A 115,343-nucleotide genomic window follows, 5' to 3' on the forward strand; every position below is an offset into this window, starting at 1 on the left:
GGTACCGATTTTATTTTTGATCATACTGCTAGTAATCAACATTAGTATTTTCGGCACGGATGGACTTGAAGGGTCCAATCAGATTGTTTTGATAATTTCATCTGCTATAGCCGCATTGATAGCTGTATTCAGATTGAGAATCAAATGGGAAATTCTTCAAGATGGGATTGTTAAGAGTATCAGTTCAGCCATGTCAAGTATTTTGATTTTGTTGCTTATTGGGGCTTTGGCAGGTACATGGATGCTTAGTGGGATTGTACCAGCCATGATCTATTATGGACTTCAAGTGCTGAATCCTACCATATTTTTGATTGCAGCATGTATAGTCAGTGCCGTAGTGTCTATAGCCACTGGGAGCAGTTGGACTACAGTAGCTACGGTAGGAGTTGCGCTTTTGGGGATAGGAAAAGCATTGGGTTTTAGTGAAGGAATCATTGCAGGAGCAATTATATCTGGAGCGTATTTTGGTGACAAGATGTCTCCACTTTCGGATACTACTAACCTGGCTCCTGCAATGGCAGGCACAGATTTGTTTACGCATATTAGACACATGACAAAGACCACAATACCATCGATTCTGATCACATTGGTGATTTTTGGGGTTATAGGCTTTACCTCTGGGGCTCAAGGATCAGTAGAGCAAGTAAAGGGGATCTCGAGTGTTATTTTAGAAAAATTCAATATAAACGGTTGGCTTTTTATAGTTCCAGCAGTTGTGTTAGTCTTAATTGTGAAGAAAGTACCAGCTGTTCCTGCATTGCTGGCTGGTGCCTTACTGGGAGGATTGTTTGCAGTTATTTTTCAGCCACAGATCATCTATTTGATAGCAGCAGAAGAATCAACTAGCTATGCTTACAGTAGTTTCAAAGCGGTGATGATGGCGTTGTATGGAGAGATTAGCGTCGTGACTTCCAATGATGTAGTGAATGAACTCCTCATCACGGGAGGAATGGCGGGCATGCTTAATACTATTTGGTTGATTATTTGTGCGATGATTTTTGGTGGAATTATGGAAGAGAGTAAGATGCTGGCTGTATTGGCAGAGGCTGTGATCAAGAAAGTTCATTCCATAGGTTCTTTGGTAGCTTCTACTGCTGCTACTTGTATGTTTTTTAACGTGACTACCTCTGATCAATATTTAGCTATTTTGGTTCCAGGAAGAATGTATGCCGATATTTACAGAAAGCGAGGTTTGAAACCAGAGAATCTAAGTCGAACCTTAGAAGATAGTGCAACGGTGACTTCAGTGTTGGTGCCTTGGAATACCTGTGGTGCGACTCAAGCTTCAGTATTAGGAGTAGCTACCTTAACTTATGCACCGTATTGTTTCTTCAATATAATCAGTCCCTTCATGACTATCATGTACGGATACTTCAAGCTCGGGATCAATTTCTACAATGAAGAAGAAATGGAAGAAATAAAAAAAGAATTTGCAGGATGATTCAGAAAAGTATAACCAAAGAAGAGGTTAATGGCTTACCCCTTGGTCAATTTGAAGGTGATATTGTATTAGTAGATTCATTGGAGTTGGTAGAGGAAGCAGTTGAGGATCTGTATTGCCAAGAATTTATTGGATTTGATACCGAGACTAAACCCGCTTTTAAGAAAGGTGTTCATCATCATGTGGCTTTGTTACAATTGGCTACCCCTGATGTGGCCTATTTATTTAGGTTGAATGAAATCCAACTGCCAAGATCAGTTCAAGATATCATGGAAGATGCGAATATTTTGAAAGTGGGTGCCGCAGTTTTAGACGATTTAAGAGCATTAAAAAAACTATCTCCGAGCTTTAAGCCTGCTGGATTTTTTGACCTAAATGATGAATTGAAAAAAGTTGGCTTTGAAAATATTGGTGTTAGAAATTTAGCTGCTATGGTACTCCAATTTAGAGTTTCGAAATCAGAGCAAGTTTCCAATTGGGAGGCCCTAGACCTTTCAGAAAAGCAGAGACTTTATGCCGCCACAGATGCTTGGGTTTGTCTAGAAATCTATAAAAAACTTCAATTTGGGGGCTACTTGGATGACTTATTCAATCGATAAGTATGACTAGGTCCAAATCTTCTATTTTACTCTCAAATTGATCGATTAGTTTCTTTCTTACTCCTAATGTTAGGAGGCAAGTATTGTCAAAATGTTGGTCCAAAATGTCTAATTCCAATTCCTTGACAAGTTTCATTACATCATTCATAGCAATGTAATCAAACTGGAGCTTATATTTTGATTTGACGATTTCTTCTATGATTTCGTTGTTTGAAATTGCCTCAGCTGCTGCTGTTTTGTATGCAGAAACAAGCCCTCCCACACCAAGCTTGGTACCTCCAAAGTACCTAATGACCACTATCAAAGTATTTGTGAGTTGGTTAGATCTTATTTGTCCTAGAATTGGATCACCGGCGGAATGATTTGGTTCACCGTCATCATTGGCCCTGAATTTCTCCTGCTCTGACCCTATAATGTAAGCGTAGCAATGATGTCTCGCATCATAGTATTGTTTTTTTAGTGTTTCCAAATGCTCTTTGATCTCATCTTCATCTGAAACTGGAAATGCAAAAGATAGGAACTTACTTCCTTTTTCTTTGTAAAGTCCTTCAGAAGTATGTGATAAGGTAAGATACGTGTCTTTCATTTTGATTTCCAGATTTCAAAATAGGTATAAATGCAGCTTTCGGTGTCTAAAGGCAATATTGATTTTAATTAGCTTTGATATTCCTGAATATTGATATGGTAACTGATTTTGCAAATGAATCGATACCACTGACTAATCTGCGTAAATTCAAATCTCAAAATTAACAAAATAGCAATCTCCCATGTCCTCAAGTGTAAATTTTTCTCTTAAATTTGAAAGTCTATGAATAATTTTATATTTCCTAAACTGATAAGTTTTGATGGTCATGCTAGACCAGATGGACAAATTCGGTTTATGAGTTCTACTGATGAATTTGACTTTGATGTCAAAAGGGTGTTCTGGATCAGCGATGTGCCAGAAGGTAGCTTAAGGGGTGTCCATGCGCATAAGAAAGAAGTACAACTTTTGATAGCCATGTCGGGTGTTTTGATAGTTGAGTTGGAAGGAAAGATGGGGGACAGGTCTCGCTTTGTATTGGACAGTCCATCCAAAGGTCTGATTATTCCAGCCATGTATTGGTCTTCTGTAGAATTTGGAGAGCAAGCCATTCTATTGGGAATGGGGAATATGGGGTTTGATGAAGAAGATTATATCAGAGATAGGGATGAGTTTGATCAAGCTTGAGCAAAAGTGGAATGATAGTCATTCCTTTTTGATAAAAGAAACAGAAGGGGAACAGCATGATTATTTTTTACAAGCATTTGATGCCTCTGATACCAAATTACTACTTGAAGCATCTATAATCAAAAAAGGCAATTGTTTGGCATTAATTACTTTTTCTATCAATGAGGCAAAAGAAGCATCCTCTTTACCTCAGTCACCTTTTGGTGGATTATGGTCAATGGGTAAAATTGAATCTGAGAGTTTATTGGGATTTATAGAGTTTGTCACTAGTAGTCTACGAAACTTGGGGATTTCCAAAATTTCAATCATTCAAGCTCCTAGTTCGTATGAAAAATGCTCTGCACTATTTACTTATTTATTGTTTAAGTCGAATTTTCAACTTGAAAAAGTGCTGAGTCATCAGCTGATGAAAAGTAAAAAGCTAATCAAAAAATGGGTAGAGAGCCATTATCCAAAGCTCAATAAAAAAGCTAAAGAAAACGCTTACAATGTGAAAATGGGTAATATTCAAAGTTTTTCTTTTTTGGACGAAATCGCATCTTGGAAAGAGGATAGAGGGCATATGCCACACAAGGATTTAGACAGATTAATATTACAAGTATCTAACTTTCCTGAGCGTTATTTTGTAATTACGATCATACATGAAGGTAAGTCAGTAGCGCATGCTTTGGCAGTGAAGCTTACCCAAGATGTCTTATACTACTTTTATTCTGCTATCAATCCTAAAAATCAACTAAATCTAACGGGAAAATTGCTAATAGCAAATCTGATAAAGTTAGCTTATGAGCAAAAGGTGAGTTTACTGGATTTCGGGTCTTCAGAAGTCAATGAATTGATCAATCACAAATTGATGTTTTTCAAATCCAACTATGCTGAGGCTTATGAGAACAGAGAGACATGGGTCAAAGTATTGAGTCATGAGTGATCAAGCACTTGTCTCTATCATATGCACTGTTTTCAACCAAGAAAAATATGTGGCGCATACATTGGATTCTGTCATAAGCCAAGGATATGAGAATTTCGAATTGATCATCATCGATAATGGTAGCAAGGATGATTCGAGGAGGATTGTGCTGGAGTGGATTGAAAGCCAAAAACAGGGGGGGATTGAATTTATACCTATTGACCTGACTCTTGGTTATTGTAAGGCTTTTAACATTGGCCTATTTTCTTCTCAAGGGGAGTATGTCGTAGACCTTTCTGGGGATGATTTGATATGTCAAGGTCATTTAGAAAAGAGTATTGGAAAATTGCAAAGGTTCAAGAAGGCGGGATTTTGCTTTTCAGATTTGATACTTTTCGATGATAATGGAAAGTGCAGCCCTTTTTATAGTGAAAAAGAGAAAGCGGATGTTATCATTGCAATAGAAAGTGGTGATGCATACAAAGCTGTGATAGAAGGAAATCCAATATCTGCCTCAACAGTAGTGTATGAGTCTGCAAAGCTCAAGGCCTTAGGAGGGTATGATGAGTCTCTTTCTTATGAAGACTTCGATATCTTAGTCAGATTGACAAGAATCCATGAGGTAGTTTTTTCTGAGCATATTGGTATGAAAAAACGTATCCATCCCGAAGCTTTTTCTCAATTTCAATACCAGCCTAGAAACTCCAAAATGCTACCTTCCACAGTGAAAGTTTGTAAAAAAATCAGGTCAATGAACAAAACTATGGAGGAAAATCTGTCACTTAGAAAACGAATTTCATTTGAACTAAAACATGCCTTCCTTTCTGCTAATTTCGAACCAGCTAGCGAATTGGCCGATTTACTCTTAGAGCTATATCCAGAAGATCTTCAAGCAAAATTGATAAAGCAGGCTCTAAAATATAGGATAGATTTTTCTTTTATTTATCCCACGATCACTTCAATGAGAGCTTTGGTGTCAAAATATTTTTGAGCCACTCGTTTTATATCTTTCGCACTGAATTCTCTAATGTATGCTAGTTTTTTAGCATAGAAGTCCATGCTAAGACCCGACTGGTGCACAGCTTTAAACTTATTGATTAATTCAAATGGACTGCTAAATGTAGATAAAAAATTACCAATCATGTAGTTTCTTACTAGTTCCACTTCCTCTTCTGGTACCGATTCACTTTTTAGAATATCAATCTCTTTATAGATTTCTTCTATCACATCATGTACAAAAGACTTTTGTACATCGGCCATGATGACCCAATAGTCTGACTGCTTCAGTGAGCCTATAGTGCTATATATCCCGTAAGTATGTCCCTTGTCTTCGCGTATATTTTTGATCAATCTGGAGCCAAAGTAGCCACCTAAAATGGTATTGAAAATAGTGATTGGTAAATAGTCAACATGTGTTTTTGGGACAAGGTGAAAGCCAATTCGCAATGAAGACTGCAAAGCATCTTCTCTTAACTCATATTGCCTTTCCTGTGGCTTGTTTTCAAATTTTTCCGTTTCTTGAGGAATGAATGATACTGGGATTTTGCCAAGTGTTTCGGTAATAAGATCCATTTCAAATGCATCAAGATTTCCAGTCACAAATATTTCAGGATTCACGAGGAGTGATTCTTTGTAATATTTGATCAGATCGTCTCTTTGGACATCTTCCACGTCGTTTTCATCAGCAATTTGTCCAAATGGATGATCAGCACCAAAAAGTTGTTGTCTAAACAATTGACTAGCACTTACGGAAGTCTTTTCTTTTTGAATACTAATGTTTAGTGCTTTTTGAGATTTTCTCTTGGCAAGCTCTTTTTCAGGAAATGTAGCATCTGTGAGCAAGGATGCGAATATCGGGAACACCTTACCAAAATGTTTTTTTGTAGTAAGCAGGGCAATACTGTTGTGTTCAAAGCCAGGTGTCACATCAACTTCACTTGCAAAAAAGTCAAAAAAATCATCTATTTCACTGGCTGACATTCCCTCAGTGCCTTCCATCATCATATGAAGCGTGAAAAAGGAAGTTAATTTTTTCTCATTTTCAAAAGTGGAACGCTGTGCTTCTGTACAAATTTCTAACCTACAAGCATCAATTTCAGGAGTAGGCATAAAATACAAATGGACTCCGTTTGCCAGAGTCCTTTTTATTGGTGATGGAAGATTGATTTCCTGCGGTATCTGAAAGTCAGGAGCTTTACTTCTGTCTAATGTCATCTGTTGAATATATTGTAGGCCAGTGAAATTCTCAGCGTTTCGGCGAGCGGATGGTTTTGTTCCATTGGAACCAAATAAGAGAAGTCGAAGCCAAGCATCTTATAGTTGAACCCTACCCCCATTGTGAAATATCTTCTTCCGCCTTTGTTGATGTTTTCATGGAAATACCCTGTTCTCAAAGCTAGTTTTTCATCATATAGGTATTCCATACCAAATGAAATCATGAATTCTTGTAACTCTTCGCTAAAACCTCCTGGAGCATCAGCAAATGAACCAAACATCCCAGCGATAAGTGGTCTATTGGGATCTTTACCTTCTAAGACCTCAAGATCACCATTAGGATCAGTATATAGCGTACCATCTTCATTCCTTCTATATATCGGAGGTGTAGGGACCATTAACTTATTGAAGTCCAAAGCAAAAGTCAAAGAATTGTATTGATCAAATATAACTTTGTAGGATGTTCCTATTCTGAAATTCGTAGGGATATAATCCAAGTCTTCTGAGCTATTGTAAGTTAACTTCGGACCTATATTCGAAATCATCGCGCCCCAGGACCAGACACCTTCTCTATTGCTAAAGAACACATCCTTTGTGTAATACAAGCCGACGTCAGTTCCTACCGATACACCGGGTCTGCTTTCAGATCCAGTTGAGGAGGAGATATTTCCTGATAAATTGGAATGAATGAATCTTGCGGATATACCCAAGCCCAGATTTTCTGAAAGTCTTCTCGAATACGTCCCGCCTATAGCAATATCTCTAGGTGTAAACTCTCCCAATTCCTCTCCTCTCTCATTGGTCAATTGGATGTCACCCATATTGAAATACCTCAGGTCAAATCCAAATGCAGAGTTTTCGTCGATTTTTTTATAACCAGTCAAGTAGCTTACAGACATATCATTCACTAACCTTCCAAGCCATGGTGAGTAAGAAAGGGAGAAACCCATGTCTTTCTCGATAAAAGCTAACTTACCGGCGTTCCAATGTGCCGAATTGGCATCAGGGGAGGTAGCTACACCGGCGTCACCCATGGCTGAATGTCTACTGTCTGGTGCAAAATTCAAAAATGGAACTGCTGTAGTGATTACTCTACGATTTGGGTCTTGCCCAGCGATGATTGTAGAGTTTTGTGCCAAGACATTTGCCGAGGACAAGCATACCATTGATAAAAAAAATGGCTTGAATAATTGGCTTATCGATATTTTCATTTAATCAATATTTTTCCGCTAACCGTATCAGTTGATTGATCTATTTCTGACATTAGCTGTAATTCGTAAATATAAGTTCCTTTTGTGGGATAATTTGTTTTGGAATGGAAAAAAATCCATTCAAGATCATTGATCTCATAATCAGCCTCAACATAACGTTTGCCTGATTCATATATTTTATGACCTGTTATAGTGTATACTTTTAGAGTGACGGATATAGGTTTTCCTGATTGATTGTGCTTAAGTACAAATTTGCTATAATCTGTAGCAGGATTTGGATAGTTTTTGATTTCAAGCACTTTTGCATCAAGGCTTCCATTTATCAAGACTTCCCTTTCGGTGAATCCAAAGTTACCGACATTGTCCCATGCTTCAATTCTGATGGTGTTTACACCTTCTCTCAAACCTTCCAGTGGAGTTTCTATCATTCCTTTTTGAAATGAATTTTCTAATGAAGCGTATTTGTAGTTGAGTACTATAGGTTCTTGATCATTGATGTATAAAAGAATATCTTGACCCAGATTGTTGCTTGAAATATTCACCCCGCTTTCATCAGTAAAAAAAGCCTGAAGCTTGATATTGGCTGATCTCATTGATTCTAAATCATCACCATATTCATACCCAAATTTTAATTTTATCTCTGGACCTAAAATATCATTCGGTGGACTATCACTACCCCCCACGAGTACTTTGTTTGCGCCCATTGCTTCTGTACCATCTCTTAGTGTAGCAAATGTGCTGATTTTACCATTCCCAACAGTATAATTAATGTTTTGAGGTATAAAGATCTCTGATTCAAATTTACCATCAGCAATTAATCCTGTTCCTTTGAATAAAATATGACCTTCTTCAGCAAAATCAGTGGGATTGCTTTCATCTCCCAAGGTTTGACGAGTTATTGGTTTGTCTCTTAGCGTAATTTGATATTCACCAGCTTGCATGACTTGAGCCCCAGTGATTGGATCTATAATTGTGCCTGTCAGTCGAATTCGCTGCATAGCTTTCAGCGTGTCTACCTGTGTCTCCAGTTCAATGTCTAAGTATTCATCTATTTGACTTTCCAATTCTGGAGTAGCCAACCTCAGGGTAGGGTCACCAAGAAGTGAAAAGTTTCTGTTAAATGATCCGTTGAGACTATTGTTTTTGGTTCTTTTGAAGATTTCACCCAATGCGAGAGGTTCACCGTGAGATTGCTCGAACACAGATTCTATGAAGGCTTTGTTAAGGACGAAATTGATGCTGGAAAATACTGGCCTTCCTGTGGTCAGTAAAGCAATAGCTCCTTTTCTCGGAGCAAACAACATCTCCTCAGCTCCTGACCTGACAAATGGACTGTCATGTTTACCAAATTCGCATGTGGCAGTCACAACAAGTGGCAATAGCTTATTTTCTGGCCAATTCCGAAAGTCATTGATCTGAAATACTTGTTCAGCAGTTAGTGTTGTCTCATTTCCATGACCTATGTAATTCAAAATTAATGTGCCTTGATCTATTGCTTCTCTCAATGCTGCTCGCGCCTCAGGGGAGGTCTGTCTTCCACCGATCCTGATTTGCTCAAATCGATCCAAATAAATCTTTTCGATGTGGTATGCAGGGAAATTTTCTTGAATATAGGCAGCATGACTTTCGGCATCATTTAGGTGGATATTGCCGTCACCATCATCAGCAAAGAGCGTGATTTTTCTTTTCCATTCCCCGTATTGGTTTGTTTTTAGCTCGTAACTGATGATTTTTGAGACGATTTCTCTAGCCTCGGTATGATTGATGGCGGGTATTCGACCTACGCCTATCACCATCCTCTCATCTCCATTTGTAGACTCTTCCCATTCTCCACCTCCCCAATCCAAAAAACCATAGTAATCATCAGAAGAATAAGTTGCCAGAGGATTGAGGCTATTTCTTGAACTGTATGAAGGGACTAAGTTTGGTCTGTTACTACTGTATTTGCCCTTGTAGTCGATGGTGCTTTTACCCAATAGTAGGACATGTTCTAGTGTATTTCCTTGATGATACTCATGGGCTAGGTAGTTTCTGATTGCTGTAATGTCATAGGTGCCATAGGAGAAATTGTTAAATATTTCCTGCAATTCGATCACTTTGGTGTTTATTCCAAGTTGTCTTTTGTGTGTAGCGAGCCGATTGGCTTCAGATGTAAATGTAGGATGGCAAATAATAATGAAACGTGGTCTTTCATTAGAATTTCTTAACGAGAGATCTACGGGAGTAAAGACGGTCAATCTTGGCGTAAGTGAACTAGAAAATACTGCTAATTTATCTCCCTCTCTCAACTGTCCATTGGATCCCAGGGAAGTAACCTCATGCAAATTGGGTATTCTCCAAATCCGAAGGTTGTTATTTGTTTGCACCGAAATCGTATTTGACCCTATGTGATGAAATATTCCTTCTGGTAGTTGTTGACTATTTATAGGTATCTCGGCTATTATTTTGTTGATATACAATGCTCCATTGGGATCGTTGGTTTGATAATTGATCCTGAAGGAGAGTGTGCTTGAACTACTTGCTGAAAAATCAAAGTTAAATTGCCCCTCTCTACCTTTGATACCATAGGTGCTATTAGGAATAGCTGGCAAAGATTGTAAAGCTTGATCTTGACCGTTGATATTTATTCTGATATTGTTTTCTTGAAGAGATTGTGCCATCAGTTCAAACTTGACCCTGATTGGTTCCTCGTGAATAGGTATTTCAATGTTCTGACTGTAGTTCTGGCCTGAAAATATGGGCTGACTATACCAGTTTCTCCCAGAGGTCAGTAGGTTTGTTTGGTCTTCTTTGATAGTAGCGATTTGATATACAGGACTATAAGGGGGTACTGCCTGCGTTGATTCCTCATCAACTTTGAGAGGTGTGTTTGATTTTCCTAGGACATAGTATGCCGTATCTGTATAGATGTGATGCTGATACACCCATCCTTCTTCTAAGAATGCATTATGGTGAGGGCCTTCTAAAAAAACAAATAATTCGTTATCGATTATCTGTGTGGGGATTTCTCGAAGTTTTAGATCCTTGACGTCTAATTTTTGAGGTAGCATTCCTGCATTCCCATAGATGCTGACTTGATTTATTTGATCAAATCCCAGAGAGTTTAATTGATTTTGACTGATTTTATATACTCCAGACTTGGTTATGGGGAATTTATAGTGTCCATCTTGAGCAAATGAGGCAGAGAAAAAAAGCCAAAATGAAATGGAGAAAAGTAGGAAGGATAGAAAGCTTCGATGCTGCTGAATATTCACCAATAGGTTTAAAAAGATAATTATCACCTTCTTCCGACGCTGACTCCCGAGGTCAGAATTATGATGGTTTGATAAATATCTAAAATTTAGGGGAATCATTACTCTCAAAGCTATTAAGAATAGTCATACAAACTAACTCTTTTTGTTTTTTTGCGAAGCAAATTCCAAAACGGAAAGTGCAATATAAGAAATTATCAAAGGCGGGAAGCCTGCTAGACCAAAGAAGGAGACACAAATCACTCCTATAAAGATAATTAGGTATCTAAATCCATTGTTGCTAAGGCTAAAGTCTTTGAACTTGAGCGCAATAAGAGGAAGTTCAGCAACCAAAAGGAAAGACATTATTACACTTGTGGCAAGGAGCATGAAAGGATTTGCAAGCCACTCAAATGAACTAGGAAATCTTTCGTACAAAAATGGAAGTGTGCTGATCAATAGTGCGTTGGCAGGTGTAGGCACACCTATGAATCTATCAGATTGTCTGGTATCAACATTGAACTTGGCAAGCCTCAGCGCCGAAAAAATCCCGATAATAAGTGCGAAGAAATAAAGTATTGATTCTGGGTTGATATCTTTGATCCATTGAAACATAATGAATGCAGGAAGCACACCAAAAGTCACTAAATCTGCTAAAGAGTCAAGCTGTTTGCCAATTTCACTGTGTACCTTGAGTATTCTAGCCAAGAAACCATCGAGAAAGTCAAAGACAGCTGCTAAAATAATGAAATATGCACCAAAATGTATTTCGCCTTTCAGAACGAAATAGATGCCAATCATGCCCGATAATAAGTTCAGGCAAGTAATAAAATTTGGTATATGTTTTTTGATATTCAAAATCTTGCTCTTTTACCTACGAATGGGTTGTGTTCTTTTTCAAAACCAATGCTTGTCTCTTCACCATGACCTGGATATACAATCATATCATCAGGAAGTGAAAAAAGTTCGGACTTGATATATTTGATCAGATCGTCGTGATTTCCTCCAGGAAGATCTGTTCGTCCTATACTGCCTTGAAACAATGTGTCTCCTGCTATGCAAATTTTGCTAGATTCATGATAAAAAACCAAATGTCCTGGAGCATGTCCAGGGACTAGTCTTACATCAAGTTGTGTATTGCCAAAATCAATTGTCATGTTTTCATCTATGAATGCATCGGGTTCTGATACTTCGTAAGCTGGGAAACCATAGTTAGAAGCATATGCTATTACCGACTTTAAGACAGGAATTTCATTTTGATGAATTAATAAAGGGACATTGAAATTTCTCTTGATAAATGCATTCCCCAGCACATGGTCGATATGGCAATGCGTGTTGAGGAGGTATTTGAGAGTAAGTCCCTCTTTTTTTATAAAATTTAAAAGTGTCTCTTGTTCTGCTTTTTCATAACAACCCGGATCGAAGATTACTGCTTCTTTGGTTTCATCAAACAATACATAAGTATTTTCCATAAAGGGGTTAAAAGTAAAACTGCGGAGTTGTAACATAGTGTGTGAATGATTTTGAATTATCTGTCAAAATAACAAAGAAAGAATTTATTTTTGGGCATGGAAGTAGATTTTTTACTTATTGGACAAGGGATAGCTGGCACAGTACTATCCTATAGGCTTATCAAAAGTGGCTTCAAAGTCATGGTGTTGGATCTGCCTGAGCAAAATCTAAGCAGCAGAATTGCTGCTGGACTGTACAATCCTGTGACAGGGAGAAAGATGGTCAAAACATGGAATGCTGATTTGCTTTTTCCAGAGATAGAAACTTTATATTCCGAATTGGAAGAGGTCTTAGGGGAGAAGTTTCTTTATTCATGTGGGATTTATAGACCTTTCTTGAGTATAGAAGAGCAGAATGAGTGGATGGGACATAGTGGAGAAGATAAATTCAAGGTATTTATAGGAGAAATCGCTACTACTTCCAAGTACAAAGAACTTGAGGATCAGTTCGGAGGAGTACTATTGACCCATGCTGGATATCTTGATGTGAATACGATGCTAGACGCATACACTTCATATTTGATGAATATAAATTCGATCAGATTGGAATCATTTGAAGAAGCTTTTGTGCAAATACAAGATGATGTAATCCAGTACAAAGACATTTCCGCAAATGCTATCGTATATTGTAATGGATTGGGGAGCATGAAAAGTAAGTATTTTTCATATTTGCCATTTGCACCTGTAAAGGGAGAAATTTTGGATATTGATCAACTATTTCACCCCAAAGAAGTTATCAATCGAGGGGTTTTCAGAATTACCTTACCAAGCGGTTTGTTGAGGGTAGGATCTACCTATTCATGGCATGATTTAGAAGAAGGACCTACAGAGCGAGCCAAAAATGAAATATTAGAAAGATTAGACAATTTGATGAGCATCAGACAACGAGAAGTTGTGAATCACAAAGTCGGAATAAGACCAGCAACCAAAGACCGAAGACCATTTTTGGGGAAACATCCGAAGCATGATAGCGTTTATATCTTCAATGGTTTTGGAGCTAAGGGTGTGTCGCTGATACCGTATTATAGTAAAATGATGGTCGATTTGTTAATTAAAAAGAATGAACCTCATTCAGATGTAAACATAAGTCGTTTTTTTAAGTATATTTAAAATCTAAGCGAAAATTGACTAATGAAGCAGATCTTACGCTACTTTATCTTATTTGTTGGGCTGACATTGTTTGTCAAGTCAGCCAATGCCCAGTTTGACCAAGAGAGATTTGGGAAAAATAGAGTGCAACACAATAATATCGAATGGTACTACTTTAGCTCCAATAATTTTGAAGTTTACTATTATGATGGAGGAGTTACCAATGCTAGAATGGCAATAGATTATCTTGAAAATGAATTTGATAGGCTGACGCAGTTGATTGGATATGTGGCCTACAGCAAGCCAAAGATTTTTATATACAATTCACCTGAAGAGATTTTACAGAGTAACTTAAATTTGAACAAAGATGATTATACTGTAGATGGTCAGACATTTTTCAGCAGACTACTCGGAGAAGTAGCCTACCCTGGTACTTGGGAACAATTCAAAAAGGATCTATTGTACACCACGTCTAAGGTAATCATTGAGGAGATGCTTTATGGAGCTACCATTGCTGATGCTTTTCAATCGAATTTGATCAATAGCTTCCCTTCATGGTACGTAGATGGTATAGCCATGTATATAGGATATGGATGGAGCATGGAAATGGATGATTACATCAGACATTACTTTAGAAAAGATAAAAAAAATAAAATTCATAGAATAAAAGAAGGTGAAGCTGCCCTAGTAGGGCAGTCAATTTGGAATTATATTTCTGAGAAATACGGAAGGAGATATGTGTCCAGTATACTCAACTTAAGCCGTATAAGTAGAAATGAAGAAAATAGTATAGCTAATACACTTGGGGTAAATTACAAAGTGTTTGAGGAAGATTGGAAAAATTACTACGTGAAGACCAATGAATCTGTGCTAAGCACTTTTAAATCATTCAATGAATCTAATGTGGTAACCAAGACCAAATCTATGCATTTGGGCGCGATCAATGACATTAAATTCAGCCCTGATGGTAAGCATCTAGCATATGTACTAAACAACGGAGGGAAGTTTCAGGTAAGGGTTCAAGAAGTAGCTAATAAAAGAGAACGTATCATCCTCTCTGGCGGAAGCAGATCAGATGATCAGCCTGTAAATCTTACAAGTCCTGTAATTGCATGGAGAGACACTTTGAATTTGACAATTGCTACATTCAGAAGAGGTACTACTACCTTGATTCAGCGAGCAATAGATGGTTCCAATCAAGATAAAATCTACCTTAGGAATATCACCCAGGTCAAAAGTATAGATTATAATTCCTCAGGAAGAAACATGGTTGTGTCGGCTTTGACCAATGGCAAAACAGATATATACACACTGAATGTACGAGGAGTAGGGAAAAGGTTGACAAATGACGCTTTCGATAATCTCCATCCCGTATTTTTGAATGATTCCACTATTATTTTTACATCCAATGCTACTACTTTACCTGATTCTGTGATCAATGTCAGGTATCCAGACGTAAGGGAATTACCTGATTATTTCAATCTTTTTAGAATTGACCTGACAGATTCTTCAGAAGTGGTAACTAAACTCACCAATTCAAACTACCGCAACCTCAGACCAGCGGTGATGAATGCTAACTTTATTCTTCACTTAAGTGATCAGAGCGGTATTATGAATCTTATGAGATCAAGTACAAATGGTTCGCTTTCCAGTCAAATGTCAGCTTTCAACCGGAGTCTGGAAGCTTTTGATTATAATTCCAGATTAAATCGCGTAGCATATTCATACAGAGACGGAAACCAGAGTGTTCTTATTGTAGAGCCTTTTTCCAATTCAGATCAGTTTACTCCAAGTACACCAAGGGTTCAGATTCAGCAAGCCAAACTACTCAATGAACGCATTGCTTCCCGTAGAGTGGAGCAGCAAGAGACCAGAAGTCAATCTACTCAAGTAGAAATCAACCGCCAGCAATTGAAGGTGGAGGAGACCAAAATAGATACCGCACTAAGCATTCGATTAGAAGATCTGATGATCGGGGGACGCACCACTGCTCCTTCTCGGGCATCCCAGCAAGGTCAGCCGATTGAACTTAATAGCAATTCCAGCAATGAGATAATGCTAGATACCCTTCCTCCACCTTCAAACCAAACTGGTAGTATCAATACTGAAAGGTTAAGGTTCGAGACAAGAGGTGGTATAGATACTGATAATTATTCATTTGACACTATCCCTCCACTAGGACAGCTAGCAGAGAAACCAAACACAGTAGCTTCAAGGAGTTCTCTATTGGAGAATTTCAGAAGACAATCCATGCAAAAAAGGATCGTAGGTCCTTCAAAAATGACTCCTCAATTCATTACTACGAGTCTCAAAACGACATTTGTGGTAGATCCTTTGAGAGGTTTTGGGATCAGTTTGAACGGTCAAATGTCAGATCTTTTGGACAATCATCGTATCGAAGGTGGAATAATGACTACACTAGATTTCAGGTCGGGTAGTGATATCTTCTTTGATTACCAATACCTGAAGCAGCGTGTAGATCTGAGAGCACGTTTTGATAGAAGGGCTATACAAGTAGCAGATGGGAATAATACTTTCCAAAGGTATGTACTTACCAAAACAGAGCTTGGTTTTTCTTATCCTTTCTCGGTGCATAGTAGGGTAATGCTAGCACCATTTGTTGCGAAAACCCAATATTTTAATTTGCGGTCGGACTCTTTGTTAAGGGCAGTTGTACCTGAGCAGAATCGATTTGATGTAAACTATGGAGGAGCAAGAGTTGAATTTGTAGTAGACAAGACAGAGCAATTGGGACTCTACATGCAGCAAGGTTTGAAAGGGAAGATTGGGGCAGTGCATTATCAAGGACTCAATGAAAGCGATAGATCATTCTCTAATGCTTATCTAGATGTGAGAAACTATCAGAAAATTCATAAAAATATAACTTTAGCCACTAGATTGTTTGCTGGTACATTTTTTGGCAATAATCCACAGACTTACTTGGTGGGAGGTATGGATAACTGGCTATTCAATCAGTTTTACAATCCTCCAAGCAATAGGCCAGAGGCTTCTCCAGTTCGTAATTCTAGCGGTGTAGAGAACTCCAATATCTTGTTCTCAGAGTTTGTGGACTTGAGGGGATACGATTATGATGAAATCAGAGGGAGGAATGTCATCACATTTACATCCGAGCTTCGTCTTCCGCTTTTCTCTTATTTATCTAGAGGAAATATCACCTCAAACTTTGTCAAGAATTTTCAGCTAGTAGCTTTCTATGATATAGGGACCTCATGGAATGAGTCACCACCATGGGAGAGGATAAATGATCAAAATACAGAGGTAATCAATTCGGAAGGCTCACCTTTTATCATTACCTTAAATAACTTTAATAACCCTTGGCTTCAAAGTTATGGAGCGGGTTTAAGAACAGTATTATTAAATTACTATGTGAAGTTTGATTTGGCTAGACCAGTCAGGAATTTTCAAACAGACAACCTTAAATTTTATGTGACCTTAGGTTACAATTTCTAAACCAATTGATTAAAAACCAACATGCTAAAATCAATGACAGGCTATGGATTGGCCGGTTTTGAAGATGATACATTTGTGATAAGTGTAGAAGTCAAAACACTCAATTCAAAGTTTTTGGATCTCTCTATAAGAAGTCCAAGACAATTTTCTGACAAAGAATTTGAAATAAGAAATCTGGTAAGTTCAAAACTTGAGCGGGGTAAAGTTAATTTGTCCATTGAGTTTTCAAGAAAATCAGGCGAGGACTTACCTGTGGGATTCAATGAGCAATTGTTTGCTTCCTATTACCAGAAGTATTTAGGATTAGCGGATCTAGTAGGGGCAGAGAAAGATGATATTTTCAAACTTGCTGTTCAATCTCCCAATGTGATGATTCAAAATGTGGAGAAAACTTCAATCTCAGAAGATTGGGATGTGGTAAAAAAAGTGATAGAGGAAGCTTTGGATAATTGCAATGTATTCAGAAAAGATGAAGGAGAGGTTCTCGCTCAGAAGTTCAAGGAGAATTTATCTATTGTTAGGTCAGGATTAGAAAATATTAAAGAAGAAGATCCTATCAGAAAGGACAGAATCAGAAAAAGGATAAAAAATAATTTCAAAGATTGGCTAGAAGAAAATAGTTTTGATGAAAACAGATTTGAGCAAGAGTTAATCTACTATTTTGAGAAAATTGATATCACTGAGGAAATTGTCAGATTAGCTACGCACTTAGATTACTTTGAAAAGAATCTTAAAGAACAACAAAGTCAAGGTAAAAAATTAGGATTTATAAGTCAAGAAATAGGTAGAGAGATCAATACAATTGGTTCTAAAGCAAATGATGCTTCTATTCAGAAGCACGTCATCATCATGAAAGATGAGTTAGAGAAAATCAAAGAACAGTCTCTAAATATTTTATAATTGAATCAAGCCTGATTCGCTGAGTATATTGCGTGTGATCTTTCAAAAAAGTCATAAAAAAAGAGGAGATTAAACTCCTCTTTTTTTTATGATTAACCAAGTTTGAATTTGATTGGTAATCTCATCCTTACTCTTACTGGTCTACCTCTTTGTTTACCTGGTTCCCACTTCGGAGCGTTCTGTACTACTCTCATAGCTTCTTCGTTACATCCTCCTCCGATTCCTCTAAGTACTTCTACGTCTTGGATAGAACCATCAGTGTTTACGACGAACACTACGTATACAGTACCTTCAATTCCCATTCTTCTAGCTTGGGTTGGATACTTAAGATTTTTTCTTAAGTATTCGTTCCATCCTTCATAGCCACCTGGAGGCATAGGTACGTTTTCTACTACGTCAAAGATTTCGTCTGCCTTTTCCACTACTGGAGCGTCAGAGATTACGATTTCTTTGATTACGGTCTCTTCTTTCACGTCCACATCGAAGTTTACCTCGATTTTTTCTTCAATCTCAACTTCATCAGGAACTTCCTGAATGATTGGCTGCTCCACTGGCGGAGGTGGCGGTGGTGGTTGTTCTGTAATCGGAATATCCAGCAATTCTTCAAAGTCATCAGGAACCTGTCCTAAATCTTTCAGAGCAAGTGCATCATAAGACTTATGCTCAAAAGCAAGTAGAACTAGACCTACACTGACAAGAAGACCCAAGTTCAGGAACATCCCTGATCTTTTGGTTAAATCCGCTTTTGGCGTCTTCTTAGCTTCCATGGTTGTTTACTTTATAAAGGTTATTAATTTATTTCCCTTTGGAGAGAACAATTCTAGTTAATTATTTTTACTTATACAAGTCTCGATTGGTACTTATACAAAATATAAAAACAAATTACGCCAACGGTTACTCCAAGGATATTTGCGGTTATGTCCATATAGTCAAATGATCTCATCGGTACCATACCCTGCAAATACTCTACTAATATAGCGAATAAAACTCCAAAAACTAAATAAATAGTGAAAAATATTTTAATATTTTTCTTTTTTGGGATTCTCAGCCATAAGAAAATCAGAACAAAAAACAGTCCAAAATGGGCTATTTTGTCAATGTGAGGAATATTTGGAGCCTTGGGTAGCTTATCGCCAGGCCGTAGCATTAGGAACAGAAGCATTCCTAACCAAAGCAATCCAAGTATAAGCCTATTGTTTTTTTTTAAATAATCAAGCACCTACCAAAGCTGCATAATCTTCAGCAGATAAAAGGTCAGCAGGGAGTTCACCAGAGAACTTTACCTTTATCATCCATCCAGCGCCGTAAGGATCTTCATTTACTACTTCAGGTGCTGATTCCAATTCGTCATTGAATTCGATGATTTCACCTTCCAAAGGCATAAATAGGTCAGATACAGTCTTGACAGCTTCCACTGTCCCGAACACCTCGCCTGTAGCGATAGTCTCACCGACAGTTTCTACTTCTACATAGACAATGTCACCAAGTTCTCTTTGAGCAAATTCTGTAATGCCGATGGTTGCGATGTCTCCATCTACTTTTACCCATTCGTGATCATTTGTGTACTTGAGGTCTTTAGGAAAATTCATAGTTTGTTTTTTATAAGTGCTCAAAAATACAAGCTTTGAGCGTATGATAAAACCTATTGTGCTAAATTAAATCGTAATTGGCCACCAAATGCAGTAGAACTTCTTCTGAAAGCAGTGGTTACCCGTGGGTCATTTATATTTCTATCAAAATACAAGGTAATATTTAAGTTTTGGTTGATTACGTAGCCGACGGTAGGTCTTATGGTAATATTTAAATTCCCGTTAGTTACCGTGCTGTTTTCATCAATCTTCCGCTGTATTTGTCTTGTATCTACTACTCTTGTATTGATTCTGAATTGCAGATCATTCTCAAGCACTTCTTGTCTGCCTTGGATTTTGAATGGGATTTTAACACCTGATTTGGTGTAGCCTAAATCAAACCCAAAGTCTCGGCTTCTTTGTTCTGTGACTTGGGCATTGGAAAAGTTCAATCCCAAATTTCTTTCTGAATTATACTCTACAGCAATGTTCAAGCGGTCTTTTGTCAAGAAATCTATACCAATCAATGGTGCGAATCGCTCTGTCAAAATCACTTGATTCAATATGAAAATTGGGATATACATACCAAATTCATCAGTAAGTGAAGCACCTGGGAAATTTTGTAAAGAATTGAAAAGTTCAAGACCACTTTGATATAATAGCGAGTTTGAGAAGTTACTCACTTCATAAGTAGACGAATATCCATGGGTAATGTTGATACTGGAGAAATATTCTCTTACAGCAGGGATTTGAGACAAACCTTTATAATCAAGCCTCCAGTTTGGTATTGGGAAGGTCGGGAATGGGTTTAGGTTCATTGTGTTTGGATCTGATCCTCCATAAGCTGCCAAGAATGCAAGTCCAAGCACATCTTGACCATTGATAGCATATTCTCCTCCACTTGGATTGCTAGCATTTAGTCTTCCTTGAATGATACTTCTGTAACTCGCAAAATCGTTGAAAAGTCTGGAGTTATTGTTTCGATCATCTCGTGCGAAGGTGGTTCTTATCATGGAGTAAGTTATGCTATATCCGCCTAACCTGTTTGGACTCAAGGATCCGAATTGTCCTGGGATATCTTGTGAACTTCTGAATATCTCGCTATATTCTCCAGACTCTCGTTTTCTGGCCTCAAATGCTATTCTGAAGTCTTTGAATGGTTCAGCGATACCATTTATTTGAAGATTTTTAGCTTGATTTTGTCTGAATTGTTGTGTGAGTTCGGCACTTGGTGCGATCAGTCCATTCTCAGCTATTCCAAATCTCATATTTGGATTTTGATTTCCTAATATAAAGCCTAGTCCAGGATTTAGGAAGCTTCTATCCATTCCAAGAAGGCCTGTATTGGCCATATATCCTGGCAAGAATGTTCCTTCTATGATAGAATATCTAAAATTGACATCCTTGACCATTGTCAAGAACTTGATGAGCTTATTGGTAAATGGCGTACCTATGGTATCCTCCGCATTCAAAGAGGGTCTACCGGGTATAGATGGCCTTTTTGGAGCTGTCAAGGCTCTGTATTTTGCACTTTTGTTATAGAGCTTGGTGAAATCTAATTTTCCTTGATACACTTGTTCCCTAGTGTTTTGGATCATATTACCAAGGGTATCTCTTTGACCTATAGCTCCTGTCATCCAAGTGTAATCAGCTGAATACCTCACATCTGCATTGATCCAGTCTATAACCGGGATTTTGTTCAGAGGGAGCTTGTAGTTTGCATCTATTCTATGGTTATAATTCGTCGTCCTGCCAAGTCTTCTGATATTATTTCGAATAGAGTCGATTTTTGCTTGCGAATCAATGTCTCCCTCCGGTTCATCAACTACAGCCATGACCCTGCTCATAAAGTCCACTCTAAGATTTTTGGTCAAGTCCCAATTTAGATTGTAAAACCTATTGATAAAAAAGCTTTTTTGAAAAAATGGATCCACACCATCAATGCTCAGATCATCATTTCTATATTGAGTCCTCATAAATCTCCTGTCTACATCTATTCGTGCACCGACTTGAGAAGGGGAGAAGTTAAAATTAATGTCTTTGATCAATTTCAGGTACTTTCCACTTAAGAAAGAGGCATTCTTGAAAGGTTCAAAATTTAAGGGCTTGGGTTGATAATTGTAAGCAATATTTCCTACGTAGGTTTCGAAAATGTAGGATTCCGTATTGATATTACTTTGCCTGACAGATCCATAAGCATAGGAAAATGAAAAGTTGCTCAGGTCATATATTCTAGCATTGACTTTTTCTGGGTTCCTGTTTTTTCTGACATTGGTAAAACCGATATTTCTTCTCTTTACCTGATCTAGTACTTGGGATCTATAGGCTGCTCGTTCGGCATCATTACTGAATTTGCTCAATGCGAGTTCAAAAGGTACATCTTGGTTCAGAGGATCAAACTCTGGTCTAGTGCTCGAATTTTCTAAGCTGACGTACATGGGTATGCTTACATTTAGAGCCTCAGGAAGAAGCTTCTCTACACTCACATTGGCTGAAATGTCGTATTGTGTCGTTGACTCTCTAGCTCTTTGAGTTAGTCTAGTCTCCAAGCCTCCAAATCCGAAGGTATTATGTCTTATAGAAGTGGAGATAGTCGCTATATCTGCAATTTTAGCATTCAAAATGGCGTTTGCTGCCCATCCTGCGGACTCGTTGAACCCAGTCGTTCGCAGTTCGTTTGCCCATACGCATACAGATCTTGAAGCAGTACCAGATTCTCCAGGGTTTCTGATCCCAATCATCATCCCTTGTATGAGGCTGAGTTCTGGTCTACCTATTACCGTTACTTTGTATTGGTTGACTTCTTGTGTAAAAGGCAAATTAAGAGGGACTCTTTGGTTGTCACGTGCGACTTTTACGCCTACGATCTCAGAAATTGCGATATCAATTTCGTTTTCCAGTGGCCAAATTTGCCTTGGATCTCTTGTGCCTTTTGGCGTGATTTTTAATGGGACCTCAATTTCATAGTAGTTATCTGTATAATCTGTTCCCAGTCTCAGGAATGCAGTCAGTTCTCCATCTTCTGCATCATCACTATCGGCGTGAAAGAACATCTTCAACCTCTCGAATTGTACTAAATCTTGTCTGGTATTCTTGAATACTGCACGGGCATCTCTTGCCTGAAGTTCCTCTACACACAGCCTAAGAGACTGTTCATTAAGTTGCCTTTCCACAGTAGATAAATTGTCGCGATCTCTGGTAATACCAGGTGGCAATACGTATGGGCTTTGCGTAGCACTTCCTTGACTATTTTCTTCGATATTTACAACTCCTACGGTCAAATTAGAGTTGTCAGGTTCTGGAATTTCAAAAAATCCTCTCTCAAAAAGGGATTCTTGAAAAACCCTCCATTGAGATCCTACGAGGCGGAAATTAGCCATTCTCATTACTACAGGTTGCTCAAAATCTGTGAGATATGTTCTCATAAATCTAATAGACTTGAAACCAGAAATATCTCCTTCAACCCTGTCAGGGTTTCTTACAGGGATCCTGAAAAGGTACCAGCTTACCTCATCACCACTTTGTGTCGCTGTCACCCTATCCACTATGTAATTAGAGCCTACTTCGAGTTGACCAGGTCTTAAGTCTATTTCATATTCATAGTAGCTTTCGAGTTCGTTGATCGTGTTGTCATTATTAAGGTCTTCATTGTTGGGCAAATTCGAACCTGACGGCGTGAAGGCTAGATTTTGGTTGGCAGTGATTGGGGTATTACCTTCCATGCCATTAAAGTTTTTATATCTTTCAAGGATCTTAATATTGTTTTGGTCCAAAGTTTCATCGAGGTAGTACTGGAAATTGTCAGCAGATGGGTCGCTCATAATTTCATTCATGGCTTGCTGTGATACACTCAACCTGTTGATAAATCGATTTCTGAAAAATTCCACTTCATCTTCGTCACGCAATCCATCTAAACCAATATCTTGATTCTGCCTTGCCTCAGGAGAGTTGTCAAAAGCCGGTATTAAAAACTGCTCTCTTGTAATTCTACCCCATTCGGTAGTAGGGGTGTTTGACACATCGCCATCGGCTGGAAGACCATTTTCAAATCCATGTCTTCCATCTTTGATCAAATCTTCAGATACGTCTCCTAGATTGAATCGTAACTTTCCACCGGTGGTATTATTGGCATTTAACCTTCCATCTAGAACGCGTCCATTTTCTCCTTGGATAAATGGGTCTAGTAGCCAGAATTCAATATATTCTATGTTGGTGCGGTCAAAGTCCACCTCTGTAGTAATAGCTCTGGTAACACCACCGTAATTATTTCGTGGATTGGGTAATAGTCCTTCAGAAGTTAAGCTTGTATTATAGTTATACATCCCTCTTTCTTCTGGAAAATATGCCATTTCAAATAGTGGTTCAGGTACTATAATGACATCTCTGTCTCTTCTTGGGAAGATCTCTTGTGGAATTACTCTTCTTACGTAGTGATTTTGTCTATCTTCTCTTGTGATATTGGTAGGTACTCCTGGTCCTGATTCTCTATAGAATACATTGTCAATATTGTACCAAGAAATTTTCGCTCTTCTGTAGGCATTACCGAGTCTATCCTCGGTTAGGTCACTGAGATCAAACTGATTATCTTCGGTTTTGGGGGTGGCGGCTAGGTGCCAGTTCTGAGCAGCAGCACCTCCTAAGTTGAAAGGTGTAATGGCGGTTTCGAAATCATCAATATATGCAGCCTGCTCCCCGTTGACTCTATTAGACGTGCCTGGGAGAAGTTGGGCAAATTCCCCGCTGAATTGTACCAGTGAGTTTTCTTTTGTATTTGTAAATGGTAGTGCGTCAGCTAGTTTTGTCAAAAACCTAGATTCGTCACTATAGTTCGCATCCAGACCCCACATGCTGTTTCTTAATGTTTCACTACCAGCAGCAATCCTCGTGATATTTGGCCTCTCATTGAGGTATAAAAATGTACCACCAAGGTTGAATTTATCACTGAACATGTAGTCTAGTCTAGTTCCTAGTAAGCTTCTGGTTTGAAAAGAGACCAAATCAGCTTTTTCGAAAGATACATTTATTCTTTTACCAGATTGGAGTATGCCTTCGTTGAGAATCGTAAGTCTACCGATATTATAATCTATGGTGTAATCTACCCCTTCGGTCAGAGGGATATTTCCTGCGGTGACTATCACAGATCCTGGCGAGATATTCAATCCCGGAAGCATGATATCCGATGCTGAACCCGCTGTAAGTCTTCCTCGGAGAAAGTATTTATTGAGTCTGGTGACAAGTTCAGCGTCTGCTTGGGTAGTTCGGTATAATGTGTCAAAGACAAACTTGTCAATGAGTGCAGCTTCATTTGGTAAGAACCTGTTCCTCAAAGTAGCTCCAAAAGGCTCCAAAACTGGAAATACGATCATCCCTCTATCAGGGAAAATAGTGATACCCGGGATAAAGTCAAAGTTTCCATCTGGAGAAGGGTCATTTTGTGGGTTGAGATTATCTAGTCCTGTGACCCGAATCAAAGGTACATTTCTAAGATTTTGTCCTTCTAGTAAGCTTGGATTATCAAGGCCCGTCCTGTCATCTCTATATATCACTTGAAGTTGAAAACCATCTCTTTGAATTTGGCTCGCATTCAGGTTGTAGACGTTTTTCATCATAAGATCCCATGTAGGAAGCCTTGTGTTAATCCTAGCAGGTCTCAACATTTTCATGAAGATGATTTGATCTTCGGGTCTATTTTGGTAATCCTCCGAAAGTTCTCCCACTTTGTATACGGTACCATTGTGGGTATACTCATAGGACACAGCCAAAACTTCATCATTCTGTAATTTCCTGATCAAAGAGATATAGCCGAGCTCTCTATTGAAGACAAACTCATTAGGGGCAAGCTTTCTAGCTCCATTTACTTGCTCAAAATCAGACCCTCTTACCAGGTTGAGTGTAGATTCGATGGCTGATGACCCTGTATCAAAAGGTCTGAATGCAGGGTTACCATTTAAGTTGCTATAAAGAAGGTTAGCGTTATTTGCTGCTGGAGAACCTGGTGTACCTGATCCAATATTTGGATTGTCAGGCCTAAAAACTCTCTGTCCTTCTCCCAGATCTATAAATGCCGCAAAATTTCTGAGCGTTTGCGTATTATTTGCTCTATTCATAATGTAGACTTCCACTCTGGTGATATTTACACCAGATAGGATTTGAGGAAGACCACGAAGCCATCTTTCGTAATTGTCTCTGAAAAAATGACCTAAGAAAAAGTGTCTGTTTTCATCATATTCTGAACCTTGAACCTCAAAAGATCTTCCTTGTCCGCCACCTTCTATGATTAGCTCATCCCTTCTTCCACGCTGTGTAGATGCCACACCAGTAACAAATAATTTCCCAAATTGTAGCTGTGTTTTGACACCGAAAAGGTTTTGCGCCCCTTGGATCAAGCTGTTTTGGACTGGCATGCTGACATTTCCTATTTCTATTGACTTGATGATGTCTTCTTCATACCCAGTGTATTCTACTTTTAGTTGATTCTGAAAATCAAAGGTATTATTAGAATCGAAATTGGCACCAAGCTTCATCTTTTCGCCAAGAGATCCGTTTACTGACATTTGAATCTGCTGATTGAAGTTGAATCCTCCATTTTGCTGTTGTCTGATAGGTATAGCTGGATTATCTACTCTTCTGAAAATAGCACCCAAATCTAGGTTAACATACCCAGTCGGAGTTATATTAATTTGATTACCCCCAAAAATCCTATCGAGACTAGGACTGGTGGTCACAGGAGGGATGAGCCCTCTGCCACTCACAGCACTTATTCCATCAACTTCTCTAGACCTATTTCTCCAATATTCTTGTCTCAACCTATATTCTTGAAGTTTGGAATATTCTTCAAAGTCATATTGATAGCCAGGGCTTATCATAGTCGAATCTAACTCTTCCTGTACCCTATATCTCAAAGTTGAGTCCATTTCCACCTGAACCATTTCTTGATTCGGTGAGATGGGGTAGAAGGGAGACCTGTATGAATAAGGACTCTGACTTTGATACAATGGCCTAGTGTATAGATTTGGCCAAAGCAAAAATGACGGAAGTTTCCTTCTAGTGTTTAGGGAGTCTATCTTTGAAGATGTGCTATCTGTTTGGATTTGCTGACCCTTTGCGGTAGACAATAGTCCACACATCAACAGTAATAAAGGCACTGTTGTTACAAAAAGGCGTATTCGAACTAGCGGCAAAAAATTACTAAAACAAAATCTCAATTGTTTATCAATTAAAGGACTAAGTAGACTTTAAAGATGCTTTAATTAAATCTTCTAAGGAAATTTCCGAACCATTTTTTTTCAAAATCGTTGCAATATTTTTCTCTGCAATTGCTTTTGAAAATCCCAAAGTGATTAGTGCCTGTAACGCCTCTTCTTTAATTTTATTGTTATTGGAAATGAAACCAGCTGTAGACGTTCCGCCATCTGCTATGGAATCTTTTTTTACTTTATCTTTTAATTCTAAAACTATTCGCTGTGCTGTTTTTGTCCCTACACCTTTTACATTTTGTATTGTCTTGAAATCTTCCTGAACAATTGCAGTTTCAAGCTCTTCACTACTCAATGAAGACAAAATCATCAAACCTGTATTTGGTCCTACACCGCTTATAGATATCAGATTGAGGAAAAGTCTTTTTTCTTTTTCTTCTTTGAAGCCGTAGAGAGTATGTGCATCTTCCTTGATATGCAAAAAAGTGAGGAGCATGACTTGCTCCTCATCTTTTATTTTGGAATAGGTTTGCAGTGAGATTTTCACTTGGTAACCGATTCCATTGATATCAATGATTACATAAGTTGGGTCTTTGAAGACCAATTTACCTTTTAGATATGCTATCATAATTGATTTGTGGATTGAGCATCTACTACTGCGATAGCGACCATATTGACGATTTCTCGTATGGAGCTGCCTAGCTGGAGGATATGTACGGGCTTGTTCATACCTAATAGAACTGGTCCGATAGCTTCTGCATTTCCGATTTCTGAGAGTAATTTGTATGCTATATTTCCAGAGCTGAGATCAGGAAAAATTAAAGTATTAGCTTTTTTACCGATCAAAGCACTGAATGGATAATTTTCTCTTTGAATTTCTTCATTGAGTGCTACATTAGCTTGCATTTCTCCTTCTATGACCAAATCAGGATATTTTTGCTTTGCCATAGCTGTAGCTTTAGCTGTTTTTGAAGCTACATCCCCTTTTGCTGATCCAAAATTAGAATAAGACAAGACGGCAACTCTAGGATCTATGTCAAAGAATTTCACACCATTGGCGGTAAGTCCTATGATTTCAACTAGCTCCTCTGCTGAAGGGTTGAGGTTGACAGTGGTGTCAGCAAAGAAGTAAGGGCCTTTATCTGTATTCATAATGTACATACCCGCTACTCTTTCTGTACCTGGCTTTACGCCTATGACGTGAAGAGATGGCAAGATTGTTTTAGGGTAATCTTTGGTCAAGCCAGAAATTAAGGCATCTGCTTCACCTAGTTCCACCATCATGGCTCCATAGTAGTTTCTATCTCTCATTTGCCTCATGGCTTCTTTGAGAGTCAATCCTTTTCTTTGACGCTTTTTGAATAGAATTTCACCATACATCTGGAGCTTATCTGGCTGGCTATATGGATCGATGATCGTTACATCATTCAAGTCTAGCTTATTCTCTAAGATTAGCTGATTGATTTTTTCTTGATTTCCTAGCAAGATTGGTATAGCGATTTTCTCATCACGTATTGTCTGAGCTGCTTTGAGTATCTTAACATTATCTGCTTCAGCAAATACAATTCGTTTTGGATTTTTCTTAGCTCTTGCAATGACTCTTGACATGAGTCTTTGATCGATACCTATTCTCTCCTGTAACTCTAGTTCATAAGCTTCCCAGTCTAAGATTGCAGACTTTGCCACTCCAGAGTCCATAGCAGCTTTGGCAACGGCAGGAGATATGGTAGTGATTAGTCGAGGGTCAAATGGTTTTGGTATCAAGTAAGTTGGACCAAAGGCTAATTTATTGTCACCATAGGCTTTATTCACGATTTCAGGCACTGGCTCTTTGGCTAGCTTGGCTATAGCTTTGGCTGCGGCAAGTTTCATCTCTTCGTTGATAGCCGTAGCTCTTACATCTAATGCACCTCTGAAGATGTAGGGGAACCCAAGGACATTGTTCACCTGATTAGGATAATCAGACCTTCCAGTGGCCATGATTAAATCTTCCCTTGCTGCCATAGCAATTTCATAAGGTATCTCCGGATCTGGATTAGCTAGCGCAAAAACTATTGGGTTTGGTGCCATCACTTTGATTTGTTCTCCTGACACAATGTTGCCAGCTGACAAACCTAAGAAAACATCGGCATTGAACAGGGCTTCTGTCAATGTAGTGATATCTCTTCGGGTAGTTGCAAATTCACTTTTGATTTCATCCAAATTGACACGATCGGTGCGAATTGCTCCTTCTTTGTCGCACATGACAATGTTTTCCCGCCTTACACCAAGGCTCATGTAGAATCGTGTACAAGATACTGCTGATGCACCTGCACCATTTACTACAAGCCTAATATCTTCTATGTTTTTGCCTACGATTTCTAGTGCGTTCAACAAAGCTGCTCCTGAAATGATCGCTGTACCATGTTGGTCATCATGCATCACAGGAATTTTCATTTGCTGCTTAAGGGTAGTCTCAATTTCGAAACACTCAGGAGCTTTGATGTCTTCCAAGTTTACACCTCCAAAAGTCGGCTCTAATGATTTGATGATATCAATTAATTTTTTTGGGTCTTTTTCATCGATTTCGATATCAAAAACGTCAATTCCCGCAAATTTTTTGAAAAGAACACCTTTTCCCTCCATAACTGGTTTGGAAGCCTCTGGTCCTATGTCTCCTAGACCAAGCACTGCTGTACCATTAGAAATAACGGCTACAAGGTTTCCTTTAGAGGTGTATTTGTATACATTTTCTTTATTAGCTTCTATTTCCTTGCATGGCTCTGCTACTCCAGGTGAGTAGGCTAGAGCCAAGTCAAGTTGACTAGATAATGGTTTTGTTGGGATTACTTCTATTTTTCCTGGACTGCCCAGGGTGTGATAATTTAAAGCGTCTTCTTTTCTAATTTTAATCGCCATAAAGGTATGTAGTTTAGTCTCTTAGCTGGATTTTTCTTCCTTGGGGATTATATCCGTTGCCAAAAGTAGTGTTTCAATTTCTCGAATCGCTTCTCTGTGATTTTGACTTGGGAAGTATACGAAGCCTTCCATGTAATATAGCTTCCCTTTTTCTGTGTCTACAATGGTATATGACATAAATGAACCTCCCATTGATAAATTAGCTGTTTTCCATCCACCTCTCAATTCTACAGCATAATTTCCCTTGATGTTGAAATTGGTAAAAGTAGGTGTTGGATCAACTTTTTCAATGGTTAAGTAAGAGTTTCTATTGTCAGGATCACTGTATAGATGTGCTTTGGCTATTTTTTCTCTTAGTTTGATGATTTCTTCTGGAAATACTTGCTCTTCGCTAGTATAGTCCATCTCATAGAAAAATAGGCTAATGTCTGCTCTATCAGATCGAGGCGTAGGCTGTCTTAACCAGAGAAAGTCATCTTCTGATTTAGCAACTTGATAGGAAGTAGGTACTTGGATGTTCAAGCCTAGTTTTTCACCAGCTACTCTTGCAGCGCCACTTTTTCTTCCTAAAATTAGTTTTTCAAGTCTCTCTCGTTCACGTACATGGAAGAGATTTTGTATTTTGTTCTTGTTGGCTTGAAGGTTTTGGATCAAGGTCTCATCATTTTTACCAAATAAGTATATGAGCTCTTGACCTATCGCATGCTCATCAGCACTCCTAAGCATATAAAGTGAGGGATCTGAAGCTGCTTTTTCTTTAGATTCTTTGCTAAAAAGTGCATTTATTCTTTGACTTGCTGAAGACCTATCATCAAATGTAGTTACGTATACTACATTGGTTGCCTGCTTGAGAATTCCTGTGACGGCTCTTGGATCTACTCTTCTTACCGTAAACATGCTTTCCTCTCTGATCAAGCCTTTGACGTCTGCTTGAAATATCTCTTTCAAAGCATCTCCTACAGGGCCCTGCCACTTGGTAGAGTCTATGGCAAGGATGATCTCACCGATTGCGCCCCGAGCCTTTGGTTTATTTGCATTTTTGCTCTCTTCTGAATTATCGCAGGAGGATATCGATATCGAAATTGTGATAAGGACAAGAAGTGCTGGAAGTATTTGTTTGAATGTTTTCATAACGATTTTGTCTGTGTTAGCTACTAATATAACTAAATAAACAGTAAACAAAAATAATTAATTAGTTGATTAACCAATTATAAGCTTTTGTCCTGGTTTGATCTGATTAGAGTTGAGGTTGTTCAACTTTTTAATCTGATCAATTGTAACTCCATCTAGCTTTTTAGAAATCAGCCACAAAGAATCTCCCGGCTGTACAGTATAAGTTTTGGTGCCACTGGTGTTTTCGGCTAAAGTTTGTTGAGATGATGATGCAGGAGCGTTTTTGGTGTATATTTTAAGGTTTTGCCCAACCTTAATTGTGTTTGAATTCAGATTATTCCAAGTTTTGATGTTGGTGACGGAGGTACCATGACGCTTTGCTATGCTTCCCAATACATCTCCATTTTTGACCCTGTATGTAATCAAATCATTACCTGGGATTGTTGAAGTTGTTGTTTTGGGAGTTTCTATGTTAAAGTTATTAGTTGCTCTTAGGGCTAATTTTCTCTCATCGGTAAGTGCAACTGCATGTTTAAAATGGTCTTTATTTTGTGCTATAAAATCTGCTTTTGAAGCAGGTACTTTTAGAGCGATGTGCTTGTGTGATGAAGGGATCATTCTATTCTGAATAGAGGGATTCAACCTTTCAAGATCTTCTACACAGATATTGGTCAATGCAGCAAGTTCTTCTAAATCCAACTCTTGATTGAATTGGATTTTTCTATGAGCGATAGGATAGGTAGGCTCTTCAAGGTGTAGGTTATGATCTGCCGCATGCCTCATGATATACATCATGGCCTGAAATTGCGGTACATAACTGCGAGTCTCCTTAGGAAGATGATCATATACTCCCCAGAATGTTTGCTTACCGCCAGATTTTCTAATTGCCTTTCTGACGTTTCCAGGTCCACAGTTGTAGGCTGCTAGTGCCAATTCCCAATTGCCAAACATTTTGTACAATGACTTGAGATATTTAGCAGCGGCATCAGTAGAGAGCTCAGGATCCATTCTATCGTCTACGTCATTGTTGGCATGAAGACTATACATCTTTCCTGTTGCAGGCATAAATTGCCATAATCCCATCGCACCTACTCTAGATTTTGCTCGAGGATTGAGACCTGATTCTATGATGGAGAGATACTTGATATCTGAAGGCATGTCATGTCTATCTAAGACATCATCAAACATTGGGAAGTAAACTGCTTCTCTCTGTAGCACCATTCTAGTATATTCTCTATTCCTTACAGCAAAGTAATTAATGAATGAGAATATTCTATCGTTGAGTTCAAAAGGCATGTCAGTCTTCATTGCCTTTATTTTTTTTGCAACTTCATCAAAAGTAAAGTCAGGGATATAGTCGTACTGATAGTTTGGAGCTATCAATTCATCTTGGATTCCTTGGGAGTTGAAGTTGTAAAGTTCCTGACCATAAACTGACAAGCTGCAAAGCATGAAAGTTGGTAGAACCATAGAAAGAGATTTGAAGATGTTTTTCATGGTCAGGTTGGTTATTAATTTTCTGATTTGGTCAAATAATTGGCAAATGCATATAGCTCGGCTTCTTTGAAACTGTTTGCAATGATTTGGAGACCAATAGGTAGACCATTAGCATCTGTCCCATTAGGAATAGATATCGCTGGTACACCCGATACTGAGGCTTGCACAGTAAAGAGATCTTCAAGGTACATGGCTACAGGGTCATTGCTGTGCTCTCCAAACTTGAACGCTGTAGATGGCGTAGTTGGCATAACAATATAGTCATATTTATTCAATAAGTCTTCTGTAAACTCTTTGATTAATCTCCGAACTTTTTGAGCCTTAGTGAAATAGGCATCATAGTAGCTTGCGCTCAATACAAAAGTGCCTAGCATAATTCTCCTTTTGACCTCTTCCCCAAATCCTTCAGAACGTGTAAGCTTGTACATGCTTTCCAAATTATGAGCATTGGGTGTTCTATAGCCATACTTAACGCCATCAAATCTTGAAAGATTTGAGCTAGCTTCGGCAGTAGTTAAGATATAGTAAGTAGGGAGGGTATATTTTAATAGAGGGAATTTCACTTCTTCCACCTGATGGCCTTCCTGCTTTAGTCTTTCCAAAGCTTTGAGCGTATTGGCTTTTATTTCTGGCTGAAGAGCCTCTGACTCTATGGTCTCTTTGAGATAAGCAACTTTTGCTCTCTTTTCAAAATGGAGCAACTCACTATAGGCGGGAACGGGCTTGCGTGAAGCAGTGCTGTCAAACTCGTCGGTGCCAGCCATGATCTCCATCACAAGTGCATTGTCTGGGACATTTCTAGAAAACACTCCAATTGTATCAAATGAGGAAGCATAGGCAATGAGACCCCATCTCGAGACTCTTGAGTAGGTTGGTTTGATACCGACCAATCCAGTAAATGCAGCTGGCTGTCTTACCGATCCCCCAGTGTCTGTACCTAGAGATACTGTACAAAGGTTGGCTTGTACGGCTACTGCAGAACCACCAGAAGAACCACCTGGGACTCTATCTTCATCTATAGCATTGAGCACTTTGCCATGAGCCGAGTTTTCATTGGAGCTACCCATACCAAACTCATCGCAATTCAATCTTCCGATGATGATAGCATCTTCATTGATCAATCTTTGGACAGCAGTGGCAGTAAACTGCGATTCGAACCCTTGTAAAATCTTACTTGAAGCATTGATCTCATGGCCTTGAAGGCATAGTACATCCTTGATACCTATGACCATTCCTGCAAGTTTTCCAGCTTTGCCAATAGCCAATTTTTCATTTACCTTTTCTGCTTGTGACAAAGCATAATCTGTATAAACTTCAACGAAGGCGTTGAGATGCGCCTTCGTTTCAATGTTTTTGAGGTAATAATTTACGATCGCTTTACAATCTACTTCTTTTGTTTCTAGCGCTCGTTTTATTTCGTCAAATGAAAGGAATTTTTCCAATGTTTGAGTCTTTTAGTCCTTTTTCTTATTGTCATCCTTCAAACCTTCTTCTAGGTCATTTTGGATTTCCTTAGTAGCATCTTTGAATTCTCTGATACCTCTACCCAGCCCTCTTGCTAACTCAGGGATTCTTTTGGCACCGAAGAATAGCACAATCACCAATATGATAAGAATCATGGATCCTGGACTCATTCCTCCGATAAAACCTAATGTAGTCATGATCTTGTTATTTAGATTTTGAATTTAATACAAAGATATAAGAGTACTAGGCTATCACAAAGGATTTACTGTACTGATATTCTTGTTTTTTTGTAAATATACGAATTATTAATTTCTATCTCCTCATTAGCCATGTGGAGGGGTCAAGAGGTTGTAGACCTTTCCATGTTTCGAAGTGTACTTCGGCAATGCCTTCTTTGTTTGTATACACTTGTCCTATGATTTGTTTTGCTTTTACTTTCTCACCAGCTTTCACATTGATTACCTTGAGTTTGCTATACATGGTATAGTATTCCCCATGCTTGATCAAAATGGTACCTCCATAACCTGGTACAGTAGCCACTTTGGTCACTTCTCCATCGAATACCGTTCTTACGTTTGAGTTTGGATTGGTTTGAATATCTACACCATCGTTGTCTTCTACTATTCCTTTGAGAGTAGGGTGGGGATGAGTCCCAAACCTTTTTGACACAAAACCTGACTCAACAGGCCAAGGAAGTTTGCCTTTATTGCCTGCAAATGAGCTAGAGAGAGCAGCTGCTTCTGGTGTCAGTGGGATCGCACTACCTGATGATTTTGTTGCTGTTGAATTTGCTTTTTTAGCTTCTGCTTCTGCCCTGCGAATTTCTTCTTCGATGGCTCTTTTGATCAAATTGTTGAGGTTTTCCTGTTGCTTTCTTGCTTCGGCTATTTTTTTTCTGAGGTCAACTTCTTGTTTTTCTAAGTTAGTGACAATTTTTTGTTGGTCTGTCCTAGCAGCAGATAGTTGTTTTCTTTGTTCTTCTTCTTTATTGATTACTTGTTGCTTCTCTATTTTTTTATCTTCTAGCTTTACCCTCTGATTGGCAAGCTCAGCAGTCACTTTTTCAATTTGTTCTACTTGTTTTTTTCGGGCATCCGTATATTGTTTGAGATATTTGATTCTCATGTAGAACTGTTTGAAAGTGCTAGAGCTGAAGATAAACGATGTCATCGTCAATCCTTGATTGAGTTTTGAAGAGGTGTAGACCATTTTGGAATATTCTTCTTTCAGATTCTTTAAATCATTTTCTAAAGATTTGATTCTAACTTCAGTTTCTGCTATTTCTCGATTGATCAAAGATATTTCACTACTCAATGTTCGAATGTATGTGACTCTAGTTTCCAGTTGTTTGGAGACCACATTGAGTTGACCTAATGATACCCTTTTGGATTCTGCTGTTTGCTTAAGTATTTTGTCAAATTCCAGCAGTCTTTTTTGCACCAAATCCTTTTCTTTTTCCAATTGAGCTCTGCTTTTTGCTGTCTGTGCATGTAGATCCATGCCAGGAGAGAGCATCATGCCTAGTGAGATTGTCAACAAAAAATAGAATTTACTTTTCATAGTCTAAAATTGGAAAGGAAAACTTAGTGGCTCATCTGTAGTCTCAATGCGAGACATTTCTATATGAATGAGAGAGTTTTGCATTTCTCCTTCCATATTAAAAGATATTTTGATTAGTGATTTACTTGGGAAAGGCTGGCCATTGACTTCCTCAAAAATTGGGAAACTTGCTAATAATGCCCCTGAATCGTTGAGCGTATTACTACTGAGTTCCTCTACCTTTCCTATTGTTGTACTGACTTTTGAATGATAACGTACGCCATCTCTGACTTGTGTGAGTTCAAATGCCTTTCCAATCCTAATCAATCGATCTCTATAGCTGAATTCTTCTGGAATGTTAGCGTAGATAAGATTTTGGAAAAGATCCAATGAGAGTTTGAGACCGAATCTATCTTCGAATTCTGTGAAGCTCATGTTGATGTCTTGTCCATTTATTCTGTCTTTGATTCGGATATTGTCTTCTGTGACAATGCCTCTCAAAGCTTCTATTCCTAATCCTGGTGTAATGCTAAACCAAATGACACTGTCTTTTTTAGCTCTCATGCTCATCGTGCCTCGGGTAGTCTTTCCATTGGGCTCTTCGATAACGATTCTAGCTCTTGCGCTGAGGTAATTAAAATCAAAGTATGCGGGTGTAAACTCCTGCATTACTTCATCGGAAGTATATAGATTGGGTTTTTTAGCACAACTGCTCAAAAGGATGATTGCGAGCATGAAAATGCTCAAAAATATTCTAGTCATAATATTTCTGATCCTTTATTTTTCTATTTAAAAGGTCTGTAGTTTCATCTCCGCCTTCTGCTTTTTTCCAATAGGCGATAGCTTCGTTTTTATTGCCAAGGTGGTACAGTATATCACCGTAATGTTCTAGCATGATTGCACTAGGAGTCTCTTGATTTTCTAGTGCCAATTCCATGTATTTTTTTGCATTTTCATAATCTTGCATTTGGAAAAGAACCCATGCATGAGTGTCAAGGTAAGTAGCGTTTTTAGGAAATCTTTTGACAAGCTTTTCAGACATGCTTTTAGCTTTTTCTAGGTTCTTTTTTGAAAGAGAAAGATAGTATGCGTAGTTGTTAAGTACATGCTCATCATTTGGATTGTCGGCCAAGACTTTTTCATACTTCTCAAATGCTTTTTCTTCTTTGCCTAAATTATGGTAAACATCTCCAAGCTGCCCATTGACTAGCATGGTGAGTTGTTTGTTTTTGTTTTCGTTGATTTCGAGTGACTTAAGTAGTGATTCTTCAGCTTCTTCATTTTTTTTAAGAGCCGACTTAGCCGTACCATCAAAAAACCAAAATTCAGCTCTTTCTGGGAACTCATCAACTGCCATGCTGGTGTATTTTTCGATTTCAGTAAAATCTCCAGCTGTTTCGAACATGATTGTAATTACCCCTTGAAATACTTGGGGATTTTCCGGCTTGATTGCGATGGCTCTTTTATAGTACTCAAGAGCTTCTGCCTTATGTCCATTGAATAATTTTCTATCCCCTATGACAGTCTGGACACTTCCGTCATTTGCATTGGATTCAAGCATCAAAGCCTCTAGTTGATCTAGTAGACTATCCCTTCGTTCAGTTTTGATCTCTTGAAGTATCTCCGCAAATGACTGAGCTTTGATCATTCCGTCGAGGTCTGGATTAGCATAAGCATTCAAAATCAACTCTTCAGCGGTTTCTAAGTTGCCAAGGTCTTTGTGGAGCGCATAGGCTGCCATCTGAAGCTCTGGTTGATTTGGATAAGTTTTTAAAGAATTATTGATGGTTTCTAATGCTTCATTGGTCTTCCCATTATTGAAGTAGATTTCCACCAAACTCAATACGTATTGAGAGTTGCCGGGATGAGCTTCGATCAGTTTTTGACCTTCTTCAATTGCTTTGGCTAAGTTGTTTTTTCTCAGATATATTCTTTGTTTTTGAGCAGTCAATGGTTCAGCAACACCATAAAACTCTTCGGCCTTGTCCAAAGCTTCAAGTGCTTTATCGTTTTCACCTGCATTTAGATATAGTGATGCTAAGTCCAAGATATAATTCTGATTCTCTTCTGATGTGCTCATTAGATTCTCAATGATTGCAGCAGCTTTTAAAGGTTGCCTTTGCTTGGTATATACTTCAGCCATCATCAAGTTGTAATATTTGTTTTCTGGATCTGCTTCGACAGCCTTCATTCCGTATTCCAAAGCTGACTCTACTTTATTTGCCTTAAGATAAACCTCAGCAAGTTTGAAGTTTATTGCGGGTTCTTCTGGGGAGAGTTCTCTTGCTTTTTGGAAATAAAAATAAGCTTTATCATAATCTTCAAGCATGAGGTGCTTTTGACCCTCGATGAATAGCCTACTTGTTTTTGTGTCGTTTACTTTACTTTTTCTATCTTTTCTTGATGATTTGCTTTGGCCGTATGTGCTAAAGCAAAGGAGGATGGCAAGAAGGCTTAGAATGTATGATTTGAAATTTGCTTTCACAGGTATGTTTTAAAATTTTCAATGAGAATCGTCCATTGTGCGACGGAGTTTGTCCTTTTTTGGATAGTCAATAACTGAATTTGAGTGCAAACTTGATGCCCTAAATTTAAATACTGATCTGGAGATAATTTATAACGGAAACTAGCGCATAATGGTGCATTTATACCTTAAGATTTCCCAGTACTTCCATATCCACCAGCGCCTCTTTCTGTATCTGATAAGCTTTCACTCGATTCCCAAATTATTTGTTCGTGTTTGGCTATTACCATTTGAGCGATTCTTTCTCCGTCTCCAATTGTAAAAGGATCTTGTGAAAGGTTCACTAAGAGTACCTTGATTTCTCCTCGGTAGTCTGCATCTATTGTTCCGGGACTATTGAGTACAGTCAGTCCATGCTTGAAGGCAAGGCCTGATCTGGGTCTGATTTGTGCTTCGAATCCAGCAGGAAGCTCTAGGTACAAACCAGTGCCCACAAGCCTTCTTTCCAAAGAACCCAAGGTGATCGGGGCTTCTAAATTTGCTCTCAAATCTAAGCCTGCCGAAAGGGGTGTTTGATACTCAGGAAGTGCGTGTTTGGATTGGTTGATTACTTTTACTTTCATGATGGGGTATACTTAAGAGACCTTTGAACTTGATCAAAATACTTACAATGGTATTCTATTTCTGAATAAGGTTTGAATTTCCTTTTTTTCAAATGCCAAAATTAGAATAACAAAAGGAATGACCATCAGGTTTTTGAGTAAAAATTGTAAAATTTGGTTTTCTGTTTCTAAAAAGAATCCTGCATAGCTCAAAGTAGATGCTAACAGGATGTATGTTAGACCTTTTAGAAGTTTGTATGGAATTGGGAAGTACCTTTGACCATAGAAATAGCAAAGTGCCGACATGATGAAGTAGCAAGAAATGGTGCTTAAGGCTGCGCCCATGTAGCCTATTTTCGGAACGAAAATAAAGATGACGATAACGGTTACGATAGCTCCAATCAGGGTGAAATAAAAACTGTATTTCGTTTGATCTGTGAGCTTGAACCAGATGCTTAAGTTAAAGTAAATCCCTAAAAACAAATACCCTAAAAGGAGGATCGGTACAATGTACATGACTTCCATGTATTCCTCTTCTACCAAGATGAACTTGCCCAAAATGTTAAGATTTACAGACACCATGATCATCAATAAGCTGCAAAATATAATGAATGCATGCATTACTTTGGCAAAAAGCAGGGGGCTGTTTTTATCTGTAGATTGATTGAAGAAAAAAGGCTCTGCTGCAAACTTGAAAGCTTGAATAATCAAACTCATGAATATGGCAAGCTTGAAATTGGCTCCGAAAATACCACCAGCCTCTCTAGGGGTCAATCCAGGGTAAAAATTCTCCGGGATGACGAATTCAAAAATTGACCTAGAGAAAACTTCGTTAGTTACCCCTGCCAAACCCATAAAGAATAGAGGGATGGCGTATTTCCACATGGGCTTGATATATTCCCATTCAATTTTGAAAGTGAAGAATCCACTTAGCATAAACAAAATTGGAATCATGACTGCGTTTGCAATAAGATTCGCTATAAGAATATATTCTATGCCCCAGTCAGGCTGATATAGGGCTCCTACGGTATTTTGAAGTCCTGTCAAATAGTCACCATTCCAAATATGGTATCCAACTGAAATCATCAGGATATTTAGACCCACATTTAATAAAATATTGCCTAGTTTTGAAAGCGCAAATTTCAAAGGCTTGTTCTCAACGCGCAATTTTGCATAAGGTATAGCAAGGACAGCATCAATAGCCAAAATAGCGGCCACCCATTTGAAAAGATATGCTTTCCCGGGGTAGTTTAGCCATATACTTAGTGCTTCTGAGCCAAAGAAAATACATGAACCGAGAATCAATGAGCTGACTAAGAGGAGAGACTGTATTTGTGCATATACTTTTTTCGGGTCTAGTCCTTTACCTGTGTAGAATCTAAAGAAGGTAGTTTCCATACCATATGTAAAGACTACATTGAAAAATGCGATAAATGCATATAAATTAGTAAATGACCCCAAGGCATCTTTGTCCAAATAGATGATATATAGGGGTAGAAGGAAAAAGTTTATCGTCCTTCCTAGAATACTACTAATACCATAGATGGCAGTTTGACCAGCAAGTTTTTTCAGTTGACTCATTGAAAAAAAGAAAAAGGGGAGTTATTCCCCTTTGAAAATTGGTTTTCTTTTTTCTAGAAATGCAGAAGTTCCTTCTTTATAATCTCCAGATTTCACACACCTTGCAAAGCTGTTGGCTTCTGTTTGGTATCCGTTTTCTTCTCTATTATATACAGAATTGACACAGTCCACGATCATTCCTATAGCCAATGGCGCTTTGGTCATGATTTTTTTGAGGATGTCCTCGGCTTGTGCTATAGCTTCCTCTTTGGTAGCTAAAATATGATTGACTAATCCTAGTCTTTTGGCTTCTTCAGCACCGATCATATCACCTGTCATCATCAATTCATTGGCTTTTCCTCTTCCGATGAGAAAGGTGAGTCGCTGCGTGCCTCCATAGCCAGGGATGATACCTAGGTTTACTTCAGGTTGGCCAAACTTCGCATTGGCTACTGCTACCCGCATATGACATGCCATCGCTAATTCGCAGCCACCTCCCAAAGCAAATCCATTGATTACAGCAATTACTGGCTTGTGGCAATTCTCTATCAGGCTAAAGACTTCCTGACCATTCTCTGCAAACTTTCTTGCATTTAGCTCATTAAGTTCTGCAATTTCGCTAATGTCTGCACCTGCAATAAAGGATTTTTCTCCTGATCCAGTGATGATGACACCTTTGATTTCTTTGTTGTCTACTACTTCATTAAAAATATTTCTGATTTCCTCAAGGGTATCAAAATTGAGCGCATTGAGTTTGGATTCTCTGTTAACTGTCAGATAGAGAATGCCTTCTTTTTCTTCAGAAAGTATGTTTTTAGTTTCAGCCATGTGTTTTGGTGAATGTTAGGGATCAAATATACAAGTAGGGATTTCAATCCCAAAAGAAATATGGGGAAATTACTCATTACATAAACTGGGTAAGGTTTTTGTGGTAAAAAAAAGTGCATTATTTATAACATGATATTGTGCTAATTTATAATAGGTTTAAGACTCGCCTTAAATCAATTTTGTTATTTTTGTCACAATTCGAATTTTCAACTTAATAAAATACATATGTCATCAAAAACAAAAATTACTGTCGCTTATGGGGATGGGATTGGACCAGAGATCATGGAAGCAACGCTCAAAATTCTAGAAGCCGCTGGAGCCCAACTGGAATATGATGTGATAGAGATTGGCGAACAAGTATATTTGAAAGGAATCAGTTCGGGAATGGAGCCTCAAGCTTTTGAGTCCTTGAAGGAGACCAAAGTATTTTTGAAGGCACCGATAACTACACCTCAGGGCGGAGGATTTAAAAGCCTTAATGTAACCACAAGAACTTCTTTTGGTCTTTTTGCAAATGTGAGACCTTGTAAGGCATATTCTCCATACATCAAAACGCATTATCCAGAGACAGATTTGGTAATCATCCGTGAGAATGAAGAAGATTTATATGCTGGAATTGAGCATAGACAGACCCAGGAAGTCGTTCAAAGTCTCAAACTAATATCTAAACCAGGATCTGAAAAGATCATCAGGTATGCATTTGAATATGCCCGTAAATATGGTAGAAAAAAAGTCACTTGTATGACAAAAGACAATATCATGAAATTAGCTGATGGTCTTTTTCACAAAACTTTCGATGCGGTCGCTAAGGAATATCCTGATATTCAAACGGATCACAAGATCATTGATATAGGTTCAGCACTGATTGCTGAGAGACCGCAAACCTTTGACGTGATTGTTACTTTGAACTTGTATGGTGATATTATATCTGATATTGCTGCACAAGTAACAGGATCTGTGGGTCTTGGTGGATCCGCTAATGTGGGCGAGGAAGTGGCTATGTTTGAAGCTATACATGGTTCTGCTCCAGATATTGCTGGTATGGATATGGCGAATCCTTCAGGGTTATTGAATGGCGCTATTTCTATGTTGGTTCACATTGGCCAACCAGCAGTAGCAGAGAAAGTAGCCAATGCATGGATGAGAACATTGGAAGATGGTATTCATACAGGAGATATTTACCAAGAAGGTAAATCTAAAGAAAAAGTGGGAACTCAAGCTTTTGCACAAGCTGTAATTGAGAGGCTAGGTCAGATGCCTAATAATATGAAGCCTGCTGTATTTGATAAATCTTCTACTGACCCGATCACCATCAAGCTATCTCCAGCAGTGAAGACTGAAAAAAAACTGATTGGGGTTGATGTCTTTGTAGATTGGGATGAAGAAGGTAGAGACCCTAATGCACTAGGTGATGCTTTGAGGAAAGCGGATGCTGATGGATTGGTGTTGCAGTTGATTACAAATAGAGGTATCAAAGTCTATCCAGGTGGCATGAAAGAGACATTCTGCACGGATCATTGGAGATGCAGGTTCCAAAAGGCCGATCAATCACCTGTGACACATTCTCAAATATTAGATTTGATGAATCAAGTGGCTGGATTAGGATTCGATTTCATCAAGTCTGAAAACTTATATTCATTTGATGGCGTAAGAGCTTATAGCTTGTCTCAAGGAGAATAGGCTTGAATTTTAATATAATGTAAAAAAAAGGAAGCGACTTTTCTAAAAGGCGCTTCCTTTTTTTTAGTCTTTAGTTTTTTGACCAAAGTCAGGAAAACCACTATTTGTCCATTTCACAACTCTAGCTCTAGTGGCTCGATTTGGATCTGAGAGTTCGTGTCCTATGATTTCCTTGTAATCTCTTGCGTGATAGATCATAATGACCGTTTCATTATCTTCAGCCAAAGTAAAAGAGTTGTGTCCAGGTCCATACCTGTCAAGATCTTCATTGGTGTAAAAGACTGGGCCTGGAGATTTGTTCCAGTTGGCAATATCCATGATATCTTTATCTTCATCTATCCACATCATACCTAGACAATAGTTTTCATTGGTCGCACTTGCAGAGTAGGTTACGAAGATTTTCCCATTTCTTTTGAGTACTGCTGGTCCTTCATTGACATTGTACTTCACCCTTTCCCAATCAAACTCAGGCTCTGTAAGCACCAATTCGGGCCCGGTGAGTGTGATGGGGTCTTTCATTTGGGACATAACCAAAGCTGTCCCATGATCACCACCTCGTACATTTTGAGCCCAGATGGTGTACAGTTTTCCATTATGTTCAAATACAGTGGCATCTAAAGAAAACGAATCTATCTTGGATATTACTTGACCTTCTTCCTTCCAGCCACTTTGCATAGGGTCTTTTGCATCAAGAGAAAGTGCCCACATCCTGATGTTCCAAATGTTTTCAGCTTCACCTGCTGCAAAATAGATGTACCATTTTCCGTCGATTCTGTGTAACTCTGGCGCCCAGATGTGATGTCCCATTTTTCCAGTGGGGTGCTTAGTCCATATTACTTTTTCTTCTGCTTGTTTTAGTCCATTTATAGTTTTTGCTTTTCGAAGTACGATCCTGTCGTACTCTGGTACGGTAGCAATCAAGTAGTAAGTGCCATCTGAATCCTTATAAACCCACGGATCCGCACGTTGTTCTGCGATTGGGTTTTGAAATTCAATTTCGGTGTTTTGAGCAATTGATGTTGCAATGGTGGCGATATTTATCAAAAGAGCCACTGTGATGCAGGTTAAATTTTTCATCGGGTTATATTATTCATTTGACTAAGTGAAAATTTAGCAGTATAAAATTAGTGTATTTTTGACATTTAAAAAACCATTTTTTATGATTTAAATCATGTTTGCTCCTTTTTCTTGTCAGTTAATTCCATTGTCCCCTCCGCTAGTTTTGTCATGTGATAAATGGAAAAAAGATGCAAGGTGATTCAAACAACATATCAAACTCAGCAATGCCCGAAGCGCTTATAACAAGGCATTTTTGTGGAAGTTTGCCAAAGGGTTTTTCTGAACATGTAAGGAGTTCAGCATCTGGGATCAATTGTGATCTGCATTCCTCAGCCACTTTGATGACGGCGCATCTGCCAGAGGTTCTAAATTGGCTTCATGGCATGGAGATTCCAAAAGACATGCTGTCTGTACCATGCCCTACTCCTGTGTTATTATATGATGAAGAGCTTTCTATGGATCATTTGCTCTTTCATTATGATGGAACTCCGTCTTCAGCTTCATTGATCCGGAATTTTATCATGCTTTTTGAAAAAAACATTAATTCCAGCAGAGCCACAATTATTTCACCATCATTTATACCAAAATCAAAGCAAAAGGAAGAACAAGATATCATCCAGTTGGTAGGTAGTGCTACTGCCGAGACGTCATTCATTAAGTTGAATTTTAATAGAATAGGAGACTTTTGGTCTTATGCCGTAAAACACGAATGTACGGTGCTAGTCACCACAAAAGCATATCAAGCGGATTTGGCCAAAGTCCTATTTCATTTTTACAAAGGAGGGATGTGGTATAGCAAACTTTCTTTCTACTTAGCATACTAAGACCTCAGCAGATTCATGTCAAGCAAAACCTTACATATCGCCAATCAGACTACTACTTGTTATCACTGTGGGGAACAATGTGTAGATGAAATTCTGTATGCTGAAGATAAACCATTCTGTTGCACTGGATGTAAGTTAGTATATGAAGTATTGAATGAAAACGACCTGTGTACTTACTATGAGATTGAAAATCAGCCAGGGAAACGTCAAAAGATTTCCACATCTGGGGATAATAGGTTTGATTACCTAGAAGATGAAGACGTTACGGCAAAGCTGTTGGATTTTAAGAATGATGAATTGTCCCATGTGACATTTAATATACCACTGATTCATTGTGCATCATGTATTTGGCTATTGGAGAATCTTCACAAGATAAATCCAGCTATACTTTCGGGTAGAGTGGACTTTATTCGGAAAAATGTACAGGTCAAATTCAATCATCAAGAAATTTCTTTGAGGGAAGTGGTAGTACTTTTGTCAAGTATTGGCTATGAACCTAGACTGAATCTGTCAGATGTTGAAGGTAAAAAGGGCAGGTCAACAGTTGACAGGAGATTAATTAAAAAGCTAGCAGTAGCAGGCTTCTGTTTTGGAAATATGATGTTATTCAGCCTTCCAGAGTACTTTTCAGAGGCCGAACTATTAGGGAATGGTTTCAAGAAAACCTTCAATTACCTCAATGTATTACTTTCCTTACCTGTATTTTTTTACGCTGCCACAGATTATTACAAATCAGCTTGGCTTTCTATCAAGGGTAGAAATGTCAACATGGATGTACCCATAGCAATAGGCATTGTCACACTCTTTTTATATAGTCTTTATGATATTTTTATGCTTCATCAGGAGGGGTATATGGATACTCTAGGTGGGTTGTTATTCTTTTTGCTGATAGGGAAACTTTATCAGCAAAAAACCTATGATACGCTCTCATTTGATCGTGATTACAAGTCATATTTTCCAGTTGCTGTTACAAAAGTAGTCAAAGATAGGGAAGAGGTAATACCTCTAGGTAAGCTTAAGGTTGGAGATTTGATAAAGGTAAGGCATGGAGAACTGATACCAGCCGATAGCATTTTGATCAGTGGGGATGGATATGTAGATTATAGCTTTGTCACAGGTGAAGAGGTACCAGTTGTCAAAGGTAAAGGATCATTGGTCTATGCTGGAGGGAGGCAAAAGGGACAATCATTGACTATGGCTGTTCAGAAGTCTCCTTCTCAAGGCTATCTTACAGGCTTGTGGGATACGGATTCATTTCAAAAGGAGAAAGATCATAGTCTCATTTCCTTAGCTACGAAAATTTCAGGGAAGTTCACTTTTACCGTATTACTTATAGCTGTTTTATCATTCGGATACTGGATGTCTCAAGGACAGCTTTCAATAGCAATATTGTCTTTCACATCAGTTTTGATCATCACATGCCCATGTGCTTTGGCTATGTCTACACCATTCACTTTGGGCAATACTTTACGGGTTTTTGGCCAAGGAAAATTTTACCTAAAAAATGCTCAAGTATTAGAAAAGATGGCTGAAGTAGATGCCATCATTTTTGATAAAACTGGCACTTTGACAGATCCAAATCAGGCAAAGGTTGACTATCAAGGCGAAGGTCTATCACTGGTATCAAAAGGTATACTAAAGGCTTTGGTGAGTGAGTCTACACATGCATTAAGCAACAGAATAAATGTATGGTTAGGTGAAGTGAAGAAAGCAAAACTTACAGATATAGAGGAATTTTTTGGTAAGGGGTTGCAAGGGAAGTATCATAATCAATTGATCAGGTTAGGTTCCGCTGAATTTGTGGGAGCTTATGCTGCTTGGCCATTGAATGAAGGAAATCGTGTGTATTTCTCAGTGGAAGGGGTGGTTTTAGGTTGTTTTTACATTCAGAGTGGCTTAAGATCAGGAGTAGAAAATGCAATGGATAAGGTAAAAATAGATAGATATATTCATTTACTCTCTGGAGATCAGGATCATGAGAGATTTCAATTGCAGAAGTTACTTGGTACTGATGTATCCATGAAATTCAATCAGAGCCCCACTGATAAGCTTAATTATATCAAGTCTATCAATCAGAAAGGCTTTACGACCATGATGGTAGGTGATGGGTTGAATGATGCTGGAGCGCTTCAAGAGAGTCATGTAGGAGTAGCAGTGACTGATAAAGTTACAAATTTCTCACCAGCTTCGGACGCTATCATTGATGCATCGGTTTTGGAAAAACTTGCTGATTTTTTGAGCTTTTCCAAATTGAGTAGAAAGATCATAAAAGCCAGCTTCATGCTGAGCTTTGCCTATAACATACTCGGGATATTCTTTGCAGTGCAGGGCTTGGTAAGTCCTGTGTTTTGTGCGATCCTGATGCCTATCAGTAGTATATCTGTAATCTTGTTCACTACCATTAGTACAAATTATATGGCATATAGACGAGGATTGAAAACTAAAATATTCTAGCGTATGGAGGTGATATTCATATTGATCGCAGTCAGCTTGATCATGGCAGGGTCATTTCTATTCTTGTTTTTCAAGGCCATGAAATCAGGGCAATTTGAAGATAATCATACGCCAGCTATTCGAATATTATTCGAAAATAACCAATCAAAAAAAGAGAAAAAAGTAAAGTCAACTAAATCGAAATGAGCATGTCAGGAACTACATTAGAAAGGTTCAGTTACGACAATAAGATCGTAAAGTATTTCGGTGTTGCTACCATAGCTTGGGGCATCGTCGGGATGTTAGTTGGGGTATTGGCAGCCACACAGCTGTTTTTGCCCGAGGCTAATTTGGGTAATCCCTACACTACTTTTGGCCGTATCCGGCCTCTGCATACCAATGCAGTCATTTTTGCTTTTGTGGGTAATGCCATATTTGCAGGGGTGTATTATTCTATGCCAAGATTGCTCAAGACACCCATGTGGAGTAAGGCACTTAGCTGGTTTCACTTCTGGGGCTGGCAATTGATTATTCTCTTGGCCGCAGTCACCTTACCGTTGGGTTTGACGACTTCAAAAGAGTATGCAGAATTGGAATGGCCAATTGATATTCTGATTGCAGTAGTTTGGGTTGCTTTCGGAGCAAACATGATAGGATCATTGATCAAAAGAAGAGAAAAGCATATGTATGTTGCAATCTGGTTTTACCTAGCCTCTTTTGTGACGGTAGCTGTGCTTCATATTTTTAATTCACTTGCGCTGCCTGTTTCTTTCTTCAAAAGTTACTCTGCATATGCAGGTGTTCAAGATGCTCTAGTTCAGTGGTGGTATGGACACAATGCAGTTGCATTTTTTCTAACCACACCTTTCTTGGGTTTGATGTATTATTACTTACCCAAAGCTGCAAATAGACCAGTATATTCATATAAGCTGTCAATAGTGCATTTTTGGTCACTCATATTTCTTTACATATGGGCTGGTCCGCATCACTTACTATACACAGCCTTGCCAGAATGGGCGCAGATCCTTGGGGTAGTGTTTTCAATTATGCTAATAGCACCCTCTTGGGGAGGTATGGTCAATGGGCTGTTGACATTGAGAGGAGCTTGGGATAAAGTAAGGGTTGATCCTGTGCTGAAGTTTATGGTCGTGGCAGTCACTGCTTATGGTATGGCGACATTTGAAGGTCCTATGTTGTCACTGAAGAATGTAAATGCTATTGCACATTATACAGATTGGATTGTAGCACACGTGCATATTGGGGGATTGGGCTGGAACGGTTTCTTTACCTTTGCGATGCTATATTGGTTATGGCCAAAAATGTGGAAGACCAATCTATACTCTACAAAATTAGCGAATACACATTTTTGGATGGGAACTATCGGAATTCTTTTCTATGCACTTCCTATGTATGTGGCAGCATTGACACAATCACTCATGTGGAAAGAGTTCACAGATGCAGGCAGGTTGGCTTACCCTAATTTTCTTGAGACCGTAGTGCAGATAGTACCCATGTATATGCTGAGAGCCTTCGGTGGTTTATTGTACTTATCAGGGGTTTTTCTGATGGTTTATAACATGGTCAAGACTGCAAGTCAAGGCAAGTTTGTAGCGGAGGAAGCAGATGAAGCACCCGCACTTGAGAATCATGTAGAGAAGAAGGGGGAATTTTGGCACAGGGCATGGGAACGCAAGCCTGTTTTCTTTACAGTTTTGGCCACAGTTGCTATTTTGATAGGTGGAGCTATTGAGATCATTCCTACCATCTTAGTAAAATCTAATGTGCCTACAATATCTAGCGTGCAGCCATATACCCCATTGGAGCTACAAGGTAGAGACTTGTATATTTCTCATGGATGTGTAGGTTGTCATTCTCAGATGATTAGGCCATTCAGATCAGAGACGGAGAGGTTTGGTGAGTATTCTAAGGCTGGAGAATTTGTCTATGACCGTCCATTCTTGTGGGGATCCAAGCGTACAGGTCCAGATTTGCACAGAGTGGGAGGTAAGTATCCTGACAGCTGGCACTACCATCACATGGTAGATCCGAGAAGTATGTCGCCAGGCTCTTTGATGCCTCCATATCCATGGCTTGAGACGAATATGATGTCTCATGATGATATCCTTGATAAGATCCATACACTGAGAAAGCTGGGAGTACCGTACCCAGAAGATTATGAGCAGGTGGTGATGAAGGAGCTCTGGGAACAGGCAGAAAGGATTACCGAAAACTTGAAATCCTCTGGAGTGGAAGTTTTGCCTCAATCAGAAATCGTAGCTCTTATCGCTTATCTACAGCGCTTAGGTACTGATATCAAAAAGACAACTACAAATCAGCCATAAATCTCAAAAAAGCTAAGCTATGAAAAAGGACATATTGAGTTCTATTGAGAACATCGAAATCTATCCAGTTATTTCCCTTTTGATCTTTGTGATCTTTTTCGTCGGGATGTTCATATGGGTAGTGAAAGCAGATCGTCAGTATATCAATCACATGAAAGATTTGCCATTTGATCATGAATCTAAAAATGCCAATGGAAATGAAAAGATTTAAGAAAGTAATCTTGATGCTAATAGGAGTAATGTTTTCTATTCCTGCTATTGCTCAGACGAGTGAATTGCCATGGGTGATGAAGCTCCAAGAATTGGATGCTAGTGAATTGACGCTGATGATAATTCTTGCGGTAGTGCTAGGGGTAATCATTCTGTTATTGATCTTGATGATCTACTTGATGTCATTTATGGTCACAGTGTTACGACAACAGCAAGGGGTCTCTTCTGTACCTGAATCTACTTGGTGGGATTCTTTCAAAAAGAAGTACATCGTCGGAAAGATGAAACCAGTCGGTAGCAAAGAAGAAAAGGACTTGATGCTAGATCATAGCTATGATGGTATAGTAGAATTGGATAACCACATGCCTCCATGGCTAGCAGGAGTGTTTTATATCACCATTGCGTTTGCTGTGGCATATTTCACATATTATACTGTTTTAGGAATGGGACAGAATCAGATAGAAGAGTATGAGACTGAACTTGCGATAGCAGCGATCAAGGCAGAGGAATACAAAGCACTTGCATTGAGTTCTATTGACGAGCATTCTGTAGTTTTCGATTCATCTACACCTGCTATCAATGCTGGAAAATCAATCTATGAAGCAAATTGTGCAGCGTGCCATGCTGCGGATGGTGGAGGAGGGGTAGGTCCTAATCTTACAGACGAATACTGGCTTCATGGAGGAAATATAGCTGATATTTTCAAAGTTATAAAATATGGCGTTGTAGAGAAAGGTATGATTCCCTGGCAGGATCAATTGAGCCCAGAGCAGATTCAGCAAGTTTCGAGCTATATTCTCACCCTTCAAGGAACTACTCCAGCCAATCCGAAAGAACCTCAAGGTGAAATGTTCGAGCCAGCTATTGAAGAGCCATTAGATGCTTTGACTGAGGATGAATTAGAATTGGTGCCCACAGAGGAGGAAGAAAATTAGAATTACAATAAGATGAGTAGTAAAAAAGGGGCTTTTGACCCAGACAGCTTTAGGGATTCTCTAGGGACAGTTCAGGAGGACGGTAAAAGAAACTGGATTTACCCGAAGAAGGTTTCTGGGAAATTTTACCGTTGGAGAACCTACCTGTCTTGGGTTTTGCTGGCAATTTTATTTGCTGGTCCATTCATCCAAATCGGAGGAAGGCCCTATATGCTATTTAATATTTTCGAGAGAAAATTCATCATCTTCGGGTCAGCATTTTGGCCACAGGATACTCATTTGCTGATCTTTCTTCTATTGATTTTCTTTGTATTCATCATTCTATTTACTGCTGTTTTTGGACGGGTCTTCTGCGGTTGGGCCTGTCCACAAACGCTCTTTATGGAGATGGTTTTTAGAAAAATCGAATATTGGATCGAAGGTGATGCAAATCAGCAGCGTAAACTCAATGCAATGCCTTGGAATTCAGAGAAAATCTGGAAAAAAAGTTCTAAGATGGCGATTTTTACTTTCATTTCTCTATTGATCTCCCATACGGTCATGGCTTATTTGATAGGAGTGGATCAGGTGAAAGAAATCATAAGCCAACCGCCTTCAGCACATTTGTCAGGATTTATTGGGCTGATGGCATTTACGGGAGTGTTTTTATTAGTCTTCTCATGGTTTAGAGAGCAAGCTTGCATAGTAGTCTGTCCTTATGGTAGACTTCAGGGTGTATTGCTCGATGCGAATTCCATCAATGTGACTTATGATCATATCAGAGGTGAACCAAGAGGGATGATCAGGAGAGGTAAATTAGAAGAAACACCAAAAAAAGGTGATTGCATAGATTGTAGTCTTTGCGTCCAAGTTTGCCCCACGGGAATTGATATCAGAAACGGCGTACAGATGGAATGCGTAAACTGTACCGCTTGCATCGATGTCTGTGATGAGGTAATGATCAAAGTGGATAGGCCAAAGGGGCTGATTCGATATGCTTCGGATAATAGTGTGTTGAATCAAACGCAAAGATTATTCACAACAAGAGTAAAGATTTATTCTGTCCTTTTGATGATTCTATTGGGAGCTTTTGTCACATTAATTGCGACTAGAGATGATTTGGGAGCGACAATTACAAGGTTCAGGGGAATGACTTATCAGACAAGAGATACAGGTGAGATTAGCAATTTATATGAAGTTTCGATTATCAACAAAACATTCGCTACCCAGCACATTGAGTTGAAAGCCGAGGATCCTTCATATCAAGTAGAAGTGGTGGGAAGTCATGATTGGACTTTGGAAGGGCAATCTAAGTTTGACGGAAGATTCTTTCTTGTCAAAAATTCAAAAGATATACTAGTAAACCAAGATAATGTGGTGCTACTACTACTTCAAAATGGAGAAGTTATTGACAAGATTAAGACAAGTTTTGTAGGGCCGATTTTAAAAGAATAAATAGCTGATAAAGGTAAAAAATATGGACTGGGGAAAAGGAATAGTTATCGTGATTGCTGTATTTGTAATGTTTATGGCAGGACTAGTTACCATATGTGTAAAACAGGATGATATACATTTGGTTACGCAAAATTATTACGAAGAAGAAATCAAGTATCAAGATCAAATTGATAAAATTGTCAATGCAAACTCATTGGACTATGAAGTATTGACTTACAACACACAGGTCAAAAAAGTGATAATGAACTTACCTTTAGGGTCAAAGGGAACATTACATCTTTTTAGACCATCAGATGCTCGGTTGGATAAGAAGATTGATTTTCAAATGTTAAATAAAGATGAAAACACCATAGATGTTTCTTCATTGAAATCAGGCTATTGGAAGGTGAAATTGACTTGGGAAGAGAATGGAGTAGCGTATTATGAAGAGAAAAAAATCACCATCTAAATGATTTGGACTGCACTTATATTAGGGTTTTTGGGTTCTTTCCATTGTCTAGGGATGTGTGGACCTATTGCTTTGGTGGTTTCTGCCAAGGATAATAATCCTTTTCTCCGAAACAAAATCATCTATAATCTTGGAAGGACAATCACTTATTCTTTATTGGGTGTAGTCATCGGAATGATAGGATTTTCATTGGCTTTGGCAGGAATACAGCAATGGGTTTCTATCATAATGGGGGGTGTTATTTTGTTAATGTCATTTTTTTACAAACGTTCTGAGCGGATTATTGCACAATCTGGATTGTTTGGAGCAGTTTATAAGCTGAAATCTTCCTTGGGATATTTCTTAAAAAAAGGTGGAAGCCCAGCCTTTTTTGCATCGGGCTTGTTAAATGGATTATTACCTTGTGGGATGGTATACATCGCCTTGATTGCATCATTAGCTTTGCAAAGTCCAATTTTAGGTGCTGTTTACATGTTTTTCTTTGGCATAGGGACTGTTCCTATGCTGATTGGTGTGATGGTTTCTGGAAAAATCCTTTCCCTGAAAATTCGGAAAAAACTTACTGCTGCTTTACCATACTTCGCAATGTTTATAGGTGTCTTGTTTATTGTTAGAGGCTTGGGCTTGGGAATTCACTATGTAAGTCCAAAGCTGCAAGTATTTGATTATGGCAGTGAGCAGGTAGAGGTTACGATGTGTAGATAAACAGGACAGTTTCACCTTTTGAAAGGTGAAACTGGGGAAAAAATAATATAAAATCAATTTTAAATCAGATCACTTTACTAAAACCAAAAAGCTTCTCTTCATTTTCTTGCATTCTTTCGTCGAATATACTGCAAATGTTCCGAATAAATGGTTGTCCTTTAGCTAATACTTTGAGACCATTTGAATTGTACTTGATCAGTCCTTCATTTTGAAAGGTATTGAGTTTTGTTAGGTTAATTTTATTGACTTGTTGAAGAAATGACTTGCTCCAGGATACACTTTGGTTGCAAATCAGAGAGAGGATCATTTCTCTGTTTTGAATATCTTTGTAGGACATCATGTGACTTTTTGAAGCGGTGAGTAGATGATTGTCAATTTGATCTTGGTAGATTTTTATATCCTTTGCATTCTGCTTATATGCGTAGTGAATGTCTGATATTGCACTATTCCCAAGGCCGATGAGTATCTTGGAAGGTGAGGTGGTGTACCCCATGAAATTACGATGCAAAGTTTTGTTAGTTTTTGCTATAGAAAGTGGATCATTTGGCTTAGCAAAATGATCCATTCCTATTTCCATATATCCCATGGAAGACAGTATCTCCCTACCTCTTTCATAGAGAGCTCTTTTTTCAGCTTCATGGGGGAGGTGTGATTCATAAGATTTCTGTGCTGGAAATACAGTCGGTAAATGTGCGTAACTATAAAAAGCTATTCGATCAGGGCTTAACTTTTTAACTTTTTCTAAAGTATCAGAAATCGTGGACAAAGTTTGGAAAGGCAAACCATAAATCAAATCGAAGTTTACAGATTCGTATCCGATTTGTTTGGCATTTTCAGTAGCTTCTTTGACTCTTTCAAACGGCTGAATTCTATGTATTGCTTTTTGCACTTCCAAATTGAAATCTTGGATACCATAACTTACTCTCTTAAACCCCAATTTATACAAGGTCTTTAGATGATCTATGGTGGTGTTGTTGGGGTGTCCTTCGAAGCTTAGCTCAGCATTTTCTGATAGTTCTGCTTGTCCTAAGATGTGTTCCAAAATACTTTTTAAAGTTTCTGGAGAAAAAAATGTAGGAGTTCCACCACCCAGGTGTATGGTAGCTATTCTGGGGCTTCGACCAAAGATCTTCATATACATGTCCCATTCCTTCATAAGCGAATTTTTATAAGGAGATTCGACAGCATGATTTTTTGTGATTCGCTTATTGCAACCACAATATGTACAAAGGCTTTCACAGTATGGAAGGTGAATATACAGCGAAATACCCTCTTTGAGTCCAAAATCTTGATATGCTTTTTTTACCAAAATTGCCCAATTCCCTTCTTTTAGGTCATTTTGCCAAAGCGGGACAGTGGGGTATGAGGTATACCTTGGAGCAGGTACATTATACTTTTTGATAAGTGCTTCTTGTGTTTGCATATGTCTTAAGATCTCTGATTAGAAGAGACAAAAATGCATGCTAAAGGATAAGAAAAAGATGATTAAAAAAGGTCAATTATATGATAAAAGTCATATTAAAAAATATTTCTGGTAAATTCCACTTTGATTTTGAGTTGGAATTCTTTGATTACCTTGAATATTTCTACCAAAGTGACTAATTGGACCTTAGTAAGTTCATTGATACTGACATAATTTTCAGGATTTTTCTCTTGATCCATAATGCTTAGAGCTTGCTTTTCAAGCCTGAGAGACATCAGGTAATAATAAGCATGGCTAAGTTCTTGTGCTTCTTTGTCAGTGAACACACCGGCATGATTAAGTGCCGTGATTCTTCTACCCGTATTCGTTTCAAAAATTCTATTTTTTAATGCAAAAATTCTAGCAAGGTCTACAATCGGACTCATGGTTTTTTTGATGTCAAAGTATTTTTCTCCCTCTATTTTGAAAGTTCGTATGTTTTTGAGAAATGTAAGTGGTGGCTCAAATTGCAATGAATTGTTGCCCATATTCATAAAAAACCTTTCAGTTGGATTTTGTAATTGAGTATCCATGAATGTTTTGAGCTCTTCGAGTAAAGAGAATTCACCATAAATGGCCCGGCAATCAAAGAAAGTGGAGTATTTCATGGCAGTCTCTTGAGAGGGTTCCTGAATCCAGCTCTCATAGTTTCTTTTCCAATGAGAAAGGGAGTGAGTCCATTTAGGATTTTTGGCCATGAGACCTCCCTGACAAAAGCTAAATCCAATTCTATCAAGATCAGTAGAAACTCTTTCCGCAAAATCAAGGAAATAGGTACGAACTAGTTCACGCTGCTCATTGGCCTTGTCTTCATAGATGATAGCATTATCTTGGTCAGTTTTTAAGGTTTGTTCTCCTCTTCCTTCACTTCCTAACACAAAGAATACGAATTTGGCTGGAGGCATGCCGATTTCTCTTATTGTATTCTCAATCACCCTAAGGGCTATAGTGTCAGATACAGTTGTGATGATTTGATTGATGATTTCAGCTTTGAGCCCATTGGTAACTAGTTGATGAATGATTTTTGGAACTTGATTCCACTTTTCTTTAAGCTCATCTACATCTAGCGCTTGCTTTACAGATTGTATAAAAATAAAAGGTCCTTGAGATTGTTCTGTTAGTATTTTGTTTCTACTGATCCATCCTACATACTGATCCATGTTTTTTACTAATAAGTACCTCGTTTTTGTTTGAAACATCAAAAGCAAGGCCTCATATAGAAAAGCTGATTCAGAAATAGCCACAATACCCCTATCCATTACTTCGACGATAGCTGTGGTGGGATCGAGTTTGGTTGCTATTACTTTATCACGTAAAGTAATATCCGTCACGAAACCCATAATGTCTTGATCGTCATTACCAATAAAAAGACAGGAGATTTTTTCTTTAGCCATGATCTGCGCTGCTTCGAATATAGGCGTATGTGAAGGACATTTCCGTAGATTCCTATGATGCAAGTCTCCAACTTTTTTGGAGTAAAATTTGTCTGCTTGAATATCTGTGGGCCGAATCATCTTAAAATTAAATACAATGATGAAAATAGAGAAAAAAAATATAATTGACTAATTTGCTGTAAGCAATATGCTCAAGAAGTGTATAAAATAAAAATGGGATAATGAATCAATTCATTATCCCATTTTAGGCCTGATTTTAACAAGATGTTAAGCTTTTTTTACATTGATTGCATTAGGGCCTTTTTTGCCTTCTTTGACATCAAATGTTACTTTGTCATCTTGTGCTACTTTGTCTACTAAGCCTGTAGCGTGAACGAATACGTCGCTTTGAGTATCATCATCAATGATGAAACCGAAACCCTTTGCGTCATTGTAGAATTTTACTATACCGGTGAGCATGAATATTAAAATTATGTGGTTAAATCTTTGATAAATGTAAATAAATTGCAGAAACTATCAAAAAATAATTTTCAAAAATTGGCATTATGAAAAAGTTAATACTTGTAAGACATGCAAAATCATCTTGGGATAATCCATTTTTGGATGATCATAGCAGACCACTTTCAGCGAGAGGATACAGGGATGCTCCTAAGATGGCACAGCGATTGAAGCGCAAGGCAATTATTCCCGATTATATGCTGGTTTCTGATTCTATAAGGACAGTAAGTACAGCTAGAATTTTTGCTCAAAATCTTAGGGTGACGGAGAGTCAAATTCATTATAAAACTGAGCTATATCATGCGAGTCATTTTGGTATATTAGATGTGATCAAACTAGTTCCAAATCATGTCGAAAAACTATGTTTAGTGGGGCATAATCCGGGATTCAATGATTTGTTGAATTTTTTTGGATTTGAATTAAACAATTTGCCAACTTGTGGAGTAGTTATATTTGAAGCAGAATTGAATTCATGGAATTCAATCTCTCCTAAAAAAGTTAAGTTTTTTGATTATGATTTTCCCAAAAATTCCTGATTTTAATCATTGTTTAGGACAGGTATTTAAGACGTATTATAATTGATTTTATAGTAGGATCAGATTGTTCAAATCCAAAAAAGTAGAGGTAAATGTTTATAAATTGTAAATAAAATACATCTTTTTGAGTATATTGTAATATTGGAATAGTTCAAAATTTTATTCACGAATAGAAAGTGAAGAAAAATTATTTTTTTTTGAAACTAAGTTGATATTTGGCTTTAAATGGATTCCTATTTAAATTTATTTTCAATTTTTTTAAATTTTTCTTACATCTAAGAGTACACTTTCGAACTTTTGATAATCAGATATTACTTGTAGAATTTTTTCTGCAGCTTCTTTTGGAGAGCTCAAATTGTTTTGTTTTTTAAGATTTTTAAATTTTTCAAGGTTAGAAAATCCTGAGTTGGGGGCAGATCTTATGTTTTTTTGCATTTCAGTATCCACTACACCAGGTGAAACAGCGAAAACTTTGATTCCATTTCCTGCTTGATCAGCTTCAGCTTGAGCAATTTTGCTCAGCATATTCAAAGAGGCTTTTGTTGATGAATAACCTGACCATCCGTCAATTACTTTTTCGGCAGCACCTGAGCTGATATTGATGATGATTTTAATGGATTTTAGGTCAGCATAATGTCTAAAATATTCATTCATCAATATGGCTGGAGCTACTGTATTGATTTTATAGATATCAGAGATACTTTTGTGACTAAGTTTTCCGAAGTGATTTATTTCCCCTATCCAGCCAGCATTATTGATTAGCACAACCTTCTCAAAATCATCTTTTAGAAATATCTTGTCCAAGTGCTGAACCAGTTGATCAAAGCTGCCTAAGTCAATTTCAAAATGAGTCACATTTGATAAGGATATGTTCGATTGACTTCTAGAAATACTAATTATTGTGTTTTCATTATTATTGGATAGTAATTGAAGAAGGGCTTCACCGATGCCTTTACTCGTTCCAGTGATGATAAATAAAGATTTCATGTCAATATTTTGGGTTTGATTTTTTTTAAAGATAAATGACCTCTTCGATTGAGAAATAATGGGAAGCAAAACCAAAGGGCTACTTTTTTGCAAGTAGCCCTTTGGTTATTATAATATAAATTGAGATAGATCTCTGTTTTTTACCAAAACACTCAACCTTTCATTGACCATTTCTTTTGTGATCATGATTTTGGAATTGGCTTCAATGGTATCTGGCACTTCGAACAAGAAATCATTGAGAAGATGACTCATGACAGTATGAAGCCTTCTTGCTCCAATATTTTCTACTTCCTCGTTGATTTGAAAAGCAAGCTTAGCGATCTCTTTAATAGATTCTTCATTGAATTCTAGGTATACCTCTTCAGTTTCAAAAAGAGCTTGGTATTGCTTAGTAAGGGCATTTTTAGGGTCTTTTAGAATTTTATAAAAATCTCCTTCAGTAAGACTATTTAATTCTACCCTGATTGGGAATCTGCCTTGGAGCTCCGGTATCAAGTCAGAAGGCTTGGATACATGAAAAGCTCCTGCGGCTATAAATAAGACGTGATCAGTATTGATAATACCATACTTGGTGTTGACAGCAGAGCCTTCTACGATAGGGAGGAGGTCTCTTTGTACACCTTCTCTGGATACATCAGGTCCGCCAGAGGACTTACTTGACTTTGATGCAATTTTGTCGATTTCATCTATAAATATGATGCCGTTGTTTTCGGCCAGTTTTATAGCTTCTTCTTTAACTTCATCAAAATCTATCAGCTTACTTGCTTCTTCTTCGAGAAGGACCTTTCTAGCCTCGGCTATAGTGACTTTCCGCTTTTTGCTGCGCTTAGGCATCATGCCACTGATCATGTCCTGAAGTCCTGCCATACTAGCATCGTCCATCATGCCATTTCCTATCATTCCAATACCTACAGGTGGGCTTTGCTTCACATTGATCTCGATTTTTCTATCCTCCATTTCTCCATTTCGGAGTTTTTCCCTAAACCTCTCTCTGGTTCGTTCATTTAGCTCTTCATCAGTCGAATTGCTAGGATCAAATTTATCAGTAGACGAATTAGTCTCCATTTTCCCAAATCCCGACACTTTTACAGGCGGGATAAGGATGTCAAGGATAGTTTCTTCGACAGCAGCAGCGGCCTTTTCTTTGACTTCTTCATTTTTTTGAGCTTGAACCAGATGGACAGACTGTTCCACTAGGTCTCTCACCATACTTTCTACGTCTCTACCTACATAACCTACTTCGGTAAATTTCGAAGCTTCTACTTTGGTGAAGGGGGCGTTGGCTATTTTTGCAAGTCTTCTAGCAATCTCCGTTTTTCCCACTCCTGTAGAACCTATCATCAATATATTGTTAGGTACGATATCTTTTTGGATGTCTGACTTTACCATCAATCGTCTGATCCGATTTCTCAATGCTATTGCTACATTTCTTTTGGCATCGTGTTGACCGATTATGTATTTGTCTAGTTCAGCTACGATTTGCTTTGGTGTCAAATCTTTAAAATCACTTCTCATATTTTTGCGTTTTAGAACGATCTTTTCTTATTGTTTATAATGCTACTCACTCCAATTACATTTGATCCGCCAGGCACGTGATAAAACATTCGAGCATATGAAAATTCAAATTCTTTCATTTTGAAAGCGAATCCACCTGTAAAACCAGCTGCTCCAGATCCATTGTTAGATTCAAATTCACTTCTTATCAAATGATTGTATCCAAATTGTAGATTAAAGTTTTCGGAAGGTAAAATTTCAATTCCTAAAATAGCCCTTCTGAATGCTTTTTGAACAAAAGCGTTAGCTCTTCCCTCATAAGTAATGTTCGGATTGTAAAAATCCATCTCTCTTGCTTGAAGATTCCTTAGCGTAAAATGAAAACGGAAAGGTGCGTATTGAGGTTTGAAACTTGCCCCTATTCGAACATCAGTAGGAAGCTGAAGGTTTTGGTTATCAATGTAGTTTTTTAAATTTAATCCTATATTTCTTAAATTCAATCCTAGCACTAAGTCTTGAGAGGGATGTAAGTAATTGACCCCGAAGTCAATTGCAAGCGCATATGCCTGAAAGCTATCCAAGACGGAAGCCATCAATTTGACACTTCCTCCATAACTAAAAACCCCAGTATATTTGGTATATGATGAGGTTATTGCATATTCATTTGCCAGAAAATTATTTGTCGGCAATCCTAATTCATCAAAACCTTCTAGTTCACCATAATTAAAATACTGAATGCCGACACCAATGATTCCATTAGAAAATCCGCTAAAGCTATACCCCAACGTGGCAGCATGGATACCTCCTGGAAAATTCAAATAATGCAATGCTGGACGCCTTATGTTACTACTATCCAAAAGAGCAGGATTCGACAGGAACATCAAAGGGTCTTTTTGAGCAGTTATATTCACACCCCCCAAGGAAGCCAATCGGGTATAGGTCGGATGGTCAACAAACTGATATGCTGCGTGGCTAGATTGTCCCTTAAGATCCTGCTGGCTGATAAGCATAGCTCCCAGCAGGATCACAAGGATATGTGACCACCTCGATTTCAATTTTTTGAATTGTCATCTGTAAATGTAAACTTCATTGGGTCTTGCACTTTTGTCTTCATCAAGGCTACTTCCAAAACCTCGTCCACATTATCTACATAATGAAAAGTAATGCCTTTGAGATATTGTTCATCGATCTCATCGATATCTCTTTGGTTTTTATTGCAAAGTACAATTTCCTTTATGCCAGATCGTCTTGCTGCCAGGATTTTTTCTTTAATACCCCCGACAGGCATCACCTTACCTCTAAGTGTAATTTCTCCAGTCATAGCGATTTTTGCCTTAACTTTCCGTTGAGTATAAAGTGAAGTAATGGCTGTAAGTATGGTGATCCCTGCTGATGGGCCATCTTTTGGCACAGCTCCAGCAGGCACGTGAATGTGTAGGTCATATTGATCAAAAACTCTATAGTCTATACCATACTTTTCAGCTCTGGATTTCAAATAAGATAATGCAGTAATGGCTGACTCTTTCATTACATCACCTAACTGTCCTGAAAGTGTGAGTTTTCCCTTGCCTCTGCTAAGTGCAGATTCTATGAATAAGATCTCTCCACCTACAGAAGTCCAAGCCAAGCCAGTGACTACTCCAGCCACACTATTGTCTTGGTATATTTCTTTGTCAAAGATCTCACCTCCTAATATTTTTCGGACTGCCTGAGTCGATATTTTTTTCGAATAAGTCTCTTCCATGGCTATGGATTTGGCTACGTTACGGACTACTTTACCGATTGCCCTCTCTAGACTTCTTACACCTGACTCTCTGGTGTAATCTTCGATAATTTTTGCAATTGCTGCATTGTCAAAAGTCAAATCTTTAGCTTTCAGTCCATGCTCTTTCCTTTGTTTTGGGATCAAGTGTTTCTTAGCAATCTCTTGCTTTTCTTCCATGGTGTAGCCTGTCACTTCAATGATTTCCATTCTGTCTCTAAGAGCAGGTTGTATAGACTCCAGTGAGTTTGCCGTAGCAATAAACAATACTTTGGAAAGATCATATTCAACTTCTAAATAGTTGTCAGTAAAAGAGCTGTTCTGCTCTGGATCCAGAACTTCCAGAAATGCAGAAGAAGGATCACCTCTGAAGTCAGAGCTTAGCTTGTCGATTTCATCCAAAACATAGACAGGATTACTTGTCTTTACTTTTTTCATGTTTTGAATGATCTTACCAGGCATAGCTCCTACGTAGGTTTTTCTATGACCTCTGATCTCAGCCTCATCGTGTACACCTCCTAGCGACATCCTGACATATTTTCTACCCAATGCCTTCGCAATAGACTTTCCAAGAGATGTCTTTCCTACCCCAGGAGGGCCATACAAGCATAGGATTGGGCCTTTGAGATCATCTTTAAGTTTGAGAACGGCAAGGTATTCTATGATTCTTTCTTTTACTTTTTCAAGTCCATGATGATCCTTATCCAATATACTTTTGGCTCTTTTCAGATCAAAGTTATCAGAAGTGAATTCATTCCATGGCAGTTCAACTAACGTTTCAGCATAGTTGAGAGCGATTGGATATTCAGCTGCGGAGGGATTGATTCGTAATATCTTATCAAGCTCTTTATTGAAATGGCGAGCCACTGAACTAGGCCATTTCTTTTTAAGACTTTTTAAGCGTAACTCCTCTACCTCCTTTTCAGGACCTTCTTCTCCAAGTTCAGTTTGGAGTACTTTCATCTGCTGTCTCAAAAAATAATCACGCTGCTGCTGATCAATGTCCGTATGTACTTTTTTCTGAATTTCACTTTTGATTTCTAACATTTGAATGTCTTTCATCATGAATTCCAAAAGCAAAGTAGCCCTCTCTATTCCATCGTTGATTTCCAATAATCTTTGCTTAGACTCTACTGAAGCATTGATATTGGAGGATAGAAAATGAGTCAGGAATGGTGTGTTGTCAATATTATCAAGTGCAACTTGTGCCTCTTGTGGGATTTCAGGATTTAAATGAAGAATTTTAGCCGCAGCTTCTTTTAGAGATTCTTCAAGTGCCTCAATTTTTTTATTGTTTTTAGGGAAGCTTTCTTCCATATAAGCGACTTTCGCCACGAAATATGGGTCATCTGTTACTGTCTCAGTAATTTGAAATCTTTTTTTGCCTTGGATAATGATTGTGGTATTTCCGTCGGGAAGCACAATCATTTTGATAATTTTGGCTAAAGTTCCCACATGGTAGATGTCTTCCCATGCCGGATCATCATTGTTTGGATTTATTTGAGCACAGACACCAATGTATTTGTTGCCTCGTTGAGCTTTTTTTACAAGTTTGATAGAACGTTGTCTTCCCACGGTGATAGGTATCACTACTCCAGGGAATAGAACGGTGTTTCTAACTGACAAAATTGGGATTTGATCTGGTAAGTTTTCTTGCTGGCTGGCATCATCAGCTTCATCATCCGTGATTAACTGAATAAGTTCACCTTCGCTTGCAAATTCTCCGACCATAAGTGATTGATATAATTTATTTTCGAAATTGTTCATAAAGGACAATATGACAGGTAAGCTGCCATGTTAATAAGGTACAATAAGAAAGAACCTTCAATTTAGAAGGTTCTTGTTAATAATTCAATGCTTATGCCAAGGTTATTTTGATGGCATATTGTCATGAAATTACTTTTTTAGAAAGTTAATTTCGTTTGTTAAGTTTTTATCCCTTTGTAGTCTTTTATACATGTCAAAAACTTCTTCTAGTTTAAAGAAGTAAAGCCATAAATTGAAATTTATTTATGTTTGGATTCCTGAGGGATTGATTTTATTTTTTATTTTCTTTTTAAAAAAGAATAACCAATAAAGAAATTTGTATTGTATTGATCTAACTCTACAAATCTAGATAAGCTTATATATGAGTTTCTAGGCATATACTCCAAGTCTAATTCGGTAAATATCTTTCCTGTTTTGCTTTTGTACAAGATAGCTCCAAATTTGAGTCCCAAACCCATTGTAAATGAGTTAAGGTTATATACCTCATTTTCATAAAACTGCTTAGAACCATTTCGCTTATTGATTGATTCATAACTTGAGGATTGAACATTGAGTCGATTGATCCTTGACAATAAACCACCTCCAGTATAAAATTCAATTTTCTCAGTTCTTATAAATGAGTAATTCAAATACATTTGGCCTAAAAGACTTTTGGTTGTGTACTCTGTTGTTCCATTATAGATAGCATAAATATCTGTTGTGTAATGAAAGTCCAGAACATTAGATTGGGTGTTTGCTCCAATTAAAAAATCAATAGAAACTCTCTTAAGTTTTCTTAGTTCATCTAGCCTAAGACCTGCCAAAAATATAGGGCTTAAGTTGCTTTTTTTATCTAGTTCTATTGGATTATCACCCCAAGAGTTTTTAAATCTTGAAATACCAAAACCAGCCTTAGCAATGTAATTTAGTTTGATGTTATTTCGATTATCAACAAATATATTGAAGTCTGAGTTTTCACAAGTTAAATATGTGGACAGTATTTTGACTAAAGCTTTTTCATTTAAAGGAATATTCTGCAAATTTGATTCTATTTTCCCCCTACATTCACCTTGTAAAGCATAACTCAGTATATAAAGGTGATGCTTATTATCCTTATGATGTTGTTTGGAATTTGATAGTTCTTCTTTATGAAGTGGAAAGATTTCCCCTTTTTTGTCTTCTAAATAAAACTTATCCAAAAGCTTATAGAGTTTTAATTCTCCGTCAAAGATTAGTCTAGTAAATTGACTATTTGAGTCGACTTCTTTGGAACCAAGATCTTTAATTATGAATTTTTCATTATAGTCAAAATGGAAGCTACTTAAATCACCTGTACTGAGAATCATTTCTTTATTTTCAATGAATAGCTTTATTGAGTTTGAAGATGCTTTTGGGTTATATTGAATGTGGCCTTTTAAGGTTGAGCCATCTTTCAGTACCACAGTGCCTTTTGGGAAGGGTTCTTCTTGTGCTATCACATGATTGTACGAATATAAGCTTAATATTAAAACCAAGCTAACAAAGGTGGAAACTCTAATCATAAATTTGGTTTAAATGCCACCAATGCTACTCAAATTTGTTGAATAAAAAAATAGATCAATGAAGTTTTTCATTGATCTACTAAATAATTTTTATTAATGTTAAATAAAGTGAATTACCCTCCAGTGAATAATTTCAAAATATCATTTCCTATTGCAAAAACCATAAGAGCCAAAAGCATAACCATACCTACTTTCTGTGCATTTTCCAAGAATTTTTCGGAAGGGGTTTTGCCTGATATCATTTCATAAAGTAAGAAAACTACATGACCACCATCTAAAGCAGGAATAGGTAGTAAATTCATAAAGGCGAGGATCATAGAGATCAAACCTGTGATGCTCCAGAATTTTGTCCAATCCCATTGATTACCATAAATTTTAGCCATTCCTATTGGTCCAGATACGTTTTTGGTGGATACTTCACCTGTAAACATTCTTCCCAGTGCCTTTGCATTGATGATCACAACTCCAAAAGCTCGCTCTGTGCCTTTTACTATGGATTCACTGAAACCATATCTGTTAGTGACAGGATCTAGAAGTGGAGCTATTTGAATTCCAATGAGACCTTCTTCATTTACAGCTAGCGTTTTTTCTATTTCTGTGTTATTTCGAAGGATTCTTACCGAAGCTGTAGAGCCTGCATTATTGGCTAGATTACGCTGAAGTTCATTGAAGTAAAAAATTTCATTTTCATTGATAGCGATGATTTTGTCACCTTTTTCGATCCCAGCTGCTGCCGCCTCTCCACCTTTGGATACATCAACTATTTCAAACGGCATTCTAATGTTGATAAACTTTGACAAGCTTTCTTCATTGGAAAAGGAATTTATAAAACCTCTTGGGATATCTATCCTGATGATCTCTCCATCTCTCTCTACAGTGTAGTATCCATCTGTGCTAAGCAATGCCTCTCCACTGCTTAGGTCTCCTAAACTCCTGTAAGGTTGTCCATTGATATCTAATACCTTATCACCATCTTGAAATCCAATTTGCTTTCCAATATCATAAGCCACTATACCATGTTCGATAACTTGCTCTTGTGAATAGTAAGTCTCACCTTTTTGGTATACAAGTACTACAAATATTAATATACCAGTGATCACATTGACGATGATACCACCAAGCATCACAATCAAACGCTGCCAAGCTGGTTTTGCTCTAAATTCCCAAGGTTGTGGTTCTGAAGCCAATTGTTCAGTGTCCATGGATTCGTCTACCATCCCGGAGATTTTGACAAAACCACCCAAAGGAATGGCACCAATAGAGTATTCTGTTTCACCCCATTGGAATCCAATGATTTTTGGCGGAAAACCTATCGAGAATTTCTCTACTCTCATACCAAACATCTTTGCAGTAAGCAAATGTCCTAGCTCGTGCAATCCAACTAAAATCGATAGACCTAACAAAAGTTGACCTACCATGATTAATGTATCCATTATTTATTTTTTACGCTTTATTAATTCATTTGTATATGCTCTCGCCATTTTGTCTGTTTCGACAAAATCTTGTAAGCCAGGTTTTTCAATAAAATCAGCTTTTGTCATTGTAGCTTCTATGATTTCTGACATTTCTAAGAACCCCACCTCATCTCTCAAAAATGCAGCCACAACGATTTCATTGGCTGCATTGAGTATACAAGGGGCATTTCCACCTTTTTTCATTGCATCAAATGCAAGCTGTAAATTTTGAAATGTATCAAGATCGGGCTTTTCAAAGGTCAAACTAGGGTATTGTGCGAAATCGAACCTTGGGAAATCAGTTTTGAATCTTTCAGGATAACTCAAAGCAAATTGTATTGGAATACGCATGTCAGGGAGTCCAAGTTGTGCCTTGATAGAGGCATCTTGAAACTGCACCAAGCTATGTACGATAGACTGGGGATGAACGATAACTTCTATCTGATCAGCTGTGAGTCCAAAAAGCCACTTGGCTTCAATCACTTCTAGTCCTTTATTCATCATAGATGCTGAATCTATGGTAATTTTCGCTCCCATATCCCAGTTGGGATGTTTCAATGCTTGCTCTTTGCTTACTGACTTTAAGAAATCTTTGTCTTTGCCTCTAAAAGGACCTCCAGAAGCTGTTAGGATAATTTTCTCAATGGGATTATGAAATTCACCAACCAGACATTGGAATATGGCTGAGTGTTCAGAGTCAACAGGGTAGATGTTTACGCCTTTTTCTCTAGCTAGCTTGGTGATCAGTTCACCAGCCACGACAAGTGTTTCTTTGTTAGCTAATGCGATTTGTTTTCCGCTTTCTATTGCCTTGATCGTAGGGATTAGTCCAGCATAACCTACAAGCGCGGTAAGTACCACGTCTATGTTATCCATTTCTACTACTTGACTCAATGCTTTTTCACCAGCAAACACTTTGATGTCAAGAGGTAATAGTACCTCTTTGACTTGGTCATAAAGTGCCTCATTGACGATTACTACACAGTTGGGCTTAAATTCAATAGCTTGTTGAATCAAAAGCTCACTATTGTTCTGTGCAGTGAGAACTTCTACTTCGAATTTTTCTGGGTGCGATCTGATGACCTCTAGAGTCTGTGTTCCTATACTGCCTGTGGAACCTAAAATAGCTACGCTTCTTTTTTCTGACATGAAAATTTTAATGCCTGTTTTTGGATTTGGAATATACTAGATGATTCTCCAAATCAGATTAATTGACTGACAAAATTACAAGGATCAAAGACTTTTCCACGTGATTTTTCAGTCTTTTTGACATTTCTTCGTTTAAGATAAAAAAACGGCTCTTTTTCTGATTGTTTGAAAGGACTGTACGTTAACTTTATCTTAAAAAACATTCATTAGGTAATTATGAAGAAATACTTGCAATTGACTCTACTTGCGTTTATAGCAGGAATTGCTGGGGCTTATGTTTTTGTGGTTTTCCTAAATCCCCAAAGTGTCCAGGACATGAATTCTGAGTATATGTATCCTTCGGCTTCATACAAGGTGAATTATGCCACAGAAAATCTCGAAAGACGAGATGTCAATACTCCTGTGTCATTTGTCGAGGCTTCTGAAGCAAGTACGCCATCGGTGGTATTTATTAAGAATTTTTCAGGGTCTGATTATAGGCGTTATAGTATTTTTGATTATTTCTTTGGCAATGGTCCCTCTCAAAGGGTCAGTACGGGTTCAGGTGTCATCCTAAGCAAAGATGGATACATTATCACAAATAATCACGTCATAGACAGAGCCGAAACGATAGAAGTAGTGCATCAAAAGCGCACCTACAAGGCAGAGCTCGTAGGCACAGATAAAAATACAGACATCGCAGTCCTGAAAATTGAAGCAGCAAATCTTCCCGCAATCAGGCAAGGAAGTAGTAGGACGCTTAGGATTGGGGAGTGGGTTATTGCAGTCGGGAATCCATTTAATCTGACTTCTACTGTGACAGCAGGCATTGTTTCAGCCAAAGAGCGTCAGATCAATATACTTGGTGGAGACTTTCCTCTTGAGTCTTTCATTCAGACAGATGCCCCTATTAATCCTGGCAACTCGGGAGGAGCATTGGTGAATACCAAAGGTGAGCTGGTGGGTATCAATACGGCAATTTTGTCAAGAACTGGATCATATACAGGGTATGGATTTGCTGTTCCAGTGGATATTGCAGTGAAAGTTGCCAATGACCTGATCAAATACGGAGAAGTTCAGAAGGCACTTCCTGGCTTAGATGTAGTAGAAATCACACCTGAATTGGCTGAAGAAATGAATCTCAAGACATTAGATGGGGTCATAGTTACGAATGTTTTAAGAGGAAGTGGTGCAGAGAAGGCTGGTATACAAAAAAATGATGTGATCATACAAATCGAAGGCTATCCTGTGGCTGGAAAAGGTAGCTTTGAAGAAGTTTTATCATATTACTACCCAGGAGATGAGTTGAATATGGTCTATTTAAGAAAATCAAATAGAAATAGTGCCAAATTGATTTTGCAAAATTTAGACGGAGGAACAGGCGTTCTCAAGAGAGAATATTATACTTCAAATCTCTTAGGAGCGAGACTTGAAGCCATCAATGCTATAGAAAGGGATAGGTTAGGGATTGATTATGGTGTAAAGATTTCTGCAATCAGCAGGGGATATTTGAGAGAACTAGGTCTCAATAGTGGTTTTGTTCTCACTCAGATCAATGGGGAACCTGCTCGCAATCCAGAAAAAGTAGGTAAGTTTTTGGAGGATTTCTCTGGAAGGCTTCGCTTGGAAGGAGTTTCCCCAAATGGTCAACCTTTTATGCAAAGCTATAGTGTGAGGTAGATTAAGGATTGTAGCGTGAGAGCGATTAGAAGTGAGAAGCGAGAGACGAGAGTTTAGACTTAAGATTCAAGACTCAAGAAGCGAGAAGCAAATGTCAAAGAAGCAAGATAGAGAAACATGTGCGTGTGAGACAAGAAAACAAGGGAATATCATCTAAATCCATGATGTGACTGAGAGTCGAAAAATGGGGTAAAAGAGTCTTTCTTGAAAGTTATTCCTTTTGGAGTTAGTAGTTTTCAGGAAGGTTTACTGTTAGAAAACGATTGGAAAGAAAATCTTGGAATCCAAAAATCTTCACAAGTCTATTAAATTAAAATCACCTTTGTTATAAAAAATTGCTTATGGAATAGGCATGATGCGATGTAAAAGTTATATTAGATTTTAATAAAAATATTACGCTATGAAACCCACTCCTTTAACCTTCGAGAAATGTTTTGTTGATTTTCAAGATGCATTAGAGCAATTGAAACATGAAGTTCAGAAAGCTAAGTCCCAAGATTTGAGTCAGAAAGATGAAGCAAAGATTGTTAGGAGTTTTGAATTGACGCATGAGTTGGCTCTGCAAACTATGACAGAGTTCTTTAGGCAACAAAAGCATAGCTTGAGGTTTTCGGGATCAAGAGATATTACAGTAGAGGCTTTTAATGAGGACTTGATCGACGATGGAAAAGGCTGGATGGATATGATCATCCTTAGGATCAAGTATAATCCAATTTATCCAGAAAGTGCTCAAAATGAGTTACTCGGAAGGGTGAAGAAGGATTTTATAAGTTTATTTGAGAATTTTGCAAGAAAGGTTTCTTCAAGAATAAATTAAATTAATTTTTTTATATACAATTGTAGCGTTTTAGAGTTTGATTACGTCTAGAGTTTGCGTGACCATATTTAATTTTATTTTACAAGAATTTTACCAAACTATATAAAATATGAAGAACTTCAACTCAAACTCGACTCTGATAGTATGGGGAATCATCGCCATATTTAGTGTTACATTTTTTTCATCATGCGAGGACCAAGTATCAAGCACTTATACTTATCGAGCGATGATGCCAGTATACCTTCAAATGAGTGATTTCCGTACAAATGAAGCCTTGATAGAGCCGGGAAGGCAATTGGAAAACCCTGGTAAAATTTATATTTATGGAGACTTTTTGTTGATCAATGAGCCTCAAAAAGGTATTCACATCCTTGATAATACAAACCCTTCAAGCCCTATAAGCCTCAATTTTATCAAAATTCCGGGAAATGTAGATCTCGCTGTAAATAGTAATATGCTCTATGCGGATAACTACTTGGACTTATTGGTTTTTGATATTTCCAATCCAAGAGCGATCAAGCAAGTACAAAGAGTCGAAGATGTATTTCAAAATATGATTACGGATGCTAGTAGTGGGACTTTTATGACTTTGAAAGATACAGTCTTGACAGGAGAATCCAATTTTATGAGTGGTTGGTGGGGAGGAAACTTTTTTTGGAATAGAGGAGGCATGCTATCATTTAGTAACGATGCAGCAAGTGTTTCAGGCGGAGAGAGTTATGGTCAAGGTGGTTCGATGGCTCGGTTTACCTTGATGAATGCTCACCTTTATGCAGTAGATGATTTTACTCTGAGGGTTTTTGACGTCCAAGACAAAGAAATGCCCAAGTTTCTAAGTACTATAAATCTTGGTTGGGGTATTGAGACTATTTTCCCTTTTCAAAACAGACTTTTTATAGGTTCGAATTCAGGAATGCACATCTATGACGCTACTGAGCCTTCATCTCCTACCAAGATGTCGGTATATGAACACGTCACTGCCTGCGATCCAGTAGTCGTCAACGAACAGCATGCCTTTGTGACCTTAAGATCAGGAGTGAATTGTAGGTTTGGTGTAGATGAGCTTCAAGTATTAGATATTACGAATTTATATCAGCCTAAGCTGCTGAAGTCTTATGCAATGCTTAATCCTCATGGCTTAGGTTTAGCAGGAGATGTTCTTTATCTAGCAGAAGGGAAACATGGTTTGAAAAGTTTTAATGTAGCAGATGTTTTGGCAATAGATAAAAATCAGCTTGAGTATTTGAAATCCCTAAAGTCTGTGGATATCATTCCAGGTCCAAAGTCATTGATAGTGATTGGTCCAGATGGTGTTTGCCAGTTCGATTACTCTAACCCAGGTAAATTGATACAGTTGAGCTGTATAGACGTGAAGAATCCGGTGGTGGTATGATGAAATTAACTTTTTGTGTATTAATCCAAATTTTGGTAATGAGCCAATTTGCCTTTGGTCAGAAGGCAGTTGGCTCATATTTGCATCATATAGAACTAGGTGCAATTTCAGGTAGGTTGAACAATAGCATAAGGCTTGACTATTCGATTCAATCATTTCATGGTATCCAACTTGATCAGAAAAATAAGCTTGGTTTTTTTGTAGGCTTTGACTCTTATCCTAAGCAAGTCTTGATGCCTCTTGGTTTTGGATGGCGAAGTTCCCTGAATCCTAATAGGAGAAATAGTTTAAATATAGGACTTGATTTAGGGTATGGTTCGTCCTGGCTGGATAGGAAAGAAATAGAAGGTGTTTTTGAGAAATGGAATGAGGGAGGGGTTATGCTTAGTCCTTTGGTTGGGATTGTAAGAAAATCAAAGAATGGTACTATGGCCTATACTTGGAATTTAGGATTCAGAAAGCAGTTTGCTTCTACTTTTGAGGGAGTAAGGTCTTCCGGACTTAGTACCATTGAGGGGATTCGTCCTGGGTATGATTCGATTTTTGAAGAGAGCTATGTGTTCAACAGCCTTACCCTCAGATGGGGCATTCTTTTTTAAGTTTTTTGTCAGGTAATCATTATCTTGCTTGAAATTTAGACAAGATATGCTAGAAGTAATCGGCTTAGTCAAAAAGTATGACAAGCAAAATGCTGTCAACGATATCTCTTTTTCACTTCAAGGAGGAGAAGTGGTGGGCTTGTTAGGTCCAAATGGAGCGGGTAAAAGTACAACCATGAAATGTATCGTGGGATTGTTACGAAAAACAGCTGGAGAGGTGTATATAGGTGGTCACGATCATCTGAGTGTAGAGGCTAAGCGATTTTTTTCTTACATTCCAGAGACACCAAGTGTATATGATTTGCTTACTGTACAAGAACACATGCAGTTCATTGCACAAGCATATGGCCTATCTGATTGGAAGACGAGAGCTACAGCGCTTTTTGAGTACTATGATTTACATGACAAAAAGGATAAGCTAGGGAGAGATCTTTCTAAAGGAATGAGGCAAAAAGTTTCTATTTGCTGTGCTTTACTTCCTGATCCACAGTTATTGTTTTTTGATGAGCCTATGATAGGCTTAGACCCAAAAGCTATCAGGAATACAAAAAAGATTTTCAAAGATTTAAAAGATCAAGGGAAAACAATTTTGGTAAGTACTCATTTGATAGATTCGGTAGAAAGTATTGCAGACAGAATCATGATCATGAAAGACGGAAGTATTGTTGGGAATGATACTTTGGAAAAGCTGAAGCTACAAATGGTAGAGGCAGGTTATAGTTTGGAAGATTTATTTTTAGAATTGACAAAAGATGAATGAAATCAAGTTACTGTTCAGAAAGGATATCCTCATTCTGTTCAATAATATCAAACTGATCCTCAAGAATCCATTAAGGCTTTTGCCTTATTTGTTTGTGGTTGGGTACTTTAGTTTTTTCTATTTCAGGAGAACAGTGAAGTCCACAGAGTCCATGCCTGAGGTGGATTTGGATCAGATACAAGATGCTGCAAATGCACTAGATGTAGTTCCAGATAAGTATTATGCAAAGCTGGCCGTGATCGGAGGGTTGACCTTGATAGCAGTAGCCGTTTTGATGTTTCAATTGTTTCGAGCTACGAAGAAAAATATCAGTTTTTTTACGATGGCGGATGTGAATATGCTGTTTACTTCACCAGTTTCACCTTCCAATATTTTGATATATTATATGATCAGATCTATTCTGCCTGTTTTGGGAGGGAGTATTTTTTTTATGCTATATGCAAGTGCACAGGTAGTGAATCAGATTGGGATGGGTATTGCTGAAGTGATTATGATGGGGTTCGGATTGGCCTTGTTTGTGTTTATGCTATTTCCATTGAAGTTTTTGATATATACTTTACACACCAAGTACAATGTTTTAGATTATGTCAAGAGAGGTGTCTTTGTACTAGGTTTGATATTGTTTTTGATGATAATCATACCAGGTTTGATGGCAGATAAATTTTGGCATGGTATGTTTGCTTGGATTGCATCTCCATGGTTTGATTTCTTTCCTTTGGTAGGGTGGAGTAGGGCTATTATGCTTTATCCTTCTCATGAGAATATATGGTTGGTGACTGGTTTTTCTACCGTATATTTTCTGGTTTTTGGGCTAGTTCTTCATACTGTAATACGCCATTCGGGATATTATTATGAAGATGTATTGGAATCCACAAAAAGTAAAGAGGAAGCCAAAGAAAAAGTAAAGGGCAAGAAAGAAGCTAATGAGTCTAGCTTGAGTCTAAATGCTAAAAAGCAGCTTGATGTTCCAGATTTTGGCTTTGGAGCCAAAGCTTTGTATTGGAGGAATTATGTACATAGTTCCAGACAAGATTTTCATCCACTTTTTGGACTTTATGGATTAGGATTTGCGGGCTTGTCATTTATATTTGCAGGCCTTACATACTTTGATTGGTTTTCACATCAAGTGATTTATTTTTATTTGTTGATTTTGATTTTTATCTATTGGATAGCTGGAATGGGAAGAAACAATGTAGGGGATTTGAAGAAGCCGTATTTTATCCTTATTCCAGCTTCATGGGCTGCTAAGTTTTGGAATCTGATCAAATTAGACTTAATGCAGACCTTAATTTTTGCGTTAATATTGATAGTTCCTACTGTTTTTATCGCTAAGTTGAGTCTTTTACTTATTCCAGCATTTGTCTTAGCCATGTTGATGTTTTATTTATCAGGGTTTGCGATGACTACTGTGACCAATGTTGGTTTTGAAGAAGGGTGGGATAGGAAACTGATCAAACCTGTGATGACGATTGGGGTGTTGCTGTTTGGTTTCGTGCCAGCCATTGGTACGGGTCTTTTTGTATTTATCATCAGCAAGCAGTTTGCTTATGGAATGATTGGGATTTGTGTTGGGATGGCTTTGGTGACTGGTGTGATGCTACATGTAGCCATGGATTTGATCAGCAAGATAGAGTTCAAAGAGCAAGAGGGGTGAGTGTAATACTTGCATCAATATAGAAAAAAGTGTGTTCATGTAATTTCTAATGAATTAAATCTTTTAAAGTCTCTTCTCGTACCGTTCAGAGTAATATATAATCCATTGTATTTTGTTGGTAATCAATTGTTTGGTGAATTGTTTAAATCGTAGACATAGATGTTATTGTCTTTCTCAAAAGGTAAATAGCAATAGACCTTATTTTTTTTGAAATCTACTGCAAACGATTCAATAAACTTATCGTCAGATAAACTGTACTTAGTTATAAGATTTCCTTCCCAGTCAAAAACCAAGAAGTTTAAATCAGAATAAGAATAGTTTGAATAAATATCTTCTGAAGTATTGTTGTAGCTTAAGCCAAAGATATAATCCTCATTGGAGTCTAATTCACTGATATAGTGTTTTGAATCAAATTTGCCGCTCTTAGCATATGCTATCAGTGCATTTTCGATACTTTGAGTGTTATCATAATATATGCTTTTAAGTCTTTCAAGATGGAAATTATATAATTCAAGATTTGGAATCAGAAGAGTAGCAGCTGCAATTTTTTGTTTTTTTTCATTTACCGCAATCGCTGATCTGTATATTGGATATAGTAAAGATTGATCTAATTTATAGTTTAATTCGGGAGTATATGAGATGCTTTGAAAAGCCTTGTCTTGCTTGTTGTAAAGCGTGAATTTATGAGATCCTTCAGGAATTCCTAAATAGAATTCAGGTGAATCGTAATAAAAATGCAAGTAATAAAAATCCTTTTCTTCTAAGCGGTATTGTTTATGGAAGTTCTTTTTTTGATCAATCATCCCTAGTAGATTGATTTTATTTAACTCAATCTTTTGATAATCATACAATGTAATTTCGGGAGTGCCATCTAACTCATCAAAAGATACTTGTTTAAGTAAATATGGATCAGCAAAATCAAGTTCTCCATGACCATTATTCCCATATTCACCCAGTAATTTAAAACTATTTGTACTATATACTTTTAAAATTTTTTCATGGTTTTGTTGAATTACCAAAAATGTATCAACAACCATTAAATTGACGTTTTTTTTGCTGTATACTATTATGTCTTCAATGGCTTTTCCTTGAATAGATATTTCCTCAGCAAAGGTCAAAATTGATTCTTTGTTATTTTTGCAGCTAGTTATAGAAAATAATATTGTAGCAGCTATTGATAATTTTAAAAAGCACGGAATATTTTTTTCTATTAATTCCCGAATCATATTAAATCGATTTTTTAATTGTTTGAACTTTAGTTCAATTAATAATTTAAGGGTGTTATGTTGGGAATTTGATGATAGAACTAAATTTTTGCATAAAATTTTAATGATTGAATGTCCATTTTGTGGGTAATTAATGTGAATAATGCATTTCATTTGCCATGGCTTCTTGATATAAATATACAAAATTTAAAGACTTTTTTAGTTTTGAAGTATTTTGTATTAATTGAATGCTTTATCCTAAAAATAAAGATCGGGAATTATTTTAAATTCTTATTTATTTCTTCTGATTCAGGCTTATGCTAAAGGGTTTAGATGCATGATCTATCGGAATCCTGTCCTCTAAAAACTCAACACCTTCCTTTCTACTTTAAAATTATTTGTAACTTGCCCTGAAATTAGCAATAGCGATCTTATGATTTACAATTCAATAATAGAGACAATAGGTAATACACCTCTTATCAGACTGAACAATCTGAACAAAGGTATCAAAGGAGATATCTTAGTGAAGGTAGAATATTTCAATCCGGGGAATTCTATGAAAGATAGGATGGCGATCAAGATGGTAGAAGATGCAGAGAAGGAAGGAATATTGAAGCCAGGGGGAACAATCATCGAGGGCACTAGTGGTAATACAGGGATGGGATTAGCCCTTGCGGCCATTGCCAAAGGGTATAAGTGTATCTTTACCATGGCTGATAAGCAATCTAAAGAGAAAATAGATATTTTAAAGGCTGTGGGGGCTGAGGTAATTGTATGTCCTACCAACGTGTCTCCTGAAGATCCAAGGTCGTATTATTCTGTGGCTAAAAAGCTCAATCAAGATATACCTAATTCATTTTATCCAAATCAGTACGACAACTTGTCAAATTGGAAGGCGCATTATGAAACCACAGGTCCTGAAATCTGGAAGGATACAGAAGGGAAAATCACCCATTATGCAGCAGGAGTAGGTACTGGGGGGTCGATGTGTGGTACAGCCAGGTATCTAAAAGAACAGAATCCTGATATCATCACTGTAGGGATAGATACTTATGGATCTGTGTTCAAGAAATACAAAGAAACAGGCGTGTTTGATGAAAACGAAATCTATCCTTATTTGACAGAGGGAATTGGAGAAGACATTTTGCCTAAAAATGTGGACTTTGATATGATTGATCATTTTGTAAAAGTTACGGACAAAGATTCTGCTGTGATGACCAGAAGGCTTTCTAGAGAAGAAGGACTTTTTGTGGGTTGGTCTTGTGGTTCTGCTGTACATGGTGCATTGGAGTATGCCAAAGAACACTTGAAAGAAGGAGATACTATGGTGATTATTTTGCCAGATCATGGTACAAGGTATTTGGGAAAGGTATATAATGATGATTGGATGAGAAATCATGGTTTCCTGGAAAACAAAACCTTCGGTACTGCTAGAGATATATTATCATCTAGAAATGGCAGTTATCAACTTGTCGTTACGCAGAAGTCAGATAAAATCAAAGATGCCATTGCCTTGATGAACAAGACAAGTGTGTCACAAATACCCGTAATGGAAGATGGCCATGTGGTAGGATGCTTGACAGATAATAAGTTGTTAAGCAAAATCATTGAGAACCCAGAGCTGAAAGATGCACCTGTATCTGAGGTAATGGAAGATTCTATGAAATTTGTGGCTTTGGATAGTACTTTGGATGTATTGTCCTCTATGGTGGACAAGGAAAAAGCAGTATTGGTAAGGGATGATCATCATCAGATTCATATCATTACCAAACATGATATTTTAGAAGCCATTACCAAATAGACAATCGGTGTATAAGTTTATTATATAATTGTATTTAGGTTACTTGAGAAAAGTCGAACTTCTTTAGAAGTTTTTGGAAACTGGCTTTAAGCAGGTTTAATAGATGAAGACATGATGATTATAGACCCAAAAAATGCAACGGCAGGAGAGTTTCAAGCAATATTACAAGGTGCAGTAGCTCCTCGTCCAATTGCATTTGCTAGTACCATTGACACTGATGGTCAAGTAAACTTGAGCCCTTTCAGCTATTTCAATGTATTCAGTGCAAACCCACCAATTTTGGTATTCTCTCCGGCAAGAAGAGTTCGTGACAATACCAATAAGCATACCCTAGAAAATGTAGAGGCAGTAAGGGAGGTTGTGATCAATATTGTGAGTTTTTCTATGGTAGAGCAAATGTCTTTATCCTCCACTGAGTATGAAAAAGGGGTTAATGAGTTTCAAAAATCTGGATTGACAGAAGAACCTTCACTATTGGTCACCCCTCCAAGGGTAAAAGAAGCTCCTGTTGCATTTGAATGCAAAGTGACTGATATAATCTCGCTCGGAGATCAAGGTGGAGCGGGCAATTTGGTGATCTGTGAAGTGCTACTTGCTAGAGTCAAGGAGGAAGTCCTAGATGCCAAGGGAAGTATTGATCCTTTTAAGCTTGATGCAGTGTCCAGGATGGGAGGGAATTGGTATTGTAGGGCCAATGGCGCAGCTTTGTTTGAGATTCCAAAGCCTCTCAGAACCAAAGGTATTGGCGTAGACCAGATTCCTGATGCTATCAAAAATAGCCATGTTTTGACGGGGAATAATCTTGGGAGGTTAGGGAATGTAGAAGCTTTGCCTTCCAAATTCGATATTTTAAATTATGGTGACCGTCCTGAAATCGCAGAGATGAAAGTGCGTTTTCAAAATGATCCAGAAAGTCTTCAATATTACCTGCAAGAGCATGCCAAAGAATTGTTAGAGCAAGGCTTGGTAGCGGAAGCTTGGATGGTTTTATTGCAAACTTAACCATATGGTAATTTCGTAGGTAAACTTGAATAAAGAGAGATAATAAAAAAGGGGAGCTTTTGACTCCCCTTTTTTATTATTTGATGATCAGATCATATGGGGTTCTGTACAAAGTTCCTTCGTACTTTTGTAGCTTATCCAATTGATGTATAATAGGATAGAGGTCTCCATACTTGTTTTTCAAGTATTTTACTTGGACATCATTCCCAATCGTAGAAAAGAGTGTTTCAAACCATGTTTTTTGTTGAGGTAAGTAGACTATTTTAAAGTCGTCAGCCACTTCAGCTTTTGCAGCAGCCACTTGAATAGCATCTTCCAGTCCACCGAGTAGATCAACCAGCCCGTTTTCTTTGGCTTGGATTCCTGACCACACTCTGCCACTAGCTACTTGAAGTACTTGTTCTTTTTCCATGCTTCTCCCTTCTGCTACTCTAGAGATAAACGTATCGTATCCGTCATTTACCGATTCTTGATAGATTGATTTTTCTAAGTCAGTTAACTTTCTTGTGACACTTAGAAAATCAGAGAGCTCTCCAGTTTTTACCACATCTGTGGTTATACCTAGTTTATTTTTTAGCAATCCTTCTGCATTGAACCATAATCCAAAAATCCCGATAGAGCCAGTGATTGTATTTGGTTGAGCAAAAATAGTGTCCGCAGGTGCAGCGATGTAATAGCCTCCCGAAGCAGCAACTTCACTCATGGAAGCAATGATTGGTTTTTCTTTTTTTGCTTCACTTAGTGCTCTCCAGATAACTTCCGATGCCAATGCTGACCCTCCTGGGGAGTTGATTCTAAGTACAATCGCTTTAATGTCTTTATCATTTTTCGCTTTATTGATCTCTTGTACGAGGGATTCAGAAGCGATCACACCTTCAGATTTTCCGCTTACGATTTCGCCTTCTGCGATGATCACAGCAATTTTATTTTTAGAGAGTTTGTTTTTTGATTTTGCTGATTTATTGATTGTAGTGACATTTATGGTGTTGATTTTATCATCTTCATCAAGTTCCAGTTTTTCTTTGATCAGATCTCTTACCTGATCTTCGTACCACAGACCGTCTACTAAGCCTAGTTCAAGAGCATCTTTGTTTTTGCGAACTAGCATTTTGCTATTGATTACCTTCAGGCTATCGACTGGTATACCTCGACTATCTGCCACTTTGCTGATGGCAAAGTCATTCAGATCATTCAAAAATGCAGTGGTTTGTAGCCTGTTTTCTTCACTCATTTTGTCCAACAAAAATGGCTCAACAGCACTTTTGAACTCTCCAACTCGAAAGACAACTGGCTCTACCTCGAGTTTTTCAAAAAGTCCCTTGAAAAAAGTGATCTCACTTGAAAAGCCATTGTATTCAATTCCTCCTTGTGGATTGAGGTAAACTTCGTCAGCGACAGAGCTCAGGAAATATCCGCTCTCGGAATAGATTTCATCATATGCTATGATGAACTTTCCTGATTCTTTGAATGCGATCAGCTCATTTCTCAACTCTTCTAGCATGGCTTGACCAGCGAACACCATCCCTGTTCGCAAATAGATACCTTTGACATCATCTTGCTCTTTGGCAGTAGTGATGGCTGTCTTTAAGTTTGTTAACCCAACTGTAGATACCGAAGTGAAAGGTCCAAATGAAGATAGGTCAATGTCATCATCATTTGTTCTCTCTACAATGCTTCTACCATTGAGGTCTAGCACCAAGACCGTCTTTTCCTTGATTTTTACTTCACTATCCGAAGAAGATGCTATGGCTATGATCCCCACTAAAATAAAAAAACTCAATACAGTAAAGACTAATAAGCCAACGATTACTGCTAAAACATTCCCTAGAAATTTCATGCATATTATGTTTAAGCTACTAAAATACTGTATTTTTATTTATGGATAAACTACAAGAGGAAATAAATCCTTTGCATCAAGTAGTCTTGCTCATTGGAGGAAACCTTGGGGATAGGTTTAGATTGATAGCTGATGCTAAGAGGAAAATACTAAAGGAAATTGGGGAGGTAAAAAAACAATCTTCCCTATATGAGACTGCTGCATGGGGTGAAAAATCTACCATGGATTTTATCAATCAAGCTCTGCTTATATATACCACTTTGAGTGCGCAAGAAGTACTTCATGTAGCTTTGAGTATTGAGAAAAGCTTGGGGAGAGAGCGTGTTGAAAAGTGGGGGGATAGAACAATGGATATTGATGTCATATTCTATGGTGACAGCATCATCGATGAACCAGACCTCATTATCCCCCATCCATTCATGAAAGAAAGAAAGTTTGTACTAGTACCAATTGTGGAGATTTTACCTGACTGGATACACCCTGTTTTGAAAATGAGTATGAAAGAAATGCTGTCAGCATGTGAAGATCAATGTGATGTTCGAGAGATTAGGGAAGGGGAGTAGTAGTAGTAGGAATATTAAAAAATCTATTTTTTGAAGTTTATCCCAAGATCCAATTCAGCAAACTTACCCGAGAGTTCTGGAAGGTTCATTATCTTGATGTCTAAAATTTGACAGATTGCAGGAATTTTTTTGAATAGTTTCAGATCATTTTCTGAATTGCTCTCCTCTGTCACAATAAAAACCTCTTCATCAGGAAAATCCTTAGCCATGTGCTGACTATGCATAATCATTTTTGCATCGGCTGATTCCAAAAATCTAGACTTTTGAACTTCGAACGCTGTATCGGTTAATCGTTTCAACTGACCAAGAATTGTGAATTGGTTTTTTCCTTTAAAGATGGATGTTCTACATATTCAAAAACCAAATATTGTATAGAGCAAATTTATCAATTAAGGCATTGAGAAATTTCTTTGGGTCTTTTTTGAAGCGGGGCATTAATAGTTCAGGAACCTTGTCTGCTACCGAAACAGGATTATCATAACTGAGGAACACAGGAAGTTTTCTTTCTAGATTGATGTCAGATAGTTTGGCCAATCCAGAAAGAGAAATCTTGAGGTCTTCAAACTGACTGACGATTTTTTTTTGAAGCAAGATTTAGAATTGTTCCGAATTTTTCTTTCCGAAAAAAAATACTTGACTCCTTACTGATGACTGGTGGAGTTGGATCAAGGTAATAAGAGAGCCCTTTCTTGAAAATCTTATCAATCCGCTTAGGATGATTGATTTGTATTTCTTCTTTGAAAACAGCTTCCCAAGTCAACGGATATTTTAACCCCTCACCACATCAAGTATAAAAAAAATCAAGGCTGCCACTAAACTAGAGGCAGCCTGGAGTAATCAGTATTGGTTTTCGCTGATTTAGATGCTAGAAACTTCCGCTTCTTTATGAATTTTTTTAACTAATCCTTGGAGGACTTTTCCGGGACCACATTCGATGAATTCGGTTGCACCGTCTTCAACCATTTGTTGCACAGACTGTGTCCATTTCACGGGTGCTGTGAGTTGCGCAATCAGGTTTTGCTTGATTTCATCCACGTCACTGATACCTGTAGTACTTACATTTTGGTATACAGGACAAGTGGGTTGGTTGAAAGTGGTATTCTCTATAGCAGATTGAAGTTTCTCTCTGGCGGGTTCCATCAAAGGGGAGTGGAATGCTCCTCCTACAGGGAGTGGTAGAGCTCTCTTGGCACCTGCCTCTTTCATTTTTTCACAGGCGATATCTATTCCTTTATTGGAGCCAGATATTACCAATTGACCTGGGCAGTTGTAATTAGCTGCTACCACGATTTCATCGTTGATACTTGCGCATATTTCTTCGACTTTTTCATCAGCTAGACCTAAGATCGCAGCCATCCCAGAAGGGTTGATCTCACATGCTTCTTGCATGGCCAAAGCGCGTTGGTAAACAAGTTTAAGACCATCTTCGAATGCCAAGGTTCCGTTAGCCACCAATGCCGAGAACTCTCCCAAAGAATGTCCTGCTACCATGTGAGGCTTGAATTGCTCATTTGTTTTGGCTAGGATTACAGAATGAAGGAAAATTGCTGGTTGCGTGACTTTGGTTTGTTTCAAGTCCTCATCACTCCCATGGAACATGATATCTGTAATGCTGAAACCTAAAATTTCATTTGCTTTATCAAATAAAGCTTTGGCTTTTGGGTTTGATTCATACAGCTCTTTTCCCATTCCAGAAAATTGTGCTCCTTGTCCTGGAAAAACATATGCTCTTTTAGTCATAAAATTTATTTTAAATTAAAAAGGTGTTTCTTGATTTAGACACCTAGATCGTAAATTTCTCGGATTTCTTTTAGAATTTTTTCGTGATCGAGTTTGAGATCAATTAGCTTACCTTCTGCTACATCAAATACCCATCCATGTACTTTAAGCCCTCTTTTCCTTACTGCTTTTTGCACGACGGCTGTTTTGAGTACATTGACACACTGCTCTTGTACATTGAGTTCTACCAGCCTGTTGTAGCGTGCAGATTCATCCTCGATTGCATTCAATTCTTTTTTATGAAGCCTATATACATCTCGGATATTTCTAAGCCAAGGGTTTAGTATTCCTAGATCAGAGGCGTTCATAGCAGCTTTTACCCCACCACATTCATAATGACCACATACTACAACATGATCTACACCTAGGTTATCTACGGCATAGTTGAGTACAGACATAGAATTTAAATCTATACTGATGACCATGTTTGCGATGTTTCGATGTACAAAAACCTCCCCAGGCTGAACACCCATCAAGTCTTCTGCACTAACCCTACTGTCTGAACACCCAATATAAAGAATGTCAGGATTTTGACCTTTTGCCAGTTCCTTAAAATAATTTGGGTCTTTTTCTAGTTTACTTTCTATCCACGTAGCGTTATTCTCAAATACTTTTGCGATGTCCATGTTTATATTTTATGTTCTATATAAATTTTGCTTTTTCTTCTTCTGTGGGCAACCTACACGTTTCTTTTTTCCCAAACCATCTATATCTATTTTTTGCTACCCAGTCATATAGAGGATCTCTTACAAATCTCGGCAAAATTATAAAACCATATAACAACGGCCACAATCCTGAAAGATTTTTTGCGATTTTCAGTGCAGCTGTGCTTCTGTAATACACTTCATCAGCTGATACCAAAATCAAAGAGTCTAGATACGACTCGTCAATTTGATAGTTTTTTAAAATTTCCTTCACCTTATCATCTTGCAAAGCACCGACTTTAAATCTATTTTTCTTATCGTTTCGGATAATGAAATCTATAGCATCGTTGCAAAGATTACAGACTCCATCGAATAATACTATATGATACTTGTCTTGTATTCTCATCTGATAAGTTGAATGGTTCCTTTCATTTTTCTCTCCCTCAAGTTTGGATCAAAAGTGTCAAACCTCACCACAGCACTATAGAAATATGTGCCTGCTGGAAGATCTTTCCCATTTTTGTCTTTTCCATCCCAGTTGATATAAATGTTTGCCTCAGTAGAGGTCATACTATTATAAGTATATACTTCTACTCCCCATCGATTGACAATAAAAATCTCCACTGCTTTGACAAATCTCGGACATTTTGCAAATGGATTGTCGAATGCCATAAAGGTATCATTGGCTCCATCTCCATTTGGCGTAAATGCATTTGGAAGTTCGTAATTAGGGCAATTGTCCACACAGACGATATTGCTTGGATCACTTTCATTCCCAGACCTATCTACTGCTGTGAGGTAGTAGCAGCCCTTATAGGTAGGTAAGTTTGTAATTCTTGTCGAATTGGTAAGGGCAGAATAAGTTTCTATCAGTGTAAAAACCCCTTCTTCTCCGTCTGGACTGAAGTATAATCTGAATGAACTCAACTCCGTATCACATACACCGCTAAAATCTCCCTCCCAACTCAAGTCATGTTCGAATACATTAAATCCACAGGTTTTATCTGAAAGATATTCTGTACAATCTGGACCCTCGAAAGTTAACACTGGAGGACATGGGAGTCTATCATCGTCTGGTCTTGCACATATGATCTGACTTTTGTTTTCTAAAGGATAGGTCAGTAGATCTATATTGTAAGAACCCTTGGTGACTACGTAATAGCAATATTCTATTTCTTTATTCAATGGGATGCCATTATGATTGCCATTGTCTAAGAAGGTAAAACCACCATTGGTGACATCGACTTCAGCAATGAGGGTGAAATTCTCCTCATCCTGTGCCTCAGGATCAGTTTTGTTTCTATATACTTCATGTCTGAATGAAGAGACAGCGTTGTTCCATGGTACATTAAATGACCAATTCAATTCTATGGCCTCATTGATAATCACAGGCTCTAGGCGCACGGATGAAGCCACACTGGAACTATCTATAAGTGTATTGTTCTCTCTTAGCAAGACTTTATAATTGTACACTAGATTTTCTGTATTCAGTCCAGTATCTGTATAGACAGTGTCCGAAGTAGTTATAATAGTTTGCCTATTTTGATTACCTGAAAATCCAGTACTTCTAATGAGTTGGTAAGTAAAAGGTCCAGGGAACTGTATTGGGTCAATGTCGTAAGGAGGAGTCCATCTCACCAAAATTTCTCCATCGTCAGTGCTTGTGTTTTCTACACTCACATTGGTTATTAGTGGTACGTCTACATCTATTGTTACGCAGAATTCTTCTGAGACTATACTTTCTCCCAATCGTGGGGTAGGAAAAGTAGCAACTAGTCGGTAACAATAGGTGTTGCCAGGTGCTAAGCCTTCTCCTTCGTAGTCATCGAGGAAATTGAAGGTGTTCATGTCTGTAGTTCCTACCAATACATAACCATCCCTAATGCCTGTTTCGCATGATTCAGGTTCATAAGGATCACTGTTTAAGCGTCTCCACACTTGCATGGTTTGGGCGGTTGACCCACAGGAGTACGGATCCCATTTTATATCTACTGATCTTCCTTGCTCTTGGACGATATCATCGATGACTGGTGGAGGTCCTACTACAGTGATATTCCAAGTTTTGATATCTACTAATGCTGGACCAGAGCTGGGCTGGTCAGTTATTCTTACCCTAACTTGATAAGGCCTTTCTCGCACATGACTACACACCGTTTGCCAATTAAAATTGACTATTCCGGGGCTTGGTTGAAAGGTGGATTCTGGAGAGTAACTTGCTGGAGAAGAGGTTATTTCTATTGGGTCTCCAAAGATTTCTATTTTTATAGGATTTCCATCTGGGTCAGATCCTTGAATAATCTCTTCAATATTGGTGCCTGCTACTACGCAGATATCTTCTGGCATTACCAACTCGGGTCTCCTGTTGTTCGTGTTTTCGATAATGATCTGCATATCTCTGACCACATAGCCAATGAGGACAAAGCTTCCATTGATTTTCCTGTATTCTTCTATCCTAAAGGCTACATTATATTGTCCAGCAAGACCAGGAGCATCCCAAATCAAATCGCCAGTAAGTGGATCTAGCGTTAAAAATGGAGGGGTAGTTCCATCCTCTCTTTGAAAGCTGAATGCTGATGATGCGGGGCTGCTATAACCATTTACTGTTCTTTGAAAATCTTGTTTTGGAATATCCATACGGTAGGCTAGGCTATCGCCATCCGGATCATATGCCCCAGGATTGTGGATATATCTGATATTTACTCCTCCATTGTCCACGGGCGGTATTGTCAAAACCGGTGAATTATTTACTCCAAAGAATGGATCTATTCTAATCATAGTTTCGACGTAGAAAGGTGTTTCTACTGAATTATCCATATTCAGCGTGTTATCATTTCTATTGAATTCTTTGAATCTGATGATGTATTCCCCAGGTCCTTGATAAGTATGTGTTATTACGAATGTATTCTTCTCGATCTGATTTCCCAATGGTTCGACTAAGATAAAGTCACTTTCTGTGTTGAGTGCCACTTCTCTTCCATCACCAAAGTTTATGTTTCCAGGCCCAAATATGACATTTGAACGTGTATCTGTGTAACCTACTACGGTGATTCTGTAGGTCAAGGATTGGGTAGAAACCCTTTCGGCTATGATCTCCCCAGCTCGGATGTGGGTGGCAGATGCATGATGACTATATGCTATAGCAATCAAGACCATTAGGGATAAAAGTAAAGATTTGATTTTCATGGATGTCTTTCTTATAACATTACAAGATATACGAAAATAACTAAAGGGAGTAGAAATTTATTACCTAATATCAAACAATAAAATTAGACACTTGGTTACTAATTCAAACAAAAACGTTCAAAACCCTTCAAAATTGGTGGTTTATTTAGAACGTTTTAAAATAAGTTTAAAGCATTGGGCTTTGATTGTTTGCTAAACTTTCCAAATGTAAATTTGAGCCCAAAGTATAAACTGTAAACATTTTACAATTAAATAAAACATATGAGCTGGGTATCTAAGACCTTAAGTAGCACATTGGGCCAGAAAGTTTTGATGGCCCTCACTGGATTATTTCTAATTCTATTCTTGGTAGTACATTTAGCAGGTAATCTCCAGTTGTTATTCCCTGACGGAGGGGAATCATTCAATAAGTATGCAGCCAATATGGCCAACAACCCGCTTATCAGGGTGGTGTCTATTGGGAATTTTGCTTTTATCCTGATTCACGTGATCTATTCGATCATTCTTACCAAAAGGAACAAGCAATCTAGACCAGTGGCTTATGCAGTTACAAAACCTTCTACCAATTCTGCCTGGGCTTCGAGAAACATGGGGATATTGGGGACGATTATCCTGATATTTTTGCTCGTTCACCTCAAAGGGTTCTACTATGAGATAAAATTCGGTTCAGTCCCAATGGCTTCATACGATGGAGAAGAATATAAAGATGTCTTTGCAATCGTGGCAAATGCCTATTCAAACATCCTTTATGTAGCATTCTATGTAGTGAGTATGGGCTTCTTGGCGTTTCACCTTTCTCACGGTTTTGCAAGTGCATTTCAGACTTTGGGTTTGAATCACGTCAAGTATTCACCTTTGATCAGAAAGGTTGGATTAGGATTCTCGATCTTGATACCTGCTTTATTTGCATTGATACCATTGGTGATGTTTTTTCAAAACCAGTAAGCTGTTCGTTAGTTAATTAAGAAGAATTTAAAATCAATATTCAATGATACTTGATTCCAAAATACCACAAGGGCCATTAGCCGAAAAGTGGACCAAACATAAATTCAATATTAAGCTGGTGAATCCAGCGAATAAAAGAAAATACGATGTAATTGTAGTAGGTACAGGACTTGCTGGAGCTTCTGCTGCGGCATCTCTAGCAGAGCTAGGATACAATGTAAAGGCATTTTGTTTCCAAGATAGCCCTAGAAGGGCTCACTCTATTGCTGCTCAAGGAGGTATCAATGCTGCTAAAAACTATCAAAATGATGGGGATTCAGTATATAGGCTTTTTTATGATACGATCAAAGGGGGAGATTACAGAGCTAGGGAGGCTAATGTTTATCGCCTTGCGGAGGTATCTGTAAATATTATAGATCAGTGTGTCGCTCAAGGTGTACCTTTCGCAAGAGAATACGGGGGGCTTTTAGCAAACAGATCTTTTGGTGGAGCACAAGTTTCAAGAACTTTTTATGCCAAAGGTCAGACAGGTCAGCAGCTTTTGCTTGGTGCTTACTCAGCTTTGAGTAGGCAAGTAGCCAATGGAAAGGTGAAGCTATATCCAAGAACAGAAATGATGGATGTGGTAATGATCGATGGCAAAGCACGAGGTATAGTGACCAGAAATTTGGTGACAGGAAAAATCGAGTCGCATAGTGCACATGCCGTTCTTCTTTGTACTGGTGGCTATGGAAATGTATTTTTCTTATCTACCAATGCAATGGGTTCAAATGTGACGGCAGCTTGGAGAGCACACAGAAAAGGGGCATTCTTTTCCAACCCTTCATTCACACAAATTCACCCAACTTGTATTCCTGTGTCGGGAGATCATCAGTCGAAATTGACTTTGATGTCAGAATCATTGAGAAATGATGGAAGAGTTTGGGTTCCAGCCACTGTAGAGATTGCTGAAAAGCTCAGAAAAGGGCAAATCAACGCTAATGACATTAAGGAAGAAGATAGGGATTATTACTTGGAAAGGAAATATCCTTCATTCGGGAATCTTGTCCCTCGAGATGTAGCTTCTAGAAATGCCAAATATGTGTGTGATGAAGGAAGAGGTGTAAATGAAACAGGAGAGGCAGTTTTCTTGGATTTCAGAGATGCCATCAAGAGAGATGGAAGAAATGTAATCGAAGCAAAATACGGCAACCTGTTCGATATGTATATGCAAATCACAGGAGATAACCCTTACGAGGTCCCTATGATGATCTATCCAGCAGTACACTATACCATGGGTGGTCTTTGGGTTGATTATAACTTGATGACGACTATTCCAGGTTTGTATGCATTAGGAGAGGCTAATTTCTCTGACCACGGAGCAAACAGGCTGGGAGCTTCTGCATTGATGCAAGGCTTGGCAGATGGCTACTTTGTGATTCCTTATACTATTGGTGATTATTTGGCACAAAATTCAGCAGAAAGAATTTCTACCGATCATCCTGACTTCAAGAAGACAGAGCAAGAAGTGACTCAAAGGTTACAAAAACTATTGAGCATCAAGGGAGAGAAAACAGTAGATTATTTCCACAAAAAGCTTGGGAAGATCATGTGGGAATACTGTGGAATGGCAAGAACCGCCGAAGGTCTATCCAAAGCTAAAGCCATGATCAAAGAACTTAAAAAGGAATTCTGGACAAATGTGAATGTTCTTGGTGGAAACGATGAATTGAATCTTTCTTTAGAAAAAGCAAATAGGGTATCCGATTTTATAGAATTGGGTGAGTTAATGGTGGATGATGCACTTCACAGAAATGAGTCTTGCGGAGGTCACTTTAGAGAAGAGTACCAAACTCCTGAAGGTGAAGCATTGAGAGATGATGAAAACTTTGCTTATGTAGCTGCTTGGGAGTACAAGGGTGAAGGACAAGAAGAAGCTTTGAACAAAGAAGAGCTTGTTTTTGAAAATGTGAAGTTGACACAAAGAAGTTACAAATAATCTAAAGCATTAAAATTATCAGAGCTATGAATTTAACTTTGAAAATCTGGAGACAGAAAAATAGCGCCGATAAAGGTGCACTTAAAGAATATAAGATATCAAACATCTCTGAGGACATGTCATTCTTAGAAATGCTTGATGTATTGAACGAAGAATTATCTGAAAAAGGAGAGGATCCTGTTCATTTTGATCATGATTGTAGAGAAGGGATCTGTGGGATGTGTTCATTGTATATAGATGGCAAGCCACATGGACCACAGCAGACGACGACTTGTCAGCTACACATGCGCTCCTTCAAAGATGGAGATGTGATCACGATCGAGCCTTGGAGAGCGAAGTCTTTTCCAGTATTGAAAGACTTGGTGGTAGATAGGTCTTCCTTTGATAGAATCATCCAAGCTGGAGGTTATGTATCTGTGAATACTGGTGGTGTTCCTGATGCCAACGAGATCCCAATTTCTAAATCAATTGCTGATTTGGCGATGGATGCAGCCCAGTGTATTGGGTGTGGAGCATGTGTCGCAGCTTGTAAAAATGCTTCTGCAATGCTATTCACCTCAGCTAAAATTTCACAGCTAGCCTTGCTTCCTCAGGGTCAGGTAGAAAGAAAGATCAGAGCTGAGAAGATGGTAGCACAGATGGATGCTGAAGGCTTCGGTGCTTGTACAAATACTGGCGCTTGTGAGGCTGAATGTCCTAAAGGTATTAGCATTACTAATATTGCTAGGATGAACAGAGAGTACTTCTCTGCGATTGCTAGTAGTGATAATGTTTAATTATTGATCATTGGTTTGTGAATTTGTGTTAGTAAAGAAATAATCCAAGCTTGAAGTTTGTGATAGTACAAACTTTCGAGCAGATGGATAATAAACCAAAGAGTTTTGAAAGAATGAGCTGGCGAGTCCAGCTCTTTTTTTTGGATGGTACTATATTAAGGCTGGTTTTGAATATTCTGCTAAAACCTCATTTAGATAGGGATATACTTTTTGCCCGACTTAAGATTTTGTAACTTTAGGATATTGGATAAAATTTTACGCATTCAAGAAGAAAGGGAAATAGATGCATATCATAGACCTCGGCATATTCGTCGGGTACATGTTGGTGATGCTTGGGGTAGGGTACTACTTCATGCGTCGCAATAAAAGTCAAGACGATTATTATGTAGGAGGAAGAGATATTGGAAGTTGGCACATTGGTTTGTCTGTCGTAGCGACTGATGTAGGTGGAGGTTTTTCAGTTGGTCTGGGAGGACTGGGGTTTGTAATGGGGCTTTCAGGTAGTTGGATGCTGTTTACAGGACTGTTAGGAGCATGGTTAGCCGCTGTTTTTTTGATACCAAGGGTTAAGAGTGATCGTGCATTTGCTAATTTTTATACATTTCCACAAATTATCCAGCACTTATTTGATCGTCGAGCAGGGCTAGTTGCAGCATTGATTTGTTTGATAGGTTATCTGGGGTTTACATCATCGCAGCTCTTAGCTGGTGCAAAACTCGCTTCAGGAACTTTCGAAGGTCTTACAGTCAATCATGCGCTCTGGATTATGGGTGTGATAGCTGTTGTTTATACTGTATTAGGAGGTTTGAAAGCGGTGATTTACACAGATACTGTTCAGTGGATTGTATTGATGCTTGGTTTTATCTTTATTGGTTTACCAGTATCCTATTATCATGTTGGAGGTTGGGATGTGATCAAAAATACTTTGCCTGCTGAATTTTTTAGCTTAAGTAACCTTACCTGGCAAGATTTGGCCAATTGGGGTATCACAATTTTACCAGTTTGGTTTATTGGGATGACTTTGTATCAGCGGATATTTGCAAGTAGAGACGTGGCATCGGCGAAGAAGGCTTGGTTTATTGCAGGCTTGTTCGAGTGGCCAATTATGGCATTCATGGGAGTAGCATTGGGTTTGTTATCCAGAGTAGCATTTGAGCAAGGGCTTTTGATAATTGATGTGGATGCTTTAGATCCTGAGATGGGTTTGCCTGTATTGTTAAGAACCATTTTACCCTCAGGAATTTTGGGATTGATGATGTCGGCTTACTTTTCAGCTGTTTTGTCTACAGCGGATTCCTGCCTGATGGCAGCATCAGGGAGTCTAAATTCAGATATATTTGGCAAATGGATGAATGACCTGTCACAAAATTCTCAAGTGAGATGGGCTCAGCTATTCACTTTAATTTTAGGAATCATAGCACTTTTAGTAGCTCTTCAAATGACCAATGTGCTAGATCTGATGCTTTATTCATATGCCTTCATGGTGTCAGGATTGCTTATTCCTGTGTTATTTGGGCTCTTTTCCAATAGGAAAAGTCCAGAAGCAGCATTGTGGTCAATGATCATTGGAGGTACAGTGACAGCCTTTCTAAGTTTACTTGAAGTGAGTCTTCCTTTTGGCTTAGATCCAAACTTTTTTGGAGTTTCGGCTTCTTTAGCAATGTATTTGCTTGTTTACAATGTTCAAAAATTGAATCAATCAAAATAAAATAATAGAGTATGCTTAAAATTGAAACCCTATCAGCAATAGACCATGCAACTTATTTGCAGAAAAAAGAAGTAGCAGATTTTCTTTTTGCTCATTTGGAGCAATATGGTGATCCAGTGAAAGATATTATGAAGTGTTTGGATTATGCTTTGGATCAGGCTGTTGACAAGGGAGGATTTGCAGTTTTGGCAAGAGAAAACGATCAAATCGTTGGGGCAGTGGTGGTAAACAAAACGGGTATGTCAGGATATATACCTGAAAATATCCTAGTCTATATAGCAGTAGATGCTTCACAAAGGGGCAAAGGGGTAGGTAAAAAACTCATGAAAACAGCTATAGACATGGCAAATGGTGATATAGCACTTCATGTAGAACCCGATAATCCCGCCAAAAAACTATATGAAAGTCTGGGATTCACTAACAAGTACCTTGAAATGAGGTTGAAGAAGTGATTAGCAGGTCTATGAATAAGTTTAAAGATAGGTGTCTTTTTACATTAGCATTTGCGAAAGTCTTGTGTTTCAGAATGTACGATTGCTTATAGATTTTAACATAAATAGCACGATATTAAAAATTTCTAATTTGAACGAATTATCACCATCACAAAGTGGTAAATAAATATAAAAACAATGGCATTTTTGAACCTGCATAGAGGGAAACTTAAGGAGAATTTTGAATATCTTAAAAGCACCTTTACGGCAGAAGATATTTCTTGGGGTGTCGTTTCCAAGTTGTTTTGCGGAAATAGAACTTACCTAAAGGAACTTATAGATCTTGGGGTCAAAGAAATTCATGATTCAAGGATCAGTAATTTGGCAAAAGTCAAAGAAATCGATGAGAATGTACAAACTGTATATATAAAACCAGTGTCTAAGCGTAACATACCAAGCATGGTTAAGTATGCGGATGTGAGCCTAAACAGTGAGCTAACTACGATCCAATGGATAAGCGATGAATCTGTGAAGCAAGGTAAAAAGCATAAAATTATCATTATGGTGGAGACTGGAGATCTACGTGAAGGAGTCATGGGTGATCACCTTGTTGACTTTTATGCTCAAATATTTGAATTGCCAAACATAGAAATAATTGGACTTGGAACTAACCTCAATTGCCTAAATGGTGTCATGCCTTCTGCCGATAAATTGATACAGCTTTCGCTGTATAAGCAGATCATAGAATTGAAGTTTAATAAAAAGATCCCATGGGTATCAGCTGGCACTTCTGTCACGATACCTCTATTGCTACACAAGCAGCTTCCAAAGGGTGTGAATCATTTTCGAGTGGGCGAAACGCTTTATTTTGGCGTGGATTTGTTTGAAGAGAAAGTGATCCCAGGCATGCATGGAGATGTATTTGAACTGTATGCCGAAATCATAGAAATGCAAGAGAAGCCCATGCTGCCTACAGGGTCGCTTGCTGCAAACCCTCAGGGAGAGGTACTTTCTATAGATGAGTCACTATATGGAAAATCATCCTTTAGGGCTATTTTGGATATAGGATTACTAGATGTAGACCCAAAGTACCTCTTGGCAGAAGATGGAGAATTTGAAATCCTAGGTGCTAGTTCTGACATGATCATTTTAAATCTAGGACTAAACCCAAAAGATTATAAAGTTGGCGACACCATAAAATTCGGATTGAAGTATATGGGGGCTTTGGGAATCATGAACTCTAGTTATGTAGATAAAAAAATAAGTGGTTGATCTTGAGTGTTTTTCGCTATTATCCACTATTTTTTAGATTTTCTAGTAATATTTTTGGCATGATCTTAGATTATAAGTGGGAAAAAACCAACTATTATATATTATGAAAAAGTCAATTTTATTATTCGCAGTGCTAGCGTTTTTTTCATTTGAAATCAATGCACAGAATTATGACAGGAACGATGCTATCGGTGGATTCGGTATTAGAGGTGGTGCCAACTTTTTTACATTTGGAGGCTCTGATGCTCCTAATAACGACTACGATAACAGGGTAGGATTTCATGGGGGTATTTATTCCAACTTGTTTTTGGGTTCAAGAATTGCTCTTGAGCCTGGTGTGTACTACTCGGTGAAAGGTACACAGTATGACGCAGTAGGTGATCCAAGAGCCATCTTGAACTATGTAGATGTCCCATTACTATTAAGGCTTTACGTTACAGATGGACTTAATATTTTCGCTGGACCTCAGGCATCATTCTTAACATCTTCTACTTTTGAAGCAAATTTTGGAGGTAGTTCTTTTTCCTTAAACACTGACGAGATCACCAAAACAGACCTTGGGTTTGTAGTAGGTGTAGGTTATAATCTTCCTAAAGGATTGAATATCCAAGGTAGCTACGATTATGGAACTTCACCTGTATTCAAAAACTCCAATGCTGACATTTATAACAGAGGATTCAAAGTATCCTTAGGTTATAGTTTCTAATCAGAAAGCTAAATTAAAAAAAGCCAACTCGAATTTAGAGTTGGCTTTTTTTGTGCTTAACTATATTTTGACCAAAGACTTATTTTTTTAAAGTTACTTTTATAGTCCATGTTGTAACTTTTTGCAATAGATTATGTACTAAGTCAAGCCTCGAGCTTAGTTTATGCTGACCTTCACTGGATTTTCTAAATTTAATTGAATCATTTCCATCAACTTTTTATCAACTTCTCCATTGTGAACCACATACCTGAACTTACTTTTATAGGTTTCACCAGGATTGATGCTGAATCCTTCTTCAAATACTGGAGTAAACACCCAATAGGGCATAGTTGGATGAACTCTTACAAATTGAGGGTACCTAAAGTTGTCAGGAAAACCAAAAACTGTTACTCCAGCGGCGGTCTCAGAAAGGTTTCCGCTTACACTAATCCATTTTGCTTGGGTATGGTTCACATTTTCTAATGTTTTGCCTTGATCGCTCAATACCTTCCATTGCTGTTGGTAATTTATACTATCATCTGGATTCCATTCTCGGCTACCTCTCAAAGCCATTCCTCCATAGATATATTTGTTGAGGAATAAAGTGTCTTTGCTAGTGTTAGTCTGCTCGGAGTACAGGTCAAACATATAGAAATCTGAAACTGGATAGATTCTGATTTCCCACAATTCCTCTAGAATCTCCCCATTTTCTAGGCTAATATGGCTGAGCATTGCTTTGATTTGACCTGTCACTTGTCCTGTTTTTACTTTAATCATTTTTTTATGATTCACAGTCCCCATACTATCCAATTGATTCCAGAAATCCACTTTTTTCCCTTTGAAGGTGGTGTTTGTCCATGCATTATATATTGCATGTTGGTGCAAATGACCTTTGGGGAAATCATCTGTGAGCGTAGCACCATTTGGACTTTTTAGAGGATGAATAAATCCACTTTTCGCATAGAGATTGCTCTCTCCCGATGGTGGTGACTTTAATTCTTTTTGGTAGTACAGAACCTCGTTTTTGTCTATTTTGACTTGAATGCCTTCTTGATTTTCGATTATTTCCAGAGTATTTTTTCGGGAATTGGAACTGGTATATTTTACTAATTTAAATTTTGAAATGCTATTTGATTTAAGACTATCAGCAAACGTCAGAATCGTCATTTCGTCCATAATTTCAACTGGTAATATCTTTTTAGTATCCAAATCCTTCAGGTGATAATTTGCGGTGGTATCGATTGGATCATTCAATGAAATTTGAATTGGGATTGCGATTCTATCGTGATCTCCTGGATCTATAGATATGATGATGTCAGGTTGGCTACAGGCATATAGCCAAAATAATAGCAGGGTAAATAGGATGCTGTTTTTCATTTTTTGAAGTGATTGGTCAAACTTAAACAGGGAATACTTGGAATCAAAAGGAAAATTAATTCCTATTCAATAAAAATGTATGATTGAATTAAAAAAGTACCATGCATGGATTTTTTTTTGATTGATGAAATATAATTAGTTTCTTTGAGAAGTACTCGATAGATACTATGGATTCATTATAGCTATGGAAATGAAAGAACATGCACTTCGTCAATTGGTAGAGGATCTTTCCAAAGGAGATGAGAAGGCCTTTGGGAAGCTGTACCAATTATTTGGAGAGAAAGTATATCACATTGCCAGAAAAATGAATTTGAATCACGAGGATGCAGAAGGGGTTGTGCAGGAAGTTTTTTTGAAAATCTGGAAAAAAAGGGAGAATCTTGATCCTGAGCTTTCCATTAATGCCTATATGATAGCAATAGTTCGGTCTTTGGTTATCAAAAAAGTTAAAAAAGAAGCTCGATTTTTTGCTTATCAAAAGTATAAGATTCCACTGATCTCCTTTGAAACCAATACTGATCCAGAATTAGAGTTGATTTATGCTGATTTTCATCAAGTATCATCTGACCTTATAGAGCTATTGCCACCAGGCCAGAAGCAAGTGTTTATCATGAAAAATTTCGAAAATCTAAGTACTGATGAAATTGCTGAAAAGCTAAATCTGTCCAAGAGAACTGTTGAAAATCAGATATTTCGTGCTTCAAAAGGAATAAAGGAAAAGCTTCAAAAGCTTAAAATAATTTCAGCGGGGATATTGCTATTGATTCTTAATTTCAATTTTTAAAAATGTAAGTGAAGCATTCTCTTACGAAGGCGTGTCTTATGAACATTTGAAAATAATTTTTTGGTTTTTCGTCAAAATACAAATTGCCCAATATTTCTTGTGATTATTTGCATTTACAGTGGTAAAATTGTTTTGTGTAAATAATTGGTACATATTCTTTGGTCCCATACTCATCAATAACTTGTCTGTCGTGCCAGATCTAGTGTCCATGAATAAATAGTTCCGTTCGGCGGATCAAAGCTAGGTAAAATCAATATTTTCATTTAGTTAGTATAAAAGTTGCTGATATAAATTTATTTTTTTCTGATTATACGCTTTTTTGCCAGTAACTTAAATTCATTGGCTCAACAGGTTGCTAATGGTCAATATCCATAAGTATCCAATATCAATTTATATCGGAAGTTAGATAAATCGGAATTTTGTAATGTCATTGGCAAAGTTCCGTATATCCATATATTTTTTCATTACCATTTTTCTATCAAATTCATTTTTTATAAAAATTTTTCACTTGACGTGAGTAATTCTATCCACTTGTGGCTATATGTATCAACAAGCAGAAAAATGGATAGAAGAAAGCAAATAGAGGATTTTTTCAAAGGAGAATTGACTGATAATCAGGCAAAAGAATTACTTGCATGGCTGAATACCTCCGAAGGTGAGGAATTTATGTCAGCAGATATACTTCAGCTGTGGTCAGAGAAGTCAGGAAATACAAAATATGAAGAATGGGATTCTCAATCACTTTGGCAGAAGATCAATAAAGATAAAGCAGGATATCCCTCTCCGCGTTTGCATAAAGATAGCGTTGTGAAAAAAAGATTGATTCCAGGATGGTTAAAAATTGCTGCTTCCTTCTTTGTTTTTAGCGTGTTATCACTGTTGGTCATTCAATTTATCGAATTTGAGAAAACAGAAATAAAAGTGGAAGCATCATCCGTGAGGATGATCGAAAAGTTCAACCCTGCCGGTCAAAAGACGAAGATTCATCTACCTGATGGCTCTACAGTTTACCTTAATTCTGAGAGTAAAATTACTTATAGTGAAGATTTTATCACGAATCGTTACATTAATTTAGAAGGAGAGGCATTTTTCAATGTAGCAAAAGATGAAAACAATCCCTTTGCTGTAGCATCGAATGGTATTGTTACTACAGCTTTGGGGACATCATTTAACATATCCACTTTCCATAAGGATGAAAAAGTTACTGTCACACTTTTGACTGGAATGGTAAAGCTAAATCTGGAGGATAAGGATGACTATTTGATATTAAATCCTGGAGAAGAATCAGTGCTTTCTAAGAACATGTCTTCAGTGGATAAAAAAATAGTCGATGCAAATCAAAGGATACTTTGGATGGATGGTGTGTTGCGGTTTGAAGAAACTTCACTGGATGAAATGGTCACTTTGCTAGAAAGATGGTATGGTGTGCAGATCAGTATAAAAGGAAAGCAAAAGGATGTGTTGGCATCTGGAACATTTGAAAATAATGAGACCTTGAAAAATGTGCTTCAAGTGCTAAGTGCATCCATAGGTTTTGAATACAAATTGAAAGAAAAGGAAGTACTTATAGAATTCAAATAAAGAGCGTATGAATAAAAAAAACTGATAAAAAAACAGGAACGTACTGCGAATACGTCCCTGCAAACATCAAATCTTAATAAGCTATGAAAAACGTGTGGTAGCTGCTTTTCATAGTCAAAATCAATGTTTCATTTACTATTTCCAAAAATATGAAAAAAATATTACTAGCGGTAATTATGTCAATCAAGTTAATATTGAAAGGAGTTGCATTGCTCTGTTTGACATTGGGCCCCTTAATGGCAAACACATCGAAAGCGCAGGTAAAGAGTATCGATGAGGTATTCTTAAAGTTGGAAAAAAGAAATTATACGCTTGCACAATTTTTTAAAGAGACAGAAAACAAAACAGATTTTAAATTTTTCTATACAGATCAAGCAATAAAGACAAGTTCTAATATATCTCTAGTGACCAACTCAGGTAGTGTGGAAGATTATCTATTGCAGATAGCAAAACAGACGGATTTGAGTTTCAAGCAAGTCAATAATACGATCAGTGTGATATTGAATACTGATAAGCAAGTGGCAAGAGTAAAAGCCGTTGAAGTAGAACGCATTACCATATCGGGTAAGGTAATCGACGATACGGGTGATCCCATACCTGGTGTGACTGTCATGGTAGAAGGCACCACAAACGGCACAATTACAGATATTGATGGTGCTTATGTGATAGAAGTCAATGCAGGACAGACCTTGATATTTTCGTTTTTGGGCTTCCAAAGAGAAAGAAGAGTAGTAGGTGGGGCAAATGTTATCAATGTGACCTTAAGAAGAGAGGAAAGTGATCTGGACGAATTTGTCGTAGTAGGCTATGGTACACAACAAAAGAGAGATATCACGGGAGCGGTAAGCTCAATGAGCTCAAGACAAATCGAAGATCAACCAATCATAAGTTTAGATCAAGCCATGATTGCTCAAATGGCAGGTGTACAAGTGACTCAAGCTACAGGTGCCCCAGGAGGTGGAGCTGCTGTTAGGATTAGAGGGGCCGGTTCTTTGACTGCTGGTAATGAGCCACTTTATGTTATTGATGGATTTCCTGTAACCAATGATTTTGATCAAAGGAATAATCCTTTGAATACAATAAACCCAAACGATATCGCAGACATTCAAGTCCTCAAAGATGCATCAGCGACAGCTATATATGGGTCTAGGGGATCAAATGGTGTAGTATTAATCACTACCAAGTCAGGCAAATCAGGGGTCTCCAAAATTGATTTTAGCCTAAGTACTGGTATACAGCAAGTCGAGAAAACATTAGATGTGCTCAACGCAACAGAGTTTGCTAGGTATATAAATGAGTCAAGAAACAACGCTTGGGTAAATTCAGGTCCAGGAAGATCTGCTTCTGATCCAAATTCAGTTAGACTCAATAATGTAATGTATCTACTGCCAGAGCAATTTAGTGATCCAGAATCTTTAGGGGAAGGTACGAATTGGCAAGATGCTATTTTCAGAACTGCGAAAATGAGTAATTACCAGTTGAACTTTTCAGGAGGAAATGACAAGACCAAATACTTTATTTCTGGAGGGTATCTGAATCAGGAGGGTATTATAATCAACTCCGATTTAAAAAGATACTCTTTCAGAGTCAATGTTGACTCAAAAGTCAATGAAAGAATCAAAGTTGGTGCTAACATTACACCTTCTTATACTTTTTCGAATCAATCCTTAGCCGAAGGCAATTGGCAGGGGGGAGGCATCATACAATCAGCTATCACAGCAGGTCCTCATTTGACTCCTTATGACGAAAATGGGAATTACACCCAGATAACTGGTCAAGGAATTGGCACTAGTGAAGTAGATAATCCTGTGAAGATTGCTAATGAATATTTTCACCAACAAGGTACTTTAAGACTTTTGGGTACTGCATTCGCTGAAATCAATATTGTCGACAATTTGAATTTCAAAACGCTAGTAGGTGCAGATATGAGAAGTTTTAGAGAGGATATCTTTAGCTCTTCGATCATTAATCCAAATAGTGTAAACCCAACAAAACCAGCAACTGGGACTAATACAACCTCAGAGACTAGAAACTGGCTTTCTGAATTTACTTTAAGTTATGCCAAAACCATAAAAAAGCACTCTTTTGATGCGGTGGCGGGTTACACCATTCAGCAAGAGCAATTGGATTTCAATAGAATCAATGGTACTAATTTCCCAAATGATGAAGTTAAGACACTCAATGCAGCAGGATTAATTACCAATGCCTTGTCTACTAAAGATGAGTGGTCATTGATTTCATATTTGGCTAGGGTAAATTATAATTTTGACAGCAGGTATTTGCTCACTGCTACTGTCAGAAGAGATGGATCATCTAGGTTTGGATCAGAAAATAGGTGGGGTGTGTTCCCTTCCCTTTCTTTGGGATGGAGACTCTCTGAGGAGAATTTCATGAAAGATGTAAGCTGGATTTCTGAGCTTAGATTGAGGTCAAGTTATGGTCTCACGGGGAATAATTTCATTACCAATTATGGAGCAATCGGTCTTACCGGTCCTGAAAATTATCCATTTGGATCTGGCTCTGGGACAGTAAACAATGGTATCAGATTGACCAATATTCCTAACAGTGGACTAGGGTGGGAGAGAAATAAGCAATTGGATATAGGCTTAGAGTTTGGGGTTCTAGGAGATAGATTTTACCTGTCTTTCGATTATTACAACAAAAGAACGTCTGATCTCCTACTAAATGTCCCAGTTCCTACTTTGACAGGGTATTCTACAGCGCTTCAGAATATAGGTGAAATTCAGAATAAAGGTTTTGAATTTACGCTGACTAGCAGGAACATGGTCAAAGCTTTCAAATGGACTACTGATTTCAACTTATCGACAAATGATATCAAAGTCCTTGCATTGGGTCCTGATGGATCACCGATCATCTCCAGACAAGCAACATCAGCCACTGCACCTACTCATATTACTCAGGTAGGTTCTGCACCTGGTAGCTTCTTTGGCTACAATGTAATCGGTGTATATCAAAACCAGCAAGATATTGAAAATAGTGCAGTCATCTTGAATGGTAATGGTACTGTTCAGTCAAGACCAGGACAGCTGAAATTTGAAGATGTAAATGGCGACGGGATCATTGATACAAATGATAGAACGATCTTGGGTAATCCCTTTCCAGACTTTACTTATGGTATGACCAATTCATTTGCTTATAAAAACTTTGACTTCTCTTTCATTTTGCAGGGAGTTCAAGGATTTGAAGTCCTGAATGCTGCCAGAAGGTACTACGCTAATTATGCTGGTTCTTACAATGTATTGAGAAGTGCGTCCAATGGCTGGAGATCCGAAACGGACCAAGGTGATGGTGTATCCCCAATGCTTGATAGAAACTTCAATGCCTACGCAGGAAGTAATGTAGTGAATAACATTACGTCTCTCTTTGTAGAAGATGGGTCATTCCTGAGAATCAGAAATATTACTCTAGGTTATACTTTGCCACCTTCCATGTTGGAAAGATTAAAAGTATCTAATGCTAGATTGAATTTCACTGTACAGAATGCTTTCACTTTTACAAAATATGAAGGATTCAATCCAGAAGTAAGTGCACAAGGAGGAAGTCCATTAGTGCCTGGTGTCGATGCTGGAGGTTATCCACTAGCTCGTTCTTTTATGTTTGGTTTAAACTTTGGCTTCTAAATTCGTATAGCGATGAAAAATATTAAAAACTTATTGATAATTGGAATAGCTAGTTTGTTGGTGATGACCGGTTGTAGTGAAGATTTTATTGACAGAGCACCGATTTCACAGCAGAATAGCAACAATTTCTATAGAAATGCTGAGGATATGAAAAGTGCACTCACGGCAGTCTACGGAGCACTTCAATATGGAGGACAATACTATTCTTCTATGCACGTGATAGGAGATATGCGGTCTGATAATACAGAGATCACCAATCCAAATGCAGGGGCAGACCTTCAGGCGGTAGATAATTTTACCAACGTCGCCGTCAATTCAATTAGTGCCAACACTTGGAATGCTCATTATCAAGGAATCCAATCTGCAAATATTGTGATCGAAAAGATACAGGGCGTGTCAATGGATCAAACCTTAAAAGCTAGATATATTGGAGAAGCTAAGTTCTTAAGAGCGTTGATGTATTTTAATTTGGTTAGGATATTTGGAGATGTCCCATTGGTCACTACCATGATCAATAATCCTCAGCAAGGCTATGAATATGGTCGAGAATCTGTGAATAATGTATACAACCAAATCATATCAGATCTTACAGACGCAGAAGAAGCCTTGCCTTACACATATGGAACAGCAGATATAGGAAGGGCTACCAAAGGTGCCGCAATGGCTCTTTTGGGAAAAGTCCATCTCACGATGAAAAATTTTCCAGCGGCTGCACAAAAGTTAAAAGAATTGATTGACGCTTCGGGTCAAACAAACTATCGATTACTTCCTCAATACGCCTCTGTCTTCGGTCCTACCAATCAAAATAATGCGGAGTCGATTTTTGAGGTACAATTCAAAAGTAGTTCTAGCGGTGAAGGAAGCCCTTTTAGGAATCAGTTTGCTCCTATAGGATCGGGCAATGCGGTGGTATCTGTGGGAAATCCTCTGGGACAGAATATTCCTACAGCAGATATGAACAATGCCTATGAGCCTAATGATTTGAGAAAGGACGTTTCTATGCGTACTAGCTATGTGCTCAATGGGAATACTGTGAATCACAATTACGTAGTCAAATACTCAGGAATGCCTGTTGCTAACTTAGATAGTGATAACAACTGGATCGTTCTAAGATATGCTGATGTACTTTTGATGTATGCTGAAGCATTGAACGAGCAAGGATACGTAGCTGATGGACCTGCTTTTGAATACTTGAATCAGATCAGGACTAGGGCAGGTTTACCAAGCAAAACAAGTAATAATGCAGATCCAAATCTAAGCGTCCCCAATCAAGCGGCCTTTAGACTCGCCATTGAACAAGAAAGAAGAGTTGAATTGGCTTTTGAAGGACATCGTTGGTTTGATTTGATCAGAACTGATAGGGCCTTGGCATTGATGGCTGACAAAGGAATGCAAGCTCATATGTCTATTTTCCCAATTCCTCAAAGTCAGATAGATATCAACCCTACAAGGATATCTCAAAATCCCAATTACTAATTTTAATCCCACTTAAAGCTAGATTGTCCTTACTGCTTCATCAATAGGATGGAGTAGTAAGGTATAATATCTTCCTGATTACTAAAGTTCACCTTACACAGTAAGGACTGATATCCTATTGTCAAAATTGAAAATAATAAGCATGAGACTTACCCTATTAATTTGCTCTGTAGCTGTATTGATTATTCAAGCTTCTGAATCTTTTGCCCAAGATGTATTGACTTTGAACACCAAGGATGACGGGTATCGTGGGATTTGGTATAGTGATCAGCCATCTAATGATGAATATGTTTACAAATACAGCGGTGGTCTTGGGACTTATCCGGCAAACCATTACCCTTTTTCTATTTATGTAAAAGAAATAAATAAGACCTTTTTCTGCTATGGAGGTTCAGACAAAGAAGGTAAAACCTTGCTTCATGCAGTTTCATTTTTTGACCATAAAAGTAAAAAAGTACCAAAACCTACGATTGTTTTGGATAAGAAAACTGACAATGCACACGATAATCCCGTGATGAACATTGATGATGAAGGCTTCATCTGGATTTTTTCGACTGCACATGGCACCAATACACCAGCTTACATTCATAAAAGCTCCAAACCATATGATATTTCCGAGTTTGAACAGGTCTTTGCTACTAAAGAGGTAGAAGGAGAAAATGTGCCAATGAATAATTTTTCCTATCTACAGACTTGGTATCAAAAAGGTAATGGCTTCTTGAACCTTTTTACGCATTATGATCGAAATGTGATTCCCAATCAGCCTTCTAAGCCAAGAAGAACTATTGGTTTTATGACTAGTGAAGATGGTGTCACCTATTCTGAATGGAAGGATTTGGCAATCATTGAGGAGGGGCATTATCAGACAAGTGGCCAATATGAAAATACTGTCGGAACTACATTCAATTTTCATCCTTATAAAGAAGGTGAAAACGGACTGAATTACAGAACCAATCTATACTACCTACAGACAAGTGATTTTGGAAAAACTTGGCAAAATGTTTTTGGAGAAACTCAGGAAATCCCACTGAAAGACATCAATAATTCGGCTTTGGTAAAAGACTATAGTTCTTTAGGTTTGAATGTATACATCAATGACCTGACTTATGACCGAGATGGTCATCCCATCATACTGTATCTCACGAGTAAAGGCTACCAATCAGGTCCTACAAATGGACCGAGGTCATGGTTTACCGCGCGATTTACCGGGTCTGACTGGGATGTCAAGCATTTAGCTGACTCTGACAACAACTATGATATGGGTTCGCTCTATGTAGATTCCAAAGGTGATTGGATAGTAATCGGCCCTACCACTCCAGGGCCTCAGGCTTATAATACAGGTGGTGAAATGGTGCTTTGGTCAAGCTCAGATCAAGGTGAAAATTGGAAAAGCAAAACTATGACAAGTAACAGCGAACGCAATCATTCATATGCTAGGAGACCTGTCCATGTTCATGATGATTTCTATGCGTTCTGGGCAGATGGACATGGTAGAAAACATGATATTTCGAAACTCTATTTCGCCAATAAAAAAGGCCAGGTTTTCCAACTTCCAGAGAAAATGAAAAAGGATTTTGTAAAGCCTTCAAGGTTGAAAATTTCAAAAAAATGATGCCTTCAATGATCATTGGAAGAGATGAAATATTCACTATGAAAAGAGCGAAATGCTTCATAATGAAATCATCCATTCAACCAATGAAAAAGATACCTGTCACACTGGATGCCTCCAATACAGATTCGATTTGACTATTGCCAGAAAATACTTATCCCCATCGAATTCTCTCTTTGAGCATTGAAAAGAATCTAAAAACATGAAAATTCAGATTACCATACTTTTAATAATTTCAGTCCTACTGTCCTGTTCATCGGACAAGGAGCTGGAACTTCCACTGGTCGACAACTTAGCACTTGAAAGAAGCCTATTAAAAGTGGAGGTTTTGGCAAAAGATCTGGATGTCCCATGGGATTTGGAATATGCTGATGATGGATACCTCTGGTTCAATGAGCAGATAGGTACAATCTCACGGATCAATTTGCAAACTGGCGAAATTCAAAAGCTACTGACGATTGATGAAGTGTGGAAAAAAAGAACAGCAGGCTTGTTGGGCTTGGCGGTACATCCTGATTTTGAAAACAACCCATTTGTTCTTGTGAATTACACGGTCATGGTGGATAGCATCATTTCCAATAAACTAGTGAAATATACCTTTCAGAATGATGCATTGGTTTCTCCGCAAGTTTTGTTAGAAATTCCTGGGAATACAGCCCACAATGGTTCAAGGATCAAGTTTAGTCATGATAGAAAAATCCTTTGGGCGACGGGTGATGCTTATGGTTTCGATAATGCCCAAAGTGATGAAAGCCTCAATGGGAAAGTCTTAAGGATCAATCTGGATGGTAGCATTCCAAAAGATAATCCTGATCCCAAGAGTTATGTGTGGGCAAAAGGCTTTAGAAATATTCAGGGGCTTACGCTGGATGACAAGGGCAATATTTTTACTTCTGAACATGGAGATGCCATAGAAGATGAGATTAATTTGATTCAAAAAGGAGGAAATTATGGATGGCCACATATTGAAGGATTTCATGATTTGGACGCAGAAAAGCAATTTGCCAAAATCAACAACTCCCTAGAGCCTGTCTATTCATGGACTCCTGTCGTAGCACCTGCTGGACTTGATTTTTATGGTGATTTGGCCATTGATGAGTGGAAAAATAGTTTGCTGTTGACCACTTTGAAAGGTAAAAGTTTGAGGGTGTTGAAGCTCAGCGAAGACAGAAGATCTATCATTGATGAAACGGTGTTTTTTGACAATCATTATGGCAGGTTGCGAGATGTGGCGGTAGCTCCTTCGGGAGAGATTTATGTTGCGACAAGCAACAATGATTGGAATCCTCAGCCTGGGTTTCCTTTACAAGGAGATGATAAAATCCTAAAAATTAGCTTGACCAAATCTACAGCCAAAGATCCCTTGAAAGGAGAGAAGCCAAAAGCTGAACTTGGACTGGACGGAAAGCAGCTATATAGCAGCTATTGCGCTTCCTGTCACAAGGAAGATGGGACTGGTGTCCAAGACATTTTTCCTTCTTTGATAAGTAGTGAAGCAGTGATGGGAAACAAAGAGCCATTGATCCAAATCATGCTGAAAGGCATAGAAAACAAAGAAAATGGACAGATGATGCCTTCATTTTCCTTTATGAAAGATGAAGAACTAGCTGCGATCTTGACATTTATCAGACAAGAATGGGGGAATTCAGCTCCTCCGATAAGTGCAAATACAATTACTGAAAATAGATAATCATGTCTAATCAAAAGAATAGCAATAAACTTATTTTGAAATTAATGGCATTAGGGCCAGGCATTATCACCGCTGCTTTGGTTTTTGGTCCTAGCAAAATGACCATAACTTCCAGATTGGGTGCTGAGTATGCGTATGACATGCTTTGGATAGTGGTGGTCGCTATTTTCTTTATGTTGGTTTTCACAGGGATGGGAGCTCGAATCGGCATCAGCAGCCAAGAAAGTTTACTTTCCCTGATTAGAACAAAATGGGGGAAAATTGCAGGAATTACGATTGGTTTTGGTGTTTTTCTCGTTTCTACATCATTTCAGGCAGGAAACTCAATTGGTGTGGGAATAGCTGTCGCTGAAGCTTCGGGAACAGCTGCATGGATTTGGGTTTTGGTTTTCAATGCTTTAGGAATTGCATTACTTTTTTTTAGGAGCTTCTACAAGACCTTAGAAAGATTAATGATCACATTGGTGGGCATCATGCTTTTTTCCTTTTTGACAACAGTTTTTTTGGCTAAGCCTTCCTTCTCAGGGATTGTAAATGGTTTTATACCATCGATTCCTGATGGGTCTGAAGGATTGCTGATAGCCTTTGTGGCATCATGTTTTTCTATTGTAGGAGCATTTTATCAGTCGTATTTGGTGCAGGAAAACAGAAAGCCTGGACAGGAGGGAGAGAACAAAAGTGCTACAGGGATCATGATTTTGGGTGTGATGAGTGCGGTAGTAATTATATGTGGGGCAGCAGTATTGCATCCACAGGGAATCCAGGTGAATAGCGCCTCAGAAATGTCCATGGCCTTGCAGCCACTATTTGGCTCCTATGCATCTCACTTGTTTTTGGCAGGTTTGTTTGGAGCATCTTTTTCTTCTTTGGTTGGCAATGCTACCGTGGGTGGGAGTTTGTTGGCTGATTCATTAGGATTTGGAAAAAGTTTGAATGATAAAATTGTCAAAAGCTTCATCGCTTTGGTAATGGTATGTGGAGCTAGTATTTCATTGATATTCGGAAAGTTACCATTAGAACTGATCATTTTCGCTCAAAGCGTCACCATTTTTCTTGTTCCTTTCATAGGTATGGCCATGTTTGCCATAGCAAATGATGCAAAGATTATGAAGAATAAGGTGAATGGCTGGTTTTCAAGGTATGTAGGTATGATAGGATTGCTTTTGCTTTTAGGTCTTGCAGGATGGAATTTCTATCAACTCTTTATTAAATAAATGCTTCTGGTAAGACAAAATGAAAATATAAAATATGAAAGATTTAAAAACATTGGAGCAAGAGATGACGGTGCCATCTGAGGCCTTGATTCATGATATGGCTAAGATCGAAGGTGATATCTTACTTCTTGGTATTGGAGGGAAAATGGGGCCGAGTATGGGCAAGCTTGCGGTAGACGCTTGCAAAGCAGCAGGTATTGAGAAAAGAATCATTGGGGCATCAAGGTTTTCTGACCAAAATGCGAAAAAGGCACTTGAAGATGTTGGTATAGAGACCATTGTATGCGATCTCCTTGATGATGAAAAGCTGCAAAGTCTACCAGATGTGAAGAATGTTATCTATTTGGCAGGAAATAAGTTTGGAACTACTGGCAATGAAGGGTTTACTTGGGCCATGAATGCCTATTTGCCAGGAAGGGTAGCAGAGAAATTCAAGAATTCAAATTTAGTCGTCTTCTCTTCAGGAAATGTGCTTCCTTTTGTTCCCGTGACATCTGGAGGAGCTTCCGAGGAGACTACCCCAGATCCAATAGGTGAATATGCCCAATCATGTCTTGGTAGAGAGAGGGTATTTGAATATTTCGCAAAGAAAAATCAAACTAAAACACTGATATATAGACTCAATTACGCCGTGGATTTCAGGTATGGTGTGATGATGGAAATTGCCAAATCGGTATTGAATGAAAACCCTATCGATCTTCGTACAGAAAATGTAAACGTCATCTGGCAGCATGATGCCAATGAAATAGCTATCAGGTCCTTGCTGCACGCTGAAGCTCCTGCAAAAATACTCAATGTAACTGGCCCTGAGATCCTATCGATCAGGTGGATTGCAAATAGATTCGGAGAATTGTTTGGTAAAAAGCCACAGTTTGTCAATGAACCTTCGGGTACTGCTTTACTCAATAATGCTTCTGAATGCCATCGCATTTTTGGCTATCCGAAAGTCTCTGTCAGAGAAATCATCGATGTCACAGCGACATGGATGCTGCAAGGCGGTGATGAATTTGGTAAATCAACACATTTTCAAGAAAGAGGAGGTAAATTCTAATGACACATTTAAGCGAAAAGTTAAAGACACATTTACATCAAGGGACTGTTATTCCTGCACACCCTTTGGCACTGCGAGCTGATAGATCTTTGGACGAGGCAAAACAGCGGCAATTGACAAGATATTATATCTCCTCTGGTGCAGGAGGTATTGCTGTAGGAGTTCATTCGACACAATTTGAGATTAGAGATCCAGAGATCAATCTTTTTGAAACTGTCCTCAGATTGGCTTCGGAAGAAGTAGAAAAGCAGCATTTGGACAGGCCTTTTTTGAAAATTGCCGGAATCTGTGGTCCTACAGATCAGGCCATAGCTGAGGCGAGATTAGCTTCGAAATATGGTTATGATATGGGCTTGTTAAGTATGGGCGGTTTACAAGGATGGTCAGAGTCTGAAATTCTTGAAAGAGTAAGAAAAGTTGCCGAAATCATCCCTGTTTTTGGTTTCTACCTTCAGCCTTCGGTTGGAGGTAGAATTTTCAGCTTTGATTTTTGGTCAAGATTCGCCGAAATCCCTAATGTGGAAGCAATCAAATGCGCATCTTTCAATAGGTACCAAACCTTGGATGTCATGCGGGCAGTAGCCACAAGTAGCCGCAAGGATGATATTGCCATGTACACTGGAAATGATGACAATATTGTAGCTGATCTCTTGACCAAATACAGCTTCAATGTCAATGGCGAAATCCATGAAAAGGAATTTGTTGGAGGATTGCTTGGTCACTGGGCCGTTTGGACACAGAAGGCTGTAGCGCTTTTGGATGAAATCAAATCTTTCAAATCTTCAAGTGATGGAGAAGGCTACCAAAAACTGTTGACAAAAGGCATCGCAATCACAGATGTAAATGCAGCGATGTTTGATCCTGCAAATAGCTTCCATGGATGTATTCCAGGTATTCACGAGATTTTGAGAAGGCAAGGATTATTGGAAGGTATTTGGTGCTTGAATCCCAAAGAAGTTCTTTCTTCAGGTCAAAGAGAGGAATTGGATAGGGTATATGAAAGCTATCCAGAGCTGAATGATGATGATTTTGTCAATTCTTTTTTTGAAAATGATAAAGCTTAATGTGATGATTTTAACTAGAATAATTTCCATTGTATTGATCACTTGTGTCGTAACCCATTCAGTACTGGCACAAGAAGAGAAATATGGTGAATTTATCAATCACGGAATCCAATTGACTGCCTCTATGATTCAAGGTAGTTTGTTTGTCGATGATAAAAATGGCAATACATTAATTTATACGGTAGTTAGGGGAGAACCAGCACATCTTTTGGCTTTTGATGTGGAATCAAAGAAGCTGGTGTTGGATGTTCCTTTGCCAAAAGCTGACGGAGTGTGGGACCTTACCCAATCAACTGATGGTGATCTTTACATTCCTGGAGCAAATGGAAGTCTATTCAAACATACGCCCGGTACTCAGGAAATCGAAGACTTAGGCATTGTATTAGATGGTGAGACCTATCTGTGGAATTTGACTTCTGGTTTTGACGGAGAAGTTTTTGGAGCAACTTATCCTGGGTGTAGGATTTTCAGGTATCATCCTGACCATGGTTTTTCAGATATTGGCAATGGACCAGTCGTGGAGGGGGAGAATTATGTGAGAAGCTTGGCATTTCATCATAGAACAGGACTTTTGTATGCAGGAATTGGTTCGCGTGCGCATCTGATTGAGATAGATCCAAAGACTGGTAATAAGAAGAGTTTGCTGCCAGAGAAATATCAAGACAAAGAGTTTGTCTATTCCCTAGAAATCATCCCAGGTAAAAATGGCGAGGATAGGCTTTTTGCACTGCTCACAGCGGGTAGCGAGACGCTGATTTACAATCTGAAAACTAAGGTGTTTGAGCAGGAAATCGCAGGGATGGATATGAAAGCTATCACGTCAGATAAGGCAGGAAAACAAGTCTATCTGACTTCCAAAGGCAATACTCTGGCTTTTGATCCAAAGAAAAACTTTGGGAAGAGCAAAGTGATTTTGAAAGAATCAGGAACTGCCAATGCATTTTTGCATAAAGAGAATGGAGATCTTCTGATGTTAAGCTCAGGTGGAAATCTAATCGAATACAACATCAAAGCGAAGACTGAGAATAGAACAAAACTGGCAATCCCTGGGCAGCCTATTCCCATCAATGCGATCACCTTTGGTCCTGATGGAAAGGTGTGGACAGGGGGATATTTAGCTGGTGGGCATGCATCTTTTGATCCTTCTACAGGAATTCACCAAGAGCATAAGGGCTTAGATCAAACAGAAGGAATGGCTGTTTTTGAAGATAAAATCTATATTGGGATTTATCCTAAAGGGAAATTTTATGTCTTGGATACCAAAAATGAATGGAATATGGCAGACAGCAATCCAAAAGCTCTGGGTCAGATAGATGGTCAAAGTAGGTCATTTGCCTTAGCGGCAATTCCTGAATTAAGGAAAATGGCATTTGGGATGATTCCAGAGTATGGCAAGCTAGGAGGTGCTTTGGTGATTTATGATATTGATTCAGAAGAATTGAAGACTTTCGAGCAGCCAGTTCCAAAACAAGGTATTTCGAGTTTGATTTTTAACAAAGGTGCTTTGGTCGGAGGCACGACCATTTCTGGAGGATTGGGAAAAATGCCAGAAACGAAGGAAGCAAAATTGTTTGTGTGGGATTTGGGTAAAATGAAAGTGGTGGAGGAATTAGTTCCAGTAGCAGGTGCTTCTGCCATCACTGGGATGATCGAAGGGCCAGACGGGAATATTTGGGGTATGGCAGATGGTACGCTATTTATCTTTGACGTTGACAGCAATAGCTTGATTTCCACACATAAGCTTTATGATTTCCCGGAGTTCAAAAGTCATATTTGGAGAAGTGCATTTTTGGTATTGCACCCAGATGGGAACATCTATGGGACAGATAACCGGATGCTTTTCAAAATTGATCCATCGACTAAGGCTTTCACTAAAGTTGCAGAAGATACAGGACTATTGGTGATGGGTGATGATGGCACATTGTTCTTCAGAAAAGCGACAGAGCTTTGGTCATACAAGCCAAAGTCCAATTGATGAGACATTTGTTTACTAAGAAAATTTAATAAAAATGAAAGCTTTCAATACACAAATCACTTCTTTCCTCCTTTTTGGACTGATTCTGCCACTTTTTTTTGCTTGTTCTGAAAAAGTACAAGAAGAGACAGCATCTGAAGTTCCAAGTGTCGATTTTGTAAATCAAAGTTTCGAAGCTGCAAAACCACTTTATTTGAATTTGCTCAAAGAAACTGAAGGAAACTTCGAGGACTACCCACATGCTGTAAATGCGGATGGCACCATCAAATATTTGCAAATCGATGAGTGGACAGGTGGTTTTTGGCCTGGTATTCTTTGGTATATGTATGAATACACGGAGGAGGAGCAGTGGAAAAATGCCGCTTTGGATTGGACGCATTCATTGGAGTCTAATCAATTCAATACAAGTCATCATGACATTGGATTCATGATGTTTTGTAGCTACGGCAATGCTTTGAGGTTTGAGAAAAAGAAAGCGTATGATCAAATACTGATTGAGTCAGCGAAGTCATTATTGAAAAGATATTCCCCAATAGTTGGAAGTATCCAATCTTGGAACAAGAGAAAATCAAAGGGAGAAATTAATACTTGGGAATATCCAGTAATTATGGATAACATGATGAACTTGGAATTGCTTTTCTATGCAACTGAGATTACTGGAGATTCTACATATTATGATGTAGCTGTAAAGCATGCTACCCAAACGAAGAGAAATCATATCAGGGAAGATTTTAGCACCTACCATGTAGTCAATTATGACCCTAAAAATGGAGAAGTTCTTCATCAGCAGACATTGCAGGGATTTTCTGACAATTCTACATGGGCAAGAGGACAGGCATGGGGAATTTATGGTTTTACGACCATGTACAGAGCTACCCGAGACAAGCAGTTTTTGGAAACTGCTATTGGTCTGGCAGATTTCTTTCTTGATCACCCAAATCTACCCGAGGATTTTATACCGGTCTGGGATTTCAATGTAGGAGAGGATGGCTTTGTTCCTGATTGGGATTTTGATCCATCACTATTTGACAAGCAGCCAAGGGATGCATCAGCTGCTGCCATCACGGCCTCAGCTTTATTAGAATTGTCGACTTATGTTGAAGGTGAACAAAAGCAAAAGTATTTTGATGCAGCAGAGAAAATGTTGAAATCTTTAAGTTCTGATGCCTATTTGAATTCAGGTGAGGCCAATCCATATTTTCTGTTAAAGCACAGCACAGGGAACTTACCTAGTGGCAATGAAGTAGATGTTCCGCTGATTTATGCAGACTATTATTTCTTGGAAGCTATGTTGAGGTACAAGAAAATCAAAAGATAAGAACACTACTCTTGCTTAGCCTGAGGTATGTTAAATAGCTTGAGTGGGCAATCTTCTCAAGCTATTTTCGGTTATTTGAGTATCCCTAACACTATCTTTTTATAAGCATATTAATTTTATATTATTCCCAGATCAACATTTTGTTGTATCGTGTGAAGCAGCTACCCTGAGATATAATTAAGCATAACTTTGTGCTTATGGAAATAATTCTCAAATACCAATCGGAGGCAGCATTGATCGATGCTTTTCGTTCAGGGGACAAAGAGGCATTTTCCATAATTTTTGATAGGCACTGGGAGGAACTGATGAGATATGCTGGCAATACACTTGAGAGTCAGGATGATGCAGAAGACTTGGTCCAAGAGCTTTTTTTGAACTTATGGGAAAAACATCATTCATTTCCTATGCTTCAGAATGATCTTAGAACTTATTTGTTTGCATCACTGAGGAAAAAAATCCTAAAGTTATTTAGAGATAAAGGGGTCAAAAGAAAGCACTTGGAAAACTTGATATTGACTTATGATCGATCTGAGAATCCTGTGAAGGATTTGATGTATGATGAATTGATCCATACGATAAAATCAAAATTATCCTCTCTTCCATACAAAGAGCAGCAGGTTTTTATTCTCCATGAACTCGAAGGATACAGCACTAGGGAGATTTCCGAAATGCATCAAGTATCAGAGCAGACCGTGAGAAATCAAGCGGCTACTGCAAATAAAAAGCTCTCCCCGTTTCTGATGAGATTATTAACATCCTGTTACCAAATTAGCTTCATTGCTAAGTTTATGTTAATTCACATTTTTGGATAGTTAGAAAAGCGATCCAAAGGAACTTCATTGTAAACGAAGGAACTTTGGAAAAGAAAAAACTCTCAAAACTCATCAATCGCTACATTTCTGGTGAAGCTACTGTGGAAGAACAGAAAATAGTAAATGATTGGCTTGATGCTATTGGCAATCAGACCGATCAAGCTATTGATATCACTAGAGCTAGAAAAAGCTTAGCAAGGAGACGTTTGCTTGATCAGCTTGATCAGAGGACAGTAAAAAGATTCCCTAGCAGAAATTGGAAAATTGCAGCTGCTGTTATTCCACTTTTCGGAATTGGAATTGTGTTTTGGTTGATGACATTTTTCAATACTCCGATTACCAACCTAATGGCAAGTACAGGTGTGGGAGAATTCAAGGAATTGACACTTCCAGATGGAACAATCGTCACCCTAAAGCCCAACACCAAGCTATATTATCCCGAAAAGTTTGGTGAATCTAGAGAGGTAAAACTTGAGGGGAATGCTTTTTTTGATGTATTCAAAGATCCAACCAAGCCATTTTCGATACATTTTGAAGAGACATCCATAGAAGTAATTGGGACCTCATTTGAAATCATTGGCTACAAAGAAGCACTTGAGCAGCAAGTTACAGTAGCGAGTGGTATCGTGTCTGTAAAGTATAAGGAAGGGCAGAAAACATTTTTGACCAAATCAGATCAATGGAAAGTCAATAAACAGACTGGAGAGATCAAAAAAAGAAAAGTAGAGCAGGTAGAAGGTCTAGATCAAGCAAGAGCCATCTTCGAAGAGGCAAGTATGGATCAAGTAGTCACAATTTTATCAAATTACTTTGGAGCCAGTATTGAAATTTCCAAAGAATTAGACATAAGTCTTTCTGCAAATCTGGATGCAACCTTGCCACAAGCAATAGTCATAGATGCGATAGGAGAGCTTTTGAAAAACAATCAATATGAATTAATAAAAACCAATGCTGATCATTATGTCATTCGGTAAATCGATACCCGCGCCAACGGGTATCGATCACCAGCTTACCGCCAATGACCTAAGGTCAAGCAGATAAACCAATTAATACGCTTTAAATACGAAAGTAATGAAAAAAAACAAAAGGCGAAAATCTGCTTTCAAAGCAGTTTGGGTGAAATTGCTCGTAGGGGTATTCCTTTATAGCGCAAGTTTGAGTCATCCAAGTTATGGACAACTGGCTTTGGCCAAATTAGACAGTCAAGAAGTAGCTCTAGTAGAAGTGCTCAAGATGCTTCAGAAAGAGCATAACTTGAATCTGGTCTACAATGCAAATGAACTTAAAGGTATCCAAATCAAAAATCAGAAATTTCATGGCAAAAAATTACAAGAAGTAATTACCGAAATCGAAAAAAGTCATCAAGTCAAAATCATAGAAAAAGGTGGTGTTCACTTGGTACAGGTAGTCTCAAGTACCAAGACTCCTGACGTTTCTTTACTAACCACCCCTGTAAGAATGGCAGAAGTCAAAGGCCAAGTAATAGATTCCGATACAGAAGAACCGCTTTTCGGTGCCACCATTCAAGTAAAGAACAAAAACACTGGACAGATCAGTGATATAGATGGAAGATTTAAATTTTCAGGTTTGGCAGAGTCAGATATTTTGGTGATATCTATGCTAGGATATGAGTCTGTTGAATTGGTGGTAGGTAATAGAACTGATATCCTCATCAGATTGAAGAGTAAAGAAAATATTTTGGAAGAAGCAGTTGTAATTGGTTACGGAGAGGTAAGTAGGGAGAAACTTACCAGTTCAGTGACCAGTGTTTCTCCAAAAGAATTCAACAGAGGAGTACTTGCTTCACCAGAACAACTACTTCAAGGAAAAGTGGCTGGTCTAGTGATCAGTAGAGATGGGAATCCAAATGGAGGAGCAAATATAGTACTTCGAGGAGCATCCACTTTGCGAGAAGGAGCGGCTCAGCAGCCATTTTATGTGATCGATGGCGTGCCAGGAGCTTCGATCAATTTGGTAGCACCAGATAATATAGTCTCTATTGAGGTACTGAAAGATGCTTCCGCAACCGCAATCTATGGTAGCAGGGCTGCCAATGGGGTGATTATGGTCACTACCAGAAAAGCCCAACCTACATATGGTTTTAGTTATCATGCTTACGCAGGTATAGAAAACGCCTCCAATTCCCTCAGAATGATGACAGGGGATGAGTTAAGAGGATACCTAGCACGAAATGGACAGGACCTTTTTCCTAATGATAATGACTACACAATAAATCAAGGTGACACCACCTTTGTCAATACCAACTGGCAAGATGTAGTCACCAGACAAGGAGTCAGCCAGAATCACACCCTAAGCTATGGTGGAGGTACCGATCGAGCCACTTTCAATGCCAGTGTGAATTACTTCAATCAAGAAGGGATCATAAGAGGTTCAAGCAGAGAAAGAGTGATCGCTCAATTTTCTCTAGATCAGAAAGGATTCAACGATAAGTTTAAGC

91 protein-coding genes (2 of these 91 running past the window's edge) are annotated in these 115,343 nt (G+C 38.2%); 49 read left to right on the top strand and 42 right to left on the bottom strand.

What is annotated here, in order from left to right; all coding sequences use genetic code 11:
• Positions 1–1,441, top strand: partial view of a Na+/H+ antiporter NhaC gene (gene nhaC / locus MM214_RS02140; RefSeq protein WP_241291464.1) — the 3' portion only. 41 nt of this gene lie to the left of the window's left edge; 1,441 of the gene's 1,482 nt are visible here — the last part of the coding sequence; the start codon falls outside the window, past its left edge; it ends in the stop codon at positions 1,439–1,441.
• On the top strand, positions 1,438–2,040 hold the full coding sequence (locus MM214_RS02145; RefSeq protein WP_241291467.1) for a 3'-5' exonuclease: 603 nt from the start codon (positions 1,438–1,440) through the stop codon (positions 2,038–2,040). Before nhaC ends, MM214_RS02145 begins: the two co-directional genes overlap by 4 nt.
• Here the strand turns inward: MM214_RS02145 and MM214_RS02150 are convergent.
• Positions 2,030–2,626 (bottom strand): YigZ family protein, encoded by a 597-nt coding sequence (locus tag MM214_RS02150; RefSeq protein WP_241291469.1) that lies wholly within the window; start codon positions 2,624–2,626, stop codon positions 2,030–2,032. The two genes, MM214_RS02145 and MM214_RS02150, sit on opposite strands and share 11 nt — an antisense overlap.
• A gap of 222 nt (positions 2,627–2,848) precedes the next feature.
• Here MM214_RS02150 and MM214_RS02155 point away from each other — a divergent pair, with 222 nt between their 5' ends.
• Genes MM214_RS02155 through MM214_RS02165 form a run of 3 tightly spaced genes read left to right on the top strand, consistent with a single transcriptional unit; the run spans position 2,849 to position 5,145 of the window.
• The gene (locus MM214_RS02155; protein ID WP_241291471.1) at positions 2,849–3,250 is read left to right on the top strand and encodes a sugar 3,4-ketoisomerase; all 402 of its coding nucleotides are present in this window, start codon (positions 2,849–2,851) and stop codon (positions 3,248–3,250) included.
• Positions 3,204–4,175 carry a hypothetical protein gene (locus tag MM214_RS02160; RefSeq protein WP_241291474.1) on the top strand — a complete coding sequence of 324 codons (972 nt, stop codon included), beginning with the start codon at positions 3,204–3,206 and terminating at the stop codon, positions 4,173–4,175. The genes MM214_RS02155 and MM214_RS02160 overlap by 47 nt, the downstream gene beginning before the upstream one ends.
• Entirely contained in the window at positions 4,168–5,145 is a 978-nt protein-coding gene (locus MM214_RS02165; RefSeq protein WP_241291477.1) for a glycosyltransferase family A protein, read from the top strand. The genes MM214_RS02160 and MM214_RS02165 overlap by 8 nt, the downstream gene beginning before the upstream one ends.
• Here MM214_RS02165 and MM214_RS02170 read toward each other — a convergent pair.
• The 5 genes from MM214_RS02170 to MM214_RS02190 form a co-directional block, all read right to left on the bottom strand.
• Positions 5,097–6,368: a M16 family metallopeptidase gene (locus MM214_RS02170; RefSeq protein WP_241291479.1), complete on the bottom strand. Its 1,272-nt coding sequence runs from the start codon at positions 6,366–6,368 to the stop codon at positions 5,097–5,099. The genes MM214_RS02165 and MM214_RS02170 overlap by 49 nt on opposite strands.
• Positions 6,365–7,579 (bottom strand): type IX secretion system outer membrane channel protein PorV, encoded by a 1,215-nt coding sequence (gene porV, locus MM214_RS02175; protein ID WP_241291483.1) that lies wholly within the window; start codon positions 7,577–7,579, stop codon positions 6,365–6,367. Before porV ends, MM214_RS02170 begins: the two co-directional genes overlap by 4 nt.
• Positions 7,576–10,833 carry a type IX secretion system sortase PorU gene (porU, locus tag MM214_RS02180; protein ID WP_241291485.1) on the bottom strand — a complete coding sequence of 1,086 codons (3,258 nt, stop codon included), beginning with the start codon at positions 10,831–10,833 and terminating at the stop codon, positions 7,576–7,578. Before porU ends, porV begins: the two co-directional genes overlap by 4 nt.
• A 132-nt stretch (positions 10,834–10,965) precedes the next feature.
• A complete protein-coding gene (gene pssA, locus MM214_RS02185) occupies positions 10,966–11,667 on the bottom strand; it encodes a CDP-diacylglycerol--serine O-phosphatidyltransferase (RefSeq protein ID WP_241291488.1) in 702 nt (233 codons plus the stop codon).
• Positions 11,664–12,317, bottom strand: coding sequence for an MBL fold metallo-hydrolase (locus tag MM214_RS02190; protein WP_241291491.1), 654 nt, complete (start codon positions 12,315–12,317; stop codon positions 11,664–11,666). The genes pssA and MM214_RS02190 overlap by 4 nt, the downstream gene beginning before the upstream one ends.
• Positions 12,318–12,377: 60 nt before the next feature.
• Here MM214_RS02190 and MM214_RS02195 point away from each other — a divergent pair, with 60 nt between their 5' ends.
• Genes MM214_RS02195 through MM214_RS02205 form a run of 3 tightly spaced genes read left to right on the top strand, consistent with a single transcriptional unit; the run spans position 12,378 to position 17,780 of the window.
• A complete protein-coding gene (locus tag MM214_RS02195) occupies positions 12,378–13,430 on the top strand; it encodes an NAD(P)/FAD-dependent oxidoreductase (RefSeq protein ID WP_241291494.1) in 1,053 nt (350 codons plus the stop codon).
• A 21-nt stretch (positions 13,431–13,451) separates the two neighbouring features.
• Entirely contained in the window at positions 13,452–16,880 is a 3,429-nt protein-coding gene (locus MM214_RS02200; RefSeq protein ID WP_241291497.1) for a biopolymer transporter Tol, read from the top strand.
• Positions 16,881–16,901: 21 nt separating this feature from the next.
• Positions 16,902–17,780: a YicC/YloC family endoribonuclease gene (locus tag MM214_RS02205; RefSeq protein WP_241291500.1), complete on the top strand. Its 879-nt coding sequence runs from the start codon at positions 16,902–16,904 to the stop codon at positions 17,778–17,780.
• A gap of 92 nt (positions 17,781–17,872) precedes the next feature.
• Here MM214_RS02205 and MM214_RS02210 read toward each other — a convergent pair whose 3' ends face one another.
• The 16 genes from MM214_RS02210 to MM214_RS02285 all read right to left on the bottom strand — a co-directional run bounded on the left by MM214_RS02210 (position 17,873) and on the right by MM214_RS02285 (position 40,509).
• Entirely contained in the window at positions 17,873–18,547 is a 675-nt protein-coding gene (locus MM214_RS02210; protein WP_241291503.1) for an energy transducer TonB, read from the bottom strand.
• Between the two features lie 71 nt (positions 18,548–18,618).
• A complete protein-coding gene (locus tag MM214_RS02215; RefSeq protein WP_317208402.1) occupies positions 18,619–18,942 on the bottom strand; it encodes a VanZ family protein in 324 nt (107 codons plus the stop codon).
• Between the two features lie 49 nt (positions 18,943–18,991).
• On the bottom strand, positions 18,992–19,369 hold the full coding sequence (gene gcvH, locus MM214_RS02220) for a glycine cleavage system protein GcvH (RefSeq protein WP_241291505.1): 378 nt from the start codon (positions 19,367–19,369) through the stop codon (positions 18,992–18,994).
• A gap of 53 nt (positions 19,370–19,422) precedes the next feature.
• Positions 19,423–26,493 carry a T9SS outer membrane translocon Sov/SprA gene (gene sov / locus MM214_RS02225; protein ID WP_449237041.1) on the bottom strand — a complete coding sequence of 2,357 codons (7,071 nt, stop codon included), beginning with the start codon at positions 26,491–26,493 and terminating at the stop codon, positions 19,423–19,425.
• Positions 26,494–26,572: 79 nt separating this feature from the next.
• Positions 26,573–27,172, bottom strand: a complete 600-nt coding sequence (ruvA, locus tag MM214_RS02230) for a Holliday junction branch migration protein RuvA (RefSeq protein WP_241291508.1) — start codon at positions 27,170–27,172, stop codon at positions 26,573–26,575.
• Complete coding sequence (locus tag MM214_RS02235; protein WP_241291511.1) at positions 27,169–29,442, bottom strand: NADP-dependent malic enzyme; 2,274 nt, start codon at positions 29,440–29,442, stop codon at positions 27,169–27,171. The genes ruvA and MM214_RS02235 overlap by 4 nt, the downstream gene beginning before the upstream one ends.
• A 21-nt stretch (positions 29,443–29,463) precedes the next feature.
• Positions 29,464–30,573, bottom strand: coding sequence for a DUF4837 family protein (locus tag MM214_RS02240; protein ID WP_241291514.1), 1,110 nt, complete (start codon positions 30,571–30,573; stop codon positions 29,464–29,466).
• 69 nt (positions 30,574–30,642) lie between these two features.
• Positions 30,643–32,052 carry a lytic transglycosylase domain-containing protein gene (locus tag MM214_RS02245; protein ID WP_241291517.1) on the bottom strand — a complete coding sequence of 470 codons (1,410 nt, stop codon included), beginning with the start codon at positions 32,050–32,052 and terminating at the stop codon, positions 30,643–30,645.
• 14 nt (positions 32,053–32,066) lie between these two features.
• A complete protein-coding gene (gatA, locus tag MM214_RS02250) occupies positions 32,067–33,494 on the bottom strand; it encodes an Asp-tRNA(Asn)/Glu-tRNA(Gln) amidotransferase subunit GatA (RefSeq protein ID WP_241291520.1) in 1,428 nt (475 codons plus the stop codon).
• Between the two features lie 12 nt (positions 33,495–33,506).
• Complete coding sequence (gene tatA, locus MM214_RS02255) at positions 33,507–33,713, bottom strand: twin-arginine translocase TatA/TatE family subunit (RefSeq protein WP_241291522.1); 207 nt, start codon at positions 33,711–33,713, stop codon at positions 33,507–33,509.
• Positions 33,714–33,828: 115 nt separating this feature from the next.
• On the bottom strand, positions 33,829–35,076 hold the full coding sequence (locus MM214_RS02260; RefSeq protein ID WP_241291525.1) for a murein hydrolase activator EnvC family protein: 1,248 nt from the start codon (positions 35,074–35,076) through the stop codon (positions 33,829–33,831).
• 3 nt (positions 35,077–35,079) lie between these two features.
• Positions 35,080–35,817, bottom strand: coding sequence for a DUF4292 domain-containing protein (locus tag MM214_RS02265; protein WP_241291528.1), 738 nt, complete (start codon positions 35,815–35,817; stop codon positions 35,080–35,082).
• A complete protein-coding gene (locus MM214_RS02270) occupies positions 35,810–37,540 on the bottom strand; it encodes a tetratricopeptide repeat protein (RefSeq protein WP_241291530.1) in 1,731 nt (576 codons plus the stop codon). Before MM214_RS02270 ends, MM214_RS02265 begins: the two co-directional genes overlap by 8 nt.
• Before the next feature lie 167 nt (positions 37,541–37,707).
• Complete coding sequence (dut, locus tag MM214_RS02275) at positions 37,708–38,142, bottom strand: dUTP diphosphatase (RefSeq protein WP_241291533.1); 435 nt, start codon at positions 38,140–38,142, stop codon at positions 37,708–37,710.
• A 42-nt stretch (positions 38,143–38,184) separates the two neighbouring features.
• Complete coding sequence (locus MM214_RS02280; protein ID WP_241291535.1) at positions 38,185–39,702, bottom strand: lipopolysaccharide biosynthesis protein; 1,518 nt, start codon at positions 39,700–39,702, stop codon at positions 38,185–38,187.
• 21 nt (positions 39,703–39,723) lie between these two features.
• Positions 39,724–40,509, bottom strand: coding sequence for an enoyl-CoA hydratase/isomerase family protein (locus MM214_RS02285; protein WP_241291537.1), 786 nt, complete (start codon positions 40,507–40,509; stop codon positions 39,724–39,726).
• Positions 40,510–40,734: 225 nt separating this feature from the next.
• Between MM214_RS02285 and MM214_RS02290 the strand changes: the two genes are divergently transcribed.
• A complete protein-coding gene (locus MM214_RS02290; protein ID WP_241291539.1) occupies positions 40,735–42,189 on the top strand; it encodes an NADP-dependent isocitrate dehydrogenase in 1,455 nt (484 codons plus the stop codon).
• A gap of 63 nt (positions 42,190–42,252) precedes the next feature.
• On the opposite strand, the gene MM214_RS02295 is transcribed toward MM214_RS02290, so the two are convergent.
• Complete coding sequence (locus MM214_RS02295; protein ID WP_241291541.1) at positions 42,253–43,266, bottom strand: glycoside hydrolase family 43 protein; 1,014 nt, start codon at positions 43,264–43,266, stop codon at positions 42,253–42,255.
• 170 nt (positions 43,267–43,436) lie between these two features.
• Between MM214_RS02295 and MM214_RS02300 the strand changes: the two genes are divergently transcribed.
• The 9 genes from MM214_RS02300 to MM214_RS02340 are packed head-to-tail and all read left to right on the top strand — an operon-like array spanning position 43,437 to position 52,579.
• Positions 43,437–44,072, top strand: a complete 636-nt coding sequence (locus MM214_RS02300) for a hypothetical protein (protein ID WP_241291543.1) — start codon at positions 43,437–43,439, stop codon at positions 44,070–44,072.
• Positions 44,073–44,087: 15 nt separating this feature from the next.
• Positions 44,088–46,526 (top strand): heavy metal translocating P-type ATPase, encoded by a 2,439-nt coding sequence (locus MM214_RS02305; protein WP_241291545.1) that lies wholly within the window; start codon positions 44,088–44,090, stop codon positions 46,524–46,526.
• 3 nt (positions 46,527–46,529) lie between these two features.
• Positions 46,530–46,712 carry a cbb3-type cytochrome oxidase assembly protein CcoS gene (ccoS, locus tag MM214_RS02310; RefSeq protein WP_241291547.1) on the top strand — a complete coding sequence of 61 codons (183 nt, stop codon included), beginning with the start codon at positions 46,530–46,532 and terminating at the stop codon, positions 46,710–46,712.
• A 2-nt stretch (positions 46,713–46,714) separates the two neighbouring features.
• Entirely contained in the window at positions 46,715–48,847 is a 2,133-nt protein-coding gene (gene ccoN, locus MM214_RS02315) for a cytochrome-c oxidase, cbb3-type subunit I (RefSeq protein ID WP_241291549.1), read from the top strand.
• A gap of 19 nt (positions 48,848–48,866) precedes the next feature.
• Positions 48,867–49,058, top strand: a complete 192-nt coding sequence (locus tag MM214_RS02320; protein WP_241291551.1) for a cbb3-type cytochrome c oxidase subunit 3 — start codon at positions 48,867–48,869, stop codon at positions 49,056–49,058.
• On the top strand, positions 49,045–49,992 hold the full coding sequence (locus tag MM214_RS02325) for a cbb3-type cytochrome c oxidase N-terminal domain-containing protein (RefSeq protein WP_241291553.1): 948 nt from the start codon (positions 49,045–49,047) through the stop codon (positions 49,990–49,992). Before MM214_RS02320 ends, MM214_RS02325 begins: the two co-directional genes overlap by 14 nt.
• Positions 49,993–50,004: 12 nt before the next feature.
• On the top strand, positions 50,005–51,426 hold the full coding sequence (ccoG, locus tag MM214_RS02330) for a cytochrome c oxidase accessory protein CcoG (RefSeq protein WP_241291556.1): 1,422 nt from the start codon (positions 50,005–50,007) through the stop codon (positions 51,424–51,426).
• Between the two features lie 22 nt (positions 51,427–51,448).
• Positions 51,449–51,874, top strand: coding sequence for a FixH family protein (locus MM214_RS02335; RefSeq protein WP_241291558.1), 426 nt, complete (start codon positions 51,449–51,451; stop codon positions 51,872–51,874).
• Entirely contained in the window at positions 51,875–52,579 is a 705-nt protein-coding gene (locus MM214_RS02340) for a sulfite exporter TauE/SafE family protein (protein WP_241291561.1), read from the top strand.
• A gap of 64 nt (positions 52,580–52,643) precedes the next feature.
• Here MM214_RS02340 and hemN read toward each other — a convergent pair whose 3' ends face one another.
• The 3 genes from hemN to MM214_RS02355 all read right to left on the bottom strand — a co-directional run bounded on the left by hemN (position 52,644) and on the right by MM214_RS02355 (position 55,894).
• Positions 52,644–54,002 (bottom strand): oxygen-independent coproporphyrinogen III oxidase, encoded by a 1,359-nt coding sequence (hemN, locus tag MM214_RS02345; RefSeq protein WP_241291564.1) that lies wholly within the window; start codon positions 54,000–54,002, stop codon positions 52,644–52,646.
• A gap of 95 nt (positions 54,003–54,097) precedes the next feature.
• On the bottom strand, positions 54,098–55,555 hold the full coding sequence (locus MM214_RS02350; protein ID WP_241291566.1) for a DUF294 nucleotidyltransferase-like domain-containing protein: 1,458 nt from the start codon (positions 55,553–55,555) through the stop codon (positions 54,098–54,100).
• Positions 55,556–55,702: 147 nt separating this feature from the next.
• Positions 55,703–55,894 (bottom strand): cold-shock protein, encoded by a 192-nt coding sequence (locus MM214_RS02355; RefSeq protein WP_241291568.1) that lies wholly within the window; start codon positions 55,892–55,894, stop codon positions 55,703–55,705.
• Between the two features lie 86 nt (positions 55,895–55,980).
• On the opposite strand from MM214_RS02355, the gene MM214_RS02360 reads away from it, so the two are divergent.
• Positions 55,981–56,469: a SixA phosphatase family protein gene (locus MM214_RS02360; protein WP_241291570.1), complete on the top strand. Its 489-nt coding sequence runs from the start codon at positions 55,981–55,983 to the stop codon at positions 56,467–56,469.
• Between the two features lie 258 nt (positions 56,470–56,727).
• Here MM214_RS02360 and MM214_RS02365 read toward each other — a convergent pair whose 3' ends face one another.
• The 7 genes from MM214_RS02365 to MM214_RS02395 all read right to left on the bottom strand — a co-directional run bounded on the left by MM214_RS02365 (position 56,728) and on the right by MM214_RS02395 (position 66,602).
• Positions 56,728–57,456: an SDR family NAD(P)-dependent oxidoreductase gene (locus MM214_RS02365; RefSeq protein ID WP_241291573.1), complete on the bottom strand. Its 729-nt coding sequence runs from the start codon at positions 57,454–57,456 to the stop codon at positions 56,728–56,730.
• A gap of 108 nt (positions 57,457–57,564) precedes the next feature.
• On the bottom strand, positions 57,565–58,971 hold the full coding sequence (hslU, locus tag MM214_RS02370; protein WP_241291576.1) for an ATP-dependent protease ATPase subunit HslU: 1,407 nt from the start codon (positions 58,969–58,971) through the stop codon (positions 57,565–57,567).
• 11 nt (positions 58,972–58,982) lie between these two features.
• Positions 58,983–60,005: a type IX secretion system protein PorQ gene (porQ, locus tag MM214_RS02375; RefSeq protein ID WP_241291579.1), complete on the bottom strand. Its 1,023-nt coding sequence runs from the start codon at positions 60,003–60,005 to the stop codon at positions 58,983–58,985.
• Positions 60,002–62,479: an endopeptidase La gene (gene lon, locus MM214_RS02380; RefSeq protein WP_241291582.1), complete on the bottom strand. Its 2,478-nt coding sequence runs from the start codon at positions 62,477–62,479 to the stop codon at positions 60,002–60,004. Before lon ends, porQ begins: the two co-directional genes overlap by 4 nt.
• Positions 62,480–62,757: 278 nt before the next feature.
• Positions 62,758–63,900, bottom strand: a complete 1,143-nt coding sequence (locus tag MM214_RS02385) for a hypothetical protein (protein ID WP_241291584.1) — start codon at positions 63,898–63,900, stop codon at positions 62,758–62,760.
• 212 nt (positions 63,901–64,112) lie between these two features.
• Positions 64,113–65,432, bottom strand: coding sequence for an RIP metalloprotease RseP (gene rseP / locus MM214_RS02390; RefSeq protein WP_241291587.1), 1,320 nt, complete (start codon positions 65,430–65,432; stop codon positions 64,113–64,115).
• Between the two features lie 3 nt (positions 65,433–65,435).
• Positions 65,436–66,602, bottom strand: a complete 1,167-nt coding sequence (locus tag MM214_RS02395; RefSeq protein WP_241291590.1) for a 1-deoxy-D-xylulose-5-phosphate reductoisomerase — start codon at positions 66,600–66,602, stop codon at positions 65,436–65,438.
• A gap of 216 nt (positions 66,603–66,818) precedes the next feature.
• On the opposite strand from MM214_RS02395, the gene MM214_RS02400 reads away from it, so the two are divergent.
• The 6 genes from MM214_RS02400 to MM214_RS02425 all read left to right on the top strand — a co-directional run bounded on the left by MM214_RS02400 (position 66,819) and on the right by MM214_RS02425 (position 73,484).
• Positions 66,819–68,261: a trypsin-like peptidase domain-containing protein gene (locus tag MM214_RS02400; RefSeq protein WP_241291593.1), complete on the top strand. Its 1,443-nt coding sequence runs from the start codon at positions 66,819–66,821 to the stop codon at positions 68,259–68,261.
• 400 nt (positions 68,262–68,661) lie between these two features.
• Entirely contained in the window at positions 68,662–69,078 is a 417-nt protein-coding gene (locus tag MM214_RS02405; RefSeq protein WP_241291596.1) for a nucleotidyltransferase substrate binding protein, read from the top strand.
• Between the two features lie 109 nt (positions 69,079–69,187).
• On the top strand, positions 69,188–70,471 hold the full coding sequence (locus tag MM214_RS02410) for an LVIVD repeat-containing protein (protein ID WP_241291598.1): 1,284 nt from the start codon (positions 69,188–69,190) through the stop codon (positions 70,469–70,471).
• A gap of 38 nt (positions 70,472–70,509) precedes the next feature.
• On the top strand, positions 70,510–71,070 hold the full coding sequence (locus tag MM214_RS02415; RefSeq protein ID WP_241291600.1) for a hypothetical protein: 561 nt from the start codon (positions 70,510–70,512) through the stop codon (positions 71,068–71,070).
• A 46-nt stretch (positions 71,071–71,116) separates the two neighbouring features.
• Positions 71,117–71,830, top strand: coding sequence for an ABC transporter ATP-binding protein (locus tag MM214_RS02420; protein WP_241291603.1), 714 nt, complete (start codon positions 71,117–71,119; stop codon positions 71,828–71,830).
• Entirely contained in the window at positions 71,823–73,484 is a 1,662-nt protein-coding gene (locus MM214_RS02425; RefSeq protein ID WP_241291606.1) for a putative ABC exporter domain-containing protein, read from the top strand. Before MM214_RS02420 ends, MM214_RS02425 begins: the two co-directional genes overlap by 8 nt.
• Before the next feature lie 122 nt (positions 73,485–73,606).
• On the opposite strand, the gene MM214_RS02430 is transcribed toward MM214_RS02425, so the two are convergent.
• A complete protein-coding gene (locus MM214_RS02430) occupies positions 73,607–74,710 on the bottom strand; it encodes a TolB-like 6-bladed beta-propeller domain-containing protein (protein WP_241291609.1) in 1,104 nt (367 codons plus the stop codon).
• Positions 74,711–75,122: 412 nt separating this feature from the next.
• Here MM214_RS02430 and MM214_RS02435 point away from each other — a divergent pair, with 412 nt between their 5' ends.
• On the top strand, positions 75,123–76,490 hold the full coding sequence (locus MM214_RS02435) for a pyridoxal-phosphate dependent enzyme (protein ID WP_241291612.1): 1,368 nt from the start codon (positions 75,123–75,125) through the stop codon (positions 76,488–76,490).
• 111 nt (positions 76,491–76,601) lie between these two features.
• On the top strand, positions 76,602–77,492 hold the full coding sequence (locus MM214_RS02440; RefSeq protein ID WP_376856799.1) for a flavin reductase family protein: 891 nt from the start codon (positions 76,602–76,604) through the stop codon (positions 77,490–77,492).
• Between the two features lie 76 nt (positions 77,493–77,568).
• On the opposite strand, the gene sppA is transcribed toward MM214_RS02440, so the two are convergent.
• Entirely contained in the window at positions 77,569–79,329 is a 1,761-nt protein-coding gene (sppA, locus tag MM214_RS02445) for a signal peptide peptidase SppA (RefSeq protein WP_241291614.1), read from the bottom strand.
• 41 nt (positions 79,330–79,370) lie between these two features.
• Here sppA and folK point away from each other — a divergent pair, with 41 nt between their 5' ends.
• Positions 79,371–79,892 carry a 2-amino-4-hydroxy-6-hydroxymethyldihydropteridine diphosphokinase gene (gene folK, locus MM214_RS02450; protein ID WP_241291616.1) on the top strand — a complete coding sequence of 174 codons (522 nt, stop codon included), beginning with the start codon at positions 79,371–79,373 and terminating at the stop codon, positions 79,890–79,892.
• 23 nt (positions 79,893–79,915) lie between these two features.
• On the opposite strand, the gene MM214_RS02455 is transcribed toward folK, so the two are convergent.
• The 6 genes from MM214_RS02455 to MM214_RS02480 form a co-directional block, all read right to left on the bottom strand.
• The gene (locus MM214_RS02455) at positions 79,916–80,191 is read right to left on the bottom strand and encodes a DUF4411 family protein (RefSeq protein ID WP_241291617.1); all 276 of its coding nucleotides are present in this window, start codon (positions 80,189–80,191) and stop codon (positions 79,916–79,918) included.
• A gap of 46 nt (positions 80,192–80,237) precedes the next feature.
• A complete protein-coding gene (locus MM214_RS02460; protein ID WP_241291618.1) occupies positions 80,238–80,483 on the bottom strand; it encodes a hypothetical protein in 246 nt (81 codons plus the stop codon).
• A 267-nt stretch (positions 80,484–80,750) separates the two neighbouring features.
• Positions 80,751–81,632: an ACP S-malonyltransferase gene (gene fabD, locus MM214_RS02465; RefSeq protein WP_241291620.1), complete on the bottom strand. Its 882-nt coding sequence runs from the start codon at positions 81,630–81,632 to the stop codon at positions 80,751–80,753.
• A gap of 35 nt (positions 81,633–81,667) precedes the next feature.
• Complete coding sequence (locus MM214_RS02470; protein WP_241291622.1) at positions 81,668–82,297, bottom strand: carbonic anhydrase; 630 nt, start codon at positions 82,295–82,297, stop codon at positions 81,668–81,670.
• A gap of 16 nt (positions 82,298–82,313) precedes the next feature.
• Positions 82,314–82,721, bottom strand: a complete 408-nt coding sequence (locus MM214_RS02475) for a thiol-disulfide oxidoreductase DCC family protein (RefSeq protein WP_241291625.1) — start codon at positions 82,719–82,721, stop codon at positions 82,314–82,316.
• Positions 82,718–85,498, bottom strand: a complete 2,781-nt coding sequence (locus MM214_RS02480) for a T9SS type B sorting domain-containing protein (RefSeq protein WP_241291626.1) — start codon at positions 85,496–85,498, stop codon at positions 82,718–82,720. The genes MM214_RS02475 and MM214_RS02480 overlap by 4 nt, the downstream gene beginning before the upstream one ends.
• A gap of 261 nt (positions 85,499–85,759) precedes the next feature.
• Between MM214_RS02480 and MM214_RS02485 the strand changes: the two genes are divergently transcribed.
• The 7 genes from MM214_RS02485 to MM214_RS02515 all read left to right on the top strand — a co-directional run bounded on the left by MM214_RS02485 (position 85,760) and on the right by MM214_RS02515 (position 93,314).
• Entirely contained in the window at positions 85,760–86,443 is a 684-nt protein-coding gene (locus tag MM214_RS02485; protein ID WP_241291628.1) for a succinate dehydrogenase cytochrome b subunit, read from the top strand.
• A gap of 43 nt (positions 86,444–86,486) precedes the next feature.
• Positions 86,487–88,421 (top strand): fumarate reductase/succinate dehydrogenase flavoprotein subunit, encoded by a 1,935-nt coding sequence (locus MM214_RS02490; RefSeq protein WP_241291631.1) that lies wholly within the window; start codon positions 86,487–86,489, stop codon positions 88,419–88,421.
• Positions 88,422–88,447: 26 nt separating this feature from the next.
• Entirely contained in the window at positions 88,448–89,197 is a 750-nt protein-coding gene (locus MM214_RS02495; RefSeq protein WP_241291633.1) for a succinate dehydrogenase/fumarate reductase iron-sulfur subunit, read from the top strand.
• A gap of 283 nt (positions 89,198–89,480) precedes the next feature.
• A complete protein-coding gene (locus tag MM214_RS02500; protein WP_241291635.1) occupies positions 89,481–90,905 on the top strand; it encodes a sodium:solute symporter family protein in 1,425 nt (474 codons plus the stop codon).
• Positions 90,906–90,916: 11 nt separating this feature from the next.
• Complete coding sequence (locus MM214_RS02505) at positions 90,917–91,357, top strand: GNAT family N-acetyltransferase (protein WP_241291637.1); 441 nt, start codon at positions 90,917–90,919, stop codon at positions 91,355–91,357.
• 177 nt (positions 91,358–91,534) lie between these two features.
• A complete protein-coding gene (locus MM214_RS02510) occupies positions 91,535–92,608 on the top strand; it encodes an alanine racemase (RefSeq protein ID WP_241291639.1) in 1,074 nt (357 codons plus the stop codon).
• Positions 92,609–92,711: 103 nt separating this feature from the next.
• Positions 92,712–93,314, top strand: a complete 603-nt coding sequence (locus MM214_RS02515; protein WP_241291642.1) for a porin family protein — start codon at positions 92,712–92,714, stop codon at positions 93,312–93,314.
• A 156-nt stretch (positions 93,315–93,470) separates the two neighbouring features.
• Here the strand turns inward: MM214_RS02515 and MM214_RS02520 are convergent, their stop codons facing one another.
• A complete protein-coding gene (locus MM214_RS02520) occupies positions 93,471–94,670 on the bottom strand; it encodes a DUF6807 domain-containing protein (protein WP_241291644.1) in 1,200 nt (399 codons plus the stop codon).
• Between the two features lie 184 nt (positions 94,671–94,854).
• Between MM214_RS02520 and MM214_RS02525 the strand changes: the two genes are divergently transcribed.
• The 14 genes from MM214_RS02525 to MM214_RS02590 form a co-directional block, all read left to right on the top strand.
• Positions 94,855–95,454 (top strand): RNA polymerase sigma factor, encoded by a 600-nt coding sequence (locus MM214_RS02525; protein ID WP_241291647.1) that lies wholly within the window; start codon positions 94,855–94,857, stop codon positions 95,452–95,454.
• Positions 95,455–96,015: 561 nt separating this feature from the next.
• Positions 96,016–97,035 carry a FecR family protein gene (locus tag MM214_RS02530; protein WP_241291648.1) on the top strand — a complete coding sequence of 340 codons (1,020 nt, stop codon included), beginning with the start codon at positions 96,016–96,018 and terminating at the stop codon, positions 97,033–97,035.
• 149 nt (positions 97,036–97,184) lie between these two features.
• Positions 97,185–100,676 carry a TonB-dependent receptor gene (locus tag MM214_RS02535; protein ID WP_241291650.1) on the top strand — a complete coding sequence of 1,164 codons (3,492 nt, stop codon included), beginning with the start codon at positions 97,185–97,187 and terminating at the stop codon, positions 100,674–100,676.
• Between the two features lie 12 nt (positions 100,677–100,688).
• Positions 100,689–102,152: a RagB/SusD family nutrient uptake outer membrane protein gene (locus MM214_RS02540; protein WP_241291653.1), complete on the top strand. Its 1,464-nt coding sequence runs from the start codon at positions 100,689–100,691 to the stop codon at positions 102,150–102,152.
• Between the two features lie 142 nt (positions 102,153–102,294).
• On the top strand, positions 102,295–103,764 hold the full coding sequence (locus MM214_RS02545) for a BNR-4 repeat-containing protein (RefSeq protein ID WP_241291656.1): 1,470 nt from the start codon (positions 102,295–102,297) through the stop codon (positions 103,762–103,764).
• Between the two features lie 199 nt (positions 103,765–103,963).
• The gene (locus MM214_RS02550) at positions 103,964–105,451 is read left to right on the top strand and encodes a PQQ-dependent sugar dehydrogenase (RefSeq protein ID WP_241291658.1); all 1,488 of its coding nucleotides are present in this window, start codon (positions 103,964–103,966) and stop codon (positions 105,449–105,451) included.
• A gap of 2 nt (positions 105,452–105,453) precedes the next feature.
• Positions 105,454–106,665 (top strand): Nramp family divalent metal transporter, encoded by a 1,212-nt coding sequence (locus MM214_RS02555; protein ID WP_241291660.1) that lies wholly within the window; start codon positions 105,454–105,456, stop codon positions 106,663–106,665.
• A 34-nt stretch (positions 106,666–106,699) separates the two neighbouring features.
• A complete protein-coding gene (locus MM214_RS02560; RefSeq protein ID WP_241291662.1) occupies positions 106,700–107,716 on the top strand; it encodes an NAD-dependent epimerase/dehydratase family protein in 1,017 nt (338 codons plus the stop codon).
• Complete coding sequence (locus MM214_RS02565; RefSeq protein WP_241291663.1) at positions 107,716–108,780, top strand: dihydrodipicolinate synthase family protein; 1,065 nt, start codon at positions 107,716–107,718, stop codon at positions 108,778–108,780. Before MM214_RS02560 ends, MM214_RS02565 begins: the two co-directional genes overlap by 1 nt.
• A gap of 4 nt (positions 108,781–108,784) precedes the next feature.
• On the top strand, positions 108,785–110,755 hold the full coding sequence (locus tag MM214_RS02570; RefSeq protein WP_241291666.1) for a WD40 repeat domain-containing protein: 1,971 nt from the start codon (positions 108,785–108,787) through the stop codon (positions 110,753–110,755).
• A 34-nt stretch (positions 110,756–110,789) separates the two neighbouring features.
• On the top strand, positions 110,790–112,073 hold the full coding sequence (locus tag MM214_RS02575; RefSeq protein ID WP_241291669.1) for a glycoside hydrolase family 88 protein: 1,284 nt from the start codon (positions 110,790–110,792) through the stop codon (positions 112,071–112,073).
• Positions 112,074–112,270: 197 nt separating this feature from the next.
• Positions 112,271–112,885 carry an RNA polymerase sigma factor gene (locus tag MM214_RS02580; protein WP_241291672.1) on the top strand — a complete coding sequence of 205 codons (615 nt, stop codon included), beginning with the start codon at positions 112,271–112,273 and terminating at the stop codon, positions 112,883–112,885.
• Positions 112,886–112,929: 44 nt separating this feature from the next.
• Positions 112,930–113,859: a FecR family protein gene (locus MM214_RS02585; RefSeq protein WP_241291675.1), complete on the top strand. Its 930-nt coding sequence runs from the start codon at positions 112,930–112,932 to the stop codon at positions 113,857–113,859.
• Positions 113,860–113,956: 97 nt separating this feature from the next.
• Positions 113,957–115,343, top strand: partial view of a SusC/RagA family TonB-linked outer membrane protein gene (locus MM214_RS02590; RefSeq protein WP_241291678.1) — the 5' end (the start) only. 1,931 nt of this gene lie beyond the right edge of the window; only the first 1,387 of its 3,318 coding nucleotides appear in the window; the start codon lies at positions 113,957–113,959; its stop codon lies off the right edge, out of view.

It is taken from the genome of Belliella kenyensis, assembly GCF_022549675.1.
Taxonomy (GTDB): Bacteria; Bacteroidota; Bacteroidia; order Cytophagales; family Cyclobacteriaceae; genus Belliella; species Belliella kenyensis.

Excerpts from the sequence above, each read along its gene's own strand:
- MM214_RS02145 (WP_241291467.1), top strand. The coding sequence starts at position 1,438 with ATGATTCAGAAAAGTATAACCAAAGAAGAGGTTAATGGCTTACCCCTT.
- MM214_RS02150 (WP_241291469.1), bottom strand. The coding sequence starts at position 2,626 with ATGAAAGACACGTATCTTACCTTATCACATACTTCTGAAGGACTTTAC.
- MM214_RS02155 (WP_241291471.1), top strand. The coding sequence starts at position 2,849 with ATGAATAATTTTATATTTCCTAAACTGATAAGTTTTGATGGTCATGCT.
- MM214_RS02160 (WP_241291474.1), top strand. The coding sequence starts at position 3,204 with ATGAAGAAGATTATATCAGAGATAGGGATGAGTTTGATCAAGCTTGAG.
- MM214_RS02165 (WP_241291477.1), top strand. The coding sequence starts at position 4,168 with ATGAGTGATCAAGCACTTGTCTCTATCATATGCACTGTTTTCAACCAA.
- MM214_RS02170 (WP_241291479.1), bottom strand. The coding sequence starts at position 6,368 with ATGACATTAGACAGAAGTAAAGCTCCTGACTTTCAGATACCGCAGGAA.
- porV (WP_241291483.1), bottom strand. The coding sequence starts at position 7,579 with ATGAAAATATCGATAAGCCAATTATTCAAGCCATTTTTTTTATCAATG.
- MM214_RS02190 (WP_241291491.1), bottom strand. The coding sequence starts at position 12,317 with ATGTTACAACTCCGCAGTTTTACTTTTAACCCCTTTATGGAAAATACT.
- MM214_RS02195 (WP_241291494.1), top strand. The coding sequence starts at position 12,378 with ATGGAAGTAGATTTTTTACTTATTGGACAAGGGATAGCTGGCACAGTA.
- MM214_RS02200 (WP_241291497.1), top strand. The coding sequence starts at position 13,452 with ATGAAGCAGATCTTACGCTACTTTATCTTATTTGTTGGGCTGACATTG.
- MM214_RS02205 (WP_241291500.1), top strand. The coding sequence starts at position 16,902 with ATGCTAAAATCAATGACAGGCTATGGATTGGCCGGTTTTGAAGATGAT.
- MM214_RS02210 (WP_241291503.1), bottom strand. The coding sequence starts at position 18,547 with ATGGAAGCTAAGAAGACGCCAAAAGCGGATTTAACCAAAAGATCAGGG.
- MM214_RS02215 (WP_317208402.1), bottom strand. The coding sequence starts at position 18,942 with ATGCTTCTGTTCCTAATGCTACGGCCTGGCGATAAGCTACCCAAGGCT.
- gcvH (WP_241291505.1), bottom strand. The coding sequence starts at position 19,369 with ATGAATTTTCCTAAAGACCTCAAGTACACAAATGATCACGAATGGGTA.
- ruvA (WP_241291508.1), bottom strand. The coding sequence starts at position 27,172 with ATGATAGCATATCTAAAAGGTAAATTGGTCTTCAAAGACCCAACTTAT.
- MM214_RS02235 (WP_241291511.1), bottom strand. The coding sequence starts at position 29,442 with ATGGCGATTAAAATTAGAAAAGAAGACGCTTTAAATTATCACACCCTG.
- MM214_RS02240 (WP_241291514.1), bottom strand. The coding sequence starts at position 30,573 with ATGAAAACATTCAAACAAATACTTCCAGCACTTCTTGTCCTTATCACA.
- MM214_RS02245 (WP_241291517.1), bottom strand. The coding sequence starts at position 32,052 with ATGAAAAACATCTTCAAATCTCTTTCTATGGTTCTACCAACTTTCATG.
- tatA (WP_241291522.1), bottom strand. The coding sequence starts at position 33,713 with ATGACTACATTAGGTTTTATCGGAGGAATGAGTCCAGGATCCATGATT.
- MM214_RS02260 (WP_241291525.1), bottom strand. The coding sequence starts at position 35,076 with ATGAAAAGTAAATTCTATTTTTTGTTGACAATCTCACTAGGCATGATG.
- MM214_RS02265 (WP_241291528.1), bottom strand. The coding sequence starts at position 35,817 with ATGACTAGAATATTTTTGAGCATTTTCATGCTCGCAATCATCCTTTTG.
- dut (WP_241291533.1), bottom strand. The coding sequence starts at position 38,142 with ATGAAAGTAAAAGTAATCAACCAATCCAAACACGCACTTCCTGAGTAT.
- MM214_RS02280 (WP_241291535.1), bottom strand. The coding sequence starts at position 39,702 with ATGAGTCAACTGAAAAAACTTGCTGGTCAAACTGCCATCTATGGTATT.
- MM214_RS02285 (WP_241291537.1), bottom strand. The coding sequence starts at position 40,509 with ATGGCTGAAACTAAAAACATACTTTCTGAAGAAAAAGAAGGCATTCTC.
- MM214_RS02290 (WP_241291539.1), top strand. The coding sequence starts at position 40,735 with ATGTCATCAAAAACAAAAATTACTGTCGCTTATGGGGATGGGATTGGA.
- MM214_RS02295 (WP_241291541.1), bottom strand. The coding sequence starts at position 43,266 with ATGAAAAATTTAACCTGCATCACAGTGGCTCTTTTGATAAATATCGCC.
- MM214_RS02300 (WP_241291543.1), top strand. The coding sequence starts at position 43,437 with ATGCAAGGTGATTCAAACAACATATCAAACTCAGCAATGCCCGAAGCG.
- MM214_RS02305 (WP_241291545.1), top strand. The coding sequence starts at position 44,088 with ATGTCAAGCAAAACCTTACATATCGCCAATCAGACTACTACTTGTTAT.
- ccoS (WP_241291547.1), top strand. The coding sequence starts at position 46,530 with ATGGAGGTGATATTCATATTGATCGCAGTCAGCTTGATCATGGCAGGG.
- ccoN (WP_241291549.1), top strand. The coding sequence starts at position 46,715 with ATGTCAGGAACTACATTAGAAAGGTTCAGTTACGACAATAAGATCGTA.
- MM214_RS02320 (WP_241291551.1), top strand. The coding sequence starts at position 48,867 with ATGAAAAAGGACATATTGAGTTCTATTGAGAACATCGAAATCTATCCA.
- MM214_RS02325 (WP_241291553.1), top strand. The coding sequence starts at position 49,045 with ATGAAAAGATTTAAGAAAGTAATCTTGATGCTAATAGGAGTAATGTTT.
- ccoG (WP_241291556.1), top strand. The coding sequence starts at position 50,005 with ATGAGTAGTAAAAAAGGGGCTTTTGACCCAGACAGCTTTAGGGATTCT.
- MM214_RS02335 (WP_241291558.1), top strand. The coding sequence starts at position 51,449 with ATGGACTGGGGAAAAGGAATAGTTATCGTGATTGCTGTATTTGTAATG.
- MM214_RS02340 (WP_241291561.1), top strand. The coding sequence starts at position 51,875 with ATGATTTGGACTGCACTTATATTAGGGTTTTTGGGTTCTTTCCATTGT.
- hemN (WP_241291564.1), bottom strand. The coding sequence starts at position 54,002 with ATGCAAACACAAGAAGCACTTATCAAAAAGTATAATGTACCTGCTCCA.
- MM214_RS02350 (WP_241291566.1), bottom strand. The coding sequence starts at position 55,555 with ATGATTCGGCCCACAGATATTCAAGCAGACAAATTTTACTCCAAAAAA.
- MM214_RS02355 (WP_241291568.1), bottom strand. The coding sequence starts at position 55,894 with ATGCTCACCGGTATAGTAAAATTCTACAATGACGCAAAGGGTTTCGGT.
- MM214_RS02360 (WP_241291570.1), top strand. The coding sequence starts at position 55,981 with ATGAAAAAGTTAATACTTGTAAGACATGCAAAATCATCTTGGGATAAT.
- MM214_RS02365 (WP_241291573.1), bottom strand. The coding sequence starts at position 57,456 with ATGAAATCTTTATTTATCATCACTGGAACGAGTAAAGGCATCGGTGAA.
- hslU (WP_241291576.1), bottom strand. The coding sequence starts at position 58,971 with ATGAGAAGTGATTTTAAAGATTTGACACCAAAGCAAATCGTAGCTGAA.
- lon (WP_241291582.1), bottom strand. The coding sequence starts at position 62,479 with ATGAACAATTTCGAAAATAAATTATATCAATCACTTATGGTCGGAGAA.
- rseP (WP_241291587.1), bottom strand. The coding sequence starts at position 65,432 with ATGGATACATTAATCATGGTAGGTCAACTTTTGTTAGGTCTATCGATT.
- MM214_RS02395 (WP_241291590.1), bottom strand. The coding sequence starts at position 66,602 with ATGTCAGAAAAAAGAAGCGTAGCTATTTTAGGTTCCACAGGCAGTATA.
- MM214_RS02400 (WP_241291593.1), top strand. The coding sequence starts at position 66,819 with ATGAAGAAATACTTGCAATTGACTCTACTTGCGTTTATAGCAGGAATT.
- MM214_RS02405 (WP_241291596.1), top strand. The coding sequence starts at position 68,662 with ATGAAACCCACTCCTTTAACCTTCGAGAAATGTTTTGTTGATTTTCAA.
- MM214_RS02410 (WP_241291598.1), top strand. The coding sequence starts at position 69,188 with ATGAAGAACTTCAACTCAAACTCGACTCTGATAGTATGGGGAATCATC.
- MM214_RS02415 (WP_241291600.1), top strand. The coding sequence starts at position 70,510 with ATGAGCCAATTTGCCTTTGGTCAGAAGGCAGTTGGCTCATATTTGCAT.
- MM214_RS02420 (WP_241291603.1), top strand. The coding sequence starts at position 71,117 with ATGCTAGAAGTAATCGGCTTAGTCAAAAAGTATGACAAGCAAAATGCT.
- MM214_RS02425 (WP_241291606.1), top strand. The coding sequence starts at position 71,823 with ATGAATGAAATCAAGTTACTGTTCAGAAAGGATATCCTCATTCTGTTC.
- MM214_RS02430 (WP_241291609.1), bottom strand. The coding sequence starts at position 74,710 with ATGATTCGGGAATTAATAGAAAAAAATATTCCGTGCTTTTTAAAATTA.
- MM214_RS02435 (WP_241291612.1), top strand. The coding sequence starts at position 75,123 with ATGATTTACAATTCAATAATAGAGACAATAGGTAATACACCTCTTATC.
- MM214_RS02440 (WP_376856799.1), top strand. The coding sequence starts at position 76,602 with ATGATGATTATAGACCCAAAAAATGCAACGGCAGGAGAGTTTCAAGCA.
- sppA (WP_241291614.1), bottom strand. The coding sequence starts at position 79,329 with ATGAAATTTCTAGGGAATGTTTTAGCAGTAATCGTTGGCTTATTAGTC.
- folK (WP_241291616.1), top strand. The coding sequence starts at position 79,371 with ATGGATAAACTACAAGAGGAAATAAATCCTTTGCATCAAGTAGTCTTG.
- fabD (WP_241291620.1), bottom strand. The coding sequence starts at position 81,632 with ATGACTAAAAGAGCATATGTTTTTCCAGGACAAGGAGCACAATTTTCT.
- MM214_RS02470 (WP_241291622.1), bottom strand. The coding sequence starts at position 82,297 with ATGGACATCGCAAAAGTATTTGAGAATAACGCTACGTGGATAGAAAGT.
- MM214_RS02475 (WP_241291625.1), bottom strand. The coding sequence starts at position 82,721 with ATGAGAATACAAGACAAGTATCATATAGTATTATTCGATGGAGTCTGT.
- MM214_RS02480 (WP_241291626.1), bottom strand. The coding sequence starts at position 85,498 with ATGAAAATCAAATCTTTACTTTTATCCCTAATGGTCTTGATTGCTATA.
- MM214_RS02485 (WP_241291628.1), top strand. The coding sequence starts at position 85,760 with ATGAGCTGGGTATCTAAGACCTTAAGTAGCACATTGGGCCAGAAAGTT.
- MM214_RS02490 (WP_241291631.1), top strand. The coding sequence starts at position 86,487 with ATGATACTTGATTCCAAAATACCACAAGGGCCATTAGCCGAAAAGTGG.
- MM214_RS02495 (WP_241291633.1), top strand. The coding sequence starts at position 88,448 with ATGAATTTAACTTTGAAAATCTGGAGACAGAAAAATAGCGCCGATAAA.
- MM214_RS02500 (WP_241291635.1), top strand. The coding sequence starts at position 89,481 with ATGCATATCATAGACCTCGGCATATTCGTCGGGTACATGTTGGTGATG.
- MM214_RS02505 (WP_241291637.1), top strand. The coding sequence starts at position 90,917 with ATGCTTAAAATTGAAACCCTATCAGCAATAGACCATGCAACTTATTTG.
- MM214_RS02510 (WP_241291639.1), top strand. The coding sequence starts at position 91,535 with ATGGCATTTTTGAACCTGCATAGAGGGAAACTTAAGGAGAATTTTGAA.
- MM214_RS02515 (WP_241291642.1), top strand. The coding sequence starts at position 92,712 with ATGAAAAAGTCAATTTTATTATTCGCAGTGCTAGCGTTTTTTTCATTT.
- MM214_RS02520 (WP_241291644.1), bottom strand. The coding sequence starts at position 94,670 with ATGAAAAACAGCATCCTATTTACCCTGCTATTATTTTGGCTATATGCC.
- MM214_RS02525 (WP_241291647.1), top strand. The coding sequence starts at position 94,855 with ATGGAAATGAAAGAACATGCACTTCGTCAATTGGTAGAGGATCTTTCC.
- MM214_RS02530 (WP_241291648.1), top strand. The coding sequence starts at position 96,016 with ATGGATAGAAGAAAGCAAATAGAGGATTTTTTCAAAGGAGAATTGACT.
- MM214_RS02535 (WP_241291650.1), top strand. The coding sequence starts at position 97,185 with ATGAAAAAAATATTACTAGCGGTAATTATGTCAATCAAGTTAATATTG.
- MM214_RS02540 (WP_241291653.1), top strand. The coding sequence starts at position 100,689 with ATGAAAAATATTAAAAACTTATTGATAATTGGAATAGCTAGTTTGTTG.
- MM214_RS02545 (WP_241291656.1), top strand. The coding sequence starts at position 102,295 with ATGAGACTTACCCTATTAATTTGCTCTGTAGCTGTATTGATTATTCAA.
- MM214_RS02550 (WP_241291658.1), top strand. The coding sequence starts at position 103,964 with ATGAAAATTCAGATTACCATACTTTTAATAATTTCAGTCCTACTGTCC.
- MM214_RS02555 (WP_241291660.1), top strand. The coding sequence starts at position 105,454 with ATGTCTAATCAAAAGAATAGCAATAAACTTATTTTGAAATTAATGGCA.
- MM214_RS02560 (WP_241291662.1), top strand. The coding sequence starts at position 106,700 with ATGAAAGATTTAAAAACATTGGAGCAAGAGATGACGGTGCCATCTGAG.
- MM214_RS02565 (WP_241291663.1), top strand. The coding sequence starts at position 107,716 with ATGACACATTTAAGCGAAAAGTTAAAGACACATTTACATCAAGGGACT.
- MM214_RS02570 (WP_241291666.1), top strand. The coding sequence starts at position 108,785 with ATGATTTTAACTAGAATAATTTCCATTGTATTGATCACTTGTGTCGTA.
- MM214_RS02575 (WP_241291669.1), top strand. The coding sequence starts at position 110,790 with ATGAAAGCTTTCAATACACAAATCACTTCTTTCCTCCTTTTTGGACTG.
- MM214_RS02580 (WP_241291672.1), top strand. The coding sequence starts at position 112,271 with ATGGAAATAATTCTCAAATACCAATCGGAGGCAGCATTGATCGATGCT.